We start from the raw sequence: 115149 nt of genomic DNA, 5'->3' as shown, positions 1-115149 counted from the left end.
GTGGAATTGGACTCTAGACAAGCCCCACTCCACCCGGAGGTCTTCTTCATGTCACCAAACCACGCCGAGCGTCATCAACGTCCGTGGTCAATACACCTAGGCAGGGACGGAACGCACTGGGACCTGGTTCTTGTCTCGCGCCATGAATCAGAGACCGCCCTTGCCGAGTACATCGCCCATCCACTGCATATCGAGGTGGCCAAAGAGGTTGCGGTGCACGTGGCACAGAAGGCGATTATTGATTCACTCGTATGAGGGCAAGGCGTAGAAGAGGCCGCCCCGGGGACTTCAGTCTCCGGGACGGCCTCTTCTTGTCGTCCTAGTTAGTAGTACTCAACAGATGCGCTTCCAACGTCGACAGCGAAGTGCGAATGGCAGCATCGGAAATGCGATCCACGTCGGCAGGCTCGCCCGTCCAGTGACTCCAGGAATGGACTCCGTCAAGAACGGCGATAACGATGGAGACGGCCAGATCAACGTCCCCTTGGTACCCCATGTCATGGGCGGCGCCCTTGAACAGAGCAGCATTGAGGTCAACGAGATGGTTGATGTCCTTGCGGGTTTCATCGGGCAGGAACTTGCTGATCCGGTCTGTGGCCAGTATCAGGTCAAACATGTCGTTTTCAGGGGTCTGCAGCTGCCTGCGGACCTGTTGGTCTACGAGAGTCTTCCAGAAATCAGCAGCGTCAGCGGTGTTTTCAACGGCTTCGATCGTTCCCTTGGCGAACTGGTAGAAATGCCAGCGAAGAGCTGCGTCCACGACTTCGTCGCGACCGCCGGGGAAGTGGCTGTAGAGACTTCCGGCTTTCATGTCCACGTGCCTTGCCAGTCCCCGCATGGTGACTGCGGTGTAGCCATCGGTCGTGACGATCCGCAGGAAGGCATCCAAGATGAGCCGTTTTCCGTCGGTCAGCTTTGTCCAGTTGAACGTAGCGATCTCTTGGCGCAGAACGTCAAGGGCCTGCACGCGCTGCGCTGTGTCGGGCATTTCTCTCCTGTGTTTGTGTCGGTCCCGGTCCCGGGTGTCAGCGCTGGGCGCTGGTGGAACCGTCTTCTCATGGTAAGTCCGACGGGGCATTCCCGCCGGTGATCTATGCCCGCGGTGGGGCCGGTTTGTAGCCGGCCCCACCCGATGGTGCTTAGGACAGGTCTGGTTCGCCTGTCTCCTGCCGTCCCAGTCCGCGGTAAATTTGCGGGCGGGCCGAACGGAGGTAAATGGCGACGAGGATGCCGATCACCAGGGCTGCGCCCGGAATGAAAAGCAGTCCTACGTTTTGACCGGGCTCCCCGCCGGCCACCAGCTCAAATCGCATGATGGCGAAAACAACCACGGCGGTCAGGGCGAGGAAGGAAACAATGGGTGCGACGAACACTTTCCAGATGTTTTCGCTTGCCGGAACGCCCTTGCGGATGAAGAACGCCGCAACGGCCAGGCTGACCAGCGCCATCAGCACTAGCACGCCAGTGGAACCAAGGCCGGACATCAGTCCGTAGAGCTGGGCGGGGTCCGTGCCGGATGCCGCGATACCAGCCAAGGCCAGCGCCACGCCAGCAGAGACGGTGATGGAGGCCAGGTGGGGTGAGCTGTGCCGGCGATGAACCCGGGCCAGGTATGTAGGGAGTGCACGGTCGGAGGCGATGTTGTGCAGGTACCGTGCGATGACGTTGTGCGTGGAAATCAGCGCTGCCACACAAGAGGAGGCAACCAGCACGAGGGAGACGTTGGAAAAGCCGGGGAGCACGAACCGGTCCAAGGCGTCGTTGAACATTCCTGTGGGGTTGTTCGTGGCGGCATCGACGGCGGTGGAGCCGTAGGCGCTGACCATGGCGTAGCACGAGAGCGTGTAGAGAAGTCCGACGAGGATGACGGCGAGGTACGTGGCGCGGGGAACGGTCTTGTTCGGGACTTTGACTTCGTCCCGGTACAGGGCGGTCGCTTCGAACCCGATGAAGGTCAGGAATGCGAACAGGAGCGCTACGCCGACCTCATTGTGAGAGAAGAACTCCATGGGGTTGAAGGGCGCTGCGGACAGGCCTTCGGCGCCGCCCTGCACCAGGGTTGCCACGTTGAAGGTCATGACCAGCGCGACTTCAAGAACCATGACGACGCTGAGAACTCGGGCGGAAAGCTCGATGTGGAAGTACCCCAACGAGCTGACCAAGGCAAAAGCCACAAACGACCAGACCCACCATTGGGTCTCAGGTCCACCAAAGCTTTGGATCAGGGACGCTACCGTGATGCCGGTAAAGCAGTAGAGTCCGGTGATAATGACGGCGTACGCGACGATTGCCAGGTAGGCGCCGCCGAGTCCGACGATCTTTCCCAGACCCATGGTGACGTAGGCGTAGAACGCCCCGGGGCGGGGGATGTGCTTGGTCATGGTGGTAAACCCGACAGCGAAGATGGTCAGGGCGACCGTTGCCGTCAGGAACGCCACGGGGGAGGTGATGCCACTGAAGATCACCGTGAAGGCGATGAACCCGGAGACGGTGACAATGGGGGCGGAGAATGCCAGCACGCTTAGGACAAGCGAGGTTGTGCCGAGGTTTCCGGAGAGCCGTTCGGCTGTCTCTGGTTTTACTGCTGCCGGTGCTGATGGTGGGGAGTCATTCCTCATTTTGTGTGCCTCTTTTTTGATGCGAACCAATATATAGGATCCTGGAGCCGCCCCAGACAGGCACCAGAAGGAGAACGGGATCCAATGGATCCCGGAGTCAGGCCGCCGGCCAAGGGCCGGACGGCCTGAAGCGGATCAGGAAGGAACGCGGGCGATGGCGCCGATTTCAATCAGTGCGCCCTCGCCGCCAAGGTCAGCGACTCCGAAGCCTGTCCATGAAGGGTACGGGGCGGGGAAGTAGCGGGACTTTACGGGCAGGAACCACTCGTTGGTGGCGGCCATGCCGCCCTTGTGGAAGGTCTGCAACTGGACAATGTCACGCAGGGTTGCCCCCGCCTCTGCCAGGACGCGCTCCACGGCGAGGATCGCCAGTTCGGCTTGGTATGCACCGTCGGCCGGGATCGCTCCTGTCTCATCGATCCCCAGCTGACCGGAGACAAAAATGAAATCTCCGCTTCGGACCCCGGGTGCCAGGCCGTAGGTCTCGCCGACTTCCTCCATTCCCTCCGGAATGAGGTAGGTCATCGACGTTTGGGTTGATTCTTTGGCTGCCATTAGGCTGCTCCTGCCGTGAGGGCTTTGAGGGCTTTGAGGGATGCCAGGATGTCGTGCGCTGCTGCTTCTCCGGCCCGGACGGCGCCTTCCATGTAGCCGGTCCACATCGATGCCGCTTCGGTTCCGGCGAAGCGCAATGGGCCGACGGGTGCGTTCAGTGCATTGCCGATCCGGCTCAGAAGGCCCGGTGGCATGACCGTCACTGGTGCGCCCATGGTGTAGGGGACGCTTGGCCAGTCGGTCTCGTGATAGCCCAGGACGTTCGCCGCCTCGGAGCCGAGGACCGCGATAAGGGAATCAAGAACTGCCTGCTTGCGCGCATCAGGTCCGAGAGCGAACCAAGCGTCGTAGTCCTTGCCGCCGATGAATGCCACGATGGTTGCCCATTCATCCCCGGGGCGGGTGACGTCCAGTGAAAGATAGCCAAGGTCCAGATCGAAGACCTCTCCGGAGAGCCCGGCATCCCGCCAGAACGGGCGGCTGTACCGGACCTGGACCTTCGATTCCCGACCCATGGGCGCCCGTGCCTGAAGCTGACGGCGAGCCAAAGGCAGTTCAGGGGAAAACTGGATGGCGTTGGCAGCCGACGGTGGGACGGCGATGGTGGCTGCGGATGCAGTGAACTGCCCGCGGGCTGATTCGACGACGACAGTGTCGTCTGTGTAGGCCACCGAGTAGACCGGGGCATCCGTTATGACGGTGATCCCGTCAAAGTCAGCGATCCGTTGAGAGATCTGCTGCGAGCCGCCAAGCCAGAGGGCGTCGTTTGCCGTGACCTGGAGGGCGCGCATGCCCTCGCACTTGGCTACGTATTGGGCCCAGAACAACATGGACATTTCAGTCGTGTCCGCGCCGACAATAATGTTCAGATCGGTTCGAACAATGCGGCGTGCCACTGCATCAGTGACGTTCTCATCAAGCCATGACTGCACAGTTATGGCATCCAGGGCCACATGTTCGGGTGAATCCCAGGGACCTTGGGATCCGACGGTTTCCGCCAGCTCGTCAAAGAGCCCGTTGACCCTGGTGAGTTCAGCGTCCAGAGTGGTCGAACCACCCACGGAATCTGGGTACCCACCATCAGGGGCGCGGACGACCTCGCCGTCGGCGCGGTATGTCATGCTGCCGGACGGACGTGCCGGCACCCACGTCAGACCAAGGGTTTCACCAAGGAGACGGGAACGGTGGTGGGTTGTGCCGATCAGCATGCCACCAAGGTCCAGTGGCCCACCGGGTGTGTCTGCGTTCGAGTGTGTTCGGCCGCCGACGCGGTCCTTGGCCTCCAGCACGGTAACCCTTAGGCCCTCTTGCGCCAAGGTGTATGCGGCTGCCATGCCAGACAGGCCTCCACCGATGATGATGGCGTCGGCGTGAGCGCCGACCTCGTTATTTGTGGATGACATTGTGGAGCTCTTCCTGCTTGTGGGTCGGGGAAGGTAGCTGCTTGCGCTGGCTGCCAAGCCCGTTGCCCTCCGTGATTTAACTAACGTGAGCGAGTGAGCTAACTAACGTTAGGCAGCAATGTAGCAAGAAAACGAAAGCCTGTATAGCAGTTGACGGCAGGAAACTGGTTCCCCGATTGGGGGGTGGTGAGGGGGTATGCTTAAGTTACTAACTAACGACAGTTAGCAATCCAGGGAGAAAAGCCATGTCAGTAGTCGTACTCGCCACCTTTCAAGCCAAGGACGGCGACGAGCGCAATTTGCTAAACGCTCTTCGCGAATCGGTTCCTGAAATCCATAGCGAGGCAGGATGCGACCTCTTCGCACTTCACGAAGAAGACGGTGGGCGCATCATCCTGATCGAAAAATGGCAAACTGAAGAGCTTCTTGAGGCCCACTTGGCAGCAGAACCGGTGGCGAACCTCGTACGGCGCATTGAGCCCTTTGTTGCCGCGGATCCCGTGGTTAGCCGCCTGAAAGCAGTTCCTGCCGGAACCTCGTCGCAGGGGAGTGTCTAGGGAGCTTTTAGGCTTGCGATTCAAAGCCTAAGGCCAATTCACACCCGTGGCAGCAAGGGCCTGCCTCAGGGGTTGCGGCTATCGTCACCGCCTCTGCTGGCGTGAAGACTGCCGGGGTGAACGTGTGGAGGCAGTTCGACGGCGGCGGCGTCCAGTTCAGGCTTGGCGCGGAGGCATGCGACGGAGTGTCGGAAGGACCTGCCGGTCCATGCGACGTCGGCCGGTATCTGGACCACCATCGGCTCTACCAGGGTCAGGTGAATCATGCCCTTGTCTGTGCTGAATCTGTTCAGCGAGGATCGGCCGACGATCCGCAGCCGCCCATCGACCGGCAAGCCGGCGATGATGGTCTGGGGCTGCGTCACCGGGCCGATAACGGCCGCGCACACCACATCGAAAGTGCTTTTGCTCTTGAGCTTCAACCACGACCGTGTCCCGTAATAGGGCTGCGAGCCTCCCTTGAACACAACCCTTGCACCCCTGTAGCAGGCACTTCTCTTAGCCAGGCCTCTGCCAGATCCGTGTCGGTGGTGGTGGGGGAGAGGATCAACGGGGCCGTTCAGTCCCGGGGCCAGTTCCTTGAGCAGCTGCCGGCGTGCCCGGCAAACGGGACCTCCCGGATGTCCTGCCCGACAACGGCCAGCAGGTCAAAGACCGCGAAAGAGGCAGGCAACTCCCGGGCGAACTCTGCCAGAGCCGCCTAGGGCTGACCATGCGGGACTGCAGCGCCTCAACGTCCAGCTGGTCCGCGTTCTAGATGACTGACTCACCATCGAGGAGCACGACGGGCGGGACCTGGGCCTGCTGAGCTTCCCGCAGCCGGGGCAGGACGCGGGTAAGTTCTCTGCCCTGCCGGGACCACAGCGTCACCCCGGCCGGATCCACCAGGGCAATAGTCCGATGGCCATTCCGTTTGGGTTCATCGGCCCACATTCGGCCAGGCAGTGCGCCCGGGGGGAATGACTTGAAGAGTTTCGCCAGCGCACTGCCACCGGTGATAGCAGTGCCCGCGGGATGGACTCGTCCATGCTCTCAGACTAAAGGACCAGAGCGGACCTTCGCTGCGCTCCCTTATTTCGTTGGATTCCCCGGCCACTCTTCGGGTTCCGCATGGGCAGGTTCCAAATTCCACCCTGACCAGAAAGTCGACTAAGAAAAATTCTGGTGGATACAGATCAGGGGCTCGCAGATGCGATAACAGCGCTGCGGATCCTTGATAGGTGTTCCTCGGACATTGCGGTTGAAAGTGCCAGCAGGCCGTTGGTTCCTGCGAGTACACCCTGGTTGTAGAGCTTCCACCACAGTGACGGCATGTCCGTGGTCCGTATCCGCAGGAGGGAGCCGAAGCCGTTGACAGGTACCCCAGCGGACTTCAGCTGTGCGCGGAGACGATCCCCGGCAGCGTTCAGGGCCACCACGGAGGCCTTGTCATAGAGTTGCATCGCAGTGAGGCCAGCTGCCATGGTGACGGGGTTCGCTGTGAAAGTGCCGCCCCACATGACACTTCGGTCGTCGCCCGGCCGGAAGCTTTTCAGGATCTCCGAGCTACCGCCAATGGCTCCGGCAGGGAAGCCTCCGCCGATGATCTTGCCGGCTGATATCAAGTCCGGTTTCACGCCATAGTGTTTGTGGAATCCTCCCCAGTGGAGCCGGAGGCTAATGACCTCGTCAACGGCTAGGAGGGCGCCGTGCTGATCAGCAAGCTTGCGGAGTTCGTTGACAAATTCAGGCTCGGCCGGCCGCAGCCCTGCCCTGTTGGGCATTAGGTCGATCAGGATCGCAGCCGTCTTGTCTCCCACACGGCGCATCGTGTCAGTCAGTGCCTCAATGTCTCCTTGGGGTAGCACGATGACGGACTGCCGGGTTGAGACGGCCAGTCCGGGGGAGTGTTGATCGGAGACTTCGTCGCCGGTGCCGTGGTAACTGCCTTCGAACCGGATGATGAGGTCCCGGCCTGTATGGGCTCTGGCTGCGCGCAGCATCATGAGTACGGCTTCTGTTCCGGAATTGCAGAAGCGCCATTGCTGGATCCCGGTCCGTTCTGCCAGACATTCGGCCATGTCCACTTCGTACCGGGTGGGCAAGCCAAAGGCCGTTCCTTGGCGGGCTGCGCCGAAAGCTGCGTCGAGTATCTCTGCGTTGGCGTGCCCGTGAATCAGTGAAGTGTAGTTGTTGTTGCAGTCGATAACGGAATGTCCGTTTTCATCGACCACCACAGCGCCGTGCCCTAAGGCGGCGTATGGGGGATGGGGAGGGACATGGACCGTGGATCTGGTGTTGCCTCCGGGCATGACTTTTGAGGCTCTCAGCGCTAGTGCTGTTTTTTCGGCAAAGGTGGTTGGCATGTTTGTTTCATTTCTTTGTAGGTCGGCGGATGGTGCTGGCCCCTGCATGCGGCGCCAGCACCATCGCTTCAGCGGAGGGCTACTGCGTCGATTTCGATGACGGCTCCGTCGGCAGCCAGAGCGCTCACTTCGACAAGCGTGCTTGCTGGCCTGATGTCCGGCCATCGTTGGGCCCTCAGCGCGCTGACTGCTGCGCGTTGTTTGATGTCGGTGACGAAGACGGTCAGCTTGATGAGGTCCGCCGGTGATGACCCGGCGGCGTTGAGGATTGATTCCAACGCTTCAAGGATGGTGGTTGTCTGTGCTTCGATGTCGCCTGGGTGATGGATTGCTCCGCTGCCATCCAAGGCGAGGAGGCCGGAGACGTAGACGAACTGTCCTGCGGTGACGGCATGGGAGAAGTGCCCGCGGGGGGTGGGGACGGATGGGCTGGTTATCTCCGTTCTGATGGCGTCCGTGATTGTCATGCCGTTGCCCTCTCATGGTCGAGTTGGTGCGCTTTGGCCATGGCTGACAGGGTCGCCTCAAAGCCGTCGATGGCGGTGTTGAGATCCTCGTCGGTCCAGGCAGCGGTCGGGCCGAATGTCCGGCTGGTCAAGCCCAGCCCTTGGTTTGCCAACCCGAGGCACATGAGGCGCCAGAGCCTGTGATCGGCGCGTTCTGCGCTCGCGTAGTCCACGATTTCCTCGCTGGAGAAGTGCACCCCGGCGCAGGGGCCGTCCCCGGTCACTGCAAGGGAGAAACCGAGCCGTTCGGCGATTTCCCGGAGTCTTTGACGTAGCTTTTCGCCCTTGGCAGCAGCATCGGCGAAGACGGCGGGGGTGGTGGCCTTCATGGTTGCGACGGCTGCTGCCAGGGCTACGGGGTTTTGCGCGTGGGTGTTGGAGGCGCTGATCGGCTGTTCTACGATGTCGGCCCGACCGGCGACGACGGCTACTGGAAGGCCGCCGCCAAGCATCTTGCCCATGACGATGAGGTCCGCGGCAGCAGATAGCCGGTAGTACTCGGTTGCGCCGCCGACTGCGAAGCGGCAGCCTGTGATGACTTCATCCAGAATCAGCAGGACGCCATGTTTGTGGGTTTCGTCCCGTAGGCCCTGGATGTAGCCGTCCCGTTGGTGGATGGCTCCGGGGATGGTCATCATAGGCTCAGCTATGACGGCCGCGACTGAACCATGGCGACTCTGCAGAACATCCCGGACTGCGGACAAGTCGTTGTAGGGCACCGTGATGATGTTGTCGTGGGCTGTTGGGGAGAGACCGGTTTTCGAGGATTGTTCGCCAAGCAAAGCGTCGTGCTGGCCGTGGAACCCTCCTGCCACCCGGATGATTATCTGATTCCCGGTGAAGGCCCGCGCAAATCGCAGTGCATACGTGTTGGCTTCGGAGCCTGAGGGGGCGAACACGATCCTTTCAGCTCCGGGGATCCGTGCGCAGAGCAGATGGGCGAATTCGTCGCGGATGGGGGATGGGTGCATGGCGCCGCCGGGCGCCCCGATGTTGCTCATCGCCGTGTGGACGGCTGCTGTTACGGCGGGGTGGGCCCTGCCAACGAAGCTGGCGTTCCATCCCGCATTGCAGTCCAGGACCGAGTTTCCATCCAGGTCCGTGAAGCGGGATCCGCTTCCGGAGGCGACATAGATGGGGTAGGGCATGCCTGAGTTGAAGCGGGTGCGCTGGCCCTTGGCGATGAGCTGCTGGGCGGTTTGGTTGGCGTCGAGGGAACGTGCGTTGCGTTGGTTGTAGGTTTCAAGCCATTGGACTTCGAGCGCGTCGAGGTGGCTGGTGCTCATGTGGTTTCCTTTGTTGGTTGGAGGGCTCGTTGGGAGCCCCCCAACGTCGTTACGTGTGTACGGATGCCGTTTCGTGGTCGGCGTCGGCTTCGTTCATCTTGATTCCGCGTGTTTCACGGGTCAGGGCTGCGGTGATCGCAACGACCGCCAAGGCAGCGGCCGCGTAGACGGTGATGGCGCTGGTTGTCCCGAAGATTTGAAGCAGCGCGATGGCGATGGTTGGTGCGAGGCTGCCTCCGACGATGCCGGCGAGCTGGTAGCCAAGTGAGGCGCCGCTGTAGCGGTGTTTGGCGTCGAAGAGTTCGCAGATCCAGACGGCCTGGACTCCGTACATCGCTGAGTGGAACACGAGGCCGACGAGGACCGCTGCGATGATCAGGGCCACTGATTTGGTGTCAACCAGCGGGAAGAAGAAGAACAGCATCCAGATGGTCGCCCCAATGGCGCCGATGATGGTGATTGGCCTGCGGCCAAACCTGTGGCTCAGCGCTGCTGAGAGAGGGTAGGTGATCAACTGCATGCCGGCGCCGAGCATTGCTGCGGTGAGACCGATGCTGCCGGGCAGGCCCAGGGTCTGCGACACATAGGTGAGCAGGAATGTAATCAGGAGGTAGAACATGATGTCGGCGCCGGCCCGGATCCCAATGACCCGCAGGACGTCGAGCGGTTGACGCCGGAACAGTTCCAGGACAGGGGAGCGGCTGACTTTCCCCTCTTGCTGAAGGGCGTTGAAGGTCGGGGTTTCGGTGACTTTCAGCCGGATGTAGATGCCGACGACGACGACGATCGCGGAGATCAGGAACGGTACTCGCCAGCCCCAGGCCACGAACTCTTCACGGCTGAGCTGCGCGGACATGAGGAGCAGGATGCCTGTGCTGAGAAGGTTTCCGATGGAAGCCCCGACCTGAACGAAACTCGTCAGGAAGCCTCGTCGGGGCGCTGGTGCGCGTTCTGCGATCATGAGTGCACCGCCGGCCCATTCTCCTCCCAGGGCGAGTCCTTGAATGAGCCGGATGATGACGAGGAGGATGGGGGCGAGGATGCCTGCTGTGGCGTAGCTGGGCAACACTCCAATGGCAATTGTGGAGGTTCCCATCAGCATGATCGTTGCCAGGAGGACTTTCTTGCGGCCGATCCTGTCCCCGAAGTGTCCGGCGATGGCGGCGCCGACAGGTCGTGCGGCGAAGCCCACGGCAAAGGTGATGAAGGATAGCAGGGTACCGGTCAGCCGGTCATAGGACGGAAAGAAGACTTCTCCGAAGACCAGTGCGGCAGCGGTGCCGTAGAGAAAGAAGTCGTACCATTCGAGTGACGTGCCTACCAGACTTCCGGTGATGGCCCGTCGTAGTGCTTTTGTTTCCCCCAGGTTGTGTTGCTCGGTGCTAGGCATGGTGCCTCCATAGTGGATCCGAAGTGCATGAGGTTGTTTGGTGTTGTCGGGTGGACTTGTTCAGTCGGAGGTGGCGTATCCGGCTTCGATGTCTTCGGCGATGGCCTGTTTGGATCGTTGCGCCGGGTCCCCGTAGCCACCCCCACCCGGGGTGAGCATGCAGATGAGGTCGCCCTGCATGATCCGGACGTTTTCGCCCTTGCTGACCATGGGAAGGGTGATCTTCTCTCCCTGTAGCCGGAACCAGGGGGCCGATGCCGCTCCGGGTTGGCCGCCCATGCGGCCTACGGGTGCTGTCTTGGACTGGTCGCCGAGAAGGCTGGCCCGGCCGTGCTTGCCGAGGTATTCAAATTCGAAGTGGACGCCGAGCCCGCCCCGGAATGTGCCGGCCCCCGCGGATTCGTCCCTGAGGGAGTACTGGCGTACGAGGATGGGGTAGCGCTGCTCCAGCGTTTCAACCGACTGGATCAGGCCGATGCTCATCAGGGAACAGCCGTTGGACAAGCCATCGCCGGATTGGTGTCCGCCGTATCCTCCACCGAGGAAGGTGTACATGACGAACTGCTCGCCGTCCTCGTCGACGCCGCCGATGGACAGATTGTTGGAGGTGGCGGAGGACCCGGCCGGGACGCGGTCCGGCAATGCACCAGCGAGGGCACCCATGACGGCAGTGATGATGCGTTGGCTGGTTTCTGCTGCGCAGCCTGCGACGGGGCGTGGTGGCTTGGCATTGAGGAAGACGGACTCCGGGATTACGAAGGACAGGGGCTCGAAAATCCCCGAGTTGATGGGGATGTCCGGGAAGACGTGCTTTATGGCCACGATGGCGCTGGAGACGGTGGCCGCGTAGACGGAGTTCATTGGTCCTTCGCACGGTGGGGAGGACTCGCTGAAATCGATGGTCATTTCGTCGCCGCTGATGGTGAGGCGGACCGCCACGTCCAGGAGGGCGTCGTTGATACCGTCGTTGTCCATACGCTCGGTGAAGCTGTACGAGCCATCCGGTATGTCACCGATATAGCTGCGCATTTGGAGGGCGGAGCGTTCCCTGAGGATGTCAATGACATTGGAGACGAGTTCTGGTCCGTATTCGTCGAGCAGCTCCGTGAGGCGTTCATCGCCGACACGCAGTGCAGTGGATTGGGCTTCGACGTCGCCCATGATGTCGTCGGGGAGCCGGGAATTGGTTTGCAGTATCGCCAGGATGTCGGTGTTCAGGGTGTCCTGGGTGAAGAGGCGAACGGGCGGGATCCGCAGGCCCTCCTGGTAGCAATCGCTTGCCTGGGCAGCGAAGCCACCGGGGACTCGGCCGCCAAGGTCTGTCCAATGCCCGGTGTTGGCCAGCATGGCGAACAGTTTTCCCTTGTAGAAGTAGGGCCTGACGAGCTTGGTGTCCATGATGTGGGTACCCCCGGCAAAGGGGTCGTTGACGAGGTAGGTATCTCCGGGTCGTGGTTCCTTCACGATGTTCAGGACGCTGGCGACCGTGTACTGCATGGTGCCCACGAAGATGGGCAGACCCCTGATGCCTTGGACGATCATGGATCCGTCTGTAGCCGAGTAGATTCCGTCGGCGCGATCCCAAGCGTCCGAAATGACGGGGGAGAAGGCCATCCGCTCGAAGACTGTGTCCATCTCGTCGGCGATCTGTTCGAGACGTCCGCGGATCACGGCCAAGGACAGCGGATCAACGTTGCCGCGGCTCATCGTGCCACCTCCACGATGATCGAGCCGCTGTCATGGACGGTGGACCGGGTTCCCGGGGGCAGGATTATGGTGGTATCGATTTGTTCGATCACGAGGGGTCCTTCCAGTGATTGACCCGCTACCAGGGAGTCCCGAGACAGGACATCGACCATTTGTGGTTCGCCGGTGAAGTTGATGCTCCGTTTGCTTTGCTGATGCGTGCTTTTGGCCTGGGTTGGTGACAGTGACGGAAGGGATCGCCTTCCGGTCGTGACGGTTCGCAGGTTGATCAGCTTAATGTTTCGTGCCGGGTGCCTGCCGCCGTAAGTTTTGGCGTGTTCGCGCAGGAAGGCATCGGCGAGCTCGTCGGAGGTCCATCCCTGCTGCCGGTCCCCGAGCGGGATGCGCAGCGTGTAGCGTTGTTTGCTGAAACTCATGTCGGCGAAGTGTTCCACAAGGATGGTTTCGGACGTGAAACCGTCGGAAGAGAGCAGCCCTGTGCCCTCGGAGGTGTGCTGGTTCAGGATGTCTTGGACCTTCTGGCTCAGCTCCGGGCCTTCGACGTTGATGTTGAGGGCACTGACGTAGTCGTACTTGGCATCGGCGATGAGGCATCCGTAGGCACTCAGGGCCCCAGGGTACGGTGGAATGAGGACGGTGGTCGCTCCGACCGTCCTTGCCAGTTCGGCGATGTGCATTGGTCCGGCACCACCGTAGCCAACCAGGGCAAATTTTCTGGGGTCGTGGCCTTTGTCCACGCTGACGCTGCGGATGGCGCCGGCCATCTTTTCGTTGGCTATCCGGATGATGGCCAACGCTGCGGCCTCGATGCTCAGGCCCAGGGGGTCGGCGATTTCAGTTTGGATGGCATTCCTGGCGGCGTCGACGTCAATGGTGAATCCGGCCTCGGTCCCTAGTTGCTGGTTTGGGGCTATGCGGCCCAGCACAGCATTGGCGTCGGTGACTGTGGGTTTCGTGCCACCTCGGGCGTAGCAGGCGGGTCCCGGTGTTGAGCCGGCGCTCTCGGGTCCCACCTGGAGGATTCCTGCCCGGTCGAGGGAGGCCAGCGAGCCGCCGCCGGCAGCGATGGTGGTGATATCGATCATTGGCAGTTTGATGGGCATGCCATAGTCGATGTTCTTCTCGGAAGTGATGGAGGGGGCGCCGCTGGGTATCAGTGCGACGTCGAAGCTGGTACCGCCCATGTCGCAGGAGATGACGTCGGCTAGGCCGGCTGCCCCACCGAAGTCGGCTGCCGCTACCGTTCCGGCGGCGGGCCCGGATAGCAGGGTTCGTGCTCCCAGCCGTCCTGCGCGCCGGGCGGGGATGAGCCCGCCGTTGGACTGCATCACCTGGACCTCATGCTGGAAACCTTTTGCTTCAAGCCGGTCTTGGACGCTGTGCAGGTAGCGGCCCATGGTGGCGCTGACGAAGGCATTGACTGCGGTTGTGTTTGCTCGCTCGAACTCTCCCGACTCGGGGCACAGTTCGTGTGAGGCGCTGAAGCTGACACCGGGGAGCAGGGCGGTGAGCCTCTCAATGAGGAGCTGTTCATGGGCCGGATTCGCGTAGCTGTTGATCAGACAGACAGCGACGCTCTCAATGTCCAGATTCCGGAGTTTGTCCGCCACGCGAATAATGGCATCGTCGGTCAACACCGTCAGGATCCGGCCATGAGAGTCAATGCGCTCATCGACTTCGATGGATCGGCTCCGGGGAATTATCGGTGTGTAGCCTGTTGTCAGCCCGTAGGTGGTGGGCCGGTCCCTTCGGCGCAGCTCGAGGACGTCCCGGAATCCTTTTGTGGTCACGAGCGCACAGCGGTCTCCCTTTCGTTCAAGAACGGCGTTGGTGGCCACGGTGGTGCCGTGGACGACTGCGTCCATCCCGGCGACGGGTACCGGAAGTTGCTCCAGTCCCGCCACGAGCCCTTCTGCCTGCTGCCCCCTGGTCGAGAAGACCTTCGCTATGCGGAGACGGTTTTCTTTGGTGTCGTGCAGCACCACGTCTGTGAATGTGCCGCCGACATCGATTCCTGCGATGACTTCCATGTTTTCTTTACCTAACTGTGTTTTGTGTTCGTGCTGCTATCCGCTGTTTTTGGACAGCAATTGCGACATGGCAGTCGCGGCCGTGAGAACGGGTTCCACCCACTGGTCGATGACGAAGCGGCTGCTGGGACCGGCAACACTGAGTGCGCCGACAAGAACCCCACTTGAGTCGGCGATCCCGGCTGCAACCCCGTCGATGCCCTCGGCATATTCGCCCTCAGTGATGGCATAACCCTGCCGCCGGACCTCCGGGAGGATTCTGGACTTGAGTACGGTCTTGGAGCGGACACTAAGGCTGGTCACCTCCGGCAGCTCCTCGTCCGGGTAGAGGTTGTCGATCTCTGCTTCAGACATCGACGCCAGCAAGACCTTCCCGGATGCGCAGCTGACCAAGGGCATCCTGGTCCCCACCCGAATGTCCATCCTCAAGACATGCTTCGTCTCGAATCGTTGAACAATGATGGCGTCCCGGTTGCGCGGTATCGCCAGCGAGACTGCTTCACCGCTCAGGTCCGCCAGTGACCTCATCGGTCCCAGCAGAGCGCCTCCGAACCGGGCAACATCCGGGACGGCCGCGCCTACTTCGAAGGCACCCAGGCCAAGGAAGTACATGCTGTCCTCGTCCTGAAAAGCGAAGTCCTGTTGCAGGAGCGTGGACAGAAGCATGTGTGCAGTACTTCGTCCCACGCCGAGTTGGCGCGACATCTCGCTGACGCCAATCCCTTTTGGGTGTTCGCTGAGGATTCGGAGCACACGGAGTGCGGTGGCAACCGTGCTGGAAGTCCTTGATGAACTGTTTGACATATGCGAACATCCTTCGTAAATTGCGAATGCGGATAAATGATGCAGTGATTAGCCTCACGCGTCAAGAGTCGATTTTTGGGCCGCCTGAATTCCCGAAAAATTCGTAAGCTCCACCATCTGTGCCAATCTGAGACAAGTAATCCAATCCTCTTGACGTTCGCCGAGTGAGGGTGCAGGATTCAATCTGCTTCTGATCAACCAGTCAGATATTCGTATATTCCGAACAGTGGCGACCTTCATGACTTGCGCATTTCGAGTACAGCGGACCACGCTCCACGTCGATAAAGCCAAACAATGAGCGCCATAGGAGAAATTCTTGGTCATCAAAATAGACAATGTCCTGTCCGACGTTGCTGTCCGAACAAAGCGCAAAGTATTCCGGCGACTGATGCCGATACTGATGTTGGGGTACATCGTGGGATATCTCGACCGGACCAGCATTTCGTTCGCCAGCCAAGGGCTCAGCCTGGAGTTTGGCATGAATGCCACCGCATTCGGGTTTGCCGTCGGCATTTTCTTCCTAGGCTATGTGCTTTTTGAAATTCCCAGTAATGTCTTGTTGCATCGAGTGGGAGCCCGGATCTGGATCACGAGGATCATGATCAGTTGGGGGATCATCACCGTGTTTATCGGGTTGACGACGGGCGCAGCCGGCGTCTACATCCTGCGGTTTCTCCTCGGTGTCGCTGAAGCCGGATTCTTCCCCGGCATAATCCTCTACCTCACATACTGGTTTCCCAATGCCGTTCGGGCCCGTATGCTGTCCGTCTTCATGCTCTCTGTTTCCATCGCCCTGGCGACTGGAAGCCTCCTGAACGGTCAGATCCTTCAGTATTTTGATGGCCTGCTTGGTTTCTCGGGCTGGCGATGGATCTTCTTCGTCGGCGGCCTCCTGGCGGTCATCCTCGGCGTGCTCAGCTTCTTTCTGTTGACCGATTCTCCACAGAAGGCGCGTTGGCTCGACGAACCTGAACGCCAGTGGCTGATCGAGACCCTGGCGCGGGAAGGCGAAGAGCGTGCGGCGGGCCGATCAGACCACGGCATTTGGGCAGGCTTGCGTGATAAAAGGGTCATCCTTCTGGCGGTTATCTTCTTTCTGATCCAGTTCGGAAACTACCCCTTGGCTTTTTGGCTGCCGCAACTGGTCAAGAAGATTGGACCGGAATTATCGGCAGTTCAAGTCAGCCTGGTAACAGCAATTCCCTATGCATGCGCTGCAATAGTCCTGTTTCTGATGGCGATGCGCTTTGCGCGGCGGGACGCCCAAGTGGCTCATATCAGCATTCCGCTGATTTTTGCTTCGGGTGCCTTCGCCGTAATCACGGCATTCCTAGGACAGCCGATCATTGCTCTTATGGCAATCACCGTGGCTACGATGTGCGTCCTCCCGGCCACAGCAATGTTTTGGTCGCTGCCCACCCACTATCTGACCGGTGCGGCAGCCGCGAGCGGAATCGCATTGATTAATTCCGTAGGTAACATTGCCGGCTTTGTAAGCCCTTACAGTTATGGCCTTCTCCGGGACGCCACCGGCAGTGACAGTGTGGCGCTTGCAATGCTCGGCGCCGCGGTCAGCGCGGCGGCTGTGATACTCATTATCTGGAGGAATAAAACCCGTGACCGAGCTTCTTAGAGCAGCCGCCGAGCATCACGTCTTGAAGCTGTGATGGGCAAGAATCGTGAGGTCAAAAATTATCATCACAAGCTTGGTAGCACCATTTGTCTGGAGCTAGTGGCCCAAGGGCTCAATTGCCCACGCGATGCGAAGAAGGCAGGTAGCAGCCCGTCCCCGCAACGCCAGCCATCGCCGTCGTAATTGCAGCTTCCCGTCAGGAAGGGTAGGTGCCGTGGGGAGGGCGCTGTGTGCAAGATGCTGGCTCAAGGCGGCTTGTTCCTGCCGCGCCAGCAAGAGGGCAAGTGGATAGTAGCTGTTCATCAGTTCTCCCAAGCAGTTCGCCAAGGCCAGTCAGCGTTGCTCACTGGCCGGGCGGATCCGGTCTACTTTCAGTGCTTTTTGTAGTAGGAAGAGTATGGGGAGGGACTCTTGCCGCACTGTGCCACTCTGGGCCACGTTGGAAGAGGGGCAGGCCGGCTCGGCGAGGCGCCGGCCCGTGCTCGAGGGTGACTGACCGCCGTCGCCTATTGTGTTCCCGACCCGAAGTCGACGGCCAAAATCGCCCGGGACAAGGTGACGGCACGGTCCGCCAACTCTTCAAGCTCGGCGTCGGTGCAGTCGCGGGGGGCCCAGCGGGTGGCACCCTCCAATAGGGTCATGACCACCCTCACATGCTCCCCAGGGTCAGGGCAACCCATGTCACGGGCCGCCGCCTCGTACATTTGCTCATGGAGCGTGACCCAGTCATCGACTTGGGCGCGCAGCTCCTTGGGGAGAACTCCGGCCATCCTGTCCGTCGCAACCAGGAGGTCCCACAGGTTACTTTCCGGCAAGCGCACCTGCCGCGTGAAGTGGAGTTTGACCATGGCGTCCCAAAATTCTTCCGCATTGCGGGCCGGCTCTATGGCTTCGAGCAAGGCGACGCCGAAACGGTGGAAATGCCAGCGGAGCGATTCGGCAACGATCTCGTCCCTGCCGTCAGGGAAGTGCGAGTAGAGGCTGGGCGGCTTGATGTTGACGGCGTTTGCGATGGTCCGCATCGAGACGGAGTTGAAACCGTTGGCGATGGCGAGCTGCAGGAAGGCCTCAAGGATGTTCTGACGGCCCGCCTTCTGTCCTGTCCAGTTCCATTCCTTGAGTTGCGATTCGAAGGCGCGGGAGGCGGCTTCGTAGGACTTCACGCTCATAATTCGCCATCCTAACACTCGTTAGGTAAATTGCCTCCAGCACTTCCCTAACGTCTGTTAGTTAGGTAGTCTGGAAGTGGCGCGGAGCACATGCACCCACCATCCCAATTCGTTTGAGCGGAGAGCAAGCAATGGTCACCGAAAACACGAGCCTGGGGGCCACTCGCAACAACAACGTCATCCTCGGAAGCGGGCTTTCCGGAATGGTTGCCGCGTACATCGGCGCACGGGCGCTGGAGGACAACGCGTCACTGATCGAGAACTGGAGCGCACGGCAGGCATTCCGTCCAATACTGCCGCGGCGGCGCCCACGAAAGATCGAGCCAGGCGGCACCGGCCCGGCACTGGCATCCTGACCCGCATATACAAAGGGAGAACCTGCCCCAATGTCTGCAGAAGTACTGTCACCGTGGCCGAATGAAACCCCACGTGAAACCAACCGCGTCCGCGAGCTCTTCCTGATGCAACCCCACGCCGACCTCAGCGGTATCCGCCCCATGATCGCCCGCTCCTGGTACCGCAGCCGCGCTGCCGGCGTCGATGCATTCGCCGACCGCGGATTCTTTGACGAGGGACGGGTGGACGAGTACACCGTCGTAGCGGCCGGCCCTCACTTGCAGAAACTGGATGAAGTGGCTGCCGACCTTGGCGGTTACGTCAACATCACTGCCCCGAACGGAGTGCTGGTCAAGGCTAATTTCCTGCGGGATGACGGGTTCCCCGCCGGGTACTCCCTGCTGGAGGAGAGCTGCGGAAGCAACGGCGAAGGCCTGGCATTGGAAGAAGGGCGTGGCGTCTGGCTGGCCCCGGAAGAACACTTCCGTGAGGACATGCGGGGCAACTGGTGTTTCGCATCTTTGGTGCGGGATCCGTTCCATAACCGCGTTCGGGCGGTCATCGGGCTGACGCTTCCTGCCAACCGGGTCAGCACGCTGGAACCTTCCTCCACGCTGCTCATGCTCGAAGGCGTTGCCTCACGGATCGAGCGCGACATTGAAGTGCGGACCTCTTCCAGGGAGCGGGCTCTCCTCAGCGAGTACCTCAGGATCTCGCGCCGCAGGGGCAACCGGGCCGTTATCGCCGTCGACGGCAAGAACTCGCTCCAAAACGCTTCGGCGACAGCGACGTTGGTGGACGGCGATTTCTCCATAGTCTCGGGCTACGCCAAGGCCGTGATGTCCTCCGGCCGGGAGATGAATTGTGAAGTCATGCTGGAGGGCCCGGGACATTCTACGTTGGAAATTTCACCGGTGACGCTGTCTGCTGCAAACGTCGGAGCCATTGTTGTTGTTCGACCCCACGCTCCCGCCAAAAGTCGCACCGTCGCTTCCGGTAGCGCCCCGCTCCTCTTGGCATCATCGCCGGAAGGGACCGCTGAACGATTACTGAAGCACGTGGATGGCACCAGCACGGAGTTCAAACGAACACTCAACCTGGCGCGTAAAGCCGTAGACCAGGACAGGTCCGTGGTGATGATCGGTGAGCTGGGCAGCGGGAAGCTGCGTCTGGCCGGTGCCATTGCATCGCTGCGTGGTGGACAGATGGTTGTGGACGCCCGCAACGGAGACCTCAGGAACGCCACTTTTAACGATGTCCTGCACAGGGTGTCCACCGAGCTTCCCGCGACGCTGATCGTGGAGCACGCCGATGAGCTCTCCCAGAACGAAGCCATTGAGATCGCCCGCAACCTTCGCGGCAACTCCGCAACCAGGATCATCTTCACCGTTACACGTCCCACGGATGCCACGTTGCTGTTGTCCGAGGCATTCGATGTTCTCGAGATCTCCGTGGCACCCCTGCGCAACCGGCGGGAAGACATCCCGCAACTGGCCAACGCCATAGCGCAAGAGCTGGGGGAGCGGCGTCTGTCCCGGAGGCTCATCACCACCCTCACCCACGCCGACTGGCCACGCAACATCGACCAGCTTCGCGCCGCCGTCTCCAACGCCGTCGAACGTGCGGAAGGCGCCGAGGTAACAGTGGACGACCTGCCACAAGGGTTCCACCGCGCCCTGACAAAGGGCAGGCTCTCCCGCCTTGAGGATGCAGAATTGAGCGAGCTGCGCACTGCGCTGCAGGAAGCAAAAGGTAACCGCAGCCTGGCAGCGGAGACCTTGCAGATCGGGCGCTCCACGCTCTACCGGCGCATGGATTATTTCCGCAGCCGCGGCTTCGACCTCTGACGCCACGCAGGGAGCAGCAGCCGACCTCCAAAGGGGGCCGGCTGCTCCGCGCTGCCCAGGTGGCGAAAGGCCCGACGACGAGTGGCCCCTTGTGCTGCCCGGCTCTCCCCAGTCGGTGGAACACGGTGTCCCACCCCGGTGTCTCGATATGGCACGGATGGCCGCCCCGATATCGCGTTGTACTGGAAATCACCCGACACCGGCACCCGTCCCAAGGAGTGTCCGGCAGCGACCGAGGGTACGAACACGAACAGGACGACTGACTATGACCCGCGATGCCCAGGGAACCATTCTTGTGGCCCCCCACCATTTCCCGGACCTGGACCGTGAGCACGCGCTCGCGGAGGAGTTCGGTTACACACTCAACCCCGCGGCAGACACCGACGCCTTCCGTGCAGGGCTTCCCGAAGCCGACATTGTGATGATCACGCCCTACGCCAAGCTCACTGCCGCCGACTTCCCGCTGATGGGCAAGTGCCGGGCAGTGATCAGGTACGGAATCGGCTACGACAACATCGACGTCGCCGCGGCCACTGAAGCGGGCATCCCGGTCTCTATCGTTCCCGGCACTGCGTCGGAGGAAGTCGCCTCCCATGCCTTCGCGATGGGCCTGGCGCTGGCGCGCCGGCTGCCTGCCGGAAACGACGCCATTGACAACCTTGGCTGGGCCGGAACCATCGGCTACGACACCCCTGTCCTCTCCGAGCTTGAGGTCGGCGTCCTGGGCATGGGCCGCATCGGGCAGCATGTGGCCCGCATGTACTCGGCTGTAGGAGCCCGCGTCCGTGCCTATGACCCCTTTGTCACGGAGAGTTTCGTGGAGATGACCGGGCTGCAAGACATCCTGAAGAATTCCGATGTCGTTTCCCTCCATCTGCCGCTGAACGATGAAACGGCGAACCTCATCTCCACCGACGTGCTCGCGAAAATGCGCAAAGGCACAGTGATCGTCAACGTGTCCCGCGGCGGCCTCATCGATGAAGCCGCGCTCGCCTCGGCGCTGACCTCGGGTCACATTGCAGGCGCCGGAATCGACACCTTCGCCCAGGAGCCGCTCGGGGCTGATCACCCCCTGCGCACGGCACCCAACGCCATCCTCACGCCGCACATCGCATGGCGTTCCAACCGGTCAACGGGTGCGCTGCAGGACGGTGCCGTAGAGCGGGTACGCCTCGCGCTGACCGGCCAGCCGCTCATCGACCTCGTGAACTGAGAAGACTCGTCAACTGAAAAGACCTGTGAACCAACAGACTGGAGAAACCCGACTTGGCTACCACCAATCATTTGGAAGACCTAGCTGCATTGCAGAACCCTGCAGAGGATCCGCACCTGCGCCGGGGCCCGCGCGGCTTCCCGCTGCTGCCTGGCGGCTATGGCCGGTCAACGTACTACACCGGCGCTCCGAGCCCCTACGCCATCAAGGGCGAGGGCTACCGGGTGTGGGATGACCGCGGCCGTGAACTGATCGACGCGAACAACAACTTCACCTCCCTGATCCACGGCAACGCCCACCCGGAAATCACCGAAGCCGCCACCAAGGCCCTCACCACCGGTGCCAGCTGGGGCATCCCGAACCTCTACGAATGGGAACTCGCCGAACTCCTGCTCGGCCGCCTTCCCGACCTGGACCAGGTCCGTTTCGCGAACTCCGGCACCGAAGCCGTCATGTCCGCGATCCGCATCGCCCGTGCCAGCACCGGCCGTGAGCGCGTCATCGTCACCAAGGGCGGTTACCACGGAACGTCAGAGGTTGCCTTGGTTCCGGGCGGACCCTCCTACCAGCGCGGCGTGACCCGCGGCGTGATCGACGACGTCACAGCGGTGCCGCTGAACGACGTCGAATTCCTGCGCCAAGCGGTTGAATCCGCTCCGGACGCCTACGCCGCCATCATCCTGGACCTGCTGCCCAACCGCGCCGGCCTCCTCACGATTAACGAGGAATTCGTCCGGACCGCCAGGGAACTCGCCACCCGCTACGGCATTGTGCTAATCATCGACGAGGTCATCAGCCTCCGCCTCGGCTACAACGGCTTCAGCGGCGAATACGGGGTTTCTCCGGACCTGCTGACCACGGGCAAGCTCATCGGCGGCGGATTCCCCGTCGGAGCAGTATGCGGCAAAGCCGAGCTCATGGCCGAGGTGGACCCCACCCGCCCGGGCAGCCTGCCCCACGGCGGTACGTTCTCCGGCAATCCGGTCAGCATGGCCGCCGGTTCCGTTGCCCTGCGCCTCTACACCGAGGATGAGGTCAAGCGCCTGAACCAGTTGGGCGACACCGCCCGCGACACGGTCAACGCCAGGATTGCCGACGCCGGCTGGGAGATTCGTGGCTGCGGCTCGCTCCTCCGCGCGGTTCCGGCCGGTGCGGAGAAGGTGGACGAGCACACCCAGCACAAGCTGTGGTGGGCCTCCTACGAGCGCGGACTGCTGGGTTCTCCGGCCAACCTGCTGTCCCTGTCCACGCCTATGGACGAAAGGGTGGTCGACGACATCGCTGATCGCCTGGCCGACGCCGTACTGGCGGTCGCCTCGGACGCTCCCCCCACGGAAGGCGCAAACTAACCATGAAGATCGTTTCCTACGAACACGAATCCGGTATCCGCGGTGGCGTCCTGATCGATGACACCGTCTATGACCTGGAACTGCTGCTGCAGGGTTCCAGCCAGGCAGTGCACGGAGCCGTCACCACCGTCCGGGAATTCCTTGAACTCTACGGCGACCGGCTTCAGGCCGTCTCGGCCGAGGTCAGCGCACTGGCCGGCCAGGACCCGGAAGCCCACGTGGGTGCCCGGGCCGATATCCGGCTGACAACACCTGTGCCCAATCCCTCCAAGGTGCTCTGCATCGGCCTGAACTACAAGGACCACGTTGCCGAGACCGGCCGCGCGTTCCCGGAGTACCCGGACGTCTTCGCCAAGTTCGCCTCCACCATGGTTGGGCCCGAGGACGAGATCGGCGGTGCGAAGGTCAGCGAGAACCTCGACTTTGAAGGTGAACTCGCTGTGGTGATCGGGCGCAAGGCCAGCGAGGTCCCCGAAGAAGAAGCATTGAACTACGTTGCCGGGTTTGCACCGCTGAACGATGTCACCGCCCGGGACCTGCAGTACCGCGGGACGCAGTGGCTGGCAGGCAAGGCCGTTGACGGGTCAACCCCGTGGGGCCCTGCACTGGTCACCTTGGACGAAGTGGGCGATCCCCAGAACCTGGACCTCGCCACTCGCGTGAACGGCATCGAAGTGCAGCGCTCCAACACGAGTTACCAGATCTTCCCGATCGCCCGCATCGTCTCCTATCTTTCAAGTTTCCTCACCCTGGAACCAGGCGACGTCATTGCCACAGGAACCCCGCAGGGCATCGGTGCCAAGCGGAACCCGCCTGTCTGGCTGGAACCGGGTGACACGGTGGAAATCGAAATCGACAAGGTGGGTCTGCTCCGCAACACCGTGGGCAAGCCCCAGCTCTAATCCCTGCCAGCTCTACGAAAGTTATGAAGACCATGAGTGATGTACAAACACAACCAAGTGAGGCCAGGTACCGCATCGCCGTCGATACCGGCGGTACCTTTACCGACGTCGTGGTCGGTTCCAACAGCGGTGACATGGCGGTCGGCAAGGCGCTGACCACCTACGACCGTGTGTTCACCGGCTTCGAAGCGTCGGTCCGCCGTGCTGCCGAGTCCGTTGGCTGGAGCGGCGACGACGTGCTGCGCAACGCAGACGTTATTGTCTACGGCACAACCCACGCTACCAACGCAGTCCTGACAGGCAAAGTTGCCAAGACGGCGTTGCTGACCACGGACGGCTTTGCCGATACGCTTCTGCTCCGCGAAGGCGGCCGTCGTGATGCCTTCGATTCGAAAGCTGCGTACCCGCCGCCCTACATTCCCCGCCACCTGACCTTCCAGATCACTGAACGCATCTCCTCCGAGGGCGACATCCTGGTGGAGCTGGACGAAGAGCAGGTCCGGCAAGTCCTCGGCTCCTTCAAGGAACAGGGCATTGAAGCTGTGGCCGTCTCTTTCCTCTGGTCGATCATCAACGACGCCCACGAGAAGCGCGTTGCCGAGCTGATCCAGGAGATCCTGCCCGGCGTTCCGTACACGCTCTCCAACGCGGCAAACCCCACCATCCGTGAATACCGCCGCTCCTCGGCAGCCTCGATCGACGCTTCCCTGAAGCCATTGATGGCCGACCACCTGGGCAAACTCCGCTCCGACCTCCAGAAGTACGGCTTCGCCGGCGACCTGCTGGTGGTTACCTCCGAAGGTGCCGTCCTCGACGTCGCCGATGTACTGGACCGCCCGGTACTGCTGCTGAACTCCGGCCCCTCCATGGCTCCACTGGTTGGCGCGGCGGCGGCTCCGGACCACGACACAGTGGTTGTCTGCGACATGGGCGGCACCACCTTCGATGTGTCCCTGGTCGAGAATGGCGTGGTCCGCCACACCCGTGAAGCCTGGCTGGGCGAGCCGTTCGTCGGGCACCTCACTGGCCTGTCCTCCGTGGCAGTCTCGAGCATCGGCGCCGGTGGCGGCAGCATCGCCTGGATCGACGGCGGTGGCCTCCTTCGCGTAGGCCCGCAGAGTGCGCGCAGCACCCCCGGCCCGGCAGCCTACGGCCGCGGCGGCGAAGAGCCGACTGTCACCGACGCCTGTGTGGCCCTTGGCTATCTCGACACAGAAGGCTTTGAAGGTGGGTTCACCTTGAACCGCGAGGCCGCCATCAAGGCAATCGACACCCGCATTGCGGGTCCGTTGAAGATGGACACCCTGCAGGCTGCCCAAGCCATCCTTGATGTCTCCGCCAACCACATGGCTACCGCCATCCGCCAGTCTGCTCTCGAACAGGGCGTTGACCCCCGGGGTGCGCTCATTGTTGCTGGAGGTGGCGCAGGCGCCATGGTCGCAGCGATCATCGGCAGGCTCCTGGAAGCCGACACCGTCCTGATCCCGGCTACCGCCGGCGTCCTGGCCGCCTACGGCGCCCACCGCGCACCGATCGCTACCGAGTTCCTCTCGCCGCTGCACAACGACACCCGCAGTTTCGACGCCGGTTCGGCCTCCCGGGCAGTGGAGGACCTGACGGCCAAGGCTGAAGTCTTCGTGAAGCGGTTCGACGGCGTGGGCGAAGCACCCAAGGTGACCTACTTCGTGGACGCCCGTTACCCCGGGCAGGCCTGGGACCTCCGCGTCTACCTCGACGCTGCCCCGGACACCTCCGGCGATGCGGCAGGCATCATCGAGCGCGCCTTCCACGAGGAGCACGACCGCCGCAACGGCACCCACGATCCGGACAGCCGCGTGGAGATTATCACCTGGGGTGTCCGCGTGGAAATCCCCCGGTCGGAGCACACCAAGTCCGAAAGCGAACTCAGCCGCACCGCGGAAATCCACCGCACGGACAGCATTGTTTTTGGCGGCGAACCCTTCAGCACCCAGCGCTACCGCGGCGTGACGCTCGCCCCACGCGACAAGATCGTAGGACCGGCCGTCATCGATCAGCCCACCACCACCATCGTCGTGCCGCCGGAGTGGGACGCCACGCTCGATGAACGATCCAACATCTACCTCACCCGTAAGGAGGCGTAACCGTGACCCGCGAATTCGATCCCGTAAAGCTCTCGGTCCTTGCCAACGCATTCGACGGCATTGTCCGCGAGATGACCAGCGGCCTGCTCCGCTCCGCCCGCTCATCCGTCATCAACACGGCCCGCGACTTCTCCTGTGCCGTGCTGACTGCGGACAACCAGTTGCTCGCTGCCGCCGAAGGTGTGCCCGTGCACGTCTTCGGTGCCGGCCCGCTGGGCGAAGACATGGTTGAGCTGCACAAAGACATCAAGGAAGGCGATGCGTTCCTGCACAACGACCCCTACATGGGTAACTCGCACGCTGCAGACCACGTGATCCTGGTACCCATCTTCATCCAGGGCCGCCACCTCTTCACCGCCGTGACCAAGGCCCACCAAGCCGACTGCGGCAACTCGCTTCCCACCACGTTCTTCGCCACCGCGCGGGACGTCTACGAGGAAGGCGCACTGATCTTCCCCTGCGTGCGGATCCAGCGCGACTACACGGACATCGACGACATCATCCGCATGTGCCGGTCCCGCATCCGTGTTCCCGACCAGTGGTACGGCGACTACCTGGCATCCGTTGGAGCCTCGCGCATCGCCGAGCGCCGCATCCACGAACTCGCTGAAAAGTTCGGTGTGGATGACCTGGTGGACTTCGTGGACGCCTGGTTCGACTACTCCGAGCGCCTGACGGCCAGCGCGATCGAGAAGCTGCCCGAATACGTCCTCCACGGCACCTCCACCCACGATCCCTTCCCCGGCACAGGCCCGGACGGCGTGCATTTGCAGGCAACGCTCGAGGTGAAGCCAAAGCAGGGCAAGGTTGTGATCGACCTCCGCGACAACCCGGACAACCTGCCCAACGGACTGAACCTCACCAAGGCAACGGCCACCGGCGCTGCGCTGGCCGGGATCCTTTCCGGCATCCCGGAGAACCTGCCGAGCAACGCCGGGACCTTCCGTCGCGTGGAGGTGCTGCTGCGTGACGGCTGCGCCGTGGGTGTTCCCAAGCACCCCTACTCCTGCTCGTCGGGCACCACCAACCTCGCGGACCGAGTGGTCAACATCGTCCAGGCCGCTTTCTCCCAGATCGACGATGGTTACGGCACCGCCGAGGGCGCAGCCGGCCAGGCGCCTGCCAAGTCGGTCATCTCCGGGACGGACGAACGCAACGGCAACCCCTACGTCAACCAGATCCTGGTAGGCGGCGTCGGTGGTCCGGCCACCCCGTACGTTGATGGTTGGCCCACCTACCAGCGACCCGTGTGCGGGGCCCTCCTGTACCACGACAGCGTGGAAGTGGACGAGCAGCGTTACCCGATTCTGGTCCACGAACGCACCCTGGTGGCCGACTCCGGCGGTGCCGGCCGCCAGCGCGGCGGACTTGCCACGCGCGTCACCATGGAACCCCGCGGCGAGAGTGTCACCCTCACCTACGGCATCGAAGGCAAGATCAATCCGCCCAAGGGTGTCCGTGGCGGCCACGACGGCGCCGAGCCCTCAGCCTGGGTGGAAGACCTCAAGACCGGCGAACGCCACGAAATCCCCGTGGTGGGCCGCTACGATCTGCAGTCGGGCGAGAAGGTCGTCTCCATCACCCCCGGCGGTGGTGGCTACGGCGACCCGCTGGAACGCGACGTCCTGGCAGTGCTCGACGACTATCGCGAGTCACGCGTGACCCTCGAAGCCGCGGCCGCACACTACGGCGTGGTCATCACCGACGGCGCCGTCGACGAAGCAGCAACGGCCCAGACCCGCCAGGTACGCCTGGCCGGCTAGCACCGAGCTATCGCAACTAGCACCGGCCTATCGCAACTCATCCCGGGGCGAGGTATATTCCTCGCCCCGGGATGTTCCAACAATCATTAAACGGAGATTCACATGGAACCCATTCGAGTCGGCATCATCGGCGTCGGAAACGTCCTCAACCAATACCTGGACAAGATCGGCGTCCACCCCGACGTCCAGATCGTGGCGCTCGCGGATGTGAACGCCGAGGCAGTCAGGAAGCGCGCTGCCGAGTACGACGTTCCCAAGGCTCTCACCCCGGACGAGCTACTGGCAGATCAGGACGTAGAGTTGGTCCTCAACCTCACGCCGCCCAAGCTCCATGCACCAGTCACGCTCCAGGCGATCGCTGCCGGCAAGCACGTCCTTTCCGAAAAACCCTTCGCAACCTCCCTTGAGGAAGCGAAGCAGATTCTGGACGCAGCACGGGAAGCCGGCGTCAAGGTAGGTTCCGCGCCCACCACGTTCCTGGGTTCCGGCATGCAGACCAGCCGCAAGCTCATTGACGACGGCTGGATCGGCGAGCCGGTGGCAGCCTTCGCCTCGTTCGCCTGCCGCGGCTATGAGCACTGGCACCCGAACGTGGACCCTTTCTACAGCCCCGGCGCAGGCCCCATGCTGGACATCGGGCCGTACCTGATCACCAACCTTGTGAACTTCTTCGGCCCGGTGAAGCGGGTTTCCGCGACCACGCCCCGTTCGTCCGAGACTCGTCCGCGCCCGGGCAAAGAGGGTGAAGTCATCCGGATCCAGACCCCCACGCACGTCACGGGCACCCTCGACTTCGAGTCCGGCGCTGCTGCCACCGTGATTGTCAGCTGGGACATCTGGAACCACAACCTGCCGCACCTGGAGATCTACGGCACCGGCGGCTCCCTGGCCGCGCCGAACCCGGACCACTTCTCCGGCGCTCCCGTGCTGCGCCGCGGCGAGCCGGGCGACCTCGCGCTGGACATGACCCCTCCCGGCGGTGGCGACTGGCGCGAAACGCCCATCACCCACCGTGACGACGCCTACCGCGGCATCGGCCTGGCCGAATTCGGCTACGCCATCCGCAACGGCGTGGAGCCCCGGACGGGGGGCGACTTCGCCTACCACGTGCTTGAGGTCCTCCTCGCCTTCGAGGCATCTTCGGAGCAGGGCAAGCACATAGAGATCGAAAGCACTTGTGAGCGGCCCCGGCCGCTGCCCTCCGTGGGTCCGCAGGAGCCCTACCGCTTCGACTAAGACAACAACTAAACAGCAGCCGACGGCGGTACCTACGTGCCGCCGTCGGCTGCTGTTTTTGCGTGTCCGGGCAGGTGGGCTGCGTCCCAAACTGGGACACAACTTTGCTTCCCCGCGGTGAAAACCTGATGTTCGGGCGAATCGGTTTGCAAGTGCCGACGCACCTACGAATTTAGGAGAACGCATGACTAGCACAGCCGCTGCTGATCTCGGCACCGAGGTCAATATCGCAGCCGATAAAAAGGCCGTCCGCCGCCGCACTGTCGCACAAGCGATCGTCGAGTATTTGCAGGTCCAGTACAGCGAACTGGACGGCGAGAAACGGCGCCTGATCGCCGGCATGTACGGCATCTTCGGCCATGGCAACTCCGTGGGCCTGGCCCAAGGCATCGATGAATACGGTGTGGACTTCCCGCACTACCAAGGAAAAAACGAGCAGTCCATGGTCCACGCGGCCATCGGCTTCGCCAAGGCTTCCAACCGAGCGGCCACGCTGGCCTGCACCGCTTCAGCCGGACCGGGATCCACCAACATGATCTCCGGTGCCGCGACGGCCACCACCAACCGCCTCCCCGTGTTGCTGTTTCCTGCGGACATCATCAACAACCGGTTCGGCGACCCCGTGCTGCAGCAGATCGAACACCCCGTTGAGCGCGACGTGTCCGCCAACGACTGCTTCCGTCCCGTCAGCCGGTACTTCGACCGGATCACCCACCCGGCCCAGCTGCTGTCCACCCTCCCCGAGGCCATGCGCGTCCTCACCGATCCTGTGGAAACCGGCGCCGTGGTGGTTTGCCTGCCGCAGGACATCCAGGGCGCCGAATTCGACTTCCCGGAGTCCTTCTTCACCCCGCGTGTCTGGCACATCCGCCGGCGTCCCGCCGTCGAGGATGAGCTCCGCGACGCCGCAGAAATCATCCGCAACGCGAAGCGTCCGCTGCTGATCGCCGGTGGCGGCGTCCGCTACTCCAAGGCACAGGAAGAACTGGCACGCTTCAGCGCCGAGTTCGGCATCCCGGTGTCCGAGACCTACGCCGGCAAGGGCAGCGGACCCATCACCGACCTTAACCTCGGGGCATTGGGTGTGACCGGAACTGTGGGCGCCAACGAGATTGCCGACGGTGCGGATGTTGTGGTCACCGTGGGCTCCCGCCTGCAGGACTTCATCACGGCCTCGCACTCGCTGTTCCAGAACCCGGACGTGAAGTTCGTGAACCTCAACGTGGGTTCGTTCGACGCCCACAAGATGGGCTCGTTCCCCGTCATCGGTGACGCCAGGCTTAACCTGGCCGCCCTGCGCGAGCGGCTCGCCGCCGTCGGGTACTCGACGTCGGACGAGTTCCGCAGCGACGTGGCGGACGCACGCAAGGCCACGCTGGAAGTTCGCAAGCACGATCTCCAGGATTTCGCCGGTGAACTGATGAGCCAGGCACAGGTGATCGACGTGCTCAACAGGCGCACCACCAACGAGGACGCCCTGATTTTGGGCTCCGGCGGCGTGGTTGAAGGCATCCACAAGGCGTGGGATCCCTCCAACGGCACCGAAATTCACTTTGAATACGCCAACTCCTGCATGGGCCATGAGATCCCGGCCGGCCTCGGCTACCGTTTGGCCCGTCCCGATGCGCCGGGCGAGGTATATGTCCTGATCGGTGACGGTACCTACTTCATGCAGCCAACCGAACTGGTCACGGCTGTCCAGGAACGCAAGAAGATCATCACCATCGTCATCGACAACCGCGGACACCAGTGCATCTGGCCCCTTCAGGTTGCCAAGGGCGGTCCGGGCCGCGAATTCGGCACCCAGTACCGGGAACGCAGCAAAGAGTCCGGCCGACTGGACGGGGCCATCCTCGACTTCGACATCGCCGCCAACGCGGCCAGCATGGGTTGTGCTGCCTGGTCCACGACGACGATCGAGGAGTTCTCGGCCGCCCTCACCGAGGCGAAGGAAGTCGAAGGTCCTGCTGTGATCGTGGCCCGCGTGGAGCCATGGCGCTATCTTTCCGGCAACGGCGCCTTCTGGGACGTTGGAGCTCCGATGACCTCGGAGCGACCCGACACCCTGGAGGGTATCGCCAAGCACCTCAAGGGCCGTGAGCGTCAGCGCTTCTACGCTGCCACCACCGCACCTGAAACGCGCTAAGCGCACCGGGCGGGACCGCTCCATCCGGCGGTCCCGCCCGTCTCTTTTACGGGATTTATTGACCAAGGAGCATTCATCATGAGCGCATTTGCCGTTACTGATCCGGCCACCGGAACCATTCACGCCGAGTACCCCGCAGCCACCGACGCAGAAGTCGAGGCCGGACTCAGCGCAGCCCAGAAGACCTACCAGGACTGGTCACGCACCACTACGGTCGCCGAACGCGCGGCCATGGCCAAGCGCCTCGCGGACCTGTTCGTTGCGCGCAAGGACAAGCTTGCCGCCATCATCAACCGCGAAATGGGCAAGCCGCTCCAGCAGGCCGTAGGCGAAGCGGAGTTCTCCGGCTCCATCGCGGCAGCCTTCGCTGAAAACGCTGAAGAATGGCTCGCGGACGAGGAACTCGAGGTTGCTGACGGGCTGAGGAGCTTCTTCCGCTACCAGGGCCTCGGCGTGATCCTGGGCATCATGCCGTGGAACTACCCCTACTACCAGGTGGCACGGTTCGCGATCCCCAACATCATCCTGGGCAACACGGTGATCGTCCGCCACGCCAGCCAGTGCCCGGAGTCGGCGCTCGCCCTGGAGGAACTCTTCCGCGATGCAGGCTTCCCGGAGGGCGCCTACGTCAACCTCTTTGCCACGCACCAGCAGATCTCGGACATCATTGCCGATGACCGCGTGCAGGGTGTCTCGCTCACCGGTTCCGAGCAGGTGGGAGCGATCGTCGCTGAGCAGGCCGGACGCGCGTTGAAGAAGTGCGTCCTCGAGCTTGGTGGAGCCGACGTGTTCCTGGTTCTGGACACTGACGACGTGGACCTCGCGGTGAAGAAGGCCGTGATGGGCCGCATGGGCAACACGGGGCAGTCGTGCAACGGTTCCAAGAGGATCGTGGTGCTGGACAAGTACTTCGACGAGTTCTCGGAGAAGTTCAAGGCCGCCATTGCTGGCCAGTCCTACGAGAACGGCGATTTCGGCCCGATGTCCTCCGATTCAGCCACCAAGTTCCTGGCTTCCCAGGTGCAGGGTGCGCTGGACCAGGGCGCCGAAATCCTGGTGGGCAACAATGAGCCAAAGGGCAACGTGTTTACCCCGACGGTGATCACTAACATCACCCCGTCCATGGACGTCTACAGCGAGGAACTCTTCGGTCCCGTTGCACAGCTCTACAAGGTCAGCACCGACGATGAAGCGATCAAGCTCGCGAATTCCTCGCCGTATGGCCTTGGTTCCGTGGTGATTTGCGACGACGTCGACCGCGCCGAGCGCGTCGGCAATCAGCTCGACGTCGGCATGGTGTTCGTAGGTGCCTACGACCTCAGCGGTGCGGATGTGCCGTTCGGCGGCGTCAAGAAGTCCGGTTACGGCCGGGAACTGGGCAAGGTGGGCATGCTGGAGTTCGCCAACAAGAAGCTGTTCCGCTTCGCGAAGTAGTTTTCAACGCACAAGTTTCAGCGCAGCACAAAGGAGGCCGGATCATCGCGGACCGGCCTCCTTCCTGGCTTTAAGCAGCAAGCCGCCTTATTGCTCCTGCTCTGTGTACGGCATAGTGCCAGCCTCCATCGCTGCCAGCTGCAGCGCAAGCAGTTTGGAGTAGAACCTGCCGTCGCCGATGCCGAGGGAAACCATGAACCACAGCTGGTCCACCGCGGTTCGCCGCCACAACCGGCCATATTCGCGGTCCGCCCCCACCTTGGCGAACTCTCCGACCCGGTCAGCGATGTCATCACCGAGGACCTGGCGGACCACCGATGGAGCACCTTGGTAACCAGTAGCGAATACAACGAGGTCAGCCTCCAGGCTGCGGTCCCCGTCCAGCAGGACCCCGCTGGAGCTGAGGCCCTCCACGCTGCCGTGACGCAACTTGATGGTTCCATCGATGATCAGTTCGGAAGCGCCGGCGTTGTAGTAATAGCCGGTTCCGTTAAGGCCAAAGATCAACCCCAAGACTCCTTGTCCGTCCGGGCCGTCGCTCAGTTCGAAGCCGGCTTCAATCAGGCCGTCCAACAGTTCCCGGTCCATCGCCTTGACCAGCTCAACATGTTTAGGTCCGTGTGCGGGGAGTGCTCCGAAAGGCGTTGAAGCGTTGATGAGGTCGGCTTCTTCGGTGCTGTATTTTCCGCTGACGTGGTTCGCATGCATCACCTTGTGGAAAGTGGAGGTGTTCATGACAAAGGTTCCGGACCGCTGGATCATGGTGACGTCGACGCCGTGCTCGGCCAGATCCTGTGCGATGTCGTGCCCGCTGACGCCGGAGCCGACAACCACGGCACGCTTTCCCTGCCATTCTGCATGGCCCCTGTAGTCCACGGCGTGCATGACGGTGCCTTCGAACTCCGATCGTCCGGGTACCTCCGGAATGTTTGGTGCAGCGTTCATCCCGGTGGCGAAAACCAGGTGCCTGGGGTTGATCCTGCGCTGCTTCCCTTGCCGGTTGAGGTCGACGATCCACCGCCGGGATGGTTCATCGAACTCCGCGGCGTCTACTGTGGTGCCGGTCCAGACGGCCAAATCCAGGAGTGTCGCGTAGCTCTCCAGGAAGTCTCCCAACTTGTCCTTGGGAGTGAAGCGGGGCCACGTCGATGGGAATGGAAGATACGGCAAATGGTCGGAAGCCAGCGGAGTGTGGAGCGCCAGCGAACTGTACCGTTTACGCCAGTTGTCCCCAACGCGCTCGTTCGGTTCCAGAACCAAGGCGGGAATCCCAAGGGCCCTCAGGCGTGCTGCCAGCATGAGCCCGTTGTGCCCTGCGCCGAGGATGACAACGTCAGGCTCCTGCTGGGTGAACTCGGGGTCGAGTCCGTCCTGCCAGCCAACGCGGTTCCGGACCGGCCCGTGGGTTTTTCCGCTCGGTCGGGCGTCGAGATGGCACTCGGGGTGGCTGTCCACGGCGTCGAGGGCCAACACGAGGGTCGCCGCGAGCCAGGTTCCGTCGTCGTCCTGCTGCACCAAGCGGACGTGGCCGAACCCGTTGCCTGCGCTGTTCCTGAACTGCAGGAAAGCGGAGATGGCGCCGGGAGTTCCCTCCTCGACAACCACCGATGCGTTGCCCGGCCGCACCTGGATCGACGTCGGCCGGTCTGCTGCGGGAACGGTGAGGCAGGTGGAGATCTCCTGGTGTCCGATTGCATTGCGGAAATCCCAGGACAGGGCCAGGAGGTCACGGACAACGCCGTCGGGCAGGAAAAGGTCCGCAGCGGCGGCGACGTCCTGCGAGGACAAAGCATTCGTGAGCTGTCCCACCCATTCATGCACGATCATGCGGGGTGTTGTGGTGGAGCCCGGCTCCATTGCCGGGGCTATGGCTACATCAGTCATGAGTGCCGATTCCTTTGTGTGTGTCATGTGTATGGTCTCTTTCACTGTGGCGTCCGTAGACGAGCCGCCCTCATTACTGCGCGGTGTATCCGCCGTCGATCAGCAGGTCCGCCCCGGTGATGTAGCTGGCTTCGTCGCTTGCCAGGTACAGGACGCCATAGCTCACCTCTATGGGCTGGGCGGCCCGCTTCATGGGGGTAGCGTTGCTGAACTCCTTGTTGGACTCCTCGCCCTCTTCCTCAGCCATGGGCGTCATCACAAGTCCCGGCGAAACGGAATTGATACGCACGCCACGGTGCGCGTATTCCATGGCAGCGGCACGGGTCATCATCTTCACGGCCCCTTTCGAGGCCTGGTAGGAGAAGCCTCCGGGGTTGCCGACGGTGCCATTGATGGAGCACGTGTTGACGATTGCGCCGCCGCCGCTTCGCTCAATCGCAGGTGCACCATGCTTAAGGCCAAGAAAGACGCCCTGTTGGTTGATCGCGGTGGTCTTGGACCAGCCGTCCAGGCCTTCATCTTCGACAGACTTCATGGTTCCGACGATTCCGGCGTTGTTGATCAGGATGTCGACGCGCCCCCACCGCTCTTCCGCTGCCGCTACTACGGATTTCCATTCGTCTTCGGAAGCAACGTTCAGATGCAGGTAATGGACATCGTGCCCGGAGTTTCGGAGATCATTGGCTACTGCCTCGCCGACGTCGTCCAGCATGTCGGTGACGAGTACCGAAGCGCCTTCTTGTGCGAAGAGGCGTGCGTGGGACTCGCCCTGTCCTCTGGCGCCGCCAGTGATGATGGTTACCTTGCCTTGCACACGGCCCATGAGTCTCTCCTTTGGTTTGGATGATGTGAAGTGCTTCACGCTTGGGAAGACGTTACTGCTGCCACTTGACGGGATTTGTGTCAGAAAGAGACATTTTCGCCTCAGGATCCGGGCAGGGCATGGCGACAGTGCGCGCTCTGGCGGGCGAGGGGCAAATGTCGTTGCGGCAGACATTGATGAAGCCGGGCTGGATCGACTGGAAAGAGAGAACGTGCAAATCTCCACCCATCGTTGTGACATGAGCAAACCTGCTGACGTGGAGCGGCTCGTTGCCACGGCAGAAGAGACATTCTGGGGCTCGGTCAACTCGATGGTGGCCGAACCCGACATCGCCGCATATTCCGCATCTAAAGGAGCGGTGCTGATGCTCACTAAATCCGTGGCGGTCGAATACGCCAAGGACAACATCAGGGCTAACTGCCTGTGCCCCGGCGGCGTCCGTACTCCCATGGTTGCCGGTTTTTTCGACGAGGAGTTCCTCAAGGACGAACAAGCCCAGCGCGCCTACCAGCCGCTCGGCCTGATCAGCCCGGAGGAAGTAGCGGACGTCGCAGTGTTCCTGGTTTCGGACGAATCACGAAAGATGACGGGTTCTGCCGTCATGGTCGATGCGGGCTATAGGCCATCTGAACAGATGTCCCACCTTGGGACAGTAGGCGCTGCCCTGGCTGCGTAATCTCGACAGAACCATCCCGCCCGTCGGGGCGCAAACAATCCATAGAGGAGCAATCACGCGATGACGATTGACCAGCAACAGGCCTTCGCAGCCCGGATGACGGAACAACGACGCAGCCGCCACACAACAGTTCCCCACGTCATCGCGGGACAGGAATATTTTGAAGGCGCGCTCCTGCAGCGGGAAGACCCCAGCAACCCCAGCTCGGTGGTCAGTGCCTGCCACGACGCACCGGATGAACTCGTCAAGCTGGCTGTTCAGTCGAGCCGTGATGCCCAGCGTGAATGGTCCCGGGTTCCGGCCGCACAGCGCATTGAACACGTTCGTCGGGCCATTCCCTTCATTGAGGAGCGCCTCGAGGAGTGGGCGGTCCGGGTGGCCCTTGAGATCGGCAAGCCCTACGCGGGTGCAAGGGCCGAAGGCGCAGAAGTTCTTGAAATCCTCCGGCAGTACGCCGATTACGCGTCGGCTCCAGGAGCCTTTGAGGATCAACGCGAAGACGACTCGTCCGGACTGGCCAACGAATCCGTGCTTCGGCCCTACGGCGTGTTCGGCGTCATCACACCGTTCAACTACCCGATTGTCCAGGCTGCAGGTCCAGCCATTGCTGCGCTGATCGCGGGCAACGGAGTGGTGGTCAAGACATCGCATGATGGTCCGTGGTCCGGGCACGCCGTATATGAGCTCTGCGAGGCAATGGGACTCCCTCGGGGGTTGGTGAACGTGGTCCACGGAGGCGACAGTCCCGGACGGGCGTTGGTCGCCTCGGACATCGACGGCATCTGCTTCACGGGTTCGGTGGTCGTAGGGAAGTCGATCCTGGGGGACTTCGCCTCCGGGCCGTATCCCCGCCCCGTCATTGCCGAAATGGGCGGCAAGAATCCGGTAATTGTCACTGATACGGCTGATTTGGAACAGGCCGCCGACGGCATCGTCTTCTCGGCATTCGACCTCAGTGGGCAAAAGTGCAGCGCGCTGTCCCGGGTGTTGGTTACCCCTTCCGCCCACGACAAACTGGTGGAGCTCGTAGGGGAGAGAGTCAGGGACCTGAAGGCCGGCGACCCTGTGGATGCAGGTGTGTTCGCGGGTCCCGTTGTTTCTGCCGAGGCCGTGGATCGCTACGCCGGACTGCTGGCAACGGCCCGCGGTGAAGAATTCCACGTGGAGACCGGCAAGGCCCAGGATGGCGGCTACTTTGTTCCGGCCACTGTGGTCTCCGGAGTGCCCGCAACTCATCACTTGGCCACCAAGGAGCACTTCCTGCCCTTCCTTACCATCAGCAAGGTGCCCACTTTCGAAGCGGCCTTGGCGGCCGCCAACAACACAGAAATGGGTCTGACGGCGGGAATCTACACCGGTGACGAGGCAGAAGCGCGGGAGTTCCTTGACCGTGTCGAGGCCGGCTGTGTGGACGTGAACGTCCCGGGCCATGCCACGACCGGGTGGTGGCCGGGACCGCAGACCTTTGGCGGTTGGAAGGCGAGCGGTACGACCGGGAAACAGACACTCGGGAAGTGGTACTTCCAGCTGTTCGGCCGCCAGCAGGCGCGGAAACTTCCCGCTCACCTGCAGCACCTGCTCCAGCACTGACATCAGCCCAGCCACTATCGGGAAAGCAGGCACGGCATGGCTTCGAAGGACGTTTCATGGCTCCCTACGGCTTCTTCGCTGCGCGTGGGCGGGACGCCCAACGCGGAAATTCAGTCGCTCAGGGAACGTTTCCTGACAGAACCCGGAGCGACGGACCTGAGCAGTCTGAGGCCGGTCATTGCCAGATCCTGGCAGCGGAGCCTGGCCTGCAATGTAACGGCCACCTCGCCGTTTCTGCAGGCTGCTGTCCACCAGGCCGACGAGCAGTTGCTCGCTGCTGCCGAACCCGTCCTGACCGAACTCGAACGTCTGTGCAGCGACTCCGGGGGTCTGGTGGTGCTTACTGACGCAGAAGGCACATTGGCCGTCTTTCGCGGAGATGCCACAGAACGTCGAAAGGCGGAGCTGTTGTTTCCGAGCCTGGGAGCGCAGATGGCCGAGGACCTGATTGGAACCAACTCCGACGGAACTGTCCTTGAGGAAGGCGAAGCAGTACAGGTCTGGGGCGCCGAACACTTCAATGAGGCGCTCCAGAACAGTTACTGCACGTCTGCTCCCATCCGTGATCCGATACGCCGCTCCGTCAGGGGTGTCCTGGGCTTGATGTTGCCCGAGAAGCTGGCACGCAACACGGACCCCGGCTCTGTTCTCCTGACCGTCCATGGGGCGGCCGCGGACATCACCAGGAGGCTGGCGGAACGACTCGCGGCGCGGGAGCAGGCGCTGATGTCCGAATACCTGAAGGAGATCCGGAAACGCGGAGCAGATGCTGTGGTGGCGATGGATGAACGCACCACCATCGCAAGCCGGAGTGCCCTGCGCATGCTGGATCCCAGCGATTTCGCGGTACTCGCGGCCCTGGCGCGGGAAGCCGAACAGCGGGACGGCCTGTCCCAGCACCGCCTGAATGTCAGCACTGGCAGGGAGGTGCAGCTTCACATCCGTCCCATGGATTTCCGCGAATCAGGCTCTGGCGGAGCGTCCGTGATGCGCGTCCAGGTGCCGTCCGTCTCGCTAGGTGTGCGGGCGGCGCCAACTGCCCGTGAACCCCAAGCGCAGTTCGACGGGATGGTTGGAACCAGCCGGGCCTTCAAGAGGGCCCTTGGTGCTGCGGCTGCAGCCGTGAGCAGGCGGATGCCTGCTCACATCATCGGCGAACAAGGAAGCGGTAAGCGAACTTTGGCGGAGGCCATGGCCGGTCGCCTGTCGAGGGAGACGCGAGTATTCGACTTTACCCAAAGGCCTGCCCGGGCCACTGTTGACGACGTTGATGCTGCCCTTGAGCAAGGGGCGGCGGTTATCCTCCACAGGGCAGACAAGTGCCCGCCGCATTTCCTGGACGACTTGGGAGGTCTGCTCCACGTCCTGGAGCAACCCCAACTTATCCTGACTGCCGGCGCCGTCGGCGATGATCTCCTGCCGGTGCTGTCTGCGTTGAGAGGCATTGAGGTTGCCATGCCACCTCTTCGTGACCGGCGTGAGGATATCGTCGGGCTGGCGTCGCATCTGCTAAGGAGAGCGGTCGGCAGGGAGGTCCGAATGTCACCGAAGTTGCGGGATGCACTGGTGGCCGCGGACTGGCCGGGCAACGTGCGGCAACTCCGCGACCTGGTTGAATCCGCTGCCTCACGGTCCCTCAGCGGAGAACTGCACCTGTCGGATCTCAACGCAGTGCAGCTGCGTGGACTCGGCACCATGCCGCTTACCCGTTTGGAAGAAGCGGAGCTTCAGCAGATCAGGGCCGCGCTCGCCGAGGCATCAGGTAACCGCGTTCGGGCCGCCTCACTGCTGGGGATCGGAAGGTCCACGCTTTACCGCAAGATCGAGTCATATGAAGCCAAGGGGTTCGATCTGGCGCTGGGCTGATGTCCCTATCTGACGGTTGCGTGGTCCGGAATGCATCATCCTGGCACAGTTCCAGTGCCGTTCGAAGATCACAATCTAGGAACTGACCCGAATCCGGTTGAATCTACCCTCTGGTCATAGCAGCACGGCCAATCGGCCGCTCTTTCACCCAACACAGCGCGAGTCAACGGTGACTCCACTCCTCCGAGGAGAAAACACGTGAAACAAGAACTCCCCGTCCAACGCGAAGCAGCGGACGAACCAGAAGTCAGTGAAACCCGATCGTCGACATATCAGCTCAGGGGCCGGATGGGAACCACCGGACTCCTCTTCACAGTGCTGGCCTTCACAGCTCCCCTGGGCGTCGTCTTCGGCTTTGTCTCTGTGAACATCTCCTTTGGGATAGGAGTCCCGATCGCTTTCGTCGCGGTCGCTGTCCTGATGGCACTATTTGCGATGGGATTCACTGGAATGACCAAGGCCATACCGCGGCCTGGAGCTTTTTACACCTACATCCGCGAGGGTTTGGGCCGTCCCTTCGGCTTAGGGGGATCTTTCCTTGCACTGGTCACCTACGGCTTCAACGTGACATCCTGCATTGTTGTTTCCGGCATTGCCGTGAACAACCTGCTTGGTGCTTTCGTCGATGGCGTGTCAACGCCGTGGTGGCTGTGGAGCATGGTGATGTTCGGCATCGCTTGGGTGCTGAGCTACTTCAATGTGGAGCTCTCCGCCAAGGTCCTCTCAGTCATCCTGGCCGTCGAAGTCCTTTCGGTAGCTGTCTTTGACATCGTCATCATTTCCAACGGAGGACCAGAGGGCCCGTCCTTCGAACCTTGGAACCCCTCCAACCTCTTCACCCCAACCATCGGCGTCCTCCTGTTGTTCAGCATCGGAGTGTTTAACGGGTTTGAAGCCACGGCCATCTACAGGGATGAGGTCAAGAAGCCGGCCATCACCATTCCCCGGGCCACCTTCCTGGCCGTTGCCTTCCTGGGAATCTTCTACGCTGTTTCAGCCTTTGCCCTCATCCTGTCAGCGGGAACATCACAGGCAGTGGCGGTCGCTGGGGCGGACCCCACGGCCATGATGCCAGACGCGCTACTGCGCTACTTCGGAGCCTTCGCCAACCAGGTCATCGCCATCCTGCTGGTCACCAGCTTCTTTGCCTCAGGCCTGTCCCTCCAGAACATCCTTTCCCGTTACACCCACTCCCTTGCCGTCGATGGCATCTTTCCGAGGTCCATCGCGGCAGTGCACCTCAAGCATGGGTCTCCGCACCGCGCCGCTGTGACAGTTGGTGCCGTTCTCCTGCTTGTCCTGCTGGTCCTGGTCCTCTCGGGCGGTGACGAGAATTCCCTGTATGCCGCGGCGGCCGGCGTTGCGTTCTATGGGATGCTGCTTTTGCTCTGCCTGACGGCCATTGCGGTCATAGTGTATTTTCGCAGGAACAAGTCCTCGATGTCGTTCTGGCGGACGCTGATCGCCCCGATCGTGGCGCTGGCAGGGATTGGGTTCGCTTTGTTGACAGCTTCCTTCAATATGGAGCTGTTAGTGGCCGGGGATCCGCTCCTGCTGACGGTTCTGCTTCTGATCCCCTACGCGTCGATAGTCGCCGGGATCTTCCTGGCGCTGGTCCTCAGAAGCCGGAAGCCGAATACGTACGTTCGGATTGGACGCGCTCTGGACTAAGGCGGCCCGCCCTAAACAGGCTCGAAAAACTTAATCACAAGAGGAGGCCGGATCATCGCGATCCGGCCTCCTCCTTGTCCCAGGGGCTTAGGCTCCGTAGGTCGTGTTTCCGGAGACTTCCGGAATCTCCACCCAGTCACCGGAACCGGCGCTCTTCAGCGAGGCATCCACCAGTTCGGATGCCGACCACCCGTCAGCCACCGAGGGGCCTAGCTGCTTGCCTTCGGCCACGGACCGCAGGAAGAGCGCGGCCTCGATGGTCTTGAGGTCGTTGAAGCCAATGCCCGGACCGGGACCCGGCTGGAAGCGCCCGAATTCGCCGTAGGACGGCGGAGTCATGATGGTCCGGTATCCACTGCGGTCCGTGGCGAGTTCCAACTGGTTCATCCGTTCGAAGTTCCAGCGCAGCGAGCCCTCCGTGCCATACACCTCGATGATGTACTCGGCGTGCGGGCCAATGGCTACACGGGTGGATTCGAACATGCCGATCGCGCCGCCTTCAAAACGGGCCAGCATGGCGGTGTAGTCCTCGTTCTCCACTTCGCGGGTCACGTCCGAGGCCTTGCCCATGTCGAAGGAGTTGGAGGAGTTGCCGTCGGGCAGCGGGCGATCCTTGATGAATGTTTCGGTGACGGCGTTGAGCGACGTGATCCGGCCCACCAGGAACTGCGCCAGGTCGAAGCCGTGGCTCAGGACGTCGCCGAGGACTCCCGAACCGGCCCGAGCCTGCTCGTAACGCCACGTGAACACCTGCGTGGGGTCGGAGGCATAGCCGGTGAGCAGGCGGATCTGCACGTTGGTGATACGGCCGAGCGCGCCGGAGCGGATAAGCCGCCTGGCTTCTGCCACCGCAGGCGCATGCCGGTAATTGAAGCCCACCGAGGTGATCAGCCCAGCGGCTTCTGCGCCCTGGGCAATTTCGCGGGATTCCTGGGCGCTCCGGCCCATGGGCTTCTCGATCCAGAAATGCTTGCCAGCCTCGATGGTGGCCAAGGCGATTTCGTGGTGCAGGAAGTTCGGGGAACAGATCGAAACGACGTCAACGTCCGGGTTCTCGAGCACCTTGCGGTAGTCCGTGGCCGTTTCCTTGTAACCGAGCGCGTCCTCGGCGTGGTGACGGCCGGCGTCGTCGGGGTCTGCGGCGATCACAAGCTCAGGGTGGCGCGGCAGTTCAGGGAAGAACTGCTTGGTGGCGAGGTAGGCGCGGGAATGCAGGCGCCCCATCCACCCCACCGAGATGAGGCCAACGCCAATGCGGTTCTGGTCTTTCAAAGTGGACTCCTTAGTTTTGCCGCTCTCCGGCGGTGCTGTGCCGCACAGAAAGGCGGCATCTGCGCATCAGCCTATGGAGGCAAGGTGTTTGTGCTGTGTCTCAATCTGAGACATCCGGCGAGGGCCTACGGCTGTTTGAGTAGAACGTATAGTCCAGCAACGCCAACCAAGAGGAGCCCGTCGACGATGATGGACCGCAACAAACGGATTCGGACGGAACCCCTGCGGGTGCTCGTCACGGGCGCAACGTCCGGCGTCGGAGAAGCGACCGCAAAACTCTTCGCAGCGCGGGGCGCGCGGGTCGCACTCATAGGGCGTCGCGCCGGCGAGCTGCAACGGGTTGCGGACGCGATCGACGGCGTTGCGCACCGGGTGGTCGCCGACGTCGCTGACGCCGAATCAGTCCGGAACGGCGTCCGGGGAGCGATCCACTCCCTCGGTGGCCTCGACGTGGCCGTCAACGCCGCCGGGGTTGCCGGTTACGCGCCCCTGGAGGACCTGGACGAGCACCGCTGGAGCGAGGTGCTGGACACCAACCTCTCCGGCACGTTTTACGTTGCCCGGGAAGCGGGCCTTCATATGCGCAGAGCCGGGGGAGGGGCAATCGTCAACGTCGCCTCGGATCTCGCAACCATGGGCGTAGCCGGGCTGGCCCATTACTGCGCAGCCAAGGCCGGCGTCGTGGGGCTTACCAAGGCGCTCGCCGTGGAGTTGGCGCCCCATGTCCGCGTCAATGCTGTCTGCCCTGGTCCGATTGATACGCCCATGCTGCGCTCGGGCCTGGAGTCCGAACCGGACCCCGTCCTGGCCCTCCAGCAGAAGGAAAGCACCGTCCCGCTGAACCGCCTCGCCGATCCGGAAGAAGTGGCAGCGGCTATCTACTTCCTGGCGGTTGACGGCACCTTCGCCACCGGCACCAGCATGGCGTTCGACGGCGGCACTTCCGCCGCGTAGCTGCCTCACCCACGACCTCATAAAGACAAACAAGCCAAGGAGCTTTGAAGGATATGTCCGAGTTGAACTACAACGATCTCCGCAGCGCACGCTGGTTCGCGCCGCACGACCTCACCGGATTCGTGCACCGCACCGCCATCCAGGCCGAAGGCTTCTCGCGCTTCGCCATCAAGGACCGTCCAGTGATCGGCATTGCCAACTCCTGGTCCGAACTGGTCAACTGCAACATCCACTTCAAGCTGCTTGCCGAGGCCGTGAAGCGTGGCGTCCTGATGGCCGGGGGATTGCCGCTGGAGTTTCCCACCATCTCCTTGGGCGAGAGCCTGATGAAGCCCTCGGCCATGCAGTTCCGCAACCTGATGGCCATGGACGTTGAGGAATCCATCCGGGCCTACCCGCTGGACGCGATCGTGTTGCTCGGTGGCTGTGACAAGACCGTTCCGGCCCAGCTCATGGGCGCGGCCAGCGCCGACATCCCGACCATCATGCTTACGGGTGGCCCGCAGGAGCCGGCGCACTTCCGGGGCAAGCAATTGGGCGTCGGCACGGACACGTGGAAGTACGCAGACGAACTGCGGGCGGGCAAGATCACCGAGGCGGACTTCGACGAACTCGAGTCCGCTGCCAAGCCCTCCGCCGGCCACTGCAGCGAGATGGGTACGGCTTCCACTATGACGTCCCTCGTGGAGGCGTTGGGCATGTGCCTTCCCGGCACTGCGTCCATTCCCGCCGTCGATTCACGCCGCGGGCAGGCAGCGGAAGCCACCGGACGCCGGGCGGTGGAAATGGCGTTGTCAGGTCCGAAGCCCAGCGAGATCCTGACCAAGGAAGCGTTCGATAACGCCATCACGTTGCTCATGGCCGTGGGTGGCTCGACTAACGCAGTGGTTCACCTTTTGGCGTTGGCCCGCAGGGTTGGCTACGAACTGGAGTTGGACCGCTTCCACGAAATTTCGCAGCGGACGCCGCGGATCGTTAATGTCCGTCCTTCCGGCGAGTACCTGGTGCAGCAACTGTTCCAGGTCGGTGGGATTCCCACTGTGCTAAAAGCGTTGGACCCGTTGCTGAACAGGAATGCCGTCACGGTCACCGGCCAGTCCCTCGAAAAGGGCTACAGCTCGGCACCCGAGCCGGACGGCGTCGTCGTGAGCACGCTCGAGGCGCCCTTCGACGCCTCAGGCGGCATCGCCGTCGTCCGTGGTTCCCTGGCCCCCAACGGTGCGGTGATCAAGCGGAGCGCAGCCTCCAAGGACCTGCTGCAGCATAAGGGATCGGCAGTTGTCTTTGACGACATTTACGATCTCGGACGACGGATAGACGACCCGGACCTGGACATCACCGAGGACTCGGTCCTGGTGCTCCGCAACAGCGGCCCCGTGGGTGCGCCTGGTATGCCGGAATGGGGCATGCTTCCCATTCCGGAGAAGCTGCTGCGCAGGGGAATCCGCGACATTGTGCGCATCTCCGATGCGCGAATGAGTGGCACGGCCTTCGGCACCACAGTCCTGCATGTTTCGCCGGAGGCTGCGGTGGGCGGCCCGCTGGCCATTGTCCGCGATGGCGATCCGATTGTGCTGGACGTGGAAAACCAGCGCCTTGACCTCGATATTCCTGAGGAAGAGATCGAGGCCCGGCTCGCTGAGCTCAAGCTGCCCGAGCCGAAGTACCGCCGTGGCTACGGACGGCTCTTTATCGACCACGTCAACCAGGCACATGAAGGTTGCGACTTCGACTTCCTCAAGGGCCTGCCGGACGAGGAGCCCCAGCGGCTGCCCTACGGCCTGATGAGCGGTTGGCAGGGCGGCTGGTAGGCCGCGGCGAGCCCTAAGCACGGATGGTGGGGCCGTTCCCGTCTGGGAGCGGCCCCTTGAAAGGAGAAGGTGTGTCACGACCCAAAGTAATTGCAATTGTCCAGGAGGGCCGCCCGGTTCCTCCCGTGGAACGTCTGGAGGCCGAAGCCGAAGTGGTGGTGGTCCGGACGGCGGATGAGTTCCGGGCAGCGCTGCCGGGAACGGAGATCCTGTTCCTCAACGATTTCCGGACCAAACTCCTGCGCGAAGTGGGCCCCGGGGACTTGCGCTGGATCCACACCTCCAGCATTGGCGTGGACAGTCTCATGACCGAGGAGATCATCAACAGCGACATCGTGGTCAGCAACTCCCGTGGAGTGTGTGAACGCCCCATCGCTGAATGGGTCCTGGGCGTGCTGTTGATGTTCACCAAGGACCTGCGCCGCACCATCGAGTTACAGCAGGCACGGACTTGGCAGCACCGCGAGACCGAACCGCTTTTGGGCCGCAAGGTGCTGGTGGTCGGTCCGGGCCCGGTGGGGCGCGAAACTGTGCTGCTGTTGCGGGCAGCGGGCATGGACGTGACCGTCGTCGGCAGGTCTGCCCGTGAGGATTCCCAACTGGGCGCGATCGCCTCCTTTGACGAACTGGACGTGCTCCTCGGAGAAGCCCAGGACGTTGTGCTGACCGTGCCACTCACCGAGGAGACCCGCGGTCTGTTCAACGCTGACCGCTTTGACAAAATGCGTCCGGGTGCCCGCTTGGTCAATGTTGGCCGTGGAGCGGTTGTGGTGGAGCAGGACCTCCTTGATGCCATCGATGCGGGCCACTTGGGTGCAGCGGCCTTGGATGTCTTCGAGAACGAGCCGCTGGCGGCCGAAAATCCGCTGTGGAGCCGCAACAATATCCTGGTCTCGCCCCACGCATCCGGAGACCTGATCGGATGGCGTGGCCGGGTTGTGGACTGCTTCGAGAGGAACCTGCAGCGGTGGAAAGCGGACCAGCCGCTGAACGACATTGTTGACCTGAAGAAGTTGGGCGGAACCGCTCCAAAGCCCGTGTCTCAGGCTGGTACAGTACTCCCACAATCCGCGTCGGTAGTGTGATTCAGCACTCTAAATTTCGCGACGAGGATTACATGTCTAGCTCAACAAAAGGGAAGCTGATAACGCCTACCCAGACCCAGGAACACAAGCTCAGCGGCAACATGGGGGTCGGCGAGCTCGTGATGAACGTGCTCGCGTTCTCCTCCCCCCTGACCACCGTTGCGGGCACCTTACCCGTGATGCTTCTTTTCAGTGGCCACACTGCTCCGGGGATTTATCTCCTGGTCACTCTGATGCTGCTGATTTTCTCGGTGGGGTTCGTCAAGATGAGCCGGAGCGTCGAAGCTCCCGGCGGCTTCTACTCCTTCGTCACGGCAGGCCTGGGCAAGCCGGCCGGCTTGGGCGGGGCGCTCCTGGCCTTGGTTGGGTATGTGTTCATCGGCTTCTTTGCTCCGTCACTGTTCGCCCTCACGCTGCAGAACTTCGTGGTCAATACCCTGGGCGGTCCGGATATCCCGTGGTACTGGTACGGCCTGGGCATCATTGTCGTCACCACGTTGCTGGCCTACAACCGGATCGATCTCTCCGCGAAGGTGCTGACGGTGGTCATGCTGCTCGAGTCGACCGTCGTCATCATCTTCGATGTCGCGGCGTTCGTCTCAGGTGACGTCTCACAAGGCGTCGGTTTTTCGATGCCGTCGATTACCGACGCCGGGTTGGGCCTCGCGCTGCTGTTTGCCGTTGGGAACTTCTTCGGTTTCGAAGCGACGGTCATCTACCGCGACGAGGTCAAGAGCCCGGACAGGACCATCCCCAGGGCAACCTACCTGGCCGTGGTGGGCATCGGCCTGTTCTACGCGGTGGCTGCGTGGGCTTACACCGCGTTCCTGGGAGCGGACAACGTCCAGGAAGCGGCCAAGGCCAACACCGTGAACTTGTTCAACGACGGCGCCACGGCGCTGGTGGGCAAGATCTTCGCTGACATCGGGGTAGTCCTGCTCATCACCTCGATCCTGGCCTCGATGCTCTCGATCCAGAACATCGCGGCCCGTTACAGTTTCTCGCTGGCCGCTGATGGGGCACTCCCCAAGGCTTTGGGTCGGGTGCATCCGCGGCACAAGTCCCCCTACGTTTCAGCAGTAGGCGTTGGCTTGCTCTGGGCCGTGGCCACGGTGGTGTTCACTGTGGTGGGGGTTGCTCCTGAAGCCCTCTACCCGATCGCCAGCGGAAGCGGCACTTTCTCCGTCCTGCTCCTGATGTTCATCACGAGCTTCGCCGTCCTGGTTTACTTTGTCCGCCGCCGCAGTTTCGCTCCTGAATCTGTGTGGAAGACGATTGTGGCGCCCATCGTCAGCGTGATCTTCCTTGGCTTGATTACCTACCTGGCCATCGCGAATTATCCGGAACTGATCGGCGGATCGGCCGTTATGACTGCCATCTTCATGACCTTCACGTTCGCGCTGTTCTTCGGCGGGATTGTTTATGCCTACTTCCTGCGCTCAAAGCGTCCGGATGTTTATGCCAGATTGGGCCGGCAAAAGATCGACTAAAACATCACTTCAACATCTGGAGACCTGCAATGACGCAACAGATCAGAGTTGGCCTGTTCGGGACCGGCAGGATCGGTCAAGTGCATGCCATGAGCCTGGCAACCCTGGAAGAAGCGACGTTGGCCTGGGTGTGCGACCCCTTTATAGAGGGTGCCAAGCGAACAGCCGCCGAATATGGTGGGCGTGTGAGTGACGACCCGGAAGAGGTTTTTGCCTCCGGGGAGGTCGATGCCGTTATCGTGGCGTCTCCCACGGCCACTCACGTGGACCTCATGGAGCAGTCGATCGACGCCGGGATCCCGGTTCTGTGCGAGAAGCCGATCGACCTGGAAATTGCGCGGGTTGATGCACTCCGGGCCAAGGCGGCTGCTACGGATATCCCGATCGCCCTGGGCTTCAACAAGCGCTTTGACAGGCATTTCGTGGAGCTCAGGCGGCGTGTGGGGGCTGGCGAGATCGGAGTCTTGGAGCAACTGGTCATCACCAGTCGCGATCCCGGGGAGCCGCCGGCGGCCTATCTGCCCCAGTCCGGCGGGATCTTCCGGGACATGACTATTCACGATCTGGACATGGCCCGCTACTTCATTCCGGACATCGTGGAGGTGTCGGCCACAGGCGCGAACGTCTTCAGTGACGGCATCCTGCAGGCGGGCGACTTCGATTCGACGGTGGTGACCTTGCGGGGTTCGAAAGATGAGCTTGTGACCATCTTCAACTCGCGGCATTCCGCATATGGCTATGACCAGCGCATCGAGGCCTTCGGATCCGCGGGCTTGCTTCAGGTGGCCAACAAGAACGACAGCCTGGTCCGGCACTGGGGTGCCAGGACGGTGGAGGGGATGGGGCCGTACCAGAGCTTCTTCCTGGAGCGCTACGCGGAGGCGTACCGGCTTGAAGTCGCAGAGTTCCTGCGCGCTGTCCGCGGGCTTCCCTCGCGGAGTCCTGGCTTCGAGGACGGCCGTGCTGCCCTGATCCTGGCTGACGCGGCAGAGAAGTCCGCCCGGACAGGTGCTGCGATAGCCGTGGAGCTGTCAGCGTAGCCCTTTGACTGCCCGGCCCGGGCACGGATTATTTCGCAACAATCCGTGCCGGGCCGGGCTTTGTTTTTTAAGGGAAGGGAATTGTGTCCCGCGGCAACAATTCACGTCAGGTTGGTGTTTCAAAGTGGCACATCTCCCGCATTCTCCAATCCGCCAAAGTTCAAGTAAGTGAAACAGTGTGGCGAAGGTCACGCAGTTGCGGGACTTTCTTCGAATTGCCCCGGATTCTGCAAAGTCAAACAACGTTGTTTGATGGCCCATCGCTAAAGGTGTTTCACCGGTTCATTTGCATGGCCCTATCAAACGAGGATGAGATGACCGACGCACCACCGGCGACAGCTCCACTGGTCGCCCTTAAGGACATACACAAGACATTCGGGGCGGTGTCCGCATTGCGCGGAGTCAGCATCGATGTCATGCCCGGCGAAACCTTCGCTCTTCTTGGAGACAACGCCGCCGGCAAATCCACGCTCATGAAAGTGCTGACGGGCGTCTACCAGCCCGACCGTGGCGCGATCGAGCTGGACGGAAAGAAAACCGAGTTTCCCACGCCATCTGCATCCCGGGACCAAGGTGTCGAGATGGTCTACCAGGACTTCGCCCTGGCCGACAATCTCGATGTCCGGACCAACATCTTCTTGGGCCGCGAGCCCCAGAAGAACATCCTGGGTCCCCTGTTGAGGATCATCGACAGGAAGAAAATGGAAGCGGAAACCAAGCGCGTGCTGGAACGCCTGGACATCCCCATCAACCCGCGCCTCAAGGTCAAGCGGCTCTCCGGCGGCCAGCGGCAGGCCGTGGCAATCGGCCGGGCATTGGCCTTCGATGCCCGCTTGATCATCATGGACGAGCCCACCGCAAACCTCTCGGTGGCCAAGGTGGACAAGCTTATTGAAGTAACCCAGCGGCTCAAGGACCTGGGCATCGCGGTCATCATCATTACGCACCGCCTGGACGAAGCCTTCGCCGTCGCGGACCGCTTCGCCGTCATGCGCCAGGGGCAGGTAGTGGGACGTTTCCGCGTGGGAGATGTCTCCGAAGCCCAAGTGGCCCACCTGATTTCGCACGGCACCTTGGACGACTACGTCGACACCGGCAGCGGCATTCCGGAGGAGCGCCGCAAAATCGGAAGCACATCAGCAATGGAAACCGTGGATGCACTGGCCGCGCGCGGTACTACCACCGGGAGCGACTCATGAGCATCACCATGGACAACATCAAGACCAAGTTGGGGCCAGCCGACCTCAAGGAAGGCCTGACCGCCACCAAGGTCAAGCGATTCATTGGCGATTACGGAATCATCATCCTGTTCGTGGTGATCCTCGTCTTCCTCGCCGCGGCGGCACCGAACTTCCTGACCCTCAACAACATCGTGAACGTCGTCAGGCAGTCATCCATCATCGGACTGATCGCGCTGGGAATGACCTTCATCATGATCACGGCAGGTATCGACCTGTCTGTGGGCTCCGTTGTTGGCCTTGCCGGCATGACCTTCGCCCTGCTTGCCCCTGCCAGTGGAGGCGCCTTCTGGCTTCCGCTGATCGCCGGCCTGGGCGTCGGCCTCCTGGTGGGCTTCCTCAGCGCAGCCATGGTGGTTTGGGGAGCCATCCTCCCCTTCCTTGCGACCTTGGCCACCATGGCCATAGCCCGTACGGCGGCACTGGTGATCACTGACGGGCAGGTTGTCTCCGGCCTGAGCGGACCAGCCGAGTGGCTGGGATCCGGTTTCCTCGGCCCCATTCCGGTTCCCGTGATCATCTTCCTGGTGGCTGCCGTCATCTGCGAATTTGTGCTCAGCCGAACCAAGTTCGGCTCCCACGTCTACGCCGTAGGTGGCAACGAGGAATCGGCCAAGAAGGTTGGCATCTCAACCAGCCGCGTGCTGTTCACCGTTTACCTCATCGGCGGCGTCACTGCTGCCCTTGGCGGACTCGTCCTAACAGCCCGTCTGGACGGGGCCGCACCCGTGGCCGGTACCGGTTACGAGCTCCAGGTGATTGCCGCCGTCGTGATTGGCGGAACGAGCCTCTTTGGCGGCGTCGGCACCATCCGCGGGACCGTCATCGGCGTGCTCCTGCTGGGCGTGGTGATGAACGGCATGAACCTGATGGGCGTTTCCTCCTACTTCCAGCAAGGCGTGCAGGGCGTGATCCTGGTACTCGCCGTCCTGCTGAACCGCTGGAAGTCCGACTGACCCAGCAACAAACAATGCATCACAACAATCTCCAAGCGCACAGACAAACCACTGAAAGGAACAACCATGGGTATGCGACGTAAGATCGCCGCGGCGGTCGCCATGATGGCAGCGGGGGCACTCACCCTCACCGGCTGCGCAGGAAGCAGCAACGCAACCAGCAGCGGCGGAGCGGCCAAGACCTACAACATCGGCGTTGTGGTCCTTGACCTGCAGGACCCGGACCTGGCCCACATGACGGACGCCATGAAGAAGACGGCGGACGAGAAGGGCGTCAAGCTCAACATCACCGACTCCAAAAAGGATGTCGGCAGCGAACTGAACCAGGTTGAGGACCTCCTCACCCGCCAGGTGGATGCGGTCATCATGCAGCCGCTGGACGGCGATGCCAGCCAGAACGCGGCAAAGAGGGTCATTGCGGCCAACATTCCGCTGTTCATCTTGTCCACCGAGTTCGCCGACGGATCGGACGTCGGCTACAAGAGCTACATCGGCGTGGATGACACCGTGGCCGGCCAGATGCAGGCCGAATACCTCAACAAGCTGATGCCCAACGGCGGCAACCTCGTGTTCGCGGCAGGCATCTACGGTGCATCGTGGACGGACCGCCGCAAGTCCGGCTTCGACAAGACCATCAATAAGAACTTCAAGATCGTGGCCGAATTCCAGGCCAAGGGCAGCCGGGATGACGCCAAGCGCAACATGGAGGACACCCTTCAGCGCTTCCCGTCCGGCCAGATTGACGCGGTTGTGGCCAACAACGACGAAATGGCCATCGGTGCGGCTTCCGCCATTGCCGATGCGGGACGCACCGCGGAGTTCAAGGCAGTGGTTGGCGTCGACGGTACCGATCCCGCGTTGCAGGACATCAAGGCGGGCACCATGTCCGCAACGGTCCGCCAGGACTCCGCGGGTCAGGGCGTCAAGGCCGTTGAGGTAGTGACCGACTTCCTGAACGGCGCAAACGTGGACAACCGCTACACGCTGCCGTTCACGCTCATCACCAAGGACAACCTGTCTGAGTTCCTGAAGTAGCTCCCTTCCGGACACGGACGCGGTAACGGGCACAGTGGATCACTCCACTGTGCCCGTTCTGTTTTGGCACACTACGGCAGGGTGGACACCTGCCTAAACTTCCAGGGGACCACTACGAATTGGAGAAGGCGAACATGCCGCATGGTGACGACGGAGACACGAACGTAGAGCAGTTGCTGGCCGCGTTGCGCGGGCAAGGCATCGAAGTGGATGACTCTCCGCGACGGCTCTCCGAGTACTCCTACGATGCGTCCAACTACCGTGTCCGGCCTGCCGCCGTCGCCTTCCCGGCAAGCGTCGACGATGTCAGGAAAGTCGTGCGCGAATGTTCCTCGCGGGGCGTCCCCATCACCCCGCGCGGCGGCGGCACGTCCATGGCAGGCAACGCGATCGGTGAATCGTTGGTGGTCGACCTCTCGCGAGGCTTGACCTCCGTAGGAGAGGTCGACGGCGGCAACGCGGCGGTCTGGGCGGACGCCGGCGTTGTCCTTGGCGAGTTGCGCTCCTACGTCGAGAAGGCCACCGGCGATGAGCTGACTTTTGCTCCGGACCCTTCGTCCATGACGCGGGCCACGATCGGCGGCTCCATTGGCAACGACGCGTGCGGCAACCACTCGGTCGCCTACGGACGAATGACGCAGCATGTGCAGGAACTGGAACTCGTCACGGCCGATGGTGCCCACCTGCATGCGGGACGGGACTTCCTGCGGGCCATTGACGCAGATGACCAGCACTCCGTCGCCCGGGCCAGCGAACTGCTGGCGGGCTTGAAGGAACTAACCCAGGCCAACCTCGCCCCGCTGCGGGTGGAATTGGGAAACATTCCCCGGCAGGTTTCTGGCTACCACTTGGGGCACCTCCTGCCCGAAAACGGCCTGGACGTGGCGGGCGTTTTGGCGGGCAGCGAAGGCACGTGCGCCATTGTGGTGCGGGCCAAGGTCCTGCTGGTGCCGAAGCCCCGGACCACGGCCCTCCTGTGCCTTGGCTATGCAAATACCATCGACTCGGCCCGTGACGTGATGACCATCCTCCCTACCAAGCCGAGTGCCATCGAGGGGCTGGATGCATCGATCGTGGACATCATGCGCCACCGACGGGGTGCCGCCAGCGTCGACACCCTCCCGCAGGGCAAGGCCTTCCTGATGGTTGAGTTCCCCGGGGACACCACGGAACAGGCGGCCTCCGATTGCGAACAGCTGCTGGAGAAACTCAAAGCCGACGGCCGGGTTGTTGACCAAGCCCTTGTCACGGAGCCCCAGGAGCGCGCCAAACTCTGGCGGGTGCGCGAAGACGGTGCGGGACTCTCATCCCGGCGGATCGATGGTGTTCAGACCTGGCCCGGCTGGGAAGACTCGGCGGTCGCCCCGGAGCGTTTGGCCGACTACCTGGCGGAGCTTCTGCCCCTCGTGGAGAAACACGGCTACACCGCCTCCCTGTATGGACACTTCGGGGCCGGCTGCGTGCACATGCGCCTGGACTACGACCTCCGCAGCGACACCGGCCGGGAGGCCTTCGAGAACTTCACCCGCGAAGCAGCGGCACTCGTGGTGGCCCACTGCGGCTCCCTGTCCGGCGAGCATGGCGACGGCCGGGCACGCAGCGAACTGCTGGAAGTGATGTACTCACCGGCCATGGTGGGCATCTTCAAAGCGTTCAAACACCTCTGGGATCCAGCCGGAATCCTCAACCCGGGGATCATCGTGGACCCCGAGCCCTTCGCTGCTTCGCTGGCTCTTGACGGCGTGCCCCAGCCGGGTCCTGCGCACGGTGAGCCGGCCGCGATGGCTGGTGCCGCCGTCGTACCTTCTTCAGCTGGCCGCAGCCTGCTGCCGGTGGTGAGCCCGTTCGTCGGCAATACGCATGCATGCATTGGTGTTGGGCGCTGCCGGGCAACCGCGGGCGGCTTCATGTGCCCCAGCTACCGAGCCACCAAAGACGAGAAAGACTCGACCCGCGGCCGTGCCCGCGTCCTGCAGGAACTGACGCGGACCAACGGCACCAGCCACGGAGGTTGGTCCAGTCCGGAAGTCAGGGAAGCCCTTGACCTGTGCCTGTCCTGCAAGGCTTGCTCGGCCGACTGTCCCACGGGCGTGGATATCGCTGAAGCCAAGTCGCAGCTGGTGGATGAGCACTACCGCGGCAAAATCCGGCCGTTCACGCACTATTCGATCGGTTGGCTGCCGCGGTGGCTGCCACTGTTGACGCGTATTGCGCCCATCGCCAACGCGGGGACCCGTTTCCGTCCGTTCCGTTGGGTGGGCGAAAAGTTGGGCGTCAGCGCACGACGACGGCTCCCGGCCTTCGCGGCGTCCGGCCTCATCCGGAGGCGGGTGGGCGAGGCAGGCTTCACCGACAAAGCCGACGTCCTGCTGTTCATCGACAGCTTCACCCGCGCCTTCCGGCCTGAAGTGGTCCCGGCAGCAGCTCGGGTGCTGCGGGACTCGGGCAGTTCCGTGGGTTGCACGCCGGACGCCTGTTGCGGGCTGACGTGGATCTCCACCGGCCAACGCGAGGGAGCACGACGGCGGCTGGCGAGGCTGATCAACAAACTCGATGACGGCACGGAGCGGGACATCGTGGTCCTGGAACCCAGCTGCGCGGCCACTATCCGTGACGAAGGTCCCAAGATGGTGGGCGGTGCTGCGGCCGGGCGCGTGGCTGCCCGGGTCCGATCGTTCTCCGTGGCTGTCGATGAGGCTATTAAACGTGGCTGGAAGCCGTCCGCCGTTCCGCCCAAAACCGCTGTCCTGCAAACCCACTGCCATGAGCATGCAGTCTTCGGTTCAGGTGCTCAGAAACGCGTCTTGGAGGCGTGGGGAGTGCCCAACCTCGTCGAATCGTCGTCGTGCTGTGGAGTGGCCGGTAACTTTGGTTTTGAGGCCGAGCACTTCGATATGTCCATGAAGGTGGCGGAACACTCCATTGTCCCGGCGCTGGATTGTGGTGAGGGGCTGGTCCTCACGGATGGGTTCAGTTGTGCCATGCAGGTCTCGCAGATCGATCCGGAACGCTTCAGTAAGCACCTGGCAATTGCCTTGGATCCGCTGAGTGCGCGATGGACGGAGGATTAGGGTGGCATACTTCGGTATTTTCCTCATCCTGGTGGCGGCTGGACTGCGCTTGGCGGGGAGGCATCTTGGCGCCTCACAGGAAGCGCATTCAACGGCCAGCTTCCGCGGGGTGCATGCGGTTCCTTTGGGAGCCGCCGCGTTCCTGGTGGCCGCAAGCGGCATTTTCATCTTCGCTGTGGGCATCAACCTGGAGTGATAAGCCCGTGTCCCAAACTGACACGGTTGGCACAGGCCCCCGGGACGGATGCTTGAAGGGACCCAATAGCCCCATTACTTTTTGAGAGTTGATCTCGATGATGAACAGGAAGCTCGCACAAGGACGGCACGTCGAATGGCTGCGGGCATCGGCACACTTCAACGAAACCGATCTTGGCGAACGGACTGACCTTCAGCTGAAGCGCTCGGGGAAACTCGTTCACCGACTCCTCCAGGACATGGCGGAAGGCCGCGACATCCGCGATGCCTCGCCGTGGCCGACACCGGGCGCCTAGCCCCCAAGCCGCGGTCCGTAGCGTTTGTTCCTGGCACTGGTCCAAGCGCTACGGCCCGCTTCCTTTCACGCCAGGAGGCAGAGTTGGCCAGTCTTGGATTGGCGGGCATGGCGGCTTCGTCCCAAACCGGGTACGGGACGTGGGAGGACTCCCCAGCCAGCTACGAGTTGCCCGTGGCATTTGGCGGTGCTGCAGGTCCGGACCTGGCGACAGCCTGCCTGCTGCTCGATATGCCGGCGCGAACTTTGATCAGGAGGCTTTGCCGGACCAAACACACCGTCAGGTCCTTCGCAGCGCCTGCGGCCTCTGCCGTGATCGAGGTTCCCTGGGGGAGGGACTGGCACCAAATGGCCTACGCCGGGCGGCGGATCAAATCCGTGCCCCAAGGTTCCCTCACACTCTCGGCGGTTGGCGTGACTCTCACCAGCTGCGATGCGTACACGGATGATCTCGTGGTGGGCCGGGTCCGGGAGTGTTTTGCTGACTGCCTCATAGGGAGAGGCGACTCTGTGTGGCTAAGGTCTTCTCAACCTAACGACTGTTAGTTAGACTCATTCCGTTACGACCCTTCTTGAGGATGAAATGAGTCCATCTCCGCGTGAGCAGGCGAACGCTGCTGTACGGGAATTCCTGTCCAAACGCGACTGGTCGGCACAGACGCCCGCCAGGAAGCGGATCCTCGTGGCTTTCCTCCGGCTGGCCGCCACCAACGGTTACAACTCAGTGAGCATGCGGACGCTGGGCCGCGAACTTGGGCTGAAGGCGCCAAGTCTCTATTCGACTTTTCCGCAGGGCAGGGAGCAGATCGTGGCCGAATCGCTCCTCTGGTTCACCCACGGATTCGCCCGCGACCTTCTCAAAGCGGTGCAGGAAACCCCGTGCGCGGGTGACTACTGGGCAGCCCTTGTCCGTTTCCACGTCAACCAGCAATTGAGCCGGCCCGAGGCGGATCTCTGGAACCTACTGGTTGCCTCGGACAGGGTGGCGGGGTTCCTGGGTGATGACCTCCGTGAAGAGCTGGCCTTTTGGCAGAGCCTGCACCAGGAGATGTACGCCGCCGCGGCCGAAGAAATGGGACTCGCGGTCACGCGGCAAACCATCCAGGCTATTTTTACGCTGCTCGACGGCTCCGCGCGTTGGTCTGCATGGGATGGCAGCCAGGCGCAGCTTGAAAGCGTGGTGGACCACGGGGTGGCCCTGTCCCGTTCCTTGCTTGAAGTCGGCGCGGGGACCCGCGCCTGCGCGTAGCGGGCGCTGTCCCAACATGGCACACCACCCTTCCGTGCCCCGTCGATACTGTGATTCAGAACTCAATATTCGGTGATGAGGATTACATGAATAACACCACCCTTGACGCACCACAGGTGGCGCGTCAGACAAGTCAAAACCGGCTCAGCGGCAACATGGGAGTCGGAGAACTCGTCATGAACGTGCTGGCCTTTTCGTCACCCTTGGCCACGGTGGCCGGCACCCTTCCGGTCCTGCTGATGTTCAGCGGGCAGACAGCGCCTGCCATCTATCTGCTGGTAACGCTCATGCTGCTGATCTTCTCCGTGGGATTCGTCAAGATGAGCCGGAGTGTCCAAGGTCCTGGCGGTTTCTACTCCTTTGTCACGGCGGGCCTGGGCAAGCCGGCAGGTCTTGGTGGCGCCTTCCTCGCGCTGTTTGGCTACATCTTTATCGGCTTTTTCGCGCCATCATTCTTCGGCGTGACGCTTCAGGGGTTTGTTGTTAATACCCTCGGCGGGCCGGACATCCCGTGGTACTGGTATGCGATCGCCATTACGGCCGTAACCACCGTGCTGGCGTACAACCGCATCGACTTGTCGGCCAAGCTGCTGACCATCGTGATGTTGCTTGAAGTGGCGATTATCGTCGTGTTCGACGTCGTTTCGTTCTCGGCCAACGGGCTAGGGGCAGCGCAGAGTGCAGGGTTCGCCCTACCGTCCATCACTGACGCGACGCTGGGCCTGGCACTGCTTTTCGCCGTTGGTAACTTCTTCGGGTTCGAAGCTACCGTTATCTACCGGGACGAGGTCAAGAACCCGGACAAGACCATCTCTCGCGCCACGTATTTGGCCGTGGCAGGCATCGGCATCTTCTATGCAGTGGCAGCGTGGGCCTTCATCGCCTTCTTCGGTGCGGACAAGATCCAGGCCGAGGCAGAGAACAACACGGTGAATCTCTTCAATGACGCACTCGTCGGCCTCGTGGGACGGATCTTCGCCGACGTGGCCGTCATTCTGCTCATCACGTCCGTCTTGGCTTGCATGCTATCCATTCAGAACATCGCCGCCAGGTACAGCTTCGCGCTGGCTGCCGACCACGCGCTGCCTTCGATCCTGGGCAGGGTGCATCCCAAGCACAAGTCGCCGTACGCCTCGGCACTGGCCGTAGGTATTGTGTGGGCGGTAGCAATCGTGCTGTTTACAGTCATCGGCGTGGCTCCGGAAGTGCTCTATCCGATCGCCAGCGGTAGCGGAACCTTCGCCGTGCTGCTTCTGATGTTCATCACAAGCTTCGCTGTCCTGGTGTACTTCATCCGCCGCCGCGGCTTCGCTCCGGAATCAATCTGGAAGACGGTCATCGCACCTTTCATCAGCGTGCTGTTCCTGGGCGCTATCACCTATCTGGCTATTGCCAACTACCCGGAGCTTATTGGGGGCTCAACGGTTATGACGGCCATCTTCATGACTTTCACCTTCGCGCTTTTCTTCGGCGGCATCGTCTACGCCTTCTTCCTGCGGACAAAGCGGCCCGACATCTACGCGCGCTTGGGTCGCCAAAGGATCGACTGATTCGAACTCCCCTATAGACCCCGGTCCGGGTCGCCTTCCATGAGATCGCCTACCCATGGCAGGTATCCGCGGTGGAAGACCATTCCCTCAGGCAGCCCGTCTACGGAAACCGATGAGCCGGAAATGTTGATATTGATCCTGCCCTCACCGATCGGCGCGTTGGCGATGTGCAAATCGCCGTAACTTTCTGGAAGGACAGGGTCCATCCAGATGCCGCCCTGGGATACATCGGGATCGTAGCGCATGAGAGTGGACACCAGCATTATGGGTGCAGTGGCAGCCCACGCCTGTGGCGAGCAGGCAGTGGGGTAGGGCACGGGAGCTGAGAACGCCTCCCGACTGAAGCCACAGAACAATTCCGGCAGCCGGCCATCGGAGAACTCTGCAGCCTCCAGCAACGCCGTCGAGATACGCTGTGCTTCCTCCACGAAGCCATACCGCATAAGGCCTACCTGGATAATGGCGTTGTCATGCGGCCAGACAGATCCGTTGTGGTAGCTGACGGGGTTATAGGCGTCCATGTCGTCAGCCAAGGTACGCACTCCCCAGCCGCTGAACATTCGATCGGACATCAGGTGCTCTACTACGCTGGGTGCCTTGTCGTCGTCGACAATGCCGGTGGCCAGACAGTGTCCCATGTTGGAGGCGCAGGCATCGACCGGACGCTTGTAGCGGTCCAGAGCGATTGCGAAGTAGCCCTTGTCCGGCAACCAAAACCGTTCATTGAACTGCTGCTTCAGGCGTAGAGCGCGGGCGCGGAGTTGTGCCGCTTTGGCCTCGTCGCCGGCCTCATGCGCCATCCAAGCCGAGGCTAAACATGCGCTGTAAACATAGCCCTGCACCTCGCCCAGCGCTATTGGGGCTTCGGCCAGGGTTCCGTTGGCGAAGTTAATGCCGTCCCATGAGTCTTTCCATCCTTGGTTGATGAGGCCTCTGTCGTTGAGGCGGGCGTATTCGATAAAGCCGTCTCCATCCCTGTCGCCGTAATTCCAGATCCAGTCCATGGCGCGGTCCGCATGGGGCTGCAGGGCAGCGATTGTCTCTTTGGCGAAACCCCATCGGCTGACTTCGCCCAGTACCATCAGGAATAGCGGCGTAGCATCGACGCTCCCGTAGTATGCCGACTTTCCGCCAAGGGCAAGGCCACTGGATACGTCAAGGCGTACCTCGTGGAGGATCTTTCCGGGTTCTTCCTCGCTCATGGGATCCACGACACTGCCTTGCAGGTCCGCCAGCGTTTGCAACGTACCCAGTGCCAAGGAGGGATCAACGGGAAGCGCCATTGTCGAGGCCCACAGAGAGTCCCGCCCGAACAGTGCCATGAACCACGGCGCCCCTGCAGCAACTACCACGCGCTCGGGATGCTTTGGGTCCTCGATCCGCAGTGCCCCCAGGTCTTCGTAGCTGCGCCGCAGCGTTCGTTCGATGGACCGGTTGCCCATCTGCACCAAGGGGATTTTGGCCACCCACTCCTGCCGCCGGCGGTCGCTTGGCGAAAGGGCGTCCTTGCCGGAGTGTGCACGGGGCTGGGTGTCTTCCACGCCCCAGGGCGCCACCGTCAGCCGCACGTTCCAGTGTCCGTGCGGAGGAACGGTTGTCCGGTACGTCACGGCCTCGGGCGTCACCACTGCGGTGGGGCCGCCGTCGATATTGACGCCCTTGGTAATGTCCTGCCATGTTGCCCGGATGATCAGCGAGTGGGCCTCCACTTGCCGGGTTTCCTGCCAGGTTCGCTGCACGCGCGCCTCCTTGACTTCGAAGAGGTCCGCAAAATCCGACTCAACCGTCAGCGCGATGACACATTCCGCGGCCAGTCCGGAATAATTCCGGACGGTGATCTGCTCGGTGATGCCAGTGCCCACTTCCCGTAGTCGTTCCACGACCAGCGGGCTGTCTGCCCTCCCGTCCTGGCGTGGCACTCGACCTGCAAAGAGAACCCGGTAAGGCTGTTTGACGTCCGCTGCAAGCGCCTCAACGGGCTGTCCGTTCACCGAAAGCTTCCAACAAGACAGGATGCGTGTGTCTTGGTAGAAAACGCCATGCGGAAGGCCCGGAACTATGTCCCCGTTGGTTAACGAGATGCAGAAGTTGGATCCTTCCACCAGCGTGACGGCCGCGCCCAATGCTCCGGCCGCCGTGTCAGCATTCCACCCAGCCATTGCGGCTCCTTTGAGGATCGACATCGGAGTGGTCGTTCACGGATGATCACCGTCACCGTGCCTTCTGATGCCTCGTCGTCAGTATTTCTGACGCTACGCTTGTCGTCGCGTGGGTACCAGCCTTCAGCCGGCTCAGAGTCCGGGTTGTGTGAGTCAGACCCCGGGACGGCGCGGGAAAGGATGAGCGCAATCGTGCATGGGGGAGGATGCGCCGGAACGGCGAAGTGGCCGACCAGGAGCTAGAGACTAGATCAGGCTTGCTAATGTTCGACCGGGCCCACGAACTCGGCGTCTTCACCAGCCCGGAAATCCATTCAACGACCCCAGGACTCAAGAATCCCCATTGCCGCAAAAGCGGTTTGACTTGTGGAAACGCCCCGCTTCGTCACGGGACTGAAGTTCTCGGAGTTACTTCCCAATCCCGTGGTTTTAACGCCGATGACGGATCTTTCGTCAACTCGAGATTTGGATTCAGGGCACTCGACGGCGTGGGCGGTGGCAGCCGCGTTTTGAAGATCCGTTCCGCGGTACATCCGTTTCTCGGCATTTGCTGCTTTCGTAATCATCTAGGTTAGGGCATGTCGAGGTGGGTTTTGTAGGCGGTGTCCTTGTTGGTGTTCCAGCCGGCGATGATGCCTGCGCCGAGCATTTGGTCGCTGAGTCTTGCGAAGCGGTAGCCGGGGTCGTTGTCGAGGGCGAGTTGGAGGTATTGGTAGGCCTTGGAGCCTCTGCCTTCCCACCAGTTGATGTAGCCGATGGTGGTGAGGATGGGTGCTGCGTGTTCGGGGCTGGTGAGGGTGTAGGCGTGGGTGAGGAGTTGTTTGGCCCATTCGATACGTGACCAGTTCGGGGCGGCATGGGTTTGTGCGAAGAGGATGTGTTGTGGTGGTTCGTCGATGCCCGGGATGTCGGCCATGAGTTGGTCGCGGATGTGGGGGATCTGGAAGTAGGCGATCAAGTCCAAGGTGTCCTCATCGGCGGGGTACTCCGTGCTATCCAGCATGATTGTCCAGAGTCGGTGAGCTTGTTCGGTAGCTTCTTTTGGGTGGATGGCTGCGATGGCCGCCAGCCGCTCCTCAACAGCCACCGCTTCTCGATTTGGTGCGTTCGGGGCGGGAGGGTGATCTGGTTGGAGGGTGCGATGGTGCTGCCGCGGTAGATGAACTCGGCGTTGACCTGACTGTATTCGGTGCCGCTGAGGGGCAGGGTGATCTGCTGACCGGGTTCGGTGTCGTAGCGGGAGTAGGTATCCTCTCCCACAAAGATCCCATCGCGGATGGTGATCTCGTTTTCAACGAGGACTCCGGTGAGGGCGGCGATGGTCGCGGCGTGCGGCCTCGGTTGCCCAGGCTCCGATCTGGATGAGGTGTAGAGCGCGAATACGATGCTGCTTGCGTTCGTGTCGTTGGTGAGGTAGCTGGCGACTGTGCGTGCGAAGAGGCGTTCTTGGCCTGGTTGGCGAGGGAGGTCGATGCGGAGGGTGGCACCAACGTTATTGTGGTTCAAAGTGATGCAGACGAGGCTCTCCTGGGGCCAGAAGCCTAGGGTGTGGCCGATGAAGCTGAGCAGGTCTGCTGGGTTCTTGATGGTGAGCGCGTTCATGTTCCTGTCTCCTCGTAGGTTTGTTTCGTGCGTTCGCGACTCTCGATGAAAGCCCGTTCTGACGGGTGACCTTCAGTCATTCATGGGTGCTTGACGGTCATGCGCCATGATCTTTAACTAGCGGTTTCGCGTGAAGAGATCTGAGATGGGCCAAACGCGGTCACGATGGAAACCGCCTAGGTTGGCCGTTGCGTGCTGCCGCTCGAACAGCTCGCGTTCCAGAGCCTTGTTGGATGGATTCCGAGCGCGCGACGGGGTCCGAAGGTTATAAGTCAATGCTTTGCCCTACGCAGTGGTTCACGTGCACAGGCCGGAATCGGGCGGACCGGATCCGAACATATGCGCCGTTATCGGTTTTACTTCCCTCGGTGGAGAATGTTTTAATTCCGGCCCGCTAGGGTACCGTTTTGGTACCATGGGTTCCATGGCTATGAATCTCCGAGTCCCTGAGGACCTTGATCGACGGCTGGAGAAGTTGGCTGCCGAGGAACACACGTCCAAGTCCGCACTCCTATTGCAGGGGGCCGAGTTGGTTCTGCAGCGGCACACGCGCCGGCGTGAAATCAGTGAGGGCCTTGATTTTGTGATGAGTCATGACGCGGAGCTGCTGACGCGCCTTGAGGACGCGTGACGGCTTACCTTGACATTGAGGATGCGCTTCAAGTTATTGATCGCTACGGCTTCCATATCCGCGACGTCGGCTTGTTGGCGTCGGCATTGGCCAGGCCCGCGACAACGGTTATGGGCGCTGAAGCTTATCCGGAACTAGCGGTGAAGGCGGCTGCCTTACTTGAGTCGGTCGCGCGGTTCCATCCACTCCTTGATGGGAACAAGCGGACTGCTTGGACGCTCATGGTGCTGTTGTTGTGGATCAACGGCTACCGTCATGACTTCTCAACTGACGAGGGCTTCGGACTGGTCGTCGGGGTCGCCGCTGGGGATGTTGAACTACGGGACTCGGCCGCCGTGATCTCGAATCATTTGGTGCCGCGTTAGCTCGGCCTTCCCTAAGAGGGCTGTGTGGACAATGTCCACACTTTCCACCTCGGACCGGTCCGTACAGCAGCCGGACTGCCCCGGTTTCCGCATGTTTACGCCACTTCCCAGCAATGACAAGGCCGGGAACCGCGTTCGAGTCCCACCTTGGGCACGGCATACCCCCTCGTCGGAGGGGGTATTTGCTTTTAACGTGTTGACATATCTTGTGGTCAGTCCCTCTGACTCTGATTCGCGGCCTGGCCTGGCCGCCGCGAGGGCCTATTCGGGTGTGTGGGGGCGGGGTCAGCGTCCTGGGCTGACGGACGCTGCGCCGGCTTTGAGATAGGGGTGTGTGGTTCCTCGTTCCTAATGCTCTCAGGGTGGTCGTGGGTGGCCAACACCTATTCATGCTTTCGGGCCACGCTCACAACATGATGTCGGCACCTAAGGCGTGGAGCTTTTTCGGAAAGTTCCGTCCGAGGTGCGGGTGTGGCTTGGTCCCCACAAGGGCTGGGGCAGCGAGGGCGATGTTCTGTAGCGGCGTGCTCCTGACCCACTGTTCTTGGTTTTAAGGGCATGAACTTTCATTGGGTGTCCGCTGGCTGCATGACCTCTGACTGGTCAGCGCGGCGAAGGCCTTTGACACGGTCTCATCGATGGATTCTTTGAAGGGACAGAGGTCCGTTTGCATTCACGCCACATCGCTCTTGTGGCCGAGAGACCTCAAACAACACAACACGATCGTGTTTCGGGCGGACTTTCTTTTCGGGGGAGTTTTGCCTTCTCCGATGCATCAGCATGGGCGGCGGTGTCGAGGAGTGAACCAGCGCTGTCTCGACATGCTAAAGGTTTATGAGACATCCACCGATTCCCCTGGAGACGTAACGGCGGAAGCGGAAACGCGCAGGATTCACGCTTTTCCCTCACACCACATGTCTGGATAAGTCACGTTGCCGTGGAGTGTCGCGCTCGTGCTCGGTGACGGATTTAGTGGGACACATGTCCCGACTGAGGATGGTTGGGGTGTACGAGAGTCAGTACAGCTGCCCAGGATGCGCAGCTGCTGCTGGATTCGTTGTTTTCTGCCCGGGTGCAGGGCAGGGGAGTGGCGCTGTGCTCCCTGTCCGATGGGATTGACCCCGCAACCAGCACGGGCTGGTTAAAGCTGAATATGCTGACCACCCTGGCGGACTGTGAACGGGAACTGGTAACTGAACGTGGCAACGGCGGTCCGATACGGGCCGCGGTTATGAAGGTCATGTGCGGGTCCGCGGCGCCCCCAGGCGAAGTGAGTTAGGAGTCAGCGCTGCGGTTGGTATCGGCCTGCCCTCAAGCTTCGGACGGTTGCATACGCTCTGAAATTGTCACCGTGGTTTCATGTGTCCGGCGAAGCCGGGTTGCAGTCTACGGTTTTCCGGTATCCGAACCCCCGACAAAGAATACTTAGGCCCGGAGCTTTTCTCGTTCCTCGAAAGCAACGCATAGTTGTACAGCTAGCGACGATTGTGGAGCAGCCGTACCTTCCGGGCGTTCGAACGCAGCTGGATGATTCTTGCTGCACCGGCAACGGCGACGAATATTCCGCCGGCGACGCTGGCGATGAATAAAGCCATCCCGAGGGAGAGGGTTCCCTCAAGGCCGAGGAACATCACCCTGGCGGGTTCCTGGTTCTGCAGGATGAAGATGATCAGCAGCACCAGCAGGACCAGGGCTGTGACGACCGCCACCCAGAGCACCCCCGAGCGGGTCGGTTTCGGCCTGGCCTCAGGGGTAACGGGAATGCCGGTGACCGGGGTCGAGCCATCCCGCGGTGTCGGCGGCTCCGGGTTCGCTCCGGGTTTCAGTGGTTCGGATGTCATCACCGGTCACTTTCCTCTCCCTAAATGTCAGTCTTTCTGTCGTCCGAGCCGGGTTGAAACTGGCCCTATGGGTCAGCGGCGCCTGGAGCTTTCCACTATGGGGCATTCGAAAGGTCCACCGGCAAAGAGACCGACTGCGCTCAGGTATCGGACCACGACCGTGTAGGAGACGATAAGGCTGGTCTCTGTGTAGGGGATCCCCTGCTCCTTGCATACCGCACGTACCAGTACTGCGGCGCGGTGCAGGTACGGCCGGGGCATGTCCGGGAACAGGTGGTGTTCGATTTGGCGGTTCAGCCCGCCCATGAGGGCGTCCATGAACCAGCCGCCGGCTATGTTGCGTCCCGTGAGTACCTGGCGGTGGAGGAAATCCGCCCTGCTGGAAGCCGGCAGGATGGGCATGCCCTTGTGGTTCGGCGCGAACGAAGCGCCCATATAGAACCCGAATACCCCAACTTGCACACCAAGGAAGGCGAATGCCATACCGAAGGGCAGTAGCCAAAACACCAGCGCGGGAACGATGAGCAGGCGCACAGCCAAAAGCGGGACCTCGACCCACCGGTGATCAACGCTGCCTCGGCGAACCAAATACTTCATCGAATCAACGTGCAGGCTTGCGCCCAGGAAGAACAGCAGCGGAAACAGCAGCCATCCCTGATGGCGCGTCAGGCGGATCATGAAGCCGCGACGTGAAGCTGCGGCCTGGGGGTGGAAGGCGATCGCCCCGGTATGGATATCCGGATCCTTGTCGATTATGTTGGGGTGGTTGTGATGACGGGTGTGTTTTTGCGCCCACATCGCGTAACTGATCCCCACCAGCCCGGTACCGATCAGACGGGCGGACCATTCATTCATGGCTTTGGACGCGAAGATCTGACGGTGTGCTGCCTCGTGGGCGAGGAATCCGAACTGTGCCAGTACCACGCCCATCGCGGCCGCAATCAACAACTGGAACCAGGTGTCCTGAAGCAGGATGAACCCGGTCCAGGTGCCCGTCCACGCAGTCGTTAGAATGGCGAAGACGGTGACGTAGTAGCCGCGTCTGCGGTGCAGAAGGCCCGCTTCCTGGACCTGCCTCAAGAGCGTGACGTAGCTGTTGACCACCGGGTTTGGGGATTGGCGCCGCCGCTGATTTTCGCCCTGGAAAGGTGTTTTTTCCATGATGCCTCGAACCGTTCGGGGTCAGTGCGACGCTCTGTAACTGGCACTTCTTACCCTTGTCCAAACAATACGCCCGCACGGGCAGGGACGGAACGGCACGACTCGGCCCTCCCACAGCGACAGAGCCACGGCTGCCGGGACGGCCAGGGCTCCAGGACATCTCGCTTCCGGGGTGCGGTGTGATGCCCGGGCCTTTCCGCTCCCAGCATCCCCCGACTTATCTCGATCGTGTCCGAGGACCCAGCCCCGGACACGGCCTTTTCCTGCTTCCGCCCTTCATCCAAAAGGGCCGATTCAACGGCGGTGGGAGTCGATGATCGCATGCTGGCACAGGGCTCAGGGATGTTGCCGCAGAAGCGGAGGAACGCTCGAGGCGCTCCTCGGAAGCATCAAGTACCAACCAGGTGAGGCGTTGAGGAGTGTAGCGGCCCGCTGTCCTCTGCCGCCTGAGGAGCGGACAGCGATGACCGAGTGGACGTCGTGCCTCGGATAGGCGCGAGTCGTTATGCAGATCAAGCACGATCAGCTGATCCGAGAGTAAGGGCGGAGGGTTTTCCCGGTTGATGGGGCATCACAGAGCCCGTGGGGCCTGGTTTGTCGATGATGTACCAAGCCCAGTGAACGTAACAACGGCGACTCTCAATAAAAGGGCCGCAACAAGAACCCGACGAGGTCCCGTATCTGCACATTAATCGGGCGTTTCATTGCCGAAGCGGGATCGTCCATGGGGCACGATGACCTTGAATCATAGTCTGCGTAGAATTCACGAACCAGCGGCGGGTTGTAAGGATGCTGGGGTCTCCCGGTACCAAGGAAGCGGAATGCCCAGGAGTGAGGCCGCGGGTCGGGGGTGGTCTTGCCGTGAGTTCAAAAAGCCGGTAACGATAGTCCACGCTCGAGGACCGGCGCCGGTCTGCCGTTGGTGAGGGGATTGCTGGAGGAAGGTTCAGGGGTGCTGTAGTTCTTCAATGGCCCAGAAGATGAGGTCGAGTTCGAATGGATGCGGTCTCAGGGCCTCGTGCACATAAGCGTCCAGTTCCAAGATGCTGGCGATGCCGCCTTCGCCCCAGTAAGTGATCCATAACCGTTCAAGGGTGATGGCGTTCTGGTCGAGTATGTGCTGTGCATTTTGCCGTGGATCGTGCATGTCCGGGATCCCCAGTGCTTTCGAGGCGCCTCTGCGGGCCAGCCGAAATAATCAGCCTGCTTGGTACCTAACTTTATCCCAGAGAGGTAAAGACTGCATTGCCGAGCCCTTCGCGGCCTTGGGTAATCCCGCCTGCCGGACGATCACTTGGAGTTCTTTTCTGAGAGCATCGGTGTTCAGTTCCAAATCCTGGAGCACAGAATTTTCCAGCTCGCGCGCCGGTTTAGAATCGTCAGACCGTTGCTGGTGATCGTTACGATGTGACTTCGGCGGTCGGATGGATGGTCTTCGCGGCGGAGGTAGCTGTTGGCTTCGAGCCGATACAGGGCCGTTCCCATGGTTTGGGCCTGGACCCGGATGATTTTGGCAAGATCTGCCGGGCTGATGGGTCCTGCGGCTTCCAGGGCATCAAGAGCGATTACTGCCGCGTAGCTTAGTCCGATCCCTCGGAGCTTGGCATTCCACGCCTGTTCGACCAGCCGCCCGGCAGTGGACAGAAGGCGGCTGAGGGTCCACACATCCACGTCAGGCATCTTCGCAGTCTATGGGCAGAAAACTTGATGATGGTCGGGGAGTCTCTTGCTTGGCCATAGTTGGCGGATAACGGGGACCTCAGCCTTCCGGGCGCAAGCACAGAGGCATGCCTCCGGGGTTGATGCACTTGGTCAGGCCGGGGTTGTTCGGTTCGGTTTACCCTCATGGTGTGCTTCTGCTCTTGCCAAAGCAGGGTTCCTGTCCAGGAGATGGGCCGCGTGGGCGGCTGGGGGAGCCTACGATGGGGCTTATGGACTCCCCAGCGACGCCGAACACATCCTGAGCCTGCACGAGCTTGTGACCGGCACCGCCGACATCAAAACCGTGCTTCAGGGCGTGACGGCTTTCGCTGCCAGGGCACTGACCAAGGCAGCCGGGGTTCCGATCGATTGCGCTTTGACGCTGCGGCGCCGTAAACGCACGGCTACCGTCGCAGGCAGCAGCGACAAAGCCGTCTTGCTGGACCGGATCGAACAAAAATTGGGAAAGGGCCCATGCGTGGATGCGCTGAACGTGGGCACGCCCATGCTTCTGGACGACGTCACTACAGACGCGTCCTGGCCCGAATACAGCCTCGTGCTGGCAGAAGCGGGATGCCAGAGTGCCTTGGGTGTCCCGATGGACCTGGGGGAGACCTCCGAAGCCGTGCTGAATTTCTTCGCTTCAGAGCCCGGGCTGTTCACCCCCGAGGTGGTCGATGAAGCGGCAGCGTTCGCGGACATCGCCGGCAGCACCCTGCGCTTGGCCATCAGGATCGAGAACCTCGAACAACTCAACACCGATCTGAAAACTGCCATGGGCACCAGAACCGTCATCGACCTGGCGTGCGGAGCGATCATGTCCCAGAACCATTGCACCCAGGAAGAAGCTTTCGCCATGTTGACCAGCGCCTCGAGCCACCGGAACGAAAAACTCCACACCGTCGCCGCTACCATCGTCACCAACCTCAGCGGACAGGCAGCAACGACCGCGCACTTTGAAGACTAACCGGTCGGTCTCGTGAGATGCCTGTTCCGGCGGCTAATCAAAGACCGCAAATCACAGACCGCAAATCCCTGGCACAGGCCTTTCCATGCTGGGAATCGCCAGAGCATTCTGTCCCTTACCGCACGATAGGCCCTTTCGACGGGACGGGCGAAGGGACGTTAGATCTGCTTCGCCAGTCACAGGAAGCAGCTACCCTTGGCTCCACAGGATGCTGGGGGAACACTTTGATGAAACCAAACACTGTTGAAGGCGGTAAGGGCACGGTGCAGCTCTCAGGGGTATTCTCCACCTCTTTTGGAAGCCAGGGACTGTTCTGGAGGCCGAAGGCGTCAACGCCGCGATTGCCACGCTCAATGAGATTGCGGGCAGCGCCGAGTGCCCCGCGCTCATCGACATCTCGGACACATAAGCAGTGACCCCGCCGGGCCAAATCCGTGTTCCGTACCAAATGCGCGGCCTCCGGCATTGCTCGGCTCGGATCGGACCCTGTCAGGCGTGTCATTGCCAGCTTCGCCATGGGGCGGCGGACACTTGCGTGTCCCTCACGGTTCTTCCGTTCCAAGGCCGGGGCCATGGCCTGGTTTGTGCCCTCTGCTCGACGGTGACCCGCAGTGGATCCGAGAACGGGGTCTGCCTAGGGCTTTGTGAGGGTTCGGCCGGCGGCCTAGCCGAGGGTGGCCAGGGCCTGGTGTTGGGCTTGGACCAGGACGGTCGTGTGGGCGTTGATGTTCATGACTTCACCGTCAATTTGCAGTGGAATCGGATCGAGGGTGATGAATTCGTAGCGGTTGATGGTTTGTTGGACGCCAAGCCCTATGGTGACCGCCCGTAGAGTCATCAAGACGATGCGCCATCTACTGGCGTGGGGAAGGGTGATGACCTCGAACATTCCGTCGTTGGGTTCGCCTGTTTCGCTGACCTTCCCGTATTTGGCCATGTAGGGGATGTTGGCCAGCACCAGGCTGTCGAACGTGGCGTGGGCGCCGTCCGCGCGGGTGATCTCCAACGGTGTGAGGCTTGACATGGTGCGGGCGACGGACACGAGCTCGGACAGGACACCCTTGGTGCCTGCTGCCAGGCCGATGGCCATGGCTGAGGTTAGCCCGAATCCGATGTATGAGTGGGCGTACCGCGTCCAGGCAGTGGTCCCTTCGCCGACCTGGAGCTGGAGGAGATCGATCCGGCGGATTTCGCCCGCGACGATGGCATCGATCAACGGCATGCGCCGGGTGCTGCGTCGGTGATCGTTGGCGTTGCCCCCGGCCATGACCGCGCACACGGCATTGCCTCCGGCATCCATCACGCCGTTGATCACCTCGTTGTATCCACCGTCGCCGCTGATCGAGACAATCAAAGGGTTCCCGGCAGAGGCCGCCTCACGCGCCAAGGTCCTGGCGTGCCCGGCGAAACCGGTCGGCTGCAGGCTGACCGGCATCCCGGGCAGCCTGCGAGCCAACGCCTCGCGTAGCTGGCCGGCCAGCACGCCCGAATCACGGCTGCTGGAGGGGTTGAATATCAAAACTACCCGGTCAAACCGGGGTGGAGGGGCGCACCCAGTCACTGCTTCTCACCGCAAATGTTCTGGCGGAGAAAGGCTCCGGCCGGTCTGCTGGAAGAGGGTTCCATCGCATCTCCGTTCTGCCTGACCGGCGTGGGCTTTATGAACCGGCGTCGTGGAGGAAGCGGTCTCCTTCATTCTCCCCAGTCGTCCTTGGTGAGGAAGACCGAACTCGCTCAATCGGCGACGATACGGACCTCGCTCACTTGGTCGGCGCCGTGAGGAGGGTTCCTAAAAGAATCTCATTCTTGCGTCACGAACGGGCTTTTGACCGCACTGTTACCGTAGGGACGATCTGTGGGCAGCATCGGGCAACGGTGGCTTTCCAAGCCGACTCTGAAGGCTCCTCACGTGCCCGGGCTGATGCCCGCTTCGTTGGTGCGCACGCTCAGGGTGCAGACTTGAGTACATGAAGATGACTGCGGGACGACGGGCAGCGTTGACGCAAGAGCTGGCTTCTTCGGCGGCGGTGACGGCGCCAGGCAACGCGTTCGATGAGGCAGTCCGGGCAGTCCGGAGGGGCGGGATCAACGCGGATGAAGCGGCGAACCAGCTGATCGAGCAGATGACGGATGGGGAGATCCTCGGTCTGCTTGACGGCGACTCCCCAAGGCTTCTGCTTCCGTTCATCCCGGCGCTGCTCGGGAGACGCCCTTTCGTAGCGGGGGCTGTCCCGAGGCTTGGCATACCAGGCATCAGGTTCAGTGATGGTGGCCGCGGTGTTGTGATCGGCGCCTCCACGGCTTTCCCCGTGGCGATCGCGCGGGCGGCGACCTGGGATCCAGAGCTGGAGGAGCGTGTCGGGACTGCTATCGGCCTGGAAACCAGGGCTCACGGGGCGAACTACTCGGCCTCAGTATGCGTAAATCTGCTTCGCCACCCTGGGTGGGGCCGGGCGCAGGAATGCTATGGGGAGGATCCGGTGCTCACCGGTCGGATGGGCTCGGCCCTGACGCGAGGCGTACGTAGGCACGTCATGGCGTGCGTGAAGCACTTCGCTCTCAACTCGATGGAGAACGAGCGCTTCGAGGTCGACGTGGCGGTGGACGAACACGCTCTGCATGAGGTGTACTTGCCGCACTTCAAAGCTGTCGTTGAAGCCGGCGCTGACTCCGTGATGAGCTCGTACAACCGCGTGCGGGGGCAGTATATGGATGTCAATCGCGCGCTGCTCACGGATGTGTTGAGGCATGAGTGGGGCTTTTCCGGGTTCGTGACGAGCGACTGGGTGTTCGGCACCCACGACGCGGTCGTCAGCTTGGAGGCTGGCATGGACGTGGAGATGCCGCTGAGGCTGCTGCGCGCCCGCGAGCTGCCGGCCGCGCTGCGAAACGGTGACCTGGCCCGCGCGACGGTGCTTCAGTCCGTGCGCCGCATTTTGCGCACTTGCGTGCAGCATGCCGCGGCACGGGAGTTGGCGGCCCCTACCCGCGCCGTTATCGCGTCCCCGGCGCACCGGGCGCTTGCTTACCAAGTCGCTGCGGAGTCAATGGTGCTCCTGAAGAACGAAACCGTGGGCGCGGCACCGCTTCTGCCGTTGGTTCCTACCACCCAGCATCTGGCGGTGATCGGACGGCTTGCGGGACGAGCGAACCTCGGCGATCATGGCTCGTCTCGTGTTCGGCCTCCTTCCACTGTCTCGCCGCTCCAGGGACTGCGTGAGGCGCTTCCCGGTGTTCTGATAACGACCACCACCGGCCAAGACGAACGCCGGGCGGCGGCGGTGGCGGCCGCGGCCGAGACGGCAATCGTCGTCGTCGGCCTGGACCAGCACGACGAGGGCGAGTCCGTCGTCACCGGTGGTGTAGACGTGGGAGTGCTCGGCCGAGCCTTTGGCTCAGGTCCCCTCCGTCGTGTGCTCATTGGCCTCGCGCATCTGGCCTCGCGCTTCGTTCGGGGTGGCGACCGCACCTCGCTCAACCTGCGCCCCTCTGATGAGCGCCTCATACACGCGGTCGTCGCCGCGAACCCCCGAACCGTGGTCGTGCTGATCAGCGGCAGCGCGATCATCACTGAGACATGGCGGGACCGAGTGCCGGCCCTCCTCCTCGCCTGGTACGGCGGTATGGAGGGCGGTCATGCGCTGGCGAGCGTGCTGACCGGCCGCGATGAGCCCGGTGGACGTCTGCCCTTCGTGCTGCCAACGGACGCAGCACATTTGCCGGTCTTCGACTCCGGGGCTAAGTCTGTTGTCTATGACGACCAATGGGGTCAGCGCCGGCTCGACGGCGAGGGGCATAGGCCCGCGTTCCCGTTCGGGTTCGGTCTGGGATATACGACGATTGAACACCGGCTTCTCGACCACGCGGTGGACAATACACGCGGCAACGCGAACGTGTTCGTAACAAACAATGGCGACCGCAAGGGCTCCACTGTCGTTCAGATCTACGCTGCGGATGTGTCCCTCCGCAAACCGGTGGCTCAGCTCTTGGGCTTCCGGAAAGTGACACTGCAGCCCGGGATGGAGACCACTGTGCGTGTCGTTTTGGATGCGGGCCCCACCCTGCAGCGCAATTCGACCACACGGCGCTGGTCTGCCCGCTCGGGGGTGTGGGCCCTGCAAGCTAGCCAACACAGCCCGGACAGCTGGGAGAACGCCGTCCGCTTGCGACGCACGGAGGGTCTGATTCACCAGGAAGGTACTTCAGACGGCAAGCCGGCCTGATGTAGTCGGGGATTCCTCGAATTATCCCGAAAGACCGCGGAACGGGGCCAACGGCCCTTCGACACGGACCGCCAAATGGTCGTCGCCCCGAAGCATAGCGCGGAGTAACCGACGTTCCTTCCAATGGAGAAACAGGGACGCTTGTCCGAGCCGCAGCACCAAGTCTCCGTCCGGAGTGGCGTACCGCTTCTGCAGATCCGCCAACTCCTCCTCTTGCAGCAGTGCAACCGTGCCGCCCGAAGCCCGGTCAACCAAGCGGACCAATGACGATGGTCCCGTGAGATCGGTCGCGACGAAGCGCTGCTCGCTGGCGGCAAGAATGGTCCTTTGCGCCGCCCGCGTCACGACCAGCGGACGGGACGGCCCGCCCAGCAGGTCGCGTAGTACGTCCGCCGCCGCGTCAGGGCGACCTGTTCTCCGCGCTGCCGCCTGCATCATCTGCAAACGGCCGGGCTCACGCAGCACCTGATCGATCTTCCAGCCGATCGTTGCCGCTGCGTTGCACCGGACGGCCGCGCCCTGCTCCATGAGATAATCGCCGTTGCGTACCTCCTGACCCGGGATCGGGTTCACAAGTACCATCGGCAGCCCCGCAGCCATGCACTCCGACGCCGAGAGCCCACCCGGCTTGCCCACGAACAAGTCCGCCCGCTGCAACAGCTGCGGCATTTCCGTCGTGAAGCCGAGCACGGTGTAGCGGTCGCCGGCGGTCGCCACCAGCTTTTCGATGCGTTGCCGCAACGCAATATTGTTTCCGCACACGACGGTGGCCGTGAACGCCGAGCGCATATGCATCGTTTGCCGCACCACCGAGACAGCGTAGTCGCCACCAGTCGCGCCCGCTGAGATGAGCAGCATCGGGGGCTTGTTGGTATCGCGTACGGGCGCTGGACTGAGCTGTTTAGTGATCGGGATTCCCGTGGCAGCGACGCGGTCGGGAGGAAGGCCGAGCGCCATCAACTCCACCTTTCCCTCTTCCCTGGCCACAAAGATCTTGTGGAACGCTCCGGAAAGGGACAAGCCTTGGAAGTCGTAGTCGGTGGTTACGACAGCTGTCTTGGCATCGATCACGCCGCGAAGAAGCAGAGAGGCCAACAGCTGGGCCGGGAGGAAATGCGTGCACACAATCGCGGTGGGCCGGAACCGCTTGATGGCACTGACAACCGGGCTGGCATTCAAGCGCGTCCAGGGGTCAATTGGGCCGCGACGCCGGAACGGCGGGTTGCTGATGTCGTAACCCCACTCGACCAACCAGGGCAAGTCCTCCACGAGGACGAAATAGCCCTTACTCAGCAGCGCGCGGTACAGCACACTGCTCACCTGCAGCACATCAAGCACCTGCACCTCGGCAACGTCAGCGCGTGCGGCACATGCTTGTTGTAACGCGGTCGCGGCGCTATTATGCCCGGATCCCACGCCTGCAGACAGGATCAACACGCGCTGTCCGTTGGCGGTGGCTTTGGTTCGTGCCGACGTTGTGCGCATGAGGAGAGGCTAGCAGGCCGCATTACCCTGAAGGCGAGGGCGCAGCGGGACGCCGCTTACGCCCTGATTCGAAAGCTGGGGATGCGCTTCGCGTACGAATCCTCGCTAGTCTCTCCCAACCGTTCAGGGCCAGACGCATGTGGGCCCGGGCTCGAGGCGGTTCTATCGCATCCCGGTTCTGCCGACGGTCGTGGGCTTAAGAACCGGGCGGGAAACCGCCAGAATGCGGGAAAAGCGCGTAGAGTCAAAGTATGTCGGGACATCGTGACAAGACATCCGGATCCCCGGGCAACGAGCCGGGCTCCGTAAATGCGCCCGCGAAAGCCACTGATGCGTCCCCAAGTGAGGTTGATGAGGACGCCGCGGAGAGCTGGGACAACGAGGGCGGCCACGACCGTACTGCACCCGCAGAACGGCCCGAAGGCCATGACCTCCTCTAAGCGGCCCGGCCCCGGGGCCGCATAAATTTCAGTCGTCGCCGTTGCCAGGTTTTCGCGGATCCGTCGGTGCATCCCAAAGAAACGTTGGCACCAAGCCATGACCACCACCCAGGACCAGCCCGCAAAAGATGCCGGCACCCTCACCCTCAGCGGAGTGCTCGCCCCGGCCTTGCCGCATGACGTCGGCACCGCGAGAGGGTCCGTGCTCTACACCGTCCCTGCGGTCTTCTCCCGCAGGGACGAATCGAGGGAACTGGACCTTCTTCACAGCGTCGACGTGGCCCGACGCCTCGCCGACGCAGGCTACAGCGACGTCGAACTGTGAGTCTCGGACCGCCGGCTCCTGATCACCAACACCAATCTAGAAGAACTCAAGGCAGGCCTGTCCCATCTGGTAGGCACCATCCTGGGCGAGATTTCCGACCGGGCATCCCTTGAGCGCATCAACCGGGCAGAGGAATTGAACGCCTTGGGTCTGGTCGAGGAACACCGCCTTGAAGAGGTGCGTGCATCCGCGGCGGAAGTCCACTTCGACTAGGACAAAGGCGCACAGGCGTTAGCTGGCTGAGCGCTGGTGATTCGGGGAGCCTTCGGCGGAAGCGAGGTTCTTGAGTTCCTTCAGGAGGTCCAGTTGCTCACGGTTGATGGTGATCAGTAGCTCGATCTCTTCCTTGGCCCGGGTGTTGGTGTCGAAGTCATGCTGTGCCATGGCCGCGGCGATGGCATCCTGCCTTTTCGCGGCGATCAGCAGAATGGCGCCTTGCAGCCCGGCCAGCATGGAGAGCAACAGGTTCAGGAGTATGTAGGGGTAAGGATCCCAGGCTTTTGCGGCCAGGGCCCAGGTATTGATCACCGACCAGATGATCATGAAGCCAATAAAGCCTCCGACGAAGGGCCAGCTGCCCATGCCGTTACGCAGAATATCGGCGGCTCGTTGGCCGGAGGTCAGTGACGCTTTGTGCTGTTCGTGCCAGGTCTTCTGTGCAGCAGTCATGACCAAGGTTAGCCCCCTCTTGCCGCCACCAGGGCAGCGGCCTGGGGGAGGACCGTACTGTGGCCGCAGTCGGCGCTGGACTGTGGCCCCGGAGGTGCCCGATGTGGGGTTATTGCTCGTGCGGGACGCCGGGCAGGAGGGAAGATGGGTTTATGAGCCAGACCACTACACCGGCCTCCGGGTCAGAGCCGCAGGCCGGGAGCCGCGATGGCCGAAGTGAGCGGTCGCCGCTGCACCTGCACAATCCGGTAACCGAGCGGATGCTCCTGGTAGGAAAGCGCCGCGAAACCGCCGAATCTCAGCTCCAGCAACGACTCCTGGGACGCCGGCCCGCCAAAGACTAGCCCCGGTTCCGGCGCGCCGGACCCGCCGAAGAAAGCACGCATTCCACCGGATCTGATCCTCATGTCGACGCCCGAGAGAAGACACCTTGCCAGGTGGGGCAGGCGTGAGCAGGCCCAGCTCAACGGTCTCAGGATCGCCATCGGCAGTGCCGGGATCGACGCAGCCGAGCTGTGGTTGCGCTACTTCGGCATCGGAGGAACAGCGGGCGAGTACGAGGTCAACACCTACCTTCAGCCACTGACGTCGTTGCCTCCGTGGAGCGGGACGTCCTTGCCCAAGCAGCCAACGAACTCATCGACGAACTTCCCGCCCGGCCCCGCGCCCCTACACAGAAGAGGACGAAGAGGGCGAAGCCCCGGAGGGCGGGACCCCGGCGGAAGGTTGGAGTCTCCCTGACACCGCCTGTCCGGGGTGGGCCGGCCTAGTCCTGAGGGCCGACCGCGTCGAAGAACTTCGGGCCGCCGTCGGCTTTCGTTGTCTGTCGGTGCGCCTGGTCCTGGATGAACTGCTGATCCTCGGCAGTGAGCACCGTGCCACCATGGATGTCCACTGCGCTGTCCTGGCCGGTTTGTCCGTTAATGATGGCCGTCAGGGTGCGGGGAACGATGACGCTGCCCGGGTTGTCCATCAGCCATTGCTTTGTTTCCGTCGAGAGATGGTCCCAGAATTCTTTGATGTGCACAACAACCAGCACTGCCCTTCATTGGTGGGGTGAAATCATTGGTGGGGTGAAATCATAGAGCGCGCCAAATGCGCCGGAGCGATACTCACATGGACAGGAGCCGGTACCTTCAGCCTACGCCCCCTGGGCATCCTGACCTGGCGTCGTCAGGCCCTTTTTGAGGATGACGCCCCCGCGGGGCCCCTTACGGTCGACAAATGGTGTTCCATTTCCAAGGAAGTGGGACAACGATTGGTAGCAGCGGTGACTCCAGCACATTTTTCCGCTGCCGGTTGCGGCCGCGATTCTTACGACCTGGCCCTGGCTACCGCGCCCATGCGTCAGGTTAGGGCTGTCGCCACTGCCGTAGGCAAGTTGCCTTCGTTGGGTGCTTTTGCGCACAGGCCTGGTGGGATCCAACGGTGCCGGAAATCAACGTTGCTGCGCCTCATTGCCGGGCGTCTCGCGCTGACAAGTGGGCATATCACGACCAACGGTAACGTCGGATACCTTCCGCAGATGCTCACCCTCGTCACTGATTCAACGGTGGCGGACCTGGACCGGAAGGTTGGCGAAATAGGGGGAGGCGAAGCGATGCTGGTTGTCATCACGGGACTTCGGCTCCAGTCGTAGGCGAGCACGCATACTGTAAAGCGATCGAGGCTGCGCTGCGCGCCGGTGGAGCTCGTTGCCTAACCTGACAATCCCCACGACGCGAACGCAATCAGTGTTCGATGGAGTAACAGGGTCAAATGGAACCATTTTGATCTTCTGTTCAAGCAGGTGCCGCCGACTGGTGTCGGTCTTTTGTTGGTCAGTCTGCACAGGAGATTCGCATCCTGAAGAACGGCACGGAACGCCCGTTTATTGAAGTGAGGCTCGACGGCGAACCCGTCGGCGAACTCAGCAACGTCACTTCCGCTCACGACGTCCCCTATGCCTACGGCAAGTGACGCTTTGGTTCCGTCCTCGGAGGTTAGTCTGTCGGCGTGATGACTTCTGCCAGGTGCATCTGGTCATGGGCCTGACGCCTGCAGTTCATCCGGGGAAAGTCATGTGGCTACAGTTTGGTCGAATCATGGAAGAGTGAAAGGAGGCGAAACGATGAGGATTCCTACCTTCTTGGCACTAACGGGCGTCGTCCAAGACCAGAACATCCTGGACGTCCCGGAGTTGGGGCTCGACACATCGCCCTGCGAAGGTCCGACAGGTGAAGGCTCACTTCCCTTCCAGTGGACACGGATGCCCGTCTCTTGCGCGAGTCGGCGGTAGCCTTCGACATGCGTTCCGGCTCATGACCAGTCCCGCCGGTGATGCCGGAGCGGTTTCTTTGGTTTAGTTCAGGGCTGGGGTGTCTTTGGGGATGACTCCGGAACCGTACAGATCGGCGGCGAGATTTTGGAGGGCGCGCAAGGCGACCCGCTGTGTAAAGGGACCGTAGGAAACACGCGCAACGCCGAGTTCCTGGAGCTCGGCTGCGGGAAGCGCTCCGGGGGCGCCGATCACAGACAATTTGCCGTGTCCGAGGCCTGCGACGAGCGGCTCGATAACGTCGCGTGTCAGGGCGCCAGGGACGAATACCAGCGCTGCTCCTACATCCAGGAAGGCGCGACCACGGGCGATGGCGTCCTCAATTCTGTCCTTGATCGGGCGGTCGCCGCCCTTCGCAATGGCGTCGGTGCGTGCGTTCAGCTGGAACGCGATGCCCTCGCCGTTGGCGGCGTCGACGATCGCCTTCACCCGGGGGCGACGGCTTCATCGAAAGGACGCAAGCGGTCTTCGACATTGGCGCCCACGGCGCCGATGCCAATCGCCCGGCGGATGGTTTCGGCTGGGTCTTCGTAGCCGTCGTCGAGGTCGGCGGTGACCGGAAGTTCAACCGCGTTGACGATCCTCTTCACGCCATCCAGCGCGACATCCAGGGGCATGGTTCCATCGGCGTAGCCATACGCGGCCGCAATCGAGTGCCCGGCGGTGGCAATGGCTTTCGTCTCAGGAAGAGCTGAGACGGTCGAGGCGCTGATGGCGTCCCACACGTTGACCACACTCAGGATTTCCGGCGCCTCATGCAGCGCCTTCAATTTCTCAGCCCGGGCATGGATATTTGATTCGGTCATGGTCGTCCTCCGTCGTCATGGTTGGGATCACTCGCCAAAGTCAGCCTAGACGCAAGGCGCCCTTCCATGTGGGCTTTAGAGCCACCGTCGATGACTTCAACCGGATCAGCCGTGACTTGCGGTCGGGTGTGTTGGAGGACAGGAGCCTCCAACGGCACGTGGGACGTCCGGAAGGCCTGATGAGGAGGCAACGCGCCCGGCCTTAATGACGATACCGCTCCGGCGCTCGTCCCAGAGCACAGCGGGGTCCTCGAACGGGTTGCCGTCCAGCATCACAAAGTCAGCGCAGGCCTCCTTCGCGATGCGTCCCAGATCGTCCCGTCGGAGGAGCGCTGCGTTGGTCGAAGTCGCGGAGCGGAGTGCCTCGTAGACCCCGAGCACTTCGCACTGCAGGCGGAGCCCGGCCAGCTGTTCATCCTCGAGTTCACCCATGAGATCGGTGCCGAAACCAATCCCGACTCAGGGCAAGGATGAGCTTGCTACGGGTGCTGTCGTCCCAGTGTGGGCACGCGTGAGTTGCGCTACAGCGCTCGGTGATATTGCCTCGGCCAACGGGCTTTGGAGTGGTCCCCGAGGAGGCGAAGCGCAAAGTACGGGTCGCGCAGGAGTGCCCGGCCCACAATCACCGCGTCAACGCCTGACTGTTCAAGAACGGTCCCCACGAGTTCCGGATCCGACAACTGCCCTACGGGTGCTGCCGGAATTCCGCTCTCTGCCCGCAACGTTTGGGCGAACTCCACATTCAGGGCTTGCCTTTTGGGTGGCTGCGCGTCGAGGGACAGGGCTCCCGACGTCACGTCCAGGAGATCGATGCCTGTCCCGGCCAGGCTCCTGGCGAAATCCCTCGCTTCATCCAGGGTTATTCCGCCGTCGATCCAGTCAGTTGCCGTTAGGCGAACGAAGACAGGCTTGTGCTCCGGAAAGCTGTCGCGGACGGCCTGGGCGACCCGGAGCGGCATCCGCATCCGGTTTTCCAAGGAGCCGCCGTAGTCGTCCAGGCGGTGGTTGGAGACGGGCGAGAGGAACTGATGGAGCAGATATCCATGAGCTGCATGGATTTCGACGACGTCATAGCCCGCCTCGTGCGCGTTCGAGGCCGCCTGCGCGAAGTCTTCCACGACCTTGTCGATCTCGCCCACCGTCATCTCAGCAGGCACCGTGAGGTCCCCAAACGGCCTGGGGGAGGGGGCCATCGGAATCCAGCCGCCGTCGTCCAACGCAACGGGGCTGTTCTGGCCTTCACCGAGCCATGGCACTTTGTGGGAACTCTTCCGGCCCGCGCTCTGGAGCTGAACGGCGGCTACGGCGCCGACTGCCCGGATCTCTGCGGCGAGCCTGGAGTGCGCCTGCACTTGCTGCCCGTTCCAGAGCCCCAAGTCGCTGGCCGTCGTACGATGACGTGGACCAATGGCCGTGGATTCCACCATAACGGTTCCCGAGCCCCCAATGGCGCGGGAAACGTAGTGGACCGTGTGCCAACTCGTTGGGACCCCATCGGGTCCGGCCGAATACTGGCACATTGGGGACATCCAGATCCTGTTGGGAATCTCAAGGCCGCGAAGTGTCAGCGGCTGTCCTGCTTTTCCACGATCCACTTAGGCAACCGCTGCATCCGGTGCACTCCGGAGGATCTCCGGTGACTCGTGCAGGGTGGCGAGCAGGCCGCTGGCCAGGCAGGTGCGCTCCAACATGCCAGCCACGCTGATCCACTCATTCCTCGCATGGGCGCCGTCTCCCACCGCGCCAAGGCCGTCGAGAACCGGCAGGCCCAGCGCGGCAGCGAAATTCCCATCGCTGGCACCGCCAACCGAGGTCTCAGCCAGCTCAAAGCCGAGTTCCCCCGCAACGGATTCGGCAGCAGTGAAAAGGCGGGCAGTTTGCGGCGACCGCGTCATGACGGGCCGATTCCACTCCCCGCTCACGGTCAGCGTCGCAGCTTCGTGCCGGGTCCTGAGCCCCTCCAGCACCGCACTAATCCGGCGAGCCTCGGAATCGGAGGAAACCCGGACATCGAGGTTTGCAGTCGCTGTGCCGGCTGTGACATTCGTGCGGGTCCCGCCATGGACGAGACCCACATTGACCGTGGTTCCCTTTGCGAGGTCTGTCTCGGCATGGAGCTGGATAATCACGTGGGCGATTTCATCGATAGCGCTGGCCCCGGTTTCCGGGTCGAGTCCGGCATGGGCCTCGCGGCCATCAACGGTGACTTCGAAGATGCCAACTCCCTTGCGGGCTGTCTTCAACGCTCCCCGTGCGCTGGCTTCGAACACCAGCACGCCGTCACCGCGCAGAGCCTCGTCCTCGATGATCAGCCGGGAGGCCGGGCTGCCCAGTTCTTCGTCGCCGTTGAGTACCAGGCGCACATTCGGGCGGGGAAGGCCCAGTTCCTTTGACGCCCTGAGGGCCCAGACGAGCTGCACCAGACCGCCCTTCATGTCGAAAGCGCCGGGTCCGGAAAAACGGTCGCCTTCAACGGTCGGCGGCCAGTTCCGGAGGGTCCCAGCCGGCCAAACTGTGTCGTAGTGGCACAAGGCGGTGATCCATGTTTCGGATCCCTGGTCCGAGGGATAGTCGAGCACCAGCGTGTCGCCCCATTCGCCGCCGTCGACGATCCGCCGGGCGCCGGGTTCGCCTAAGCGGTTGTGCAGCCATTCCTCGATCCACTCCAAACCTGAGACCAGCAGGGTCTTGTCGTCGGACGGGGTCTCTCGTGAAACGTAGGCCGTCAGGTCACCCACGATGTCGGAGCGCCTCTGCCCCACCCATGCCGTCAGGTCCTTGATGCCGCTCATCGGACCGTATCCATTTTCTCGATGGCTTTCCGGTCGAGGCGTGCGAGATGCTCCTCGTCCATGGCAATGGATCCGGCTTCCAGCCCCCGGATCACGGCAACCAGCTCCTCGATGAGGGGAAGCTTCAGCCAGTGCCTGGCAGCGGCGTCGATGACAGGTTCATACTGCGTGGGCACCTCTGTAGGGCGATGCCGCACAGCAATGTCCCGCCAGATCCCTGAGCGCGTTTTGGTCTGGGTGGAGAGCCATTTGATGAGGTCGTCCGTTGCCTCGGAGTTCCTTGCAGGATCCGCGCTCCGGACGTAGCTGGCAGGGTCGAAGGCGTCGAAGCCTTCGAGCCTTATCCCCTCGGCCGCCGCGACATCGAACACCTCCGCGGCGAGTTCATTCATGGCGGGTCGGTGTCGGTCGATGAGTTCGCTCATGTCGGCGTCGGCCAGGGCCGTTGCCGTCAGCATTGCGCCAAAACCAAGCTTGGACCACAAGAAGCCGGCAACGTTGTCGGTAACCTTGGGCGTGCCCCAGTGGCGCAGGTCTTCGGCTAGTTGCCGCACTCTGTCGCTGACGCCGCCAGCGAACTCACCCAACGCCATGGCGCCGATGCCGCCGTCGCTAATGACACCCGGCTCCAGCACGTCGGCGAAGAGATCCACGAAAGCTGTCAGGGTTCGATCGGCGCCGACGTGCGCCGCGATGATAGCTTCATTGAGCCCATTCTGCATGGAGGCGATGTAGCCGTCGCTGCTCAGCCGCGGGGCGATCCACGCGGCGGCGCTGTCCGTGGCCTGGGCCTTAACTGCAAGCAGAACTCGTTCCATGCGATCGGGGGCGTCTTCGGGCGTGTACGCCGAGACGTGCGCCACCAAGACGCCGGTGGGGCGCTTGATTTGGAGGCCGTGCTTCTTGATGGCCTCTACATGGTCGGCGTCGGCGTCCACGACCTGGACCGGGACGCCCTGGGCGTGGAGGTGTGCTGCCAGGGTGCCGCCGATGGCGCCGGCACCCACTACTGTGTAGGGATTATTCTTCATGACTTCCTTAGGAATTTCTGATGCGGGCGTCGCTGCCAGCCTGAGGTGCCCAGTGGAGGGGCAAGTTGATAGCGCCGGCGGAGGAACCGCCGTCGACACGCAGGGTCTCTCCGGTGATCCATTCGGCTTCGTCCCCGGCCAGCCATACGACCGCGCGGGCAATGTCGTCAGGCTCGCCCCGGCGCCCCAACGGGTTGCCGGAGACCGCGGACGCGTACTCTTCCGTGACCGGGTTGGTGTTGCTGTTCACCGTGACGCACCCGGGAGCGACGGCGTTCACACGGATGCCGTACTGACCCAGCTCGAGGGCCGATGCCTTGGTGGCCATTTCCAGGGCCGCCTTGGACGTGGAGTATGGCGCCGCGCCGGGGCGGGCGCGGAGGGCCGCCCCAGAGGAAATATTGACCACGTTCGCGCCCCTGCCGGGTTCATTGGCGGTTTGAGATTGGACAACACGCTGTGCCAGAGCCACGGTGGCCAGCAATGGCGCCCGGGTGTTGAGGTTCAGTACGGCGTCCCAGCTCCGGGCGTCCAGCGACAGGAACGGAGTAGCCGGGTAGATCCCTGCCGAGTTGACCAGTACATCCACGGGTGCAGCTGACCAGGCCTCAGCGATCATGTCCCCGGGGCCGTTGGCGGAACCGAGATCCGCGATCACCGCTCGGACCGTCTGGGCACCGGCTTCACGGCATTCTTTGACTGCGGACTCGAGCGGCGCGGGGTTGATGTCTACCAGGGTCACTTGGTGGCCAAGCCCGGCGAACCGAACCGCCACCCTGCGTCCGATGCCGCTTCCTGCCCCTGTTACTACTGCGTGGCGGCTCAATCGAGCGCCTTGCCCTTGGTTTCGGGCATGGTCAGGTAGACAGCCAGGCCGATCGCCGCAGCGATGGCGCAGTACACCCAAACCAGGCTGCCGTAGCCACTGGTGTTCATCCAGGTGGTGATGTACGGGGCGGTGCCTCCGAAAGCGGCGACTGCCAAGGCGTACGGGACGCCGATTCCCGTGGCGCGGACCTCTGCGGGGAACTGTTCCGCCATGATCACCGCGCAATTTGCAGAGTATCCGAGGAGCAGGATGACGCCCACGACCTCGATGAACAGGAGCATCCAGAAGTTGCCGTTCAGCAGGGTAAACGCTGGCCAGGAGAAGAGAAGGAAACCAGCGGCGAAGGCGGTCATGGTGGGCTTCCGGCCAATTTTGTCCGAGAGGAGACCTCCGAAAGGTAATAGCGCCAGGAAAAGGCCAACGGCAATGAAGTTGGCAAGCAGAGCCTGGCTCAATGGAATGCCGGTTGCTACTGCAGCGTAGGTCGGCATGTAGGAGACCCACATGTAGTAAAGGAGTGTTCCGGCGATGGTGATGCCGAAGACCCGGAGCGTGGCCTTGGGGTGCTTCACGAACATGGTGAAGACAGAGTTGCGTCGACGCTCGCCTGATGCCTCGCTGCGGCGCTGGGCGTTGGTGAAGGAGTCTGTCTCAGCCACCGAAGACCGGAGCCACAGGCCCACAAGCCCTAGCAATGCCGCGACGATGAAGGCCGCGCGCCAGCCCCAACTGTCCAGTGCATCCTTGGAAAGGTTCGACGTGATGATGGCGCCTACACCGGAGGCAAGGAGAACACCCGCTCCGACCGAGACCTGCTGCCACGACCCGGCGAAGGCGCGGCGGCGGGGAGCGGCAGATTCCACCAGGAAAGCCGATGAGGATCCGAACTCACCGCCGGCCGAGAAGCCCTGGACCATGCGGGCCACCACGAGGATGATCGGCGAAAGGAGCCCCACGGTTTCGAAAGTGGGTGCCAGGCCGATGACGGCCGTCGATCCGGCCATTAGGCCAATGGTTAGAACAAGGCCTTTCTTCCGTCCGTGCCTGTCCGCATAAGCCCCCATGACGGCCGCACCGACTGGCCGCATAACGAACCCAACGGCGAAAATTGCGAGCGTGGCAAGGAGCGCCGCGATGGGGTCGCCCTTGGGGAAGAAGTGGTGGGCAAAAACGGAGGAAAAGGTGGTGTAGACGGCCCAGTCCACCCATTCGACGGCGTTACCGATACCGCCGGCAATGATTGCCTTGCGGCCGCGCGCGGAGAGTTTGGTTTCGTGGACCGCTTCGGCGGGCACTTGCTGTGTTGTCATGAGTTGGAAGTCCTTGTGGTGAGCCGGGAGGCAACATGGGTTGCAAGATCTTGGTGGGTGGTGATCCAGACGCCGTCGTGGGATCGGATGTATTCCATGAGTTCTTCGAGCACGATCAGCCGTGAACGGTGCCCGATGATGTGGGGGTGGAGGGTGAGTTGGAAGACGCTGTTTGCCGCGTATGCAGCGTCAAACTCGTCCTTCCAGATCTGTGTGAGCTGCCGCGGAGGCATGTACGGACGAAGACCTGAGTAGCGGTCCATCATCAGATACGGGGCGTCGTCCCGGATCCAGTCAACCGGGATCTCGATGATGCCGGTCTGCGAACCTTCCGCGAGCAGTTCATACGGTTCGTCATCAGCCATGAGCGAGGAGTCATAGAGGAAGCCGAGCTCTTGCACCACCTCAAGGGTGGAATCTGAGAAATCCCAGGAGGGCGTCCTGATGCCCGCCGGTTTGGTCCCCGACTGCTTGTGCAGGACGTCGGTGGCCCGGCCCAGCAGATCCAGTTCCTGTTCATACGTCAGCAGGGTGTTCCGCTCGTGGATCCATCCGTGGACGCCGACTTCGTGGCCATTGTCCACATACCTGGGAATCTCTTCCGGACGCAGCAAGGCACACACTGCAGGGATATAGAAAGACGCCGGTGCCTCGTAGCGGCGCAGAAGTTCCAGGATTCTCGGCACGGCCACGCGGGCACCGTACTCTCCCTGGGCCATCCGACCAGGCGATGTTTCCCCGTCCCGCAGTGACGGTGTCTCGTGGTCGGAGTCGAAGGACAGCAGGACGGCTACTTTGGCACCGTCCTTCCAGCGCGCGGCTGGATCAGGGTGAAGGAGGGATTGGCCCGCGCGGATCTTGTTCACATGACCGCGCCATTGCGGTTCAGGCCATTCCCAAGGTTCTGAGTGGTTCATTGTCTGGGCTCTCTTTCCATGGTATCGCTGCATCGGATCTGCCGGGTCGATCCCTTCTCCCGGAGGCGCATGGCTGCTTATCGCGAGTGATACAGCTCTCACGTCTTCAACGGTAGAGTAAATCGTGCACATGAGCAAAGGGTTAATGGAAAAATCATTCATAAGATGGCAACCCTGTGGTTTTTACGTCTCCCAATGCGAGCCCTGGCGAGGTATTCTGGAGCTACTATGACGGTGGATCAAATATCAGATCAGGCAACGGACCAAACGACACCCCAGACCTCCCTGAGGAATGGGAACTCACGCATGGACGAGACGGATCACGACATCGTTGCCGCCCTCCAGATAGCCCCCCGAGTTCCCGCTAACGCACTGGGCGAGATCCTGGGTGTTCCGACGAGCACTATCACCCGAAGGCTCAAGCGACTCCAGGACGAGCGGCTGATGAAAGTCGTCGGCCGCTTCGCCTGGCCCCTTATCCTCTCGGGCAACCCGCAGCAGCTGTGGATCTGCTGCCATCCGGGACAAGCACTGGACGTCGCCGAACAGCTCAAGGCGTTTCCGGAGATCCAATACATCATGACCACGTCCGGGAGTAGCGACGTCTATGCAGAACTCTTCCCGCTCCTCGGAACGAATCTGAATGATTTGGTCAGCCGTAGGATCCCGTCCCTCGCCGGGATCTCCTCCGTGGAAACCCAACTGGTACTTGACTCCAAACGCGTTGCGCTGTCCTGGCGACTCCAGAGGTTGAACAGTCAGCAGAAGGAAGCCCTGGGAGCGCACGTCGTGCCGGTGAACCAGCCGCCGCTGCGGTCCACGGAAGACATGACCGACCTCGAATTCCGCACTATGGGCGAATTGGGGCGCAATGCCCGCGCTTCGGCGGCCGAGATCGCCCGGACCCTGAATGTTGGCAGTTCCACGGCTTACCGGGCGATTCAGACGCTGTTGAACACAGGGGCTGTGTCACCCCGTGTAGAAGTGGAGCCCGGGGCGGTAGGCTTTCCGCTCGCGGCGATCGTCTCCCTGCAGATTAAGCCGAAGTCCATCGGAACGGTTTTGGACACGTTGGCCGCACACTCCAGCGCCCGAATGGTCTCCATGGTGACGGGCAAAGCCCCGGTGGTGTTCCATGGCGTCTTCACCGGGCCACAACAGTTTGCCGAGTTCCTCACCGAGGACGTGGGTGCCCTGCCTGGGGTGCAGGCCATGGATACGTGCGTCAGCCACAGGATCCTTCGACGCTACTGGATGGACAGGGATGGAGTGCGCATCGGAGAACAGATGGAGGGACTCCTGAGGCGCTAAAGTTCGGTGGTGTCCTGATCCAGCTCCCCTCGGTCTCTGAACAAAGATTGTTCTCCAGTGATTTGGGGGAGTATTAGAGGACGACTAGTGGTGGACTCTATGTGGATGGAAGATATCCACCCGTCGGCAGGTACTCAATGTCGGTAGACGCCAGGCAGGGATCTGAACAATGAGAGTGGGACTGCGGCTTCAGGGAACCAGCTGCCGGACCGTTGTACTGGATGGGCGGACTGTAGTTTCCGCCGCCCGGGAGGTGCACGCCGACAGCTTGCCCGAAGCACTGGAATCGTCCCTGTCCGCTCTCCGTCGGGAGTTCGCGTCAAGCATCACGGAGATCACTGCCGACGTCGGACGGGTTCTGGCGGAGCGGAAGCTGGCCCGCGTCGTCGCCATCCGTATTTCGCCCCGGCCTCCCGCGGACCGCTTCCATATGACCGTGCTGCCACCCCTTATTGAGCCGGCAGTGACCCGCACCGTTCATGTCCGCGGGGGTCACGACCTGCGGGGACGGCCTCTGGCCCGGTTGGACCTGGAGGCGTTCCTGGCCGATCTCCCAGGCATCCTTGCCGGTGACGTGCGGAACGTGGCGATCACTTCCGTCGGTTCGACGGCGTCAAAGGACCATGAAACGCGCATAGCCGATGCCATCCTCAGCAACGACCGGGACATGCGTATCAGTATTTCCAGTGACTTCTATTCCAGCGTTTTCCGGGACCGCGACTACACTGCCATCCTTAACAGTGCCCTGATGGAGACGGGGGAAGAGTTGGCTGTCCTGCTTGAGGAGGCAGGCCGGCGCCAGTTCCCGGCCACCCTCTTGTCGTTTGGAAAGAACGACGGCGGTCGGGCGCCTTTGTCACGCTTGGCGTTGGCTCCTGTGCACGGGTTGTACGCGGAGTCCGCGATGGCGATCCTTGGCGCGGCCACGTTGGCGGGAATCCCCGATGGGGAAGTCATTCTCTGCATGGAGGCCGGAGCCGCCGTGGGCCACACCCGGGGAGGCTTGCCTGCCGCCAGAAGCCTCATCCGCCAAGGATTCGACGCGAGCATCGCCAGCAATGCGGCCATACTTGAGCCTTACACTGTCCACCATCCCGTTCGCACGGACATCCCCTCCGTGATTGCCGATCTCCGCGAGCATCAGGAGACTGCGCTTCCGTTCGGGCTGGTGGCGACTCTGCCGGCGTCGCAGGACGCCGCGCTGGTAGGGTCTGCCGGGGCGCCGCTGACGGCGTGGATCGACAGGCTCGAGACCGTCCGCGGCCGGGATGACCTGCAACGCGTACAGAACCTCGCCGAAGAGGACGCCTACTCAGCGGCGGTCCAGTTGGGCGCCAGCCCCGGGCAGACCCGCATCATTGAATCGAACGTCTATGCCATGCCCTATGGCAACCCGGGTATCGTTCGCATACGGGTCCAAGCGGCAGGAGAAACGTACGTCCACGAGGAACACACGCTACCAACAGCTGCCCCTGGAGCAACCTTATGAGCACCGTACTCACTACCGAAGACGTCCGGAACCTCCGCACCGGGGCCCACTTCCTGACCTGCACCATCGACCCGACGGCCATCTACATCTACGCAGAAATGATCCAGCGGGCGATGGAGGGCCGGTCTTTGGAACTCATCACCGTTGACGAGCTTGCTCCCGACGACCTGGTGGTGGCGGTCGGAATGGTCACGCAGGGCCTTTTCATTGCCGATATGCCTCCGGTGGGAGATGAGTTCCTTGGCTGCATCCGTGCCATCGAGGCCAATCTCGGGCGCTCGGTGCGGGCGGTCTATTCACTTGCCGCCGCCAATATCAACGGAATCGTCCCCCTCATGGTTGGACTGCAGTCCGGGCTGCCCGTCATCGATTCCGACCCCATGGGCCGTGTTTTCCCCTTGATCAGCCAAACGACGCTGAATATTGGAAACGTGGCGATAGGCCCTATCGCACTCAAGGGGGTAACCGGGGAACGGGCGGTGGTCGAGGTGGAAAGCCCTCAGAGGGCCGAAACGCTGGTGCGTGCACTGGTGACCGAACTGGGCGGCTGGGCAGCCACCGCCATGTACCCGTGTTCAGCGCGACAGCTGAAGGAACACGGCGTCCACGGTTCCATCAGCCGGATGATCCGGATCGGGCAAATCCTCAACGCGAACACCCCAGTGGAGAGAAAGCTGTCGATGCTCGCCGAGCTCCTCGGCACCACGCGCATCGCCCGGGCCCGCGTGAGCCACATCGAAAGCCTCTCGCGGCCAACGGACCTCGGCCTGCCGGCGCAACCCTCCAGCGTAACGCTCGAGGACGAGACCACGGGGCGCATCGTTCGTCTCGAAATCCAGAATGAGATCCTGCTGGTCCTCGTGGATGGCGAAGTAACAGCAGCCGTCCCGGACATGGTTACCCTGCTCAATTCCGAGCAGGGCACGGTGGTCAACATCGACGACGTCCAGGTGGGCGACGTCATGGACATCATGAAGATTACGGCAGCGACACAGTGGTACACAGAGGCGGGGCTTGATCTCACTGAGCCCAAGGCCTTCGGCATCCCGATAGCGCACCCAAGGCGGCGACATGCGTAGGTCGAAAAATGAAACCCGGCTCGATCTCGCCGGGCTGTTGGCGCACGGCTCACTCCGTGGCACAACGCCTCTGTATCTCACTCCATCGAGCGGGTTGGTAGAGAGCGTAGTTCTGGTCTCCCAGCTTGAGGAAATCCGACAGGTGCGTCCCAACACTGTGGTCGTCCTCTCACCAGAGATGGGATCAGGTGGCTGGCTGGTTTCCGCGGCACTGCGACACGCTTGGGAGCGGCGGGCCAGCGCCGTCGTCGTGGCCGGCACTACCTATGCAAGCGGAGCGGTCGGACTGGCGGAGCGATTGGGCACCACCCTCCTGGCCGCTGACGGGGACCCAGCGGCATTGGCGTTGGCTCTGTCGGCAGAGATCGGAGCTGCCCTGTCGGTGGTCGATGCGGAACTGGCCCGGGTAGCCCGGGCGGTCACAAAGGACACCACCCTCGGTGACGTTCTCAAGACCATTTCCAGGGAACTGGACGGGGTGGGAGTTTTGCTGGGGTACGACGGCGTGGTGCTGGCCTCCGCCGGAATACCTCCACGGGAGACTGACGAAGTCATCACCGTAGAAGTCGGCGAGGCCAATAGTGCCCTCCGCTTCACCCTGACAGCAAGCGTGCCCACATCCGGGGTCCACAACCTGCGGCTGGTGCGCTCAATCCTTGAGGTAGCCACCCCGGCGGTGAAGGCCGCCTGGTTGTTGGAAGACCTCCACAGCTCTGCCCGTGCCATTCCCACAGCGGCGCTCGCGGAATTGGATCAGGACCTTGATGCGTCAGGGGCGGAATTCGAGGAGAAACACCGACATCTGCTGAACCAGCTGGGCTGGCGCGAAGGGGAGCATTACGTGGCTGTGTGGTTCCGAGGCGGGCGGGTGCAAGACCATCGGCCCGAACTGACGGCTGTGCTGCGCCTGCTCTGGCGCAAGGTCACAGCACGCAGTCCCTTGGCCGAGGTTCAAGGTGGTTGGCTGACGCTCGTACCGGCTGGGGACCAGGACGCCTCGACGCAGCTCGAAACCCGAATCAGGACACGTCTGGGACCGGCCCTTGCCGAGCTTGGCTTGGTGGCCGGACTGTCCCGGTGGCAGGAGGATGGCCCGGCGCTGGCGTTGATCGTGCGTGAGGGCCGGCTGGCTGCTGAATCGTCCCGGTCGATGGGACCGGGTACGGTTCTAGGCCTCGCCAGACTCGGGGTGGCGGCGGCCACCAGCTTCGTGGACATGGACGCCGTCGCGCTCGTGGCCGAACTAACACTGCCGCGCCTGATGGCATCTCCTGACCGCGACGTGATTATTACCGCGGTGGCCGTCTTCCTGGATCACCGCAGCTCAGTCAGCCTCGCAGCGAAGTCCCTCAATTTGCACCGGAACACCCTGCAGGCCCGGCTTAATCGGGCCCGGGAACTCGGTGTCCGGCTGGATATTCCGTCCGAGTTGCTGTCCGTCCACCTCATTGCCAAAGTGCTGCAGCGCTCCTTGCAAGACTAGGCGGGCACGCGGGCATACCGTTCCGCCAGCAATCCGTGACCGCGGTCCATGCCCGGGAACGGTCCCTGGTCCGTGTCCTTTCGAACTGTTCCATGGACAACTGTTCTATGGACAACTGTTCTGTGGACACGGTATCCAGGGACCACAGGGCTAACCTATCTGGACAACAATCTTCCCTGACTGTTCGTTCGACTCCATGTAGCGGTAAGCGTCGAGCACCTGGTCGAAAGCAAAGACCCTGTCTACCCTGGGCCGCAGCGCGCCGGAGCCGATCCGCTCGAGGATGAAGTCGACGCCTCTCTGCCGTTCATCGGCCCGTCCGACGTGGTTGAACATTGAGTAGGGATGGAACACCGATTGAGTCCTGCACATTGCTGCCATGGGGATGACGGGCTGCTGATCGCTCAGAGTTCCGTACCCGAAAATCACTGCGTTGGGTGCCAGGTGATGGACGTAGGTGCCGAGGGACTCTCCTCCTATAGGATCGAAAGCGACCCGCACGCCTTTGCCGTCGGTGGTGCGGTCAATGACCTCGCCGACATCGTCGACTCCCACAAGGGCAACTTCGCTTGCGCCTGCTTCGAGGAGGAGCGACCGCTTCTTCTCCGTCCGTGTCGTCGCGATCACCCTCGCCCCCAGTGCGCGCGCTACCTCGATGGCGCCAAGCCCGGCCGAACTGGCGGCGGCCGTGACGAGCACGGTGTCATCGGATCCGAGATTGGCTACCTCTGCGAAGGCGAAATAGGACGTCAGATATTGCATCCAAACAGAGCAGGCCTCGGCATCCGAAAGCTCGGGTGGAGCAAGGGTTAGGTAGTCTCCCGGAAGGACGGCTGTCGTTCCCTGCACGCCGTCAGTCGTGGTGTAGAAGGGAATACTCGTCACGCGGTCGCCGATGTTGAAGGCCGTGATGTTCTTGCCGATCTCGGTCACCGTTCCCACTGCCTCGGAACCGATGCGCGAGGGGAACGCCGGTATGGTGTAGTGCTCCCCGTGGATGAACATCAGATCTGCCCGGTTGAGTGCAAATGCTGCGACGTCGATGCGGACATCGTTGTCGGCGACCGGACGTGGCGAAGCATCTTCGACGCTCAGCACTTCAGGGCCTCCCAGTTCGCGGAAGACAACCGCGGATTCCGGCCTGCTCATGGCCGGACCATCGAGAGTTCAGTCAACACAGGGGCCGAAGTCATTGACACCATGTGCTTTGGCTTGAGGGCCGGGAAAAACTGCGCACGTTCTTGGGCGGTCGGCCCGTCGTAGCCCAAGCGCTTGCTGTGCGTCCAACCGAAACGGCGGGCCGAGTCCACGAGCTGCTCAGCGTGTTTGAGCGGGGCCACAGTCGCGTCGATCACAGGTACGCCAATTTCCTCTTGAACCGTTTGGAAGAATCCGAATTCGGCCGTGCACCCGAGGATGACGACGTCTGCTCCGTCTTCCTCCACGGCCTTGCGGGCTTCGGTCATGATCCGCTTCTCCGTGAGAGCCGGGTCCGCCTGGAAGTCGTCGACGCCCATCTCGAGCACGCGCCACGAGGCAAGACGGTCTGACGCGCCGCAACGGTGGACGTTCTCGGCCATCTCGGGAATCCACTTTTTCCGTCCAACGAGAATGGAGAATCGCTCGCCCAGGCTGCCGGCGAGGCTCAGCGCCGAATGCGCCGGGCCCACAACCACCATACGATCGGTGATTTCGCGTGCGGCCCGCAGCGCCGGGTCGTAGAAACAACCGATGACGGCGGCGTCGTAGCCTTCTTCTTCCGCCCAGCGCACCGTGCGCAGCAGTTGCGGAAGCATGAGTGCCTCGAAGGCGTTGTACTCAACGTGGGAGGGGCCCACGCCATCAAGTGAGACGACATCAACTTCGGTGCCCGGACGGACAATCTGGCGGAAGGAGTCCGCCATTGCGCGGTTGTAAAGATCGGTGAACAGCGGGTTGATCCACAGGATCCGGGTATTTTCCGGGAGAACGTCGAGACTTTCGCTTGGGCTGATCATTCCAATTCACTTCCTTCGGTTTCGGGCAAGAACAGGCCGAGGATGACCGTGGCAAACAAGAACATGTTGATAAAGAGGATTGTCGAAGTAGTTTCGGTGGCTGAGGCCAGGAGGAGCCCGACAAGACTCGGCGCGACCGTATTTGCGACGCGCTGACCGAAAAGCCCGGACCCGTAGCCTGAGCCACGAAGCGCTGAGGGGTAGAGCTCACCCATCCACGTGTCCCAGACACCCCAGGCTCCCAGGGCGAAGAAAGCCAGGGAGAACATGCCTACATACATCTCGGTCTCTGTGGAGGCTGTCCCGAAGAAGAATCCCCCGGCTGCTGCGGCGAGGACGTAGATCGTGAAGATCCACTTGCGCCCGAAACGTCCAGTGAGGTAGGAGGCCGACATATAGCCGGGGATCATGAGCACCGCGCTCAGGGCGATGAAGCCAAAGCTTGATGAGGCGCTCAGTCCTCGCCCTTCAAGCAACGTGGGCATCCACGATTGAAGTCCCCAGTAGCCCCAGGAGAAGGTGAAGTTGATGAGGACCTGAATAACCGTGATCCGGCCCATCCTCCCCTTGAAGAGGTTCCAGAAGGACAGCTTTTTGCCGTCCGAGACCGTCAATATGGTGCTCCGGGAGATGCCGCGTGCACCCAGACGCTCGAGGACAGCGTGTGCCTCTTCATTCCGGCCCCGCCTCGCGAGCCAGTAGGGGGATTCCGGTACGACCTTGTATAGAACGATGCCCCATAGGCTGGCAAGCGCGCTGACAGCAATAACCCAGCGCCAGCCGTGCCCTCCGATCAGGGCAGCGGTGCCGAGGGCGGCAAGGATGCCAATCGGCCACCCTGCAGCCAGATATACAGTGGCCTTTCCGCGGACCTTCACAGGGAGCAGTTCTTCAAAATAGGGGAAAGTCACCGTGAAGACGCCGGAGAACAAAAGCCCGGAGAGGAAGCGAGCCACCGAGAGGACCTCAAAGTTCGGCGCGAAGCAGCTCAGGAGCGTAAAGACGCCATAACCGAAGAAGCTCCACGCACAGGTGGCCTTCCTGCCGATCCGGTCAGAGATGGGTCCCCAAACGAGTGACCCGGGAATCATGCCAAGGAACAGCGCCGAAATGGCGATTCCTACCTGCGTCATTCCGACCTGCAGGCTCGTAGCCAGATCACTGGCAACGTAGGTGAGCATGAGCATTTCCCAGGCTTCGATTGCGAAAGCAACGAAGAGGACCGCACAGATCTTGACGTGAATGAACCCGAAAGGCATGTCGCGGAACGCGTGCCCCACGGCCATGGAGAGAGGTGGACTCGCAGTCCCGGGCACTGGCCCTGAAACGAGTGGGTCGATATTGGACATGTCGTGACCTCCGATATTGCGAATGGGATAAGAAGGACAAACAGCGTTTCTGTGCACGGAGAACAGTTCGGATCTCAAGGAATGCACGGTGCACCTCGAAGCAGCTCATCCAGGCGTCCACTCGGAGCAGCCTGTCCAAGCCTCCCGCCGAGTGATTGCCCTCACACTACAAACCGAGAACTCACAGATGGTGTTCAGCTTGCACTTTTCTGGCATGGAGGTTTGGGCGCCAAGCACTACCGCCCAAAAGGTGCACCCGTCCGGGCATGGCGTAACTGCCACCGCTTTTATGCAGTCTGCCCGTCCAGCTTGAGCACAAGGGTGCAGTATGCCCATCCCCTTGGTTGGCCCCGTATGTAGCGTGTTGCCACACACAAAGTGCCATTCCCAGAACCATGAGGAGATAAACATGCCGAACTACAGGGTGTCGATGGATATCGGCGGAACCTTTACCGACATTGTGGCCTACGACCAGGACGCCGGAACCTACGCGGCAACGAAAGCGTCAACCACGCCCGGGAACCTCAGTGCCGGCGTCATCGCAGGCCTCGAATCGATAGTTGATGATCTATCCGACATCGATTTCCTGGTCCACGGCACCACACAGGGCCTGAACGCATTCCTCGAACGCCGTGGTGTTCCCGTGCTGCTGCTGGCCACCGCCGGCATCGAGGACACTTATCACATCGCCCGCGGACCGCGTCTTGAGCTCTACAATGCTCAGTACCGCAAGCCCGCCCCGCTGGTCGAGCGCAAGGATGTCATCGGCGTCGAAGGCAGGCTGGACAGCCAAGGCGGGGAACTTGTGCCCTTGGACGAACTGGCAGTCCGCCAAGCAGCGCGCCGGGCAAAAGAGGAAGGCTATGGCGCCGTCGCCGTTGCGTTCCTGTTCAGCTACAAGAACCCCTCGCACGAACTCAGGGCCCGCGAAATCCTCATAGAGGAACTGGGGGAAGACTTCACCGTCTCCCTATCGCACGAAGCAGCCAAGGAATGGCGCGAATACGAGCGCACGTCCTCTGCCGTCGTCGAGGCCTATACGGGTCCGGTCGTACGCAACTACCTTTTGGACTTGGAAGATAAACTCGCTGACCGGGGAGTGGAAGCCCCACTGCACATCATGCAGTCCTCCGGCGGTGTACTCACCGCCGAATCCGCTCGTAAGCGGCCGCTGCAGACGCTGCTTTCCGGCCCGGTCGGCGGCGCCATGGGCGACGTCGAACTGGCAGGTGTCTCGGGAAACCGCAACCTCATCGGTGTGGACATGGGCGGAACATCCTTTGACGTTTCCTTGGTGGTTGACGGCAAGCCGGACGTCTCCACGGAGGCCCACCTTGAAGGTCTGCCGATGCTCATGAGCGTTGTCAACATCCACACCGTCGGCGCTGGCGGCGGCTCCGTCGCCTGGCTCGAAGCCGGCGGCCTGCGGGTCGGACCGCGCTCCGCAGGAGCCAACCCCGGACCGGCTTGCTACGGCCGCGGCGGGACGGAACCCACCGTCACTGATGCCAACCTGGTCCTCGGCCGTGTCGACCCCGACTGGTTCGCCGGCGGACAGGTCGCCTTGGACCGCGAAGCCGCGATAACAGCCCTGAAAACTGTCGGTGACCAGCTCGGCCTGGACCCCATTGCCATGGCGGAAGGCATCTGCGACGTAGCCAACTCGCAGATGGCCCAGGCGATTCGGACCATCACGATCTCCCGCGGCATCGAGCCCCGGGACTTCTCCCTCGTGGCCTTCGGCGGAGCTGGACCCATGCACGCAGTCTTCCTGGCCAAGGAACTCGGCATTCCGGAAACAGTCGTTCCTCGATTTCCCGGTGCTTTCTCCGCCTGGGGCATGTTGCAAACCAACATCCGCAAGGACTTTTCCGAACCCTACTTCTACCTCGACGAAGACATCGACGTGGCCGACATGGCCGGCATCCTGCGCTCCATGGAAGTCGAAGGCTTGTCGTCACTGGTCTCGGAAGGGGTCCCGGAGGAAAGCCGCGCAACGAAGGCGTCCGTGGACGTCCGCTATCAGTCACAGGAGTTCTCATTGAACGTTCCGCTGACATCCGCTGACGAGCCCGAATCTCCCGACTTCGTCACCAACCTCGCCCGCCGATTCTCCGCGATGTACCACGAGCGCTACGGCCACTCCAACCTTGGCGCGCCGATCGAAATCGTTACGCTACGCACGCAGGCTGTCGGTGACCTGGGACGGCTGGAAGCTCCGAGCTACGTCACTGCACAGGGGCCGGAGTTCAAGCACGAAATCCGCCAGGTGGTCTTTGACCACGTCGAGCACAGCACCACCGTGGTCCGCCGTGACGACCTCGGCGCTGGCCACACATTCGAAGGACCCGCCATCATCGTGGAGCAGACCGCCACCACCGTGGTTCCACCCGGGTTCAACGTCCAGGTCGACGAGTTCGGCTCCCTGGTCATCCGCACTGAAAACGTCGAAGAAAACTGAGGTACCAAAAATGACAATTGCAGCAGTCACAACCCTGGATCCGGTCACCGTGGAAATCATCCGCAATGCACTCACCAGCGCGGCGGATGACATGAACGCCACCCTGATCCGTTCCGCCTACTCACCCATCCTCTACGAAGGCGGGGACTGCGTCGTGGCCCTGTTGGACACCGAACACCGAGTGCTGGGACAGTCCGCAGGCCTGCCGCTGTTCCTGGGCAACCTCGAAACGTGTTCGATCGCCGTGGAGGAAATGTACGGCCGCGCGGTCTGGCAGGAAGGGGACATCTGGATCCTCAACGATTCATACCTGGGTGGGACCCACCTGAACGATGTGACCATTTTTGCTCCGATCTTCGACGACGGCGCCGTGGTTGGATTCGCGGCCACTCGGGCGCACTGGATGGACATGGGATCCAAGGATGTGGGCGGCTCGATGGACTCGACAGATATCTTCCAGGAAGGCTTCAGGATGGGGCCGGTCAAGCTGGTCGAAGCCGGTATAGAGACTTCTGTCGTTGACCTGATCCGGACTAATGTGCGCTTCCCTTACCAGACCATTGGTGACATGCACGCGATGATCGCAGCCCTCCGGATGGGGACCACCCGCATGAAGGAGCTCGTGGGCAGGTACGGGATGGAGCAGTTGGATGCCGCCCGGGATGAGATCTTCCGCCAAACGGAGGAAATCGAGCGTGCGACCGTCCGCAACATCCCGGACGGCGTCTACGAAGCCGAGGGTTTCCTGGACAACGACGGCATCGATCTGGACACTCCCATTCCAATCAAGCTGCGGATCACGGTAGCGGACGATACCGTTGACTTTGACGTCACCGGATCGGCGGACCAGACCCTGGGGCCGGTCAACTGTGGTGCCGCCCAGGCCGTCTCGGCACTGCGCGTGGGCTACAAGCTCCTCGTCAGCCCGGAGTCCAACTCCAACGGTGGTTCCTTCCGGCCAATGACCACCCAGGTGCGGTCCGGCTCGGTTCTGGGCGCCGTGACGCCGGCCCCGTGCCAGTGGTACTTCTCCCACCTTGGGCTGCTGATTGACCTCGTCTCCAAGGCAATGGCCCCGGCCATGCCCGATCGGGTCGCCAGCGCCAGCCACGGTGACTCCATGATTATCACCGCCGCCGGTTTCGACACCCGCTTCGGCCGGAACTTCGTCACTATGGAAGCCACCCTGGGCGGCTGGGGTGCCTGGCAGGGCACGGACGGTGAATCAGCCATGATCAACAACGTCAACGGCTCACTCAAGGACCTGCCGATCGAGATGTTGGAGACCCGTTACCCATTCCGGATCAACGAGTACTCCATCCGCCCCAACTCCGGCGGACCCGGACAGTACCGTGGCGGCAACGGCGTAGTGCGCGAATACGAATTCCTGGCCGACTGCGTGGTCGGGCTGTGGTTCGAACGGTCAAAGACCCCCGCTTGGGGACTCTTCGGCGGATCGGACGCTCAAGGCCCGGAAGTTGTGATCAACCCCGGACGCTCTGATGAGGTCCGCACTCTGAAGGCGAACGCCCGCAAGGTCAAAGCCGGCGACGTCGTCCGCCTCGCTGTGGGCGGGGGCGGCGGCTTCGGAGACGTCTCCAAGCGCTCCCGCGAGGACATCACCTACGACATCGTCAATGGATTCATCACCGACGACTTTGCCCGGACGCACTACGGCTACTAAGCCCCACCAGTGGATGGGTTCCCATCCAGAAGGGAGGACTCCATGAGTTCCCAATATCAATCCTTCGACGACGTTTGCGAAAGCGCCCGGAAAGCAGTCGGCGTCACCCTCTTTACCATCTCAGTCATCGCCGACGACGGCGCCAGTATGGCCCGCGTCTACACCACCCATCCCGATGTCTATCCGGTAGGCGGGAAGAAGACCCTCGCCGGGGACACGAACCGGGTGTGGCTTGAACAGGTCCTCGAGGGACAGCAGCCGTTCCTGGGGGCGGACAAGGAAGCGGTCCGCGCATTCTTCTTTGATTCGGAAACGATCGAGTCATTGGGCTGCGGGGCCATCGTGAACGTTCCGGTCGTGAGCAGCGGCCGGACTATCGGATCGATGAACTTCCTCGCACCTGAGGGCAGCTACGACCAGAGTTCGGTGGAGGCAGCCGTGGACGTCGCACGGCGGTCCGTCCATCTGCTCCAAGAAGCCCTTATCACCACTAACTAGTTCCACCGCGGGCGGGCACCAATTGGGGGCCCGCCCGCGGCGACAACAACAGGAAGGAACCGCACGTGACCACTCCGGAAAGCCTGACAATACGTAACGCCCTGATCTTCGACGGCGAATCACCTGACCTGATTGAGGGCTCTATCAGCATCCGGGATGGCCGGATCACCGACGTGGGGCGGGAGGTGGAAGATACCGGTGCCGTCCTTGACGCCGGCGGCCGAACCGTGATTCCAGGACTTATCGATGCACATTTTCATGCTTACGCGCTCAGCCTGACGTCCGCCACGAACGAGACGGGGCCACTTAGCTATTCCGCACTTACCGGGGCAAGGCGCCTCGCTGCTGCATTGCTCCGTGGATTCACAGCGGTGCGTGACGTGGCGGGCGGTGACGTTGGCCTTGCCAACGCCATCGAGGAGGGACTGTACCCTGGTCCACGCTACTTCTTCACGGGACCGGCGCTAAGCCAAACAGGAGGCCACGGCGATATCCGGGCCGCGAACGACGGAGGATGCTTCCATGGCGGCCACATGTGCGAAGTGGTGGACGGCGCCGATGACCTGCTGCGGGCCGTGCGTCACCGATTCCGAACCGGCGCCACCGCGATAAAGCTCATGACCTCCGGAGGGGTTGTTTCACCGGTCGATCCGATTCGGGTTCCGCAGTACAGTGCGGAGGAGATCCGCGTCGTAACGGACGAGGCTTCCCGGCGGGGCAGCTATGCCACCGCCCACGCATATTCGCCCGAGGCTATTCGCCATTCAGTACTTAACGGGGTCCGCTGCATCGAACACGGCAATCTGCTGGATGCGGAAACCGCCCGGCTCATGGCTGACAACGACGTCTATCTCGTCCCCACCTTGGTGACCTACGAGGCCATGGAACGACGCGGAGAGGAAGTCGGCCTCACCAAAACGGGAACGGCCAAGAACCGGGAAGTGCTGGAGGCCGGGAGGAACGCGCTGGCACTGGCCCGCGACGCCGGGGTCCGGATCGGATTCGGAACAGACCTCATGGGTGAACTGGAGGACGAGCAACTGGCCGGACTCCGCCTTCAGTGCGAAGTGCTTGGCGTCTACGGCGCCCTCCGGTCGGCAACATCAACCAACGCCGCCCTGCTTGGACGCGGTGACCTTGGACGCATCACCCGAGGGTCGTGCGCGGACTTGGTGGTGCTGGACGGGAATCCCTTCCACGAACCATCGATCCTCTGGGACGAAAGCAAGACGCGGACCGTCATCAAGGACGGGCAGCTCATCTCCACCGGTGCCCTTCGGGGTGCGGCGGACCTCCCGTTAAACGTTCCGGTTGCCTGAGAAAGCCGGATGGTGTACTTGCGCGCGCCCCGGGCCCCGACACGGACAAGCTGCAAGTAGTTCGCACAGTGCTAACAGCGGTTTGTTTTCGGTCAGATCCGTTCTAAACCTTTCCGGTCAGCGTCGGTTACGATGTACGCCCTATTGACTGAAAGAACCCTGCTGAAACTCAGCTGGGTTCGTGCCGGTCCCATTTAGCTACTGCTGCGAGGCATTTCTGTATGCGCGCTAGTGGTCTGAGTGCCTCGCAACAGTGATTTGGTCACGCTCGGCGTAGTAGCGACTTCGAAGCATAGTAATGAGACCGAGACGTGATGCCCTAGTTGCAATTCTCCGGGTGTGAATCGCAGGAGTATTTGGCGTGGTTCTGTCAGCGCTGCCGGTTCCGAACGGACTTCTCGGGCCCACCAGGGCACGTAGCCCTCCGTTAGGTGAGGGCTGGGGGCTCCCGGCGGCCCGCGCGCGCCAACTTGCTTTTACGGAGGGGGCGGGTGGAGTCTCCCCGCGTTTCCCGGGATTTCCATAAGGCCGACAACCGACCTTTCGTACAGCTCGGTAGGGGAGGGGTAATGGGGCACGCGACGCACTCACCCTGCGACCGAAGTTCTGGGCAGCCCCGCAAGCCAGTCCCCTCCGGCGCCAACACGACATACCGGCCGCTATCCAGGGCGACCATGCAACCTGCGAGATTGGGCGATGAGTCAGGCATCCCGGAGGCCGGAACGATTTCCGAAGACAGGCGCTCCTTGTGAGCGTTAAGTCTCGTGAGCTCCGGTCCCGCCGTGCGGTCCCATACCATTCAGACTGGCGTCCGGAGAAGCTAATTTGTGCCTTTGGCAACGGTCATGTGGGATATCTGCCTGATTCGGGTCCGGTCCGGGATTCGAGGGCGGTGGCGGCGTCGAGGGCGTCGTCGACCACGATGAGGTAGTTGTCGCGTCCGGCGGCGAGTGGGATGGAGTGTTCGCCGTATTTGTCGTATGCGAGGTCGACGGCGTTGGTGATGTTGAGTCGGCGCAGGAGCCGGGCGATGTCGAGGGTGTCTTTGTCGCGTTCGGCCGCGATTTTCATGGCCAGGAGCGTTTCGGTGTCTGCGGCCTGGATGGTGAGTCCGTCGAGCTGTTCGATGTCGACCCAGGTGGCGTTCTCGGGGACGAAGGCTGAGGCGTTGGTGTTGAGCCAGTCGGGCGCGAGGTCGTAGTCTGCTGCCATTTCCGTGACGACGGTGTGGATGGTGTGTGGGTCGGCGTAGCTGGCGTCGATGTCTGCGGTGGGCCGGTTGCCGATGCCCTGAAGGATGAGGGCGGCACCGCCCACTAACTGGACGTCGCCGTGAGCACCGGCGGCCTGCAGGCGCCTGCCGAGTTCATGGAGGAGAGCCCGGATTTGTGCTGCGGTGAGTTCTCCGCCGGTCATGCCGTGACCAGGCTACGTTCGCGGATGAAGACGTTCAAAGCGGCGAGTTCCGGCGGGGTTTCGGTGCGGGTGAGTTCCTTCATGGGTGCGCGGATGGTGCGGTAGGACTCTGCCGGCATCCATGCCTTGTCGAGGGGTTTGATCCGTCGTGTCCAGGATGGCGTGGGTTGGCCGAGGCGGTGTGCGGTGTAGTTGGTGATTCCGGCGAGGGCCGCTGACCAGTGCGGGTCTTTGAGGCGGGGGCTGCGCTGGAGCAGCGGTCTGCCGGCGGTGAGGGAAGCGGTGGCGTAGTCGGCGAGCATTTTGATGGCGAACTCAAAGTCCCGTTCGGAGATGAGTCGGGTGAAGGTTGCCGCGTAGTCTCGCCGCGAAGGGTCGAAGTCGCTGCCCCGGGGGATGGGATCTGTGGCGGCCAAGGTCAGGCCAACGGCGGCCATGACGGCTAGGGTTTTGCCGAGTTCGGCGCGGTCATGGCCGGCTTCCAGATCGATGAGGAACTTCCGTGACACACCGGCCATGTCGGCAAGGGTTTGCTGGGACAGCCCGCGGGCTGTGCGGCGGGCGCGGATGATGGCGCCCGCTGATGCCGGGGTCTCGATGGGCTTTCCAGTGTCATGGCGTCCCTTCTCCCGTCCATTATGTCACCGAATGGTGACATATGCATTTGAGGGCGGGCGTCCGGCGGTCAGCTGGCTCGTATGTGGATGCCAAGCATAGTGGACGCTATTGATCGGTCAGGTGAGTTTCGACCGAGCGGATCATGAGATTGCCGAAGGGAGGTGCAGCCGCCGTGGAGAGATTGGATGCGGGTAAGGTTTTGGACGCAGGGAGCTACTGCCTGCGGGCGTGCCCTCGGCCGTGGGTTCAGGCCGGGTGGAGCCTCGGATTGTTTGCCAGCACAATGAGAAACCGCGCCCCTTCCATATGGGGTGCGATCGGCGGTTGGAGAGCTTGAATCGGCGAAATTGGCGTGTGGACACTGTCCACCCTTCTCGCTTCGTCCTGGCCCGTACTGCCGCCGGACTGGCCCGGATCCCGCATGTTTCCGCCACTTCCCAGTGTCCGCAAGGCCGGGAATTCCGTTCGAGTCCCACCTCGGGCACGGCATACCCCCTCAACAGAGGGGGTTTTTGCTTTAACGTGTGTACATTCTGGTTGGTCAGGCCCCTCTGACATTGGCCGCGGGTGTGCCTGGCGCCGCGGGTCGCCTGTTTGGTTGTGGGGTTATGCGATCCTTTCTTGTATGTCTGTTAGGTCCTGGTTGGCCTACAACCTTTCATGGGTAGCGGAGCTGAGCGCAACATGACTTCGTGATAATGCGTCAAAAGTTCTTGGTTTTGGCTCGTTGCTGACGTTGTGTACCCGGCGTGGCCGATGTTTTGTCAGGCCAAAGAGGGCGTGGACATTGTCCACACTTAAATCTTCTTTATTGAGACTGATGACAGCCATTGCCTGCCCGTTGTTCGGCCTACATCTAGTCATCGCCTGTAATTGGCCCGAGCGACATGCCGCCCATTCGCAAGCGCACTATCTGCAGGGCCCCGGCGACGTGAGAGTTCAGTCGGCGCGGTCGATCGGATGTTTTGGGGGAGGACTCGTCGGCGTCGTCGACGCGTGACTACGAACAAATGGGGGAGTGGCACGGCGCAGGTTGCGGTCTCTGCCAAGGTCGCCGAGCATTGGGAGTTTTCACACGATCCTCGGGGCCGCCCACGTCGAAGCCGACCGGTTCGCCGATAGCGGGGATTCGGTAAGGCTTGGGGAGGGGCGGGATAGCGGTAACCCGAAGCCTGCAGGGCCTTTAGCCTGCCACGCCAGGATTAGGGTAGGTCTTCAGTAGAACCGTCCTGAACGCCCGTCGAGGGCAGTGGCCGCACGCATACTTCGTACCCCGGACGCTCAGCGACAAACCCACCACTCAGTTGCTGGCACATGACTGGAGGGGGTGGTGGCCTTAGTCGTCGAAATGGTTTGCCGGTGCCGTGGTGGTGCCGTTGCGTTCGGCGACGATGTTCCCGGCGAGGTCGTGGAGTTTTTGGTTCCGATTCTGGGATGCCTGGTGAAGGAACGCGAAAGCTTCCTTCTGGGTGCAGTTGTTCTCGGCCATGATGATCCCGGTCGATAGATCAATGACCGTGCGGCGACGCATGGCGGCTTTGAGGTCTTCGGTGAGCAGATCAGCCGTGGCGATCCGCAGCGCCAGCCGCAACGCCTGGCCAGCCATGTCCGCGAAGACCATGGCCTCGTTCACGACTTCCTTGGTGAAGGTTCCCGCCTCGGGGGCGAAGAAATTCAGGGCCGCTGAGGCGTCGTTGCCCAGCTCCATTGGTGCCGCGAGGACACTGCGCGCACCGGCCTCAGCGATAGTGCTGGTGTACTTGGGCCACGGATTATCGGCGCTGGTGTCCGCCACCACCACTGGCTGGCCGGTTTGGAGTGCTTCCAGGACTGGGCCGTCGCCCAGGCTCTGTTCGACGCCGTCCCAGAGGATCGCCTCGTCGCTGCTCCCGGCCAGGGTCACGGCCCGCTTCCGGCGCCAAAGGGTGACCGCGCATTCGATCCTGATCTGCGTGGCGCGGCTTAAAGTCGTAGCCGCGCAGCGAGTCATTCCGTCCAGAAAGGACTTGACGTCATCGGTTCCAGCGATGAGTTGGTGAAGTCGCTGGAAGTCTTCGTTCTGCTCCTCAGTGTCCACATCCAGCATTGTAGAAGCGGGTATTTACAGGGGCAAGACGGATGAGGGGCCCTTTTTTGGGCCGGGATTTCTGCTTCAGTTCGGGGCGCTGATTTCCTCGACGGCGGCCTCCAAAGCCAGCTCGTCGGAGGCGCTGAAAGGTGCCAACCCGTGGACATAGGCGTCCAAATCCAGCACGTCGGCGTTGCCGCCCATGCTCCAGAACGAGACCCAGAGATCGTTGACCGTCGTGCTGGTTGTGTCCAGCACGGCAAGCGCGACCCGACGCGCTTCCTCCACAACGCCCATGCTAGGAACTGCTTCCCCGTCAAAGCAAGAGAAACCGCACTTCAACACCAATTGCCAGCACAAGAGCGCGCTATTAAGAAGCATGATGCTGAGCTGCTCACGCGTTTTGAGGACGCGTGACCGCGTACCTGGACATCGAGGACGCGCTCCAGCTTGTTGACCGGTACGGCTTCCATATCCGCGATGTCGGTTTGCTGGCCTCGGCTTTGGCTAGGCCCGCGACAACCGTCATGGGCGCCGAAGCATACCCGGACCCTGCGTTGAAGGCGGCTGCCTTGTCGGATTAGGTCGGGTGGGCAGAACCCGCCGCTGGGTCACCTGGGACGAATGCATAATGGCGACGAATTGTTCGTCGGTCAGGGGCCGGATCGCCTCCGAGTTCGTGGCTCGACCTCGGAGGGCGTGGGCATGGTGATACCAATGGCTATCATGTGTGCCGGTAACGTCGCCGGCTCTCATCGGACCCAGTCGGCGATCTGATCTCCCGGGCGGATCGCCATTGCATCAAATTTCTAACCTGAAATCATTGGACGCCTCAGCGCGTAGGCATCGGCGCAGGGGTCGATGCCGGGAGCGCGGCGAGGTTCCGGTAGAGATCCGAGTCGCGCGTGGTGTGCCCGCGGTTGTCAGTGACGTAGACCTCGAACGTGAAGGTGCTGTCGTCGTGGTCGAGCGTGAATTCGATAGTGGGGTCCCTTACGGATATTGTCCCTTGCGAGACGATTCGGCCGTATTTCTGCTCCGGGACACTGAGATCCGTGCCGTGCTGCGCGGGGTCACGGATGAAGTATCGAACCGTGTACGGCGCCGGCGGCAGGTGCCGCAAGGTTGGGAAGAAGGTGAAGTCCCTCGTGCCGGTCGTCGGGTAGACCTTCGCATGCCACTGGTAGCCGGAGACTCCGGGAGTGAGCGCGTCGTCGAGGTCGCGGATGCCCGTGCGGTTCGTTTGGGGGTCGGCGCTGCTGCGGGTGTGGCTTAGGGCTTTGGTGGCGGGTCCGAGTCCGACGCCGAGGCTTAGACCGAGCCCAATCGAGACCACCGGGAGGAGGATCGCCCACAAGCGCGCGCGGCGCTGCAGGCCAGTCCGGACGGCCTGCCGGTGTATCGATAGCGTGTAGGGCACGGCGCCGGTGGGGATAGCTCTTGAGTACGGACTATAGCCCGCGCGGGCCCAGGCCTCAATGTACGCAGCACGCGGCGGGAGTGAAGCTTCAGTGCCTCCGACCGGGTTCCAGTAGGCAAGGAATGGCAGCGGCAGATCCCTCAGCCGGTCGTATGGGTCCTTGGTGGTGAAGGTCGGCACCATGCGGCTGCGAACTCCCCCGCCGGCAGCGTACTGGTGAAGGTAGGCGTGGAAGTCTTCAAGGTGTGTGCGGTCGACCTTGATCTGGACTATGAATGCCCTCGTCACGATCGCCTCAAACCGTGTGAGCGTGACCCACTCTCCGGCATGCCAAAGCAGGAAGGCACCCGAGATAGCTGAGATTATTGATCCCGCCATGATGAGCGCCTCGACCCAAAACGGGATGATCGTGCTGTCACTATCGTTGACAAGGATCGAACCGGCGACCGCTGCCACCGCGATCACCACAAGGGCCGCACCGAGGGCCGCGCCTGCCCAGCGTGGCATTCGGATTGCACGAATCTGGGCTGGCAGATCCTCCTCGCGGAAGTGATCACTGGAATTCGGAACGAACATCGCTACCTCCAACATCCAACGGGAAAGCCCTGAGGACGATGCTTCCATAAGCCGCCCCAGCTGGGTGGTGGATTGACGAATGTTGTGCAATTCTTCGACAAAACCTTGCAATGTCCTTCGGTGCACATGCCCCGGCTCCCGCACCGACGGCGGACTCCTCGCCAGGAGTCGGGAAGTGGGATGTTGGCGGGAAGTCTCAACACCGACTTCTGCGCGGGCTGCGCCTGGGGTTTTGCGAGTTGGCTGACCATAATGTCACCGGTGACTGCTGGAGGCGTTGTGCCTGGCCGGGCTGGTCATGTCGTGCGCTGCCGGACCTGCAATGGACGGTGGGAGAACGACCAGCGGAGGGGAGGGAAGCCGATGCACTTTGTGCCAAGATTTTCGTTCGGAAACCAGTTCCCGAACGTTTCGGCGCGGGTGATTCGGATCGCGACGGCGGCCCGCTCGGCTTTGCTTCCATTAAGTGTGGGGCCTTGCCGGAAGGCAAATAAGAGGGTGTGGACACTGTCCACACTTTGCCTGTCGGACTGGGGCGTACATCGGTCGGATCGGGCCGGATTCGGCATGATTCCCGGAAATCCCAGCGTTCCCAAGGCCGGGAATCACCTTCGAGTCCCAGCTCGGGCACGGCAAATCCCCTCGTCAGAGGGGGTTTTTGCTTTAACGTGTTGACATATCTTGTGGTCAGTCCCTCTGACACGGGCCCCGGGGGTGCCTGGCGCCGCGGCTCGCCTGTGAAGCTATCCTGAAGATTCTTCATGACCGGTTCAGTGCTGCTTCTTGATCGTCCGGCGCATCGTATTTGTCCGGTCAAAGCGTGTGTGGATATTGTGCACACTCCACTCTGCTTTTTGGTGGGATGGGCCGGTTCCGGTTTTCTTGCTCACACAGGTGCATTGGAGCGCGTCATTCACAACGACATGACGGGCCCGTCTCGGATCGGGCCAGCCACGGGAACCCCTGGCATATCAATGTCTCTGGGGCGCTACGTTATGGCTGGCAAGCCCTCCCCAAGGCGTCGGGCGGTGAACGCCTTCGGTGGGTGCTTCTTGAGGGCGAACCGAAGCGTGGTATGTGTGCAGATCAGGGTTGCATCCGAGCCATTCAGGAAGTCGATGGACGCTCCGATGTTAACGAGGACGACGGCGGGAGTTGTCCTCCCGCCGTCGTGAGCCGTTCGGCTTGGCGCCTCGCGTTGTTGGCGCGGCGCTCAGCCTTCAAGCTTGGAATGCTCGCCCAGGCGGTGCCATGAACGGTTGTGGTAGACCAGAGCGTCGCCGGGTTCGCCCGCTGAGACGTCACGCATTACGCGCGCCTCCAGGGCGTGAACGGCGATGATTGTGGAGGTCCCCACCTCCATGCGATTGATGACGGCGCAGCGCACCCAGGCGCGGACATCGTCATAGACGGCTTCGCCGGTTGCAAGGGCCGACCAGCGGTGCGTCTGGTCAAAGCGGTTGGCCCCCGGGGTCGCTCCAAACTTGGCCAAGTCGACGTCGTGCGCGTCCAGCAGGTGCACGACAACGGTTTCGGCGCGCGAAAGCACCTCGGACGCAGAGGACAGTGCCGAGACCGAGAAAATCAGCAACGGAGGTTCCGCACTCACTGACACGACCGACGATACCGTCAGTGCCACCGGTCCTTCGCCCGCATCTGCCGTGATGACGGCGACACCTCCCGGATGGCCACGGAACAGTGCCTTGAATTCGTCGGCAGAGAGGGAGGACGGGAAGGTTTGCTTCGGAGCCCCGAGCCACGTGTCTGTGGGATAGGCGTGAAACATCGTTATGACACCCTGGGGGCGGAGCGGGCGAGTTCCTCGCGAATGATGTTCGTCCCTGCGCTGAGAGCACTCAGCTTGGCCAGTGCGACGTCCCGGGGGAACGGTGCCATGCCGCAGTTGGAGCTGGCGATGAGCTTGTCCGCATCGACGAACTGCAGGGCCTTGCGGAGGGTGTTGGCGACGTCCTCCGGGGTCTCGATGGTCTCGCTTGCGACGTCGATTGCCCCGAGCATGACTTTCTTGCCGCGGAGGAGCTCGATGAGGTCCATGGGCACGTGGGAGTTCTGGGATTCCAGCGAGATGATGTCGATGCTGGAGTTCTGCAGCAGCGGGAACGTTTCCTCGTACTGCCGCCATTGTGAGCCGAGCGTCGCCTTCCAGTCAGTATTCGCCTTGATGCCGTAGCCGTAGCAGATATGCACGGCGGTCTCCGCGCGCAGTCCTTCTGCCGCTCTCTCAAGCGCAGCCACGCCCCAGTCCTTGACCTCATCGAGGAAGACATTGAATGCGGGCTCGTCGAACTGGATGATGTCCACGCCGGCCGCCTCTAGTTCTTTCGCCTCCTGGTTCAGGATCGTGGCGAACTCCCAGGCCAGCTTCTCGCGGCTCTTGTAGTGGTCATCGTAGAGCGTGTCCACCATGGTCATTGGGCCGGGAAGAGTCCATTTGATCGGCCGGTCGGTGGTTGCGCGGAGGAACTTTGCGTCTTCGACGAATACCGGCTGCTCGCGGCGCACCGCTCCGACGACGGTCGGCACACTGGCGTCGTAGCGATCGCGGATGCGCACCGTCTTGCGCTGTTCAAAGTCGACCCCGCTGAGATGCTCGATGAAGGTGGTGACGAAGTGCTGGCGGGTTTGCTCGCCGTCGCTGACGATGTCGATGCCGCGTCGGCTCTGCTCGTGGATGGCGATGCGCAGAGCATCCTGCTTGCCCTCGAGCAGCGCATCTCCCTCCAGTTTCCACGGGGACCAAAGAGTCTCAGGCTGTGCGAGCCACGATGGTTTGGGCAGGCTTCCGACAACGGTGGTGGGCAAAAGTGTGTTCATGATTGACGATTCTCCGTGGGTCAGTTGACGAGAGCGGGGTATTTGGCGGTCCACTGGTCCAACAGGTCCTTGTGTGGCGTGATGAAGTGTTCCTCCGTGTACTTCGCCTGCGTGACCGCGAGCTGACTGCGTTCTACGCGGTCGTAAGCGATCTGGGTCCGCGAGTAATCCTGCTCTCCCAGGCTCGGCTGGTAGACGTGGGCGGCGGCGGAGTTCGCGTTGTAGATCTCCGGGCGGTAGATCTTCTGGAACGTCTCCATGGTGCTGATTGTGCCGATGAGCTGCAGGTTGGAGTAGTCGTTGAGCAGGTCGCCGCGGAAATAGAAGGCGAGCGGCGCGACGCTTCCGCGTGGCATGAAGTAGCGGACCTGCAGCCCCATCTTGGCGAAGTACGCGTCCGTCAGCGAGAACTCGTCCTGCTGGTACTCGACGCCCAGGACCGGGTGACGGTTCTCCGTTCGCCGGTACGTCTTGCTCGTGGACACGCTGATGCACACCACCGGCGGCTGCGGGAAGCGTTCCTGGCATGCCGGGGAATCAAGGAATTGCTGGAACAGTTTGCCGTGAAGATCGCCAAAGTCCCCGGGAACGGTGGGCTTGCCTGAGTCCCCTGCTGCCGCTGGCAGTACGATGCTGAAGTCGAAGTCACGGACGTAGGAGGAGAAGTTGTTCCCAACGATCCCTTGGTGGCGGACCCCGTTCAACTGGTCGATGATCTGGATGTCGAGAACTTCGAACAGTGGGAACTGCTGATCCGTACCGTCTGCAGTGAACTCTATCTGCACTGAGACGATCTCAAGCTCGAGCGTGTAACGGTCCCGGTCCGGGTTGTCCCAGCTTGCGAGATCGTTGAAGCGGCGCCGAATCATGGTCAAGGCGTTGCGGAGGTTCTCCTGGCGGTGCTCGCCCCGTGCCAGGTTGGCGAAATTCGTCGTGATCCGTGAGCCTTCCGACGGGGAGTAGTCCTCGTCGAAGGGGGTGGTGGTGATGCTGAAGGTGAAGTCGTCTGCCATGTGCTGCCAATCCGTTGATGGGCCGGAGACGGCCTTTCAGAAGGTGATGTATCCATGGTGCAGCCTTCCGTGGGGTATCAAGTAACTCGTGGTTACTATGCGTTCATATAGAATTTTCCTATGCCCCAGATTTCGAGCGGATTGACCCTGCAGCAGCTGCGCTATTTCATAGAAGTTGCAGCTGAGGGGTCGATCTCCGCGGCTGCCGATCTTCTCTACGTAGCGCAGCCGACAATGTCCGCAGCGATGAAGGATCTTGAGGCCCGGGTGGGCCGTGAGCTCCTGGTTCGCTCCGCCCGCGGGGTCACCCTGACCGCCGACGGGGCAGAGTTCCTCGGTTACGCGAGGCAGGTCGTCGAGCAGTTCGCTCTCCTCGAGCAGCGCTACCTTGGCAGGCCACCGCGGCGACGTCTGCTCGGGGTGTCGACGCAGCACTACTCGTTCGCGGTGGACGCTTTCGTCCGGATGGTCAAGGCCACTGATGTGGCCGAATACGAGTTCTCGCTGCGTGAGTCCCGTACCTGGGACATCATCGAGGATGTCCGGACGCTCCGCAGCGAGATAGGCATCCTCTACCGGAACGATTTCAACCGGAAGGTCATCGACAAGCTGCTCCGGGAATCCGGGCTCGGGTTCACTCCGCTTTTCCTCGCCGATCCGCACATTTTCATTTCACGGAACAACCCGCTCGCCGCAAAAGGGCGTGCGACTCTCGATGATCTCGCCGGCTTGCCGCGGCTAACCTTCGATCAAGGTGCGAACAACTCCTTTTACTTCGCCGAGGAGATTCTCTCCACCATGTCCAGCAAGCAGGAGATCCGGGTCTCTGACCGTGCCACGATCTTCAACCTCATGATCGGGCTCCACGGCTACACGATCTCGACGGGCATCATCAGCGGGCAGCTCGACCCGGAGATCGTCGCCATCCCGCTCGACGTTGACGAACGCATCGAGATCGGCTGGGTCGGCCACGCCGCGATTCCGCTTACCGACCAAGCGCAGCACTACCTCAGGGAATTGCGGGCCGTCGTCGCTGAGTTCGGCGTAGCGCTACTCGACTGACTGCAGTTGAGCGGGCGGGTCTTTACCCCTTCGGTGGCTTGGACGTGAGCGTTGCAGCCGAGCGGGTTGCTGGTGTCGTACACGCCCGCCGCTGACGTTGGCATGGCCGGGGCAGACGCCAGCAAGGAAACCGGCCTGTTCCAGGTGGTGACGATCCAGCCAAGGGACATCTGGGCCTGAAACGCTGTGTCAGCGCTGCCCGCCTCATTCTCGAGTCCGGCAGGCACGCGCCCAGGACGCCTAAAGGGCCACGGTCCGGAACCCGCAGTTGCCGCTGGAGGATTCGGGAGTGTTCGACGTACGTGCCGCAACGCGGTACCGGTTGCAGTAGGAATCGTGACAGAGGTAGGAGCCACCACGCATCACGCGTCCCGCCCCGATTGAGGGGCCTTGGGGGTTATCGGTTGGTGAGTTGCGGTAGTACTTGGGCAGGAACCAGTCCGAGCACCATTCCCAGACATTTCCCGCTACTTCGTAGAGGCCGTATGCGTTGGGTGGGAAAGACTTTATCGGCGCCGTTCCCAGATAGCCGTCGTCGGAAGTGTTCCTTTGGGGGAACGTACCTTGCCAGATGTTGCAGCGGTGTTCGCCGTTGGGTGTCAGTTCGTTGCCCCACGCGTAACGCATGCCTTCCAGGCCGCCCCGGGCAGCGTACTCCCACTCCGCCTCGGTTGGCAGTCGCCGTCCAGCCCAGTCGCAGTAGGCAAGGGCATCGGTGTGCGATACGTGGACGACGGGATGATCCGGAATGTCCTCCCACTGCGAGTCCGGGCCAGTGGGATGGGCCCACTCGGCGCCGCGGATGTTCAGCCACCAGGGTGCTCCCGCAGCGACGCCGAGGACGTCGTCTGCCTTGGCGGTGGAGATCAAGTGGAAGACAGCGGATGAGCCAAAGACCTCCGCTTCGGTACGATAGCCGGTCTCTTCCACGAAGGCGGCAAACATCTTGTTGGTGACCGTGGTTGCGTCAATAGTGAATGAGTCGAGGCGCACTTGGTGGGCGGGTGATTCCCCGTCACGGGGATATCCTTCCCCGAAAGCATCCCCCATGGTGTACGTTCCTCCGGGAATGGAGATGTCCTCGTGGGTTGGTTTCAAGAACCCTGTCGATGGCGAATCTGTCTGAGCTTGCTGCCGCGTTCCACCCGGCTTCCGAGTCGGCGCACAGCAGCTCTTGCCATGGGCCGTGTTGGAATCACTCAAGGACAGAGGTATCACTTTTCTCTCCTCAGGTCCCGTTGCCGTATCAAGGCTTCCAGCCGGACTTCCGTTGCTTCAAGCCACGCCATCAGACTGTTGACCATGTAGAGGCCCCTCTCACTTTGCAGTCTGACAAGTTCCTCGCGCCAGTACCGCTCGTCGTCGTCCTCCTCCGGGGCGAAGTCTTCTTCTGCGAGGGCGCTGGCAAAGAGGTGATTTTGACGGTGCTCGCGGCGGAAACGCAACTCGGTGCGGACAAGCTCCAGAGCTTTTTCCGGGCTCTGAGTTCCCGCGAATCTAAGCCGTACCTGGAAATCGGGGTCCAGGGGCCGGATGGGCGGCTCATAGGGTGAGTCAATCCATTCCTGCAGCTTCCGGCGGCCTTCGTCTGTGATCTCGTATAGCTTGGCGTCCGGTCCGGATTCGCGGGGATCCGGCACCGGGATAGCCCATTCGCGATCCACGAGTTTGCCGAGTTGGCGGTAGATCTGGGAGGTTTGGGCACTGTAGCCAACGTACGGACCGTGGCGGTCAAGCCATTTGCGCACGTCGTATCCGGTACGCGCGCTGGTGCTAAGCAGGCTCAGCAGGATCACCTCGAGCCTGCCCAGTGACGCACCGGTTTCGGCACGGGACCGCTTTAGTGTCGGTACTTTTTCGACAGGTACAGTCACCAATTGTCTTACTCCTCCGCCATGACCGTTGCAGCAAACCGCTTCCGCATTGCTTCTCGATCTTCCTCGCTTATCGGCACCTGCGCGTGCCAGGAGACGTGTGTCGCCGAGTTGCCCGGGTTCAAACGTTCCTCGAGATGCTTCGCGAGGTGGCTCCGCCCGGTGTTACGCAGATGCCGCATATAGTCTTTGGGCTGATTGTAGAGGGTAGGGCCCACCTGAAGGGCTCCCTGCATGGGGTCCGGAAGCGCTCCTGGGGTTCCCGCATAGAAACCGAGCCACTCCATAAGGTTGGACCGCATCTGCGTGGCGAGGGCCGGGTCTGCGTCGATCAGGTTGTTGGTGAGGTAGGGATCTTCGGTGACGTTGAACAGTGACTCGAGTTCGGCGCGAAAGCAGCCTGGGTGGTACGTGCGGATGTACAGGTGGTCGCGGGTTCGGACGGCCCGCTGGTATGTGTGCGCACCGTGCCCCCAGACGAGATAGGGGCGCGATTGGATGGCTTCTCCGCGTACGGCTGGAGCGTAGGACGCGCCCTGCCACTTTTCGGGCTGTTGCAGCCCCAGCAGGTCAAGGATGGTCGGGGCGTAATCAATGTTGTAGAGCAGTGCGTCATTGTGGGTCGCCGCTACGGCGGGCTGGTCAGTGACGCCTGGCCAGTGAATGATCATGGGGAGGCGATGCACGGGTTCGGACGCCAGACCATGTTCGGCGTAGAGGCCGAGTTCGCCGAAGGATTCGCCATGGTCTGAGGAGACGATAATCGCGACGTCCTCGGCCAGTCCCATCTCCTCGATGGACCGGCGAAGCCGGCCGAACTCGGAATCCCAGAAGTGGATTGCCCCGTCATAGCCGTTGATGAGGTGTTCGAAGTCGGCCCGGGTACGGATCTCGTCCGGCATGTTGTGGGGTACACGTGACTTACGGGGTCCCCCGGAATAGTGGAGGTCAAGGGCACTTCGTGCGCCATAAACCTCGGCGTGCCCATCAATGGCTTTCTGGTCTGGCCAAGCGGGGGCCGGGCCGGACTCTGCGGCTTTCCGTGTCCACGATTCGTCCTGCAGGTAGTCGGTGTGCGGATCCCAGTAGGTGACATGGAGGTACCAGTTATCTAGGTCGCGGTGCTTGCCGATCCACTCCAGGGCAGCATCGGTGATCATGTCTGCCGGTTCGTCGCCCATATCGGGGGTGACTTGAATATTTTCCCGGAAGTTGCCCATGAAGTAGTAAGCCCGGTGCCGTTCGGCGAACGATGAGACTGCGGCGCAGGTGTAACCGGCCATGTTCAGCGCCTGGCCGAGAAGTGGCCGGTGAGGGTGAGGGGCGTGGCCGGCGTCAAGGCGGAACCGGGCGTCATCGCCGAAGTGTCCGATGACCCCGTTTGTGATCCCATGCTGACCGCTGGTTAACGCTGTCCTGGAGGGCAGGCACGGCGAGTCGGAGCAGTAGTACCGGTCGAAGATCACGCTGCTTTTGGCCATCTCGTCCAAGTTGGGCGTGATGTTTCTGGCGTAGCCGTAGGCGCCGGTGTGGTCGGGGCGGAGCGAGTCCACGTCCACGTAGATGATCTTCATCGATCCATTCCTGTCTGCTGGTTGCCGCTAAAGCCGGGAGGTCGCTGTGTGGGTGGGGACATCCCGCTGATGTCATCCTTTATAGCACTAGTGGAAAAGCTTGAACAGGTATTTCACCATAAACAAGGGACAGCACTATTTCACAAGTTGACTAGCAAAGGTCTTGTGCTGTGGCTCACAGTGTGTCATTCTCGAATTACTGCTCAATGCTGAGCGGCAGGTACTGCGGCGAAAACGGCTGGGTACCTCCACAGCTGAAAGGACGTAATGATGCGTTTTAAGAAGGCCGCCGTTGCAGCCGCGATCGCCGCCGGTCTCGCGCTGGCTGGATGCGGCGGCGGTGGGACCG

The 115149-nt window shown here is 62.1% G+C and carries 102 protein-coding genes and 1 pseudogene (1 of these 103 cut by a window edge); 51 read left to right on the top strand and 52 right to left on the bottom strand.

Going from position 1 to position 115149, the window contains the following annotated elements:
- The coding region (locus tag J2Y41_RS05000; protein WP_309926706.1) for a Dabb family protein at positions 1–255 on the top strand (255 nt) is incomplete at its 5' end.
- Positions 256–319: 64 nt separating this feature from the next.
- On the opposite strand, the gene J2Y41_RS04995 is transcribed toward J2Y41_RS05000, so the two are convergent.
- The 4 genes from J2Y41_RS04995 to J2Y41_RS04980 all read right to left on the bottom strand — a co-directional run bounded on the left by J2Y41_RS04995 (position 320) and on the right by J2Y41_RS04980 (position 4576).
- Positions 320–988: a TetR/AcrR family transcriptional regulator gene (locus tag J2Y41_RS04995; protein WP_309926703.1), complete on the bottom strand. Its 669-nt coding sequence runs from the start codon at positions 986–988 to the stop codon at positions 320–322.
- Between the two features lie 151 nt (positions 989–1139).
- Positions 1140–2618 (bottom strand): APC family permease, encoded by a 1479-nt coding sequence (locus tag J2Y41_RS04990; RefSeq protein ID WP_309926701.1) that lies wholly within the window; start codon positions 2616–2618, stop codon positions 1140–1142.
- Between the two features lie 135 nt (positions 2619–2753).
- Complete coding sequence (locus J2Y41_RS04985) at positions 2754–3173, bottom strand: Rid family hydrolase (protein WP_309926699.1); 420 nt, start codon at positions 3171–3173, stop codon at positions 2754–2756.
- Positions 3173–4576, bottom strand: coding sequence for an FAD-dependent oxidoreductase (locus J2Y41_RS04980; RefSeq protein ID WP_309926697.1), 1404 nt, complete (start codon positions 4574–4576; stop codon positions 3173–3175). The genes J2Y41_RS04985 and J2Y41_RS04980 overlap by 1 nt, the downstream gene beginning before the upstream one ends.
- Positions 4577–4821: 245 nt before the next feature.
- On the opposite strand from J2Y41_RS04980, the gene J2Y41_RS04975 reads away from it, so the two are divergent.
- The gene (locus J2Y41_RS04975) at positions 4822–5133 is read left to right on the top strand and encodes an antibiotic biosynthesis monooxygenase (protein WP_309926694.1); all 312 of its coding nucleotides are present in this window, start codon (positions 4822–4824) and stop codon (positions 5131–5133) included.
- A 65-nt stretch (positions 5134–5198) separates the two neighbouring features.
- Here J2Y41_RS04975 and J2Y41_RS04970 read toward each other — a convergent pair whose 3' ends face one another.
- From J2Y41_RS04970 to J2Y41_RS04930, 9 genes are all read right to left on the bottom strand, one after another.
- Positions 5199–5555 carry a hypothetical protein gene (locus tag J2Y41_RS04970; RefSeq protein WP_309926691.1) on the bottom strand — a complete coding sequence of 119 codons (357 nt, stop codon included), beginning with the start codon at positions 5553–5555 and terminating at the stop codon, positions 5199–5201.
- Positions 5556–5886: 331 nt separating this feature from the next.
- Complete coding sequence (locus J2Y41_RS04965) at positions 5887–6066, bottom strand: hypothetical protein (RefSeq protein WP_309926689.1); 180 nt, start codon at positions 6064–6066, stop codon at positions 5887–5889.
- A 242-nt stretch (positions 6067–6308) separates the two neighbouring features.
- Positions 6309–7349 (bottom strand): aminotransferase class III-fold pyridoxal phosphate-dependent enzyme, encoded by a 1041-nt coding sequence (locus tag J2Y41_RS04960; protein ID WP_309926687.1) that lies wholly within the window; start codon positions 7347–7349, stop codon positions 6309–6311.
- 197 nt (positions 7350–7546) lie between these two features.
- Positions 7547–7945 carry a RidA family protein gene (locus J2Y41_RS04955; RefSeq protein WP_309926685.1) on the bottom strand — a complete coding sequence of 133 codons (399 nt, stop codon included), beginning with the start codon at positions 7943–7945 and terminating at the stop codon, positions 7547–7549.
- The gene (locus J2Y41_RS04950) at positions 7942–9270 is read right to left on the bottom strand and encodes an aminotransferase class III-fold pyridoxal phosphate-dependent enzyme (RefSeq protein ID WP_309926684.1); all 1329 of its coding nucleotides are present in this window, start codon (positions 9268–9270) and stop codon (positions 7942–7944) included. The genes J2Y41_RS04955 and J2Y41_RS04950 overlap by 4 nt, the downstream gene beginning before the upstream one ends.
- A 49-nt stretch (positions 9271–9319) precedes the next feature.
- Positions 9320–10660 (bottom strand): MFS transporter, encoded by a 1341-nt coding sequence (locus J2Y41_RS04945; RefSeq protein WP_309926682.1) that lies wholly within the window; start codon positions 10658–10660, stop codon positions 9320–9322.
- Between the two features lie 60 nt (positions 10661–10720).
- The gene (locus J2Y41_RS04940; RefSeq protein ID WP_309926680.1) at positions 10721–12367 is read right to left on the bottom strand and encodes a hydantoinase B/oxoprolinase family protein; all 1647 of its coding nucleotides are present in this window, start codon (positions 12365–12367) and stop codon (positions 10721–10723) included.
- On the bottom strand, positions 12364–14397 hold the full coding sequence (locus tag J2Y41_RS04935) for a hydantoinase/oxoprolinase family protein (RefSeq protein WP_309926677.1): 2034 nt from the start codon (positions 14395–14397) through the stop codon (positions 12364–12366). Before J2Y41_RS04935 ends, J2Y41_RS04940 begins: the two co-directional genes overlap by 4 nt.
- A gap of 36 nt (positions 14398–14433) precedes the next feature.
- Entirely contained in the window at positions 14434–15201 is a 768-nt protein-coding gene (locus tag J2Y41_RS04930; RefSeq protein WP_309926674.1) for an IclR family transcriptional regulator, read from the bottom strand.
- Positions 15202–15517: 316 nt separating this feature from the next.
- On the opposite strand from J2Y41_RS04930, the gene J2Y41_RS04925 reads away from it, so the two are divergent.
- On the top strand, positions 15518–16834 hold the full coding sequence (locus J2Y41_RS04925) for an MFS transporter (RefSeq protein WP_309926671.1): 1317 nt from the start codon (positions 15518–15520) through the stop codon (positions 16832–16834).
- 96 nt (positions 16835–16930) lie between these two features.
- Here J2Y41_RS04925 and J2Y41_RS04920 read toward each other — a convergent pair whose 3' ends face one another.
- Entirely contained in the window at positions 16931–17137 is a 207-nt protein-coding gene (locus J2Y41_RS04920) for a hypothetical protein (protein ID WP_309926668.1), read from the bottom strand.
- Positions 17138–17340: 203 nt separating this feature from the next.
- Positions 17341–18003 carry a TetR/AcrR family transcriptional regulator gene (locus tag J2Y41_RS04915; protein ID WP_309926665.1) on the bottom strand — a complete coding sequence of 221 codons (663 nt, stop codon included), beginning with the start codon at positions 18001–18003 and terminating at the stop codon, positions 17341–17343.
- 131 nt (positions 18004–18134) lie between these two features.
- Between J2Y41_RS04915 and J2Y41_RS04910 the strand changes: the two genes are divergently transcribed.
- From J2Y41_RS04910 to J2Y41_RS04865, 10 genes are all read left to right on the top strand, one after another.
- Positions 18135–18359: a hypothetical protein gene (locus J2Y41_RS04910; protein ID WP_309926663.1), complete on the top strand. Its 225-nt coding sequence runs from the start codon at positions 18135–18137 to the stop codon at positions 18357–18359.
- Between the two features lie 30 nt (positions 18360–18389).
- Positions 18390–20186, top strand: coding sequence for a helix-turn-helix domain-containing protein (locus tag J2Y41_RS04905; protein ID WP_309926661.1), 1797 nt, complete (start codon positions 18390–18392; stop codon positions 20184–20186).
- A 265-nt stretch (positions 20187–20451) separates the two neighbouring features.
- Positions 20452–21399: a C-terminal binding protein gene (locus J2Y41_RS04900; protein ID WP_309926658.1), complete on the top strand. Its 948-nt coding sequence runs from the start codon at positions 20452–20454 to the stop codon at positions 21397–21399.
- A 53-nt stretch (positions 21400–21452) separates the two neighbouring features.
- Entirely contained in the window at positions 21453–22748 is a 1296-nt protein-coding gene (locus tag J2Y41_RS04895; protein WP_309926654.1) for an aminotransferase class III-fold pyridoxal phosphate-dependent enzyme, read from the top strand.
- Positions 22749–22750: 2 nt separating this feature from the next.
- A complete protein-coding gene (locus J2Y41_RS04890; protein ID WP_309926652.1) occupies positions 22751–23650 on the top strand; it encodes a fumarylacetoacetate hydrolase family protein in 900 nt (299 codons plus the stop codon).
- Positions 23651–23682: 32 nt separating this feature from the next.
- On the top strand, positions 23683–25773 hold the full coding sequence (locus J2Y41_RS04885; RefSeq protein ID WP_309926650.1) for a hydantoinase/oxoprolinase family protein: 2091 nt from the start codon (positions 23683–23685) through the stop codon (positions 25771–25773).
- Positions 25774–25775: 2 nt separating this feature from the next.
- Entirely contained in the window at positions 25776–27536 is a 1761-nt protein-coding gene (locus tag J2Y41_RS04880; RefSeq protein ID WP_309926645.1) for a hydantoinase B/oxoprolinase family protein, read from the top strand.
- Positions 27537–27638: 102 nt separating this feature from the next.
- A complete protein-coding gene (locus J2Y41_RS04875; RefSeq protein ID WP_309926642.1) occupies positions 27639–28772 on the top strand; it encodes a Gfo/Idh/MocA family oxidoreductase in 1134 nt (377 codons plus the stop codon).
- Between the two features lie 184 nt (positions 28773–28956).
- Positions 28957–30918: a 3D-(3,5/4)-trihydroxycyclohexane-1,2-dione acylhydrolase (decyclizing) gene (gene iolD, locus J2Y41_RS04870; protein WP_309926640.1), complete on the top strand. Its 1962-nt coding sequence runs from the start codon at positions 28957–28959 to the stop codon at positions 30916–30918.
- A gap of 78 nt (positions 30919–30996) precedes the next feature.
- Positions 30997–32352, top strand: coding sequence for an aldehyde dehydrogenase family protein (locus J2Y41_RS04865; protein ID WP_309926638.1), 1356 nt, complete (start codon positions 30997–30999; stop codon positions 32350–32352).
- Between the two features lie 87 nt (positions 32353–32439).
- Here J2Y41_RS04865 and J2Y41_RS04860 read toward each other — a convergent pair whose 3' ends face one another.
- Together J2Y41_RS04860 and J2Y41_RS04855 are read right to left on the bottom strand one after the other, a co-directional pair.
- Entirely contained in the window at positions 32440–34236 is a 1797-nt protein-coding gene (locus tag J2Y41_RS04860) for an NAD(P)/FAD-dependent oxidoreductase (RefSeq protein ID WP_309926636.1), read from the bottom strand.
- Between the two features lie 73 nt (positions 34237–34309).
- The gene (locus tag J2Y41_RS04855; protein WP_224094213.1) at positions 34310–35059 is read right to left on the bottom strand and encodes a glucose 1-dehydrogenase; all 750 of its coding nucleotides are present in this window, start codon (positions 35057–35059) and stop codon (positions 34310–34312) included.
- A gap of 238 nt (positions 35060–35297) precedes the next feature.
- On the opposite strand from J2Y41_RS04855, the gene J2Y41_RS04850 reads away from it, so the two are divergent.
- The 4 genes from J2Y41_RS04850 to J2Y41_RS04835 all read left to right on the top strand — a co-directional run bounded on the left by J2Y41_RS04850 (position 35298) and on the right by J2Y41_RS04835 (position 40862).
- Positions 35298–35735, top strand: a complete 438-nt coding sequence (locus J2Y41_RS04850) for an SDR family oxidoreductase (RefSeq protein ID WP_224094214.1) — start codon at positions 35298–35300, stop codon at positions 35733–35735.
- 60 nt (positions 35736–35795) lie between these two features.
- Entirely contained in the window at positions 35796–37325 is a 1530-nt protein-coding gene (locus J2Y41_RS04845; RefSeq protein WP_224094215.1) for an aldehyde dehydrogenase family protein, read from the top strand.
- A 36-nt stretch (positions 37326–37361) separates the two neighbouring features.
- Complete coding sequence (locus J2Y41_RS04840) at positions 37362–39191, top strand: sigma-54-dependent Fis family transcriptional regulator (RefSeq protein ID WP_224094216.1); 1830 nt, start codon at positions 37362–37364, stop codon at positions 39189–39191.
- 198 nt (positions 39192–39389) lie between these two features.
- A complete protein-coding gene (locus J2Y41_RS04835; protein ID WP_224094217.1) occupies positions 39390–40862 on the top strand; it encodes an APC family permease in 1473 nt (490 codons plus the stop codon).
- 87 nt (positions 40863–40949) lie between these two features.
- Here J2Y41_RS04835 and J2Y41_RS04830 read toward each other — a convergent pair whose 3' ends face one another.
- Complete coding sequence (locus J2Y41_RS04830) at positions 40950–42134, bottom strand: Gfo/Idh/MocA family oxidoreductase (protein ID WP_309926627.1); 1185 nt, start codon at positions 42132–42134, stop codon at positions 40950–40952.
- Between the two features lie 186 nt (positions 42135–42320).
- Between J2Y41_RS04830 and J2Y41_RS04825 the strand changes: the two genes are divergently transcribed.
- From J2Y41_RS04825 to J2Y41_RS04765, 14 genes are all read left to right on the top strand, one after another.
- Positions 42321–43088, top strand: a complete 768-nt coding sequence (locus J2Y41_RS04825) for an SDR family NAD(P)-dependent oxidoreductase (protein WP_224094219.1) — start codon at positions 42321–42323, stop codon at positions 43086–43088.
- 53 nt (positions 43089–43141) lie between these two features.
- Complete coding sequence (locus J2Y41_RS04820) at positions 43142–44899, top strand: IlvD/Edd family dehydratase (RefSeq protein WP_224094220.1); 1758 nt, start codon at positions 43142–43144, stop codon at positions 44897–44899.
- A gap of 71 nt (positions 44900–44970) precedes the next feature.
- The gene (locus J2Y41_RS04815) at positions 44971–45984 is read left to right on the top strand and encodes a D-2-hydroxyacid dehydrogenase (protein ID WP_224094221.1); all 1014 of its coding nucleotides are present in this window, start codon (positions 44971–44973) and stop codon (positions 45982–45984) included.
- Between the two features lie 32 nt (positions 45985–46016).
- On the top strand, positions 46017–47474 hold the full coding sequence (locus J2Y41_RS04810) for an APC family permease (protein WP_224094222.1): 1458 nt from the start codon (positions 46017–46019) through the stop codon (positions 47472–47474).
- A gap of 29 nt (positions 47475–47503) precedes the next feature.
- Complete coding sequence (locus tag J2Y41_RS04805) at positions 47504–48514, top strand: Gfo/Idh/MocA family oxidoreductase (RefSeq protein WP_224094223.1); 1011 nt, start codon at positions 47504–47506, stop codon at positions 48512–48514.
- Between the two features lie 314 nt (positions 48515–48828).
- Positions 48829–49713 carry an ATP-binding cassette domain-containing protein gene (locus J2Y41_RS04800; protein WP_224094224.1) on the top strand — a complete coding sequence of 295 codons (885 nt, stop codon included), beginning with the start codon at positions 48829–48831 and terminating at the stop codon, positions 49711–49713.
- Positions 49710–50708 carry an ABC transporter permease gene (locus J2Y41_RS04795; protein WP_224094225.1) on the top strand — a complete coding sequence of 333 codons (999 nt, stop codon included), beginning with the start codon at positions 49710–49712 and terminating at the stop codon, positions 50706–50708. Before J2Y41_RS04800 ends, J2Y41_RS04795 begins: the two co-directional genes overlap by 4 nt.
- A 66-nt stretch (positions 50709–50774) precedes the next feature.
- Positions 50775–51743, top strand: a complete 969-nt coding sequence (locus tag J2Y41_RS04790; RefSeq protein WP_224094226.1) for a sugar ABC transporter substrate-binding protein — start codon at positions 50775–50777, stop codon at positions 51741–51743.
- Positions 51744–51877: 134 nt separating this feature from the next.
- The gene (locus J2Y41_RS04785; RefSeq protein WP_309926617.1) at positions 51878–54814 is read left to right on the top strand and encodes an FAD-linked oxidase C-terminal domain-containing protein; all 2937 of its coding nucleotides are present in this window, start codon (positions 51878–51880) and stop codon (positions 54812–54814) included.
- A 1-nt stretch (position 54815) separates the two neighbouring features.
- Complete coding sequence (locus J2Y41_RS04780) at positions 54816–55010, top strand: hypothetical protein (protein WP_309926615.1); 195 nt, start codon at positions 54816–54818, stop codon at positions 55008–55010.
- A gap of 97 nt (positions 55011–55107) precedes the next feature.
- Positions 55108–55305 (top strand): hypothetical protein, encoded by a 198-nt coding sequence (locus tag J2Y41_RS04775; RefSeq protein ID WP_224166382.1) that lies wholly within the window; start codon positions 55108–55110, stop codon positions 55303–55305.
- Between the two features lie 107 nt (positions 55306–55412).
- The gene (locus tag J2Y41_RS23090; protein ID WP_396133451.1) at positions 55413–55850 is read left to right on the top strand and encodes a carboxyltransferase domain-containing protein; all 438 of its coding nucleotides are present in this window, start codon (positions 55413–55415) and stop codon (positions 55848–55850) included.
- Between the two features lie 37 nt (positions 55851–55887).
- Positions 55888–56553, top strand: a complete 666-nt coding sequence (locus J2Y41_RS04770; RefSeq protein WP_309926612.1) for a TetR/AcrR family transcriptional regulator — start codon at positions 55888–55890, stop codon at positions 56551–56553.
- Between the two features lie 86 nt (positions 56554–56639).
- On the top strand, positions 56640–58103 hold the full coding sequence (locus J2Y41_RS04765) for an APC family permease (RefSeq protein ID WP_309926609.1): 1464 nt from the start codon (positions 56640–56642) through the stop codon (positions 58101–58103).
- Positions 58104–58114: 11 nt separating this feature from the next.
- Here the strand turns inward: J2Y41_RS04765 and J2Y41_RS04760 are convergent, their stop codons facing one another.
- The 3 genes from J2Y41_RS04760 to J2Y41_RS04750 form a co-directional block, all read right to left on the bottom strand.
- Complete coding sequence (locus J2Y41_RS04760) at positions 58115–60262, bottom strand: glycogen debranching N-terminal domain-containing protein (RefSeq protein WP_309926607.1); 2148 nt, start codon at positions 60260–60262, stop codon at positions 58115–58117.
- 571 nt (positions 60263–60833) lie between these two features.
- A complete protein-coding gene (locus J2Y41_RS04755; protein WP_309926731.1) occupies positions 60834–61313 on the bottom strand; it encodes a DUF4192 family protein in 480 nt (159 codons plus the stop codon).
- Entirely contained in the window at positions 61217–61864 is a 648-nt protein-coding gene (locus J2Y41_RS04750; RefSeq protein WP_309926605.1) for a DUF4192 family protein, read from the bottom strand. The genes J2Y41_RS04755 and J2Y41_RS04750 overlap by 97 nt, the downstream gene beginning before the upstream one ends.
- 424 nt (positions 61865–62288) lie before the next feature.
- On the opposite strand from J2Y41_RS04750, the gene J2Y41_RS04745 reads away from it, so the two are divergent.
- The 3 genes from J2Y41_RS04745 (at position 62289) to J2Y41_RS04735 (ending at position 64139) form a co-directional block, all read left to right on the top strand.
- Positions 62289–62495 (top strand): ribbon-helix-helix protein, CopG family, encoded by a 207-nt coding sequence (locus tag J2Y41_RS04745; RefSeq protein WP_241650980.1) that lies wholly within the window; start codon positions 62289–62291, stop codon positions 62493–62495.
- Positions 62492–62860, top strand: coding sequence for a type II toxin-antitoxin system death-on-curing family toxin (locus J2Y41_RS04740; RefSeq protein WP_309926603.1), 369 nt, complete (start codon positions 62492–62494; stop codon positions 62858–62860). The genes J2Y41_RS04745 and J2Y41_RS04740 overlap by 4 nt, the downstream gene beginning before the upstream one ends.
- A gap of 1072 nt (positions 62861–63932) precedes the next feature.
- Positions 63933–64139, top strand: a complete 207-nt coding sequence (locus tag J2Y41_RS04735) for a recombinase family protein (RefSeq protein ID WP_309926729.1) — start codon at positions 63933–63935, stop codon at positions 64137–64139.
- Between the two features lie 196 nt (positions 64140–64335).
- On the opposite strand, the gene J2Y41_RS04730 is transcribed toward J2Y41_RS04735, so the two are convergent.
- The 4 genes from J2Y41_RS04730 to J2Y41_RS04715 all read right to left on the bottom strand — a co-directional run bounded on the left by J2Y41_RS04730 (position 64336) and on the right by J2Y41_RS04715 (position 67542).
- The gene (locus tag J2Y41_RS04730; RefSeq protein ID WP_309926601.1) at positions 64336–64701 is read right to left on the bottom strand and encodes a hypothetical protein; all 366 of its coding nucleotides are present in this window, start codon (positions 64699–64701) and stop codon (positions 64336–64338) included.
- A gap of 72 nt (positions 64702–64773) precedes the next feature.
- Positions 64774–65862 (bottom strand): acyl-CoA desaturase, encoded by a 1089-nt coding sequence (locus tag J2Y41_RS04725; protein ID WP_309926599.1) that lies wholly within the window; start codon positions 65860–65862, stop codon positions 64774–64776.
- Positions 65863–66808: 946 nt separating this feature from the next.
- Positions 66809–67009 (bottom strand): hypothetical protein, encoded by a 201-nt coding sequence (locus J2Y41_RS04720; RefSeq protein WP_309926597.1) that lies wholly within the window; start codon positions 67007–67009, stop codon positions 66809–66811.
- 176 nt (positions 67010–67185) lie between these two features.
- Complete coding sequence (locus J2Y41_RS04715) at positions 67186–67542, bottom strand: MarR family transcriptional regulator (RefSeq protein ID WP_309926595.1); 357 nt, start codon at positions 67540–67542, stop codon at positions 67186–67188.
- A gap of 298 nt (positions 67543–67840) precedes the next feature.
- Here J2Y41_RS04715 and J2Y41_RS04710 point away from each other — a divergent pair, with 298 nt between their 5' ends.
- Entirely contained in the window at positions 67841–68530 is a 690-nt protein-coding gene (locus tag J2Y41_RS04710; RefSeq protein WP_309926593.1) for a GAF and ANTAR domain-containing protein, read from the top strand.
- A 664-nt stretch (positions 68531–69194) separates the two neighbouring features.
- Here the strand turns inward: J2Y41_RS04710 and J2Y41_RS04705 are convergent.
- Complete coding sequence (locus J2Y41_RS04705) at positions 69195–70091, bottom strand: diacylglycerol kinase family protein (protein ID WP_309926590.1); 897 nt, start codon at positions 70089–70091, stop codon at positions 69195–69197.
- A 406-nt stretch (positions 70092–70497) separates the two neighbouring features.
- Here J2Y41_RS04705 and J2Y41_RS04700 point away from each other — a divergent pair, with 406 nt between their 5' ends.
- Complete coding sequence (locus tag J2Y41_RS04700; RefSeq protein ID WP_309926588.1) at positions 70498–72753, top strand: glycoside hydrolase family 3 C-terminal domain-containing protein; 2256 nt, start codon at positions 70498–70500, stop codon at positions 72751–72753.
- A gap of 21 nt (positions 72754–72774) precedes the next feature.
- On the opposite strand, the gene J2Y41_RS04695 is transcribed toward J2Y41_RS04700, so the two are convergent.
- Positions 72775–74238: an MGDG synthase family glycosyltransferase gene (locus J2Y41_RS04695; RefSeq protein ID WP_309926586.1), complete on the bottom strand. Its 1464-nt coding sequence runs from the start codon at positions 74236–74238 to the stop codon at positions 72775–72777.
- A 251-nt stretch (positions 74239–74489) separates the two neighbouring features.
- On the opposite strand from J2Y41_RS04695, the gene J2Y41_RS04690 reads away from it, so the two are divergent.
- Both J2Y41_RS04690 and J2Y41_RS04685 read left to right on the top strand, forming a co-directional pair.
- A complete protein-coding gene (locus J2Y41_RS04690) occupies positions 74490–74678 on the top strand; it encodes a hypothetical protein (RefSeq protein WP_309926584.1) in 189 nt (62 codons plus the stop codon).
- Between the two features lie 97 nt (positions 74679–74775).
- The gene (locus J2Y41_RS04685) at positions 74776–75003 is read left to right on the top strand and encodes a hypothetical protein (RefSeq protein ID WP_309926582.1); all 228 of its coding nucleotides are present in this window, start codon (positions 74776–74778) and stop codon (positions 75001–75003) included.
- 36 nt (positions 75004–75039) lie between these two features.
- Here the strand turns inward: J2Y41_RS04685 and J2Y41_RS04680 are convergent, their stop codons facing one another.
- Together J2Y41_RS04680 and J2Y41_RS04675 are read right to left on the bottom strand one after the other, a co-directional pair.
- Entirely contained in the window at positions 75040–75207 is a 168-nt protein-coding gene (locus J2Y41_RS04680) for a hypothetical protein (RefSeq protein WP_309926580.1), read from the bottom strand.
- 27 nt (positions 75208–75234) lie between these two features.
- The gene (locus J2Y41_RS04675) at positions 75235–75672 is read right to left on the bottom strand and encodes a DUF1003 domain-containing protein (protein ID WP_309926578.1); all 438 of its coding nucleotides are present in this window, start codon (positions 75670–75672) and stop codon (positions 75235–75237) included.
- Between the two features lie 152 nt (positions 75673–75824).
- Here J2Y41_RS04675 and J2Y41_RS04670 point away from each other — a divergent pair, with 152 nt between their 5' ends.
- On the top strand, positions 75825–76016 hold the full coding sequence (locus J2Y41_RS04670; protein WP_309926577.1) for a hypothetical protein: 192 nt from the start codon (positions 75825–75827) through the stop codon (positions 76014–76016).
- Between the two features lie 422 nt (positions 76017–76438).
- Here J2Y41_RS04670 and J2Y41_RS04665 read toward each other — a convergent pair whose 3' ends face one another.
- Positions 76439–76711 (bottom strand): hypothetical protein, encoded by a 273-nt coding sequence (locus tag J2Y41_RS04665; RefSeq protein WP_309926575.1) that lies wholly within the window; start codon positions 76709–76711, stop codon positions 76439–76441.
- Between the two features lie 231 nt (positions 76712–76942).
- On the opposite strand from J2Y41_RS04665, the gene J2Y41_RS23085 reads away from it, so the two are divergent.
- Positions 76943–77311 (top strand): hypothetical protein, encoded by a 369-nt coding sequence (locus J2Y41_RS23085; RefSeq protein WP_396133448.1) that lies wholly within the window; start codon positions 76943–76945, stop codon positions 77309–77311.
- A 702-nt stretch (positions 77312–78013) separates the two neighbouring features.
- On the opposite strand, the pseudogene J2Y41_RS04650 reads toward J2Y41_RS23085, so the two are convergent.
- The 8 genes and pseudogenes from J2Y41_RS04650 to J2Y41_RS04615 form a co-directional block, all read right to left on the bottom strand.
- Positions 78014–78795: pseudogene (locus J2Y41_RS04650) on the bottom strand (isocitrate lyase/phosphoenolpyruvate mutase family protein).
- A gap of 105 nt (positions 78796–78900) precedes the next feature.
- On the bottom strand, positions 78901–79248 hold the full coding sequence (locus J2Y41_RS04645) for an amidohydrolase family protein (protein WP_309926726.1): 348 nt from the start codon (positions 79246–79248) through the stop codon (positions 78901–78903).
- 68 nt (positions 79249–79316) lie between these two features.
- Complete coding sequence (locus J2Y41_RS04640) at positions 79317–80390, bottom strand: NADH:flavin oxidoreductase/NADH oxidase (RefSeq protein WP_309926573.1); 1074 nt, start codon at positions 80388–80390, stop codon at positions 79317–79319.
- Positions 80391–81587, bottom strand: a complete 1197-nt coding sequence (locus J2Y41_RS04635; RefSeq protein ID WP_309926569.1) for a M20 family metallopeptidase — start codon at positions 81585–81587, stop codon at positions 80391–80393. It abuts the gene before it with no gap.
- Positions 81584–82618, bottom strand: coding sequence for a 2-dehydropantoate 2-reductase (locus tag J2Y41_RS04630; RefSeq protein ID WP_309926566.1), 1035 nt, complete (start codon positions 82616–82618; stop codon positions 81584–81586). The genes J2Y41_RS04635 and J2Y41_RS04630 overlap by 4 nt, the downstream gene beginning before the upstream one ends.
- A gap of 7 nt (positions 82619–82625) precedes the next feature.
- Positions 82626–83444, bottom strand: a complete 819-nt coding sequence (locus J2Y41_RS04625; protein WP_309926564.1) for an SDR family oxidoreductase — start codon at positions 83442–83444, stop codon at positions 82626–82628.
- The gene (locus J2Y41_RS04620; protein ID WP_309926562.1) at positions 83441–84757 is read right to left on the bottom strand and encodes an MFS transporter; all 1317 of its coding nucleotides are present in this window, start codon (positions 84755–84757) and stop codon (positions 83441–83443) included. Before J2Y41_RS04620 ends, J2Y41_RS04625 begins: the two co-directional genes overlap by 4 nt.
- Complete coding sequence (locus tag J2Y41_RS04615; protein ID WP_309926560.1) at positions 84754–85674, bottom strand: polysaccharide deacetylase; 921 nt, start codon at positions 85672–85674, stop codon at positions 84754–84756. Before J2Y41_RS04615 ends, J2Y41_RS04620 begins: the two co-directional genes overlap by 4 nt.
- Positions 85675–85980: 306 nt before the next feature.
- Here J2Y41_RS04615 and J2Y41_RS04610 point away from each other — a divergent pair, with 306 nt between their 5' ends.
- From J2Y41_RS04610 to J2Y41_RS04595, 4 genes are all read left to right on the top strand, one after another.
- Positions 85981–86985: an Lrp/AsnC family transcriptional regulator gene (locus tag J2Y41_RS04610; RefSeq protein ID WP_309926557.1), complete on the top strand. Its 1005-nt coding sequence runs from the start codon at positions 85981–85983 to the stop codon at positions 86983–86985.
- A 169-nt stretch (positions 86986–87154) separates the two neighbouring features.
- On the top strand, positions 87155–88474 hold the full coding sequence (locus tag J2Y41_RS04605; RefSeq protein WP_224089933.1) for a hydantoinase/oxoprolinase N-terminal domain-containing protein: 1320 nt from the start codon (positions 87155–87157) through the stop codon (positions 88472–88474).
- Positions 88471–89553 carry a DUF917 domain-containing protein gene (locus J2Y41_RS04600; RefSeq protein ID WP_224089934.1) on the top strand — a complete coding sequence of 361 codons (1083 nt, stop codon included), beginning with the start codon at positions 88471–88473 and terminating at the stop codon, positions 89551–89553. The genes J2Y41_RS04605 and J2Y41_RS04600 overlap by 4 nt, the downstream gene beginning before the upstream one ends.
- On the top strand, positions 89546–91036 hold the full coding sequence (locus J2Y41_RS04595) for a helix-turn-helix domain-containing protein (RefSeq protein WP_309926553.1): 1491 nt from the start codon (positions 89546–89548) through the stop codon (positions 91034–91036). The genes J2Y41_RS04600 and J2Y41_RS04595 overlap by 8 nt, the downstream gene beginning before the upstream one ends.
- A gap of 150 nt (positions 91037–91186) precedes the next feature.
- Here J2Y41_RS04595 and J2Y41_RS04590 read toward each other — a convergent pair whose 3' ends face one another.
- Genes J2Y41_RS04590 through J2Y41_RS04580 form a run of 3 tightly spaced genes read right to left on the bottom strand, consistent with a single transcriptional unit; the run spans position 91187 to position 94382 of the window.
- Positions 91187–92185, bottom strand: a complete 999-nt coding sequence (locus J2Y41_RS04590) for a zinc-dependent alcohol dehydrogenase family protein (RefSeq protein WP_309926551.1) — start codon at positions 92183–92185, stop codon at positions 91187–91189.
- Positions 92182–93033 (bottom strand): aspartate/glutamate racemase family protein, encoded by an 852-nt coding sequence (locus J2Y41_RS04585; RefSeq protein WP_309926549.1) that lies wholly within the window; start codon positions 93031–93033, stop codon positions 92182–92184. Before J2Y41_RS04585 ends, J2Y41_RS04590 begins: the two co-directional genes overlap by 4 nt.
- A complete protein-coding gene (locus tag J2Y41_RS04580; RefSeq protein ID WP_309926546.1) occupies positions 93030–94382 on the bottom strand; it encodes an MFS transporter in 1353 nt (450 codons plus the stop codon). The genes J2Y41_RS04585 and J2Y41_RS04580 overlap by 4 nt, the downstream gene beginning before the upstream one ends.
- Positions 94383–94791: 409 nt before the next feature.
- On the opposite strand from J2Y41_RS04580, the gene J2Y41_RS04575 reads away from it, so the two are divergent.
- The 4 genes from J2Y41_RS04575 (at position 94792) to J2Y41_RS04560 (ending at position 100344) form a co-directional block, all read left to right on the top strand.
- A complete protein-coding gene (locus tag J2Y41_RS04575; protein WP_309926544.1) occupies positions 94792–96843 on the top strand; it encodes a hydantoinase/oxoprolinase family protein in 2052 nt (683 codons plus the stop codon).
- 10 nt (positions 96844–96853) lie between these two features.
- Positions 96854–98527 carry a hydantoinase B/oxoprolinase family protein gene (locus J2Y41_RS04570; protein ID WP_224089940.1) on the top strand — a complete coding sequence of 558 codons (1674 nt, stop codon included), beginning with the start codon at positions 96854–96856 and terminating at the stop codon, positions 98525–98527.
- Between the two features lie 42 nt (positions 98528–98569).
- Positions 98570–99025, top strand: coding sequence for a GAF domain-containing protein (locus J2Y41_RS04565; RefSeq protein ID WP_224089941.1), 456 nt, complete (start codon positions 98570–98572; stop codon positions 99023–99025).
- A gap of 65 nt (positions 99026–99090) precedes the next feature.
- On the top strand, positions 99091–100344 hold the full coding sequence (locus J2Y41_RS04560; RefSeq protein ID WP_309926540.1) for an amidohydrolase family protein: 1254 nt from the start codon (positions 99091–99093) through the stop codon (positions 100342–100344).
- An 843-nt stretch (positions 100345–101187) separates the two neighbouring features.
- Here the strand turns inward: J2Y41_RS04560 and J2Y41_RS04555 are convergent.
- The 4 genes from J2Y41_RS04555 to J2Y41_RS04540 form a co-directional block, all read right to left on the bottom strand.
- A complete protein-coding gene (locus J2Y41_RS04555; RefSeq protein WP_309926538.1) occupies positions 101188–101760 on the bottom strand; it encodes a DUF6036 family nucleotidyltransferase in 573 nt (190 codons plus the stop codon).
- Entirely contained in the window at positions 101757–102329 is a 573-nt protein-coding gene (locus J2Y41_RS04550) for a helix-turn-helix domain-containing protein (RefSeq protein WP_309926724.1), read from the bottom strand. The genes J2Y41_RS04555 and J2Y41_RS04550 overlap by 4 nt, the downstream gene beginning before the upstream one ends.
- Positions 102330–103714: 1385 nt before the next feature.
- A complete protein-coding gene (locus J2Y41_RS04545) occupies positions 103715–104455 on the bottom strand; it encodes an ANTAR domain-containing protein (RefSeq protein ID WP_396133446.1) in 741 nt (246 codons plus the stop codon).
- Positions 104456–104530: 75 nt separating this feature from the next.
- Positions 104531–104743 (bottom strand): hypothetical protein, encoded by a 213-nt coding sequence (locus J2Y41_RS04540; protein ID WP_224089948.1) that lies wholly within the window; start codon positions 104741–104743, stop codon positions 104531–104533.
- 116 nt (positions 104744–104859) lie between these two features.
- Between J2Y41_RS04540 and J2Y41_RS04535 the strand changes: the two genes are divergently transcribed.
- Positions 104860–105030, top strand: a complete 171-nt coding sequence (locus J2Y41_RS04535; RefSeq protein WP_309926531.1) for a hypothetical protein — start codon at positions 104860–104862, stop codon at positions 105028–105030.
- Positions 105031–105278: 248 nt separating this feature from the next.
- Here J2Y41_RS04535 and J2Y41_RS04530 read toward each other — a convergent pair whose 3' ends face one another.
- The 4 genes from J2Y41_RS04530 to J2Y41_RS04515 all read right to left on the bottom strand — a co-directional run bounded on the left by J2Y41_RS04530 (position 105279) and on the right by J2Y41_RS04515 (position 110290).
- Positions 105279–106442 (bottom strand): hypothetical protein, encoded by a 1164-nt coding sequence (locus J2Y41_RS04530; RefSeq protein WP_309926529.1) that lies wholly within the window; start codon positions 106440–106442, stop codon positions 105279–105281.
- A gap of 1213 nt (positions 106443–107655) precedes the next feature.
- Positions 107656–108228, bottom strand: coding sequence for a flavin reductase family protein (locus J2Y41_RS04525; RefSeq protein ID WP_309926527.1), 573 nt, complete (start codon positions 108226–108228; stop codon positions 107656–107658).
- A gap of 2 nt (positions 108229–108230) precedes the next feature.
- A complete protein-coding gene (locus tag J2Y41_RS04520) occupies positions 108231–109277 on the bottom strand; it encodes a methionine synthase (RefSeq protein WP_309926524.1) in 1047 nt (348 codons plus the stop codon).
- 20 nt (positions 109278–109297) lie between these two features.
- Complete coding sequence (locus J2Y41_RS04515) at positions 109298–110290, bottom strand: DUF1852 domain-containing protein (protein ID WP_309926522.1); 993 nt, start codon at positions 110288–110290, stop codon at positions 109298–109300.
- Between the two features lie 120 nt (positions 110291–110410).
- Between J2Y41_RS04515 and J2Y41_RS04510 the strand changes: the two genes are divergently transcribed.
- Complete coding sequence (locus tag J2Y41_RS04510) at positions 110411–111352, top strand: LysR family transcriptional regulator (protein ID WP_309926519.1); 942 nt, start codon at positions 110411–110413, stop codon at positions 111350–111352.
- 240 nt (positions 111353–111592) lie between these two features.
- Here the strand turns inward: J2Y41_RS04510 and J2Y41_RS04505 are convergent, their stop codons facing one another.
- The 3 genes from J2Y41_RS04505 to J2Y41_RS04495 all read right to left on the bottom strand — a co-directional run bounded on the left by J2Y41_RS04505 (position 111593) and on the right by J2Y41_RS04495 (position 114800).
- Positions 111593–112450, bottom strand: a complete 858-nt coding sequence (locus J2Y41_RS04505; RefSeq protein WP_309926517.1) for a formylglycine-generating enzyme family protein — start codon at positions 112448–112450, stop codon at positions 111593–111595.
- 116 nt (positions 112451–112566) lie between these two features.
- A complete protein-coding gene (locus tag J2Y41_RS04500; protein WP_309926515.1) occupies positions 112567–113226 on the bottom strand; it encodes a PadR family transcriptional regulator in 660 nt (219 codons plus the stop codon).
- An 8-nt stretch (positions 113227–113234) separates the two neighbouring features.
- On the bottom strand, positions 113235–114800 hold the full coding sequence (locus J2Y41_RS04495) for a sulfatase (RefSeq protein ID WP_309926513.1): 1566 nt from the start codon (positions 114798–114800) through the stop codon (positions 113235–113237).
- A 267-nt stretch (positions 114801–115067) separates the two neighbouring features.
- Here J2Y41_RS04495 and J2Y41_RS04490 point away from each other — a divergent pair, with 267 nt between their 5' ends.
- Positions 115068–115149, top strand: the 5' portion of a protein-coding gene (locus J2Y41_RS04490) for an ABC transporter substrate-binding protein (RefSeq protein WP_309926512.1). The gene runs 1448 nt beyond the window's last position; only the first 82 of its 1530 coding nucleotides appear in the window; its start codon is at positions 115068–115070; the stop codon falls past the right edge of the window.

It is taken from the genome of Arthrobacter sp. 1088, assembly GCF_031455315.1.
Lineage (GTDB): Bacteria > Actinomycetota > Actinomycetes > Actinomycetales > Micrococcaceae > Arthrobacter.
This window is presented reverse-complemented; position numbering and strand designations above follow the sequence as displayed.

What these genes read in the sequence shown, in the direction of transcription:
- J2Y41_RS04995 (WP_309926703.1), bottom strand. Translation starts at nt 988, where the DNA reads ATGCCCGACACAGCGCAGCGCGTGCAGGCCCTTGACGTTCTGCGCCAA.
- J2Y41_RS04990 (WP_309926701.1), bottom strand. Translation starts at nt 2,618, where the DNA reads ATGAGGAATGACTCCCCACCATCAGCACCGGCAGCAGTAAAACCAGAG.
- J2Y41_RS04985 (WP_309926699.1), bottom strand. Translation starts at nt 3,173, where the DNA reads ATGGCAGCCAAAGAATCAACCCAAACGTCGATGACCTACCTCATTCCG.
- J2Y41_RS04980 (WP_309926697.1), bottom strand. Translation starts at nt 4,576, where the DNA reads ATGTCATCCACAAATAACGAGGTCGGCGCTCACGCCGACGCCATCATC.
- J2Y41_RS04975 (WP_309926694.1), top strand. Translation starts at nt 4,822, where the DNA reads ATGTCAGTAGTCGTACTCGCCACCTTTCAAGCCAAGGACGGCGACGAG.
- J2Y41_RS04965 (WP_309926689.1), bottom strand. Translation starts at nt 6,066, where the DNA reads ATGTGGGCCGATGAACCCAAACGGAATGGCCATCGGACTATTGCCCTG.
- J2Y41_RS04955 (WP_309926685.1), bottom strand. Translation starts at nt 7,945, where the DNA reads ATGACAATCACGGACGCCATCAGAACGGAGATAACCAGCCCATCCGTC.
- J2Y41_RS04950 (WP_309926684.1), bottom strand. Translation starts at nt 9,270, where the DNA reads ATGAGCACCAGCCACCTCGACGCGCTCGAAGTCCAATGGCTTGAAACC.
- J2Y41_RS04945 (WP_309926682.1), bottom strand. Translation starts at nt 10,660, where the DNA reads ATGCCTAGCACCGAGCAACACAACCTGGGGGAAACAAAAGCACTACGA.
- J2Y41_RS04940 (WP_309926680.1), bottom strand. Translation starts at nt 12,367, where the DNA reads ATGAGCCGCGGCAACGTTGATCCGCTGTCCTTGGCCGTGATCCGCGGA.
- J2Y41_RS04935 (WP_309926677.1), bottom strand. Translation starts at nt 14,397, where the DNA reads ATGGAAGTCATCGCAGGAATCGATGTCGGCGGCACATTCACAGACGTG.
- J2Y41_RS04930 (WP_309926674.1), bottom strand. Translation starts at nt 15,201, where the DNA reads ATGTCAAACAGTTCATCAAGGACTTCCAGCACGGTTGCCACCGCACTC.
- J2Y41_RS04920 (WP_309926668.1), bottom strand. Translation starts at nt 17,137, where the DNA reads ATGAACAGCTACTATCCACTTGCCCTCTTGCTGGCGCGGCAGGAACAA.
- J2Y41_RS04915 (WP_309926665.1), bottom strand. Translation starts at nt 18,003, where the DNA reads ATGAGCGTGAAGTCCTACGAAGCCGCCTCCCGCGCCTTCGAATCGCAA.
- J2Y41_RS04910 (WP_309926663.1), top strand. Translation starts at nt 18,135, where the DNA reads ATGGTCACCGAAAACACGAGCCTGGGGGCCACTCGCAACAACAACGTC.
- J2Y41_RS04905 (WP_309926661.1), top strand. Translation starts at nt 18,390, where the DNA reads ATGTCTGCAGAAGTACTGTCACCGTGGCCGAATGAAACCCCACGTGAA.
- J2Y41_RS04900 (WP_309926658.1), top strand. Translation starts at nt 20,452, where the DNA reads ATGACCCGCGATGCCCAGGGAACCATTCTTGTGGCCCCCCACCATTTC.
- J2Y41_RS04890 (WP_309926652.1), top strand. Translation starts at nt 22,751, where the DNA reads ATGAAGATCGTTTCCTACGAACACGAATCCGGTATCCGCGGTGGCGTC.
- J2Y41_RS04885 (WP_309926650.1), top strand. Translation starts at nt 23,683, where the DNA reads ATGAGTGATGTACAAACACAACCAAGTGAGGCCAGGTACCGCATCGCC.
- J2Y41_RS04875 (WP_309926642.1), top strand. Translation starts at nt 27,639, where the DNA reads ATGGAACCCATTCGAGTCGGCATCATCGGCGTCGGAAACGTCCTCAAC.
- iolD (WP_309926640.1), top strand. Translation starts at nt 28,957, where the DNA reads ATGACTAGCACAGCCGCTGCTGATCTCGGCACCGAGGTCAATATCGCA.
- J2Y41_RS04865 (WP_309926638.1), top strand. Translation starts at nt 30,997, where the DNA reads ATGAGCGCATTTGCCGTTACTGATCCGGCCACCGGAACCATTCACGCC.
- J2Y41_RS04860 (WP_309926636.1), bottom strand. Translation starts at nt 34,236, where the DNA reads ATGACTGATGTAGCCATAGCCCCGGCAATGGAGCCGGGCTCCACCACA.
- J2Y41_RS04855 (WP_224094213.1), bottom strand. Translation starts at nt 35,059, where the DNA reads ATGGGCCGTGTGCAAGGCAAGGTAACCATCATCACTGGCGGCGCCAGA.
- J2Y41_RS04850 (WP_224094214.1), top strand. Translation starts at nt 35,298, where the DNA reads ATGAGCAAACCTGCTGACGTGGAGCGGCTCGTTGCCACGGCAGAAGAG.
- J2Y41_RS04845 (WP_224094215.1), top strand. Translation starts at nt 35,796, where the DNA reads ATGACGATTGACCAGCAACAGGCCTTCGCAGCCCGGATGACGGAACAA.
- J2Y41_RS04840 (WP_224094216.1), top strand. Translation starts at nt 37,362, where the DNA reads ATGGCTTCGAAGGACGTTTCATGGCTCCCTACGGCTTCTTCGCTGCGC.
- J2Y41_RS04825 (WP_224094219.1), top strand. Translation starts at nt 42,321, where the DNA reads ATGATGGACCGCAACAAACGGATTCGGACGGAACCCCTGCGGGTGCTC.
- J2Y41_RS04820 (WP_224094220.1), top strand. Translation starts at nt 43,142, where the DNA reads ATGTCCGAGTTGAACTACAACGATCTCCGCAGCGCACGCTGGTTCGCG.
- J2Y41_RS04810 (WP_224094222.1), top strand. Translation starts at nt 46,017, where the DNA reads ATGTCTAGCTCAACAAAAGGGAAGCTGATAACGCCTACCCAGACCCAG.
- J2Y41_RS04805 (WP_224094223.1), top strand. Translation starts at nt 47,504, where the DNA reads ATGACGCAACAGATCAGAGTTGGCCTGTTCGGGACCGGCAGGATCGGT.
- J2Y41_RS04800 (WP_224094224.1), top strand. Translation starts at nt 48,829, where the DNA reads ATGACCGACGCACCACCGGCGACAGCTCCACTGGTCGCCCTTAAGGAC.
- J2Y41_RS04795 (WP_224094225.1), top strand. Translation starts at nt 49,710, where the DNA reads ATGAGCATCACCATGGACAACATCAAGACCAAGTTGGGGCCAGCCGAC.
- J2Y41_RS04790 (WP_224094226.1), top strand. Translation starts at nt 50,775, where the DNA reads ATGGGTATGCGACGTAAGATCGCCGCGGCGGTCGCCATGATGGCAGCG.
- J2Y41_RS04785 (WP_309926617.1), top strand. Translation starts at nt 51,878, where the DNA reads ATGCCGCATGGTGACGACGGAGACACGAACGTAGAGCAGTTGCTGGCC.
- J2Y41_RS04775 (WP_224166382.1), top strand. Translation starts at nt 55,108, where the DNA reads ATGATGAACAGGAAGCTCGCACAAGGACGGCACGTCGAATGGCTGCGG.
- J2Y41_RS23090 (WP_396133451.1), top strand. Translation starts at nt 55,413, where the DNA reads ATGGCGGCTTCGTCCCAAACCGGGTACGGGACGTGGGAGGACTCCCCA.
- J2Y41_RS04770 (WP_309926612.1), top strand. Translation starts at nt 55,888, where the DNA reads ATGAGTCCATCTCCGCGTGAGCAGGCGAACGCTGCTGTACGGGAATTC.
- J2Y41_RS04765 (WP_309926609.1), top strand. Translation starts at nt 56,640, where the DNA reads ATGAATAACACCACCCTTGACGCACCACAGGTGGCGCGTCAGACAAGT.
- J2Y41_RS04760 (WP_309926607.1), bottom strand. Translation starts at nt 60,262, where the DNA reads ATGGCTGGGTGGAATGCTGACACGGCGGCCGGAGCATTGGGCGCGGCC.
- J2Y41_RS04750 (WP_309926605.1), bottom strand. Translation starts at nt 61,864, where the DNA reads ATGAACGCGCTCACCATCAAGAACCCAGCAGACCTGCTCAGCTTCATC.
- J2Y41_RS04745 (WP_241650980.1), top strand. Translation starts at nt 62,289, where the DNA reads ATGGCTATGAATCTCCGAGTCCCTGAGGACCTTGATCGACGGCTGGAG.
- J2Y41_RS04730 (WP_309926601.1), bottom strand. Translation starts at nt 64,701, where the DNA reads ATGACATCCGAACCACTGAAACCCGGAGCGAACCCGGAGCCGCCGACA.
- J2Y41_RS04725 (WP_309926599.1), bottom strand. Translation starts at nt 65,862, where the DNA reads ATGGAAAAAACACCTTTCCAGGGCGAAAATCAGCGGCGGCGCCAATCC.
- J2Y41_RS04720 (WP_309926597.1), bottom strand. Translation starts at nt 67,009, where the DNA reads ATGCACGATCCACGGCAAAATGCACAGCACATACTCGACCAGAACGCC.
- J2Y41_RS04715 (WP_309926595.1), bottom strand. Translation starts at nt 67,542, where the DNA reads ATGCCTGACGTGGATGTGTGGACCCTCAGCCGCCTTCTGTCCACTGCC.
- J2Y41_RS04700 (WP_309926588.1), top strand. Translation starts at nt 70,498, where the DNA reads ATGAAGATGACTGCGGGACGACGGGCAGCGTTGACGCAAGAGCTGGCT.
- J2Y41_RS04695 (WP_309926586.1), bottom strand. Translation starts at nt 74,238, where the DNA reads ATGCGCACAACGTCGGCACGAACCAAAGCCACCGCCAACGGACAGCGC.
- J2Y41_RS04690 (WP_309926584.1), top strand. Translation starts at nt 74,490, where the DNA reads ATGTCGGGACATCGTGACAAGACATCCGGATCCCCGGGCAACGAGCCG.
- J2Y41_RS04685 (WP_309926582.1), top strand. Translation starts at nt 74,776, where the DNA reads ATGACCACCACCCAGGACCAGCCCGCAAAAGATGCCGGCACCCTCACC.
- J2Y41_RS04675 (WP_309926578.1), bottom strand. Translation starts at nt 75,672, where the DNA reads ATGACTGCTGCACAGAAGACCTGGCACGAACAGCACAAAGCGTCACTG.
- J2Y41_RS04670 (WP_309926577.1), top strand. Translation starts at nt 75,825, where the DNA reads ATGAGCCAGACCACTACACCGGCCTCCGGGTCAGAGCCGCAGGCCGGG.
- J2Y41_RS04635 (WP_309926569.1), bottom strand. Translation starts at nt 81,587, where the DNA reads ATGAGCGGCATCAAGGACCTGACGGCATGGGTGGGGCAGAGGCGCTCC.
- J2Y41_RS04630 (WP_309926566.1), bottom strand. Translation starts at nt 82,618, where the DNA reads ATGAAGAATAATCCCTACACAGTAGTGGGTGCCGGCGCCATCGGCGGC.
- J2Y41_RS04620 (WP_309926562.1), bottom strand. Translation starts at nt 84,757, where the DNA reads ATGACAACACAGCAAGTGCCCGCCGAAGCGGTCCACGAAACCAAACTC.
- J2Y41_RS04615 (WP_309926560.1), bottom strand. Translation starts at nt 85,674, where the DNA reads ATGAACCACTCAGAACCTTGGGAATGGCCTGAACCGCAATGGCGCGGT.
- J2Y41_RS04610 (WP_309926557.1), top strand. Translation starts at nt 85,981, where the DNA reads ATGGACGAGACGGATCACGACATCGTTGCCGCCCTCCAGATAGCCCCC.
- J2Y41_RS04605 (WP_224089933.1), top strand. Translation starts at nt 87,155, where the DNA reads ATGAGAGTGGGACTGCGGCTTCAGGGAACCAGCTGCCGGACCGTTGTA.
- J2Y41_RS04600 (WP_224089934.1), top strand. Translation starts at nt 88,471, where the DNA reads ATGAGCACCGTACTCACTACCGAAGACGTCCGGAACCTCCGCACCGGG.
- J2Y41_RS04595 (WP_309926553.1), top strand. Translation starts at nt 89,546, where the DNA reads ATGCGTAGGTCGAAAAATGAAACCCGGCTCGATCTCGCCGGGCTGTTG.
- J2Y41_RS04590 (WP_309926551.1), bottom strand. Translation starts at nt 92,185, where the DNA reads ATGAGCAGGCCGGAATCCGCGGTTGTCTTCCGCGAACTGGGAGGCCCT.
- J2Y41_RS04585 (WP_309926549.1), bottom strand. Translation starts at nt 93,033, where the DNA reads ATGATCAGCCCAAGCGAAAGTCTCGACGTTCTCCCGGAAAATACCCGG.
- J2Y41_RS04580 (WP_309926546.1), bottom strand. Translation starts at nt 94,382, where the DNA reads ATGTCCAATATCGACCCACTCGTTTCAGGGCCAGTGCCCGGGACTGCG.
- J2Y41_RS04575 (WP_309926544.1), top strand. Translation starts at nt 94,792, where the DNA reads ATGCCGAACTACAGGGTGTCGATGGATATCGGCGGAACCTTTACCGAC.
- J2Y41_RS04570 (WP_224089940.1), top strand. Translation starts at nt 96,854, where the DNA reads ATGACAATTGCAGCAGTCACAACCCTGGATCCGGTCACCGTGGAAATC.
- J2Y41_RS04565 (WP_224089941.1), top strand. Translation starts at nt 98,570, where the DNA reads ATGAGTTCCCAATATCAATCCTTCGACGACGTTTGCGAAAGCGCCCGG.
- J2Y41_RS04555 (WP_309926538.1), bottom strand. Translation starts at nt 101,760, where the DNA reads ATGACCGGCGGAGAACTCACCGCAGCACAAATCCGGGCTCTCCTCCAT.
- J2Y41_RS04540 (WP_224089948.1), bottom strand. Translation starts at nt 104,743, where the DNA reads ATGGGCGTTGTGGAGGAAGCGCGTCGGGTCGCGCTTGCCGTGCTGGAC.
- J2Y41_RS04530 (WP_309926529.1), bottom strand. Translation starts at nt 106,442, where the DNA reads ATGTTCGTTCCGAATTCCAGTGATCACTTCCGCGAGGAGGATCTGCCA.
- J2Y41_RS04525 (WP_309926527.1), bottom strand. Translation starts at nt 108,228, where the DNA reads ATGTTTCACGCCTATCCCACAGACACGTGGCTCGGGGCTCCGAAGCAA.
- J2Y41_RS04520 (WP_309926524.1), bottom strand. Translation starts at nt 109,277, where the DNA reads ATGAACACACTTTTGCCCACCACCGTTGTCGGAAGCCTGCCCAAACCA.
- J2Y41_RS04515 (WP_309926522.1), bottom strand. Translation starts at nt 110,290, where the DNA reads ATGGCAGACGACTTCACCTTCAGCATCACCACCACCCCCTTCGACGAG.
- J2Y41_RS04510 (WP_309926519.1), top strand. Translation starts at nt 110,411, where the DNA reads ATGCCCCAGATTTCGAGCGGATTGACCCTGCAGCAGCTGCGCTATTTC.
- J2Y41_RS04495 (WP_309926513.1), bottom strand. Translation starts at nt 114,800, where the DNA reads ATGAAGATCATCTACGTGGACGTGGACTCGCTCCGCCCCGACCACACC.